The sequence below is a fragment of the Stenotrophomonas maltophilia R551-3 genome (assembly GCF_000020665.1).
Taxonomy (GTDB): Bacteria; Pseudomonadota; Gammaproteobacteria; order Xanthomonadales; family Xanthomonadaceae; genus Stenotrophomonas; species Stenotrophomonas maltophilia_L.
Genome location: NC_011071.1, coordinates 2,340,914 through 2,453,748 on the forward strand (window position 1 = coordinate 2,340,914; position 112,835 = coordinate 2,453,748).

Consider the following 112,835-nt stretch of genomic DNA (forward strand, 5'->3'; position numbering starts at 1 on the left):
CTGGCGTTGGGTGACCATAAGTGTGACTTAGCCTGAGCCCCGATATCTGCGTGGTCAATCCCCCGCGCACCCGCAACGATGGAGGCCCTTCGGTAGGGGATCACGCACATGGATCGACGGCAGTTCCTGGCCACCCTGACCGCTACGGCGGCGTCCAGCGTCCTGCCCTCCGGGTGGGCCCTGGCCAGCCACAGCGAAGACTGGAAATGGCTGCAGGGCAACTGGCATGTCCGGCACCAACGCCTCAAGGAGCGCCTGGCCGGCGATACCCGTTGGGAGTCCTTCACTGGCTCCAGCGCGGTCTGGCTGACCCTGGGCGGACTCGGCACCATCGATGACAACGTCATGGCGCTGCCTTCGGGCCCCTACAGGGGCCTGGGCGTGCGTGCGTTTGATCCGGTGTCTTCCATGTGGTCGATCTGGTGGATCGATGGCCGCAACCCTGCCCACATCGAAGCCCCCGTGCGCGGCGCTTTCGAGGGCGATGCCGGCAGCTTTCGCGGCACCGACCGGATCGACGGGCGCCCGATCGACGTGTGGTTCCGCTGGCATGACATCCACGGCGAGGAGCCGTGGTGGGAACAGGCATTCTCCGACGATGCCGGTGCGCACTGGGAAGTGAACTGGCGCAACTGGTTTCGCCGCACTGCGGCGGCCCCCTCTCCACTTCCGAGGCTGCCGAATGCACCGGGCGATTTTGATTTCCTGGTGGGCCATTGGAACGTGCGCCATCGTCGCCTGCGCGCTCGGCTGGCAGGCAGCGATGCTTGGGACGTGTTCAACGGCACCCTGCACAACTGGCCGGTACTGGGAGGCTTCGGCAACGTGGGTGACAATCTGATGCACGTACCTGGAGCGCCGCTGCGCGGCATGGGCATCCGCGCCTGGAACGCGGCTGAGCGGCACTGGCTGAGCTGGTGGCTGGATGGCCGCGAGCCGACCCGGATCGGCGTACCACTGCGCGGTGGTTTCGAGGCCGAAGTCGGCCGCTTCTTCGGCGAAGACCAGCACGACGGGCGAGCGATCCAGACGCGGGTGATCTGGTCACGCATCACACCGCGTTCGGCGCGCTGGGAACAGGCGGCCTCGACCGATGGTGGGCGCAGTTGGGAAACCAACTGGGTCAGCGATTTCGAGCGACAGGCATGAAGGCGCTGCTGGCCGTGATGCTGCTGGTTTCTGCGTCGCCTCCCGCGTCTCCATCAAGGGTGCTGCAGATCGTCGGCCCCGGCCAACGCTTTGCCCCGGGCGTTGCCTCCACGCAGTACGACGAGATTCGACTGACCTTGACCCCGGACGGAAAAACCGCACTGTGGTTCAGCCGCAACCGGCCCGGAGGTCCGGGTGGGTATGACATCTGGGTCTCGCGCCACGACGGGCAGCGCTGGCGACCGGCGACGCCGGTCTCGTTCAACACGCCGGGACGTGAGTTCGATCCCGCGTTCTCCGCCAATGGCCGTGTGGTGTACTTCTGTTCGGATCGTGCAGGCGGCCAGGGCGGCGACGATCTGTATCGGGTCAGCATGGGTAGCGAGGGTCGATTCGGGGAGCCGGTCAATCTTGGCCCCGCAGTGAACAGCGCGGCCGATGAGTTCGCGCCAATGCTCTCGCCGGACGCAGGCACACTGCTGTTCTCCAGCAATCGTGCAGGCGGTGCGGGCGGCCATGACCTCTACGTCGCAGCGATGGTCCGTGGCGTGGCGCAGCCCGCGCGGCCGCTGCCCGGAGACCTCAACACCGCGGCACAGGAGTTCGATGCCACCTTCCTGGGCGACGGCCGAACGGTAGTGTTTGCCCGCGCTCTGGACTTCGGCAATGCACCGGTGCGCCAGTTCATTGCCTACGCTCGTGGGGGCCGTTATGACGCGGGCCATGCGTTGCCGGCCCCCTTGAACGAGGCCTCCGGCGACAGTTACGGCGCAATGCTCGATGGCTCGCAACCCGGCACGTTGACCTATTCGGCGCGGCGCGCGGACGGCACAGGGCTGGATCTGTACCGCATCCGCTACCAGATGAAGCGCCCTTGACGGTGGATGTTGTCGATTTCCGCAGCCCCGGTTCGTCGAGAGAATGAATACCCCAGGAGAAAATGTAGATGCCCTCCCATCAGTCCCTCGCCTGCGCCTGCGGCCAGGTCCGCCTGACCGCCACGGGCCAGCCCATTGCCACCGTCGAATGCTGCTGCGACAGCTGCCGCAAGGCCGGCGCCATGCTGCAGTCGATGCCTCGAGCACCGGACGTACTGGGCCCGCATGGCCAGACGCATTTCGTAATGCATCGCAAGGATCGCGTCAGCATCGATGCAGGACATCCCTTGCTGCGCGCGTTGCGGTTGTCCAGCAGGGGCGGCAGCCGCCGCGTCCTGGCGAGCTGCTGCAATACGCCGCTTTTCCTGGAGTTCAGCGGCGGCCATTGGCTGAGTCTGTATGGCCTGTTGTGGCCGGCATCGACAAGACCCGCCGTGGAGATGCGGACGATGGTCAGTGATCTTGCTGATGCGTCTGCCCTTCCCGACGATGTGCCGAACCTGAAGACCCGATCACTGCGGTTCTATGCCCGGTTGATGAAGGCGTGGATCGCCATGGGCTTCCGCAGCCCACGCATCGAGGTCGCCGGAGACAGCCATGTCTGAGCCCGAGCGGATCGAGATCGAAAGCATCACCACGCCCGGTCACATCCAGCGCGTGGATCGCGCCAAGTATCTCGCCATGCGCCACGCCTTGCTCTTGAGCTTGCCTGCGCAACCGCCGGGCCTGACGGTTGCGCAGGCGAAACAGGCGCTGTTGCCGCACCTGCCCGCCTCCCTGTTCCCGGCAGGGGCCACCGCCGGTTGGTGGTTGAAGGCGGTGCAGCTTGACCTGGAAGCCAAGGGCGTGATCGAGCGCGTCGCGGGCAAGCCGTTGCGCCTGTTCAAGCACCTGCCGGCCGGCTGATCAGCGCTGCGCAGGCAGTTCCAGCCGGTGCTTGCGGCACAGCCGATACACCGTGACCCGCGAGATCTGCATCTGCCGCGCGCACTCGGAGACGTTGTAGCCGGTCTGGCGCAGGGTCTGCAGCAGCACATCGCGCTCGGCCTGGCCGCGTGCGTCGTGCAGCATCGCACCCGGCAAGCTCGGGGCCGGTGCGCCCAGTTCCAGATCGCGCTCGCTGATCAGCTCGCCCTCGGCCATGATCGCCGCCCGCTGCACGCGATTGAGCAGTTCGCGTACGTTGCCGGGCCAGTCGAAGCGCCGCAGGGCCTGCAACGCTGCCGGGGCGAAGCCACGTGCGCGCACCGCATGGCGCAGGCGGAAGCAGCGCAGGAAGTGCTCGGCCAACAGCTGCACGTCGCCTCCGCGCTCGCGCAGCGGCGGCATCGGCAGCCGCAACACGTTGAGCCGGTAGTAAAGATCACTGCGGAACCGCCCCTGCGCCACTGCCTGCTCCAGCTCTACATGGGTCGCGGCAAGCACCCGCACATCGGCGCGCAGGGGCTGGCTGCTGCCGACACGCTCGAAGGTGCCCTCCTGCAGCACCCGCAGCAGGCTGGTCTGTGCTTCGGCGGGCAGGTCGCCCACCTCATCGAGGAAGACGGTGCCACCATGGGCCGACTCGAACACGCCAATCTGGCGCTTGTCGGCACCGGTGAAGGAACCGCGCTCGTGCCCGAACAGTTCCGATTGCACCAGGTTGGCCGGGATCGCACCGCAGTTGACCGCAATGAACGGCCTGCCGGCGCGGCCTGACAGCGCGTGCAGTGCATGCGCTGCCAGCTCCTTGCCGGTGCCGGTCTCGCCGGTGACCAGCACCGGCAATTCGACCGGTGCAAACTTGTGCAGGACGGTACGCACCGCGTGCAGTGCCGGGCTCTCGCCGATCAGTGCACGTGGCGTGCTGCCATTGCACGCTTCATCCGGCGGCGGGTCGTCAGCATCGAACTGCTGGCGCATTGCGCTGACCATGTCCTGCAGCCCGAACGGCAACGTAAAACGTGCCAGGCAGCGCTGCAGCAACGGCAACCACGCGGGCGGAGCGGCACCTGGACTCGGCGGCATTACCGCCAGACATGGCAGGTGCTGATGTTGTTCGATCCACGGCAGCAGCAGTTGCAGCGCGGCTGCATCCAGGTGCCGTAGATCAAGCACGGCGAGCAATCGATCGCGTCCGCGCAGGCCGATCGCCATGGCCGGATCAGGATGGATGCTGCGCACATACCAGCCCGCCGCAGCCAGCGCACTGCGCTCGCTGGCCGACGGCTCACCAAACCACAGCACGCAACGTGATGTAGAAGCTTCCGGGACCGCTGCCATGCTTCCCCCAGCATCCGGACACCGTCGGCGGACTGTCAGCCAATCACCGGCGTGCCACCCTCCGCCGGGACCTCTACGGCCACCGCGGCGGCCTTTGTTGGGCGGATCCTAGCGCTTCGCTAAACGGCAGCGCAATGAGCGCCGCGTCAAGGAATGCACGGCTGAAGCCGCACCGTTGCAGTCCGCGCCGACACCTGTAACAACAATGCGACAGTCCGCCGGGCGCCTTGCCCTGCGGCGCTTGGCGCGGCGCAATCGCAACATTTCTTCGACGTGCCTGTAACACCCTGGCAGCAGCGATGCCTCGCACCGTGTCCGCCCCGTGTTGCCTGGTGGGCCTTCTGCAGTTGGCACGGTTGATGCGTGGTTCCGCCGCACCCATCGTGGGAGATCGGCATGGACGGTGTCACCCCAGTTCTTCGCAGACTCGGCCCCTCAGTGGCCGTCCTGCTGTTGCTGCTGCCGGGGGTTGCGGCAGCATCGGGCGCCCGCCAAGGGGTGAAGCCGCAACCGGGCGAAATCGTCCTGTTGCGCGATGTCTCGGCACGTCCGGCCTATCGCATGGCGCCACCGGGGATGGCATTGATTGCCGACCCGAAGCCGCAGCGCGAGATCGCCGCGGCCCTCGGCAGCGGTGGCGCCTCGACCGGCATGGACGAGCTCAGCGACGACGACTATGCCGGGATGGGTGCAGGCCACACTGCCATGGTCGCGGCGCCTGGCGGCACAACGGTAGAGCGCGTGACCCAACAGGCCCTGGGCAGCACCCTGGGGCGTGGCGGCGATGGCATGGTCGGCAGCAGCCTGGGCGGCGCCATGAGCGGCCCGCTGGGCGCGGTCGGCAACAGCACCCGCGGCATCGGCGATACGGTGCGCGGCGCGTTGGCCCAGTTCCCGCTGCAGGGCACGGCCCCGGCAGGTGGAAAATGAAGGCCCTGCACGGGTTACTTCTGCTGCTCGCTGCAGCGCCCTGGGCGACCCGGGCCGATGACTACAGCGGCATGCTCGCCTATCTCGACGTCGCCCGCATCGACGGCCACGCACTGGCTGGCGCCAGCGGTGCCATCGCCGTGAACCAGGCCGCCGGCGACCTCAACCTGCAGGCCAATCTGCGCGGCATCGCCCACGGCGAACGCGCCGAAGTAGCGATCAGCGCCCAGCAGCTGCAGCGCGGCAACCGGGCGTTGTCGGCGCCGATGGAGGCGTCCGCGCTCATCGGCGGTAACGCACTGGCCGGTGCCAGCGGCATCGCTTCGATCAACCAGGCCAGCGGCATCGCCAACACGACGCTCAACGTCGTCAGCGCGACGCTGGCCAGACAGGGCATACGCGAATCCGACGACACGGCACTGGCCGCCGAAGGTTCCGCGTTGGCAGGGGGGCGGGACGACGCCGGTCGCGGCGTTGCGACGGGGACCCGCAGCGCCGGTGTAGCCAGCACCGCACTGCGGGGATTCGACGGGGTCCTGCAACTCAATCAGATCGCGGGCAGCGGCAACGACACAGCCAACGTGCTTGGCCTGGTCGTGCAGGACCGCCCGTGACAACCACCCAACCGATGCACCACCTGATGAGAGAGAGGGCACCATGAAAGCGACCGTCAAACAGACCATGCTCGCCATGGCGATTGCCACTGCCTCGACCGCCGCTGCGGCCAATGGCTGGGACAACCAGAACGCCAATGCGAACATCAACCACAACCACACCGTCAGCGAAACCCGCAACGACACCCACAACCATACCGACAACGACGTACGCAACCGCACCGTCAACGTCAATGTGCAGAAGCACAGCAACATCCAGGCCGACGAACGCAAGGAAAAGAACAACCACGGCGTCGACGTGAACCTGGAGAAGGACCTGCGCCTGAGTACCGACATCAACTTCTCCGGTGACCCGAACATCACCGGCGACATTGATCTCGACTCGGCCGCCATCGCGGTGATCGACAACCGGCAGTCGATCAGCAACAACGCCACCAGCAACAGCCTTGTCACCAACAGTGCCTCCATCGGCGACAGTGTCGGTGCCGGCGCTTCGGGCAACCTCGGCTTCAACGTGGTGTCCGGCGACAACAACGCCCAGGACAACGCCGCGTCGCTGTCTGCGGCCGATGCATCCTTCAGCTTCGGCATGGCCGATGCCGAAGTGTTCGTGAACCAGGCCGGATTCGGCAACGCCACCATGAACTCCGGCGTCACCAACGCCGCAGGCCTCGGCGGCAACGCCTTCGGTGGTGCTTCGGGCAACATCGGCGTGAACATCGCCTCGGGCAACAACAACGAGCAGAAGAACGCGCTCGCGGCCTCGGTGGCGACCACCGCAGTGGCGCAGTCGAGCATCAGCTCCAACCAGGTCTCCACCGGCAACACGGTCAGCAACGCCGGCTTCGTGCAGTCCTACACCGACACCGTGCAGGTCGGCATGCGTGGCGGCGTCAGCGGCCTGACCCTGGCCTACGGTGCCGGCACCTACCGCGGCACCGGCAACGCCTACCAGATGGCCAATTACTACCTGGACACCTGGAATGGCGAGCTACCGCACCCGGGCGGCAACAGCACCGGCCACATCGACCTGGACAACGAAATCCAGAACGCCACGATGAACCCCAACCGGCCGGGGGTGGGCGGCCTGGGCTTCGATACGCGTGAGAGCGGTACCAGCCAGTTCGTCGAACTGGGCGTGGCCGATCTGTACGCCAGCCTCAGTGGCACGGTCAGCACCACGCGCTGGGTGAACGTCAACGCGACCAACACCTCGGCGTTGTCCGGCAGTGCCTTCTCTGGCGCCTCCGGCAACATCGGCGTGAACGTGGCAGCGGGCACCGGCAACCTGCAGGCCAACAGCCTGGCCCTGGCTGTCGCCCAGCCCAGCACCGGTGGCGGTGGTGGCAGCGGCGAGTAAGCGCAACACCCCGGCCGTCCGCCAATGGCCGGGTTCCCGGGAGCCCCTGTTCCTCCTCCCCCTTGGGACAGGGGCTCCCCCCTGCTGCCGGAGAACGTGATGATCCGTTGCCGCCTCTCGATGCACCTGCTCGCGATGCTGTTGCTGCTGGGTACCACTTCCGCGTCGGCGGGCGAGGTGCGCTTCAGCAGCGTACTGCCCAATGGCGCGTTGCTGCAGCAGAAGGTGGAGAGCATGCAGGAGCGGCGCTACCGCAACGTGGTGCGCCAGCACACCGATTACAGCTGTGGGGCGGCTGCGCTGGCCACCATCCTGCGCCACGCCTACCACCTCGATACCGACGAGGCGACGGTGATCGAGGGGATGATGGGGGTCTCCGATCCCGCACTGGTGGCCGAGCGCGGCTTTTCGCTGCTCGACATCAAGCGCTACGTGGAATCGCTGGGCATGCGCGGCCGCGGCTACCGTATCGACGAATCCCGTCTGCGCACCCTGCGCGTCCCCGGCCTGGTGCTGATGGACGTGCGCGGCTTCCGCCATTTCGTGGTGCTCAAGCAGGTGCGCAACGGCATCGTGGAAGTGGCCGACCCGATCCTGGGCAACCGCAGCCTGGCGCTGCCTGAATTCCTTGCGGCCTGGCCATCACGCGCGGTGTTCGTGGTGATCGGCAGCGATTTCGATCGCAACACCGCCCTGCTGCAACCCAGCGAACGGCCCAGTGCGCGCGCGCTCTATGCGCGGCAGGGGCCGATCACCGATGCCGAACTGGTCGACTTCGGTTTCAGCCACGCCGACCTGTTCTGAAGGAGGTTCGACCATGTTCCGCCAACCGCTGATGATGGCCCTGCTGCTGGCCTTCCCTACCCTGCCCCTGCAGGCAGCAGAGGGCACGCCCGGTCGCGGCCTGAAGGAAATTCCGGACCCGGAACTGAGCCTGATGCGAGGCCGCTACACCGTGGGCGGCAACAACGTGGCCTGGTTCGGGGTGACCATGGTTTCGCAGTGGCAGGCCGGCAACGGCGCCACCCTGCAGGGCGCATTGACCCTGGCCATGGACTTCCGCGGCGGCGGTGCGCCGAAGCTGAGCTTCCAGCCCAGCGTGCATGTCACCGCTGCTGATGCGCCACTGCCGGACACCCGCGGCCGCAGCATCGACAGCAGCGGCCTGGCCAACGCCAGCGGCCTGGTGCAGAGCGTACAGGTAGCCGGCGATGGCAACGTCGCCCGCAATGTCACCACGCTGAGCGTGCGTGATGGCGAGGTGCCTTCTGCAGTGAGCGATGGCGCGCGTTCGGTCAGCGCGCAGCAGTCCGGTGCAACCGCGACCGCGGTGCTCGATGGCAACCAGGCCCGCCTGCTCCTGCAGGTGGATGGCCAGGGCCTGGTGCAGCAATGGATACGCAACGGCAGTGTCGGCCAGGGCATTGCCCTGGCCGGTGACGGCCAGATCGCCAGCAACCAGCTGCGGCTGGAGCTGGTGCGCGACACCGTGGGCGGCAACCTGCCGTTGAGCCAGAACGTGGCCCAGGCGATTGCGCTGAACCGCGGCATGGGGCCGGGCCAGTAGCGCGGCGCGGCATTGGGGGAAGCGCTTCACAACGCAGGACACGAACATGCACACCCTTCTGAGGATCACCCCGTTGGCGCTGGCGGCACTGGCGGGCACCGCGCTCGCCGCACCGCCCACAGGCGACGACGGCGCTGACGTGCAGGCCCTGGCCAACCAGCTGGAGCAGCTGAAATCCAACTATGCACAGGAAGTGCGGCGGCTGCGCGAACTGGACATGCAGGTACAGGCGATGCAGGCGCGATTGAGTGGCCGGGTGGGCCCAGCCACAGCCACGCCCGCCGCGCCGCTGGCCGCGGCGGCCGCCGCGGCCGTTCCACCCAGCAGCGAAGGCTACGCCAGCACCGCCGCCGAGGCGCAGCAGGCCAAGCAGGAGTCGAGGCGCAGCGTGGATGACGTCAAGCAGCAGCAATCCGCGTTGTTCTCGCGGCGCTTCACCATCGAGAACAGCCTCACCTACGCCCGCTACGACCGTAAGCAGCTCACCCTCAACGGCTTCCTTGCCCTGGACGCGATCTTCCTCGGCAACATCGCCATCGAGAACGTCGAATCCGATTCGTTGACCTACAACGTTGCGGCTCGCTGGGGCGTCAGCCCGAACCTCACGCTGAATCTGGATGTGCCTTACCTGGCGCGACGCACGGTCTACCAGAAGGGCGGTGCCGGTGGCGCAGCAGCGGCCATCGCGCAGGAGGAAACCAACGGCAACGGCCTGGGTGATATCGGTCTGAGTGCGAACTACCGCCTGTTCGGCGAGCGCGGCTGGCGCCCGGAAACCGTGCTCACTGCCGGCGTGACCGCGCCAACCGGGCGAGCGCCCTACGGCCTGGACTGGAAAGTGATCGAGCGCGACGACGATGACTACATCCGTTTCGCCGTGCCACGTGAGCAGCCCACCGGCAATGGCGTGTGGCAGGCCAATGTCGGCCTGTCGATGGTCAAGACCGCCGATCCGGCGATTCTGTTCGCCAACATCGGCTACGTGCACTCGATTCCGCGCGGGTTCAACGACATCGACAGCAATCCGGACACGGTCAATCCCGGCGACGTGAAGCTGGGCGGCTCGGTGTACTTCGGCGCAGGCGTGGCGTTCGCGTTCAACGAGCGCACCAGCCTCAGCCTGTCCTTCAGTGACCGCATCAGCGCCCGTGCCTCCACCCGATTCGAGGGCGGCAAGTGGATGAAGGTGATCGGCAGCGACGCCAACGCAGCGTCACTGAATCTGGGCGTGACCTATGCGCTGAACCAGCACACCACCTTGGTGACCCTGCTCGGCATCGGCCTGACCCCGGATGCGCCGGACTTCACCCTGGCGTTCAAGATTCCGTACATGCTCTAGCGCCTGCGGCCCGGCCCGGCGATGGCGCGGCTGCGGCCCGCCGTCGTCGTCGATTCCGCCGCATCGGCACACATCCGCGCGATGACCCCGCATTGCGCGTCGATTCCGCCGATTCCCGCAGTCTCCCCGTTTCTAGCATGCCCCTGAGCCGGCCATTCCCGGTCGCGCACTCATGCAGGGGCTTTCGCATGGCAATCATCACAGAAGACAAGCGGCTTGGCTGGATCGTCAGCACGCGCCCGCAGGTCCAGGGCATCACGATTGGCAAGGGTGGCGAGGCGCTGACCGATAACACGTATGGCATCGAGATCGAATTCTGCACGCATGACAGCGTGATCTTCGCATTCACCCATGTGGTCGCAGGTTGCTTCGACATCGTCGGAACCGAACCGTGGAAGCTCGAATCCGATTCCGGCAACGTCTTCGAACTTGTCACGCCGCCGTTGCCTTTCGAGGCCATCGAGGACGCCTATGCCTTCAAGGAGCAGCTGGTGGCGATGCTGCAGACGTCGATTCAGCGTGCCGAGACGCAGGGCGTCAATGCCATCACGCTGGGGGACTGGGCGAAGCCGTTCGCGCTCAATCTCGTCGAGCTGCTCAGCACCCACATCAACACCCGGCGACTGAAGCTGGAGTCCGTGGCATTCAAGGCCGTCGACTACTCCGGCTGGAAGGAGGTCGGCGAAGGATTGAACGTGGGCAATGTGGATGACGGCATCAACATTCCCGCAGCACTCCTGCGCCACAAGCTGCGCGAGCCCGACTGGGAGAGCTACACGCCGGGCATCATCCTGGCCCGCTGCAGCAAATTCTGGTCGGAGGGCTACGCCTCGCAGATGAATCTGCCGATGACGCTGAGCGGCTATTTCCTCTACATGATGCACAAGACCCATGACAAGAAGTACTCGCAGTCCGTCCGCATCCAGGAGGCACTCACGGGTGAGAAGGCAGGGCAGAAAATCACGGCGTGGTACTGGCGGCACGTGCTCCTTCAGGCGTGGTGCCGGTATCAACGTGCGCTCAAGCAGGAACCTCTTGCGAAGAAGCTGTTCTGCCCCGACAACATCGCCCGTTCCGCGCTGCTCTACCTGGTCGTCGGGAAGCTTCTGACCGGAGCCCTGGCCGAACTGGGAGAGACGCCGCAACTGGCGCTGCAGCAGAAGGCTTGGGATGCCGGCTCCACCCGCGCGATCGATGCCGACGAGCCGGAGGTGACCCATAGCGAGTGGGCACCCTATCACAGCGCACTGAAGGACCTGACCGGCATCTGGCTGAAGGCGTCGCTTCTGGATGTGCTGCGCACCCAGAACCTGCAGACCTACATATGGGCCGTTACCGAGCTGCCGGACGTGCTGGCAACGCCCCAAGTATGGAAAGACGCGCTGCTGAACTGGAAAGGGATGGATCGCATCAAGGCGATGGGCTCGACCATCGAATGGACCGACCTGGAGGACTTCGCCGAGCCCGAGCGCAGGCAGATCCTCTGCGAGAAAGTCATTGAAGTTGCCACGCAGCTGGCCATCAGGCTCAAGGAGCTCGACCCCGACACGCCCGGCAAGCCGGATCTCCCGGACGAGCAGCAACGCCCGTTCCTCGACCGCCGCAACACCCCTCCTTGGGAGGCCCGCTACGACACCTTGCTTGCTCCCATTCCGCCGCGCGAGAACACGCGGCTTGAGTTCACCTATCTGGTCGAGCATCGCAATCACTGAGCTGCCGCCCGGATCGCCGCCCGCACCGAGGCATTCCCCACGACGGATCCCTGGCTACAGATTCCTCGCTGTCCACTACTGGAGAAACGAAATGACGCAGGTCTATGCAACCCTTCGCTCAGGCAATCAGTACCTGATCGCACGCAAACAGATCACCAATGCATGGTGGAGCGGATATGCGGCGCCGGTCCTGGTCGCCGAAGCGGCCGCTGCGCTGGTGACGGTGGCCAATGTGGCCGCCGACGCACCGGTCGACGCCGACGCCCTCGCTGTGGCCGTCACCGCAATCAACGCCACGCTTGGCAATGCCGCTCTCGCAGCGAAATCGGCCTGGCCCGGGTTGAACCCGGCCACCGGCGCCGCTACCCGTGCGGCCATCGATCTGGCGGTCGCGGCGGTCAGCAATGCCGGCCAGGCCCTCGACCAGCTACAGGCCGCAGTGCCAGCCGTGTTCACCGCGGTGAACCGCGCAGCGCGCATGGGCGCCGATCAGTGGCCACCGGCAGCACCGGGAGCACCGACGCCGCCGTGGGCCATGCTGACCGTGCCTGATATGGCTGTGTGGCCGATTGCGGGTCTGCAGGCTCGGGTCAACGCTGCGCTGGAGCGCATTCGCAACTGGGCCGGTACCCGGCCAGCGACGCTGGTCAACCAAGCCGGGCAATGGGCGTTGCCAGGAGGGCGCATGGGCGATGCGGAAGCCGCCGAAGACGCAGCCAGGCGAGAATTTCTGGAAGAGACGGGCATCGTGCTGGGAGCGCCCTTCGCAATGGCATTCCATACACTGTTCCAGACCGCACCGCAGGGCCCCCAGTTCTACCTGGTGTGCTTCGACATTCCGGCCGATCAGGATATCGCGGAGCTGGCAACGAACATCAACGTCAATCTGATGGCCCGTCCCACGTGGCTCAATCGGCCGACCGCCGGGGCGGTAGTCGACTGGGAGCTGGACATCGTCAGCACCGTGGCCCAGAACGAGCTGAGCGCGTACCTGGGGGCGTACCAGGCCACCCGGATTCCGGAAAACTGCGTGCCGGTTCCCGTGCCCGTGCCTGTCGGGGCTGCGGCGATTGCCGCCTGGGAGTACAGGCAGCGGCGCTTCGCCGATTCCCAGTCCATCGACTGGTATCTGCGCATGGCCCGCTACATCGAACAGCAGTAGGCAACCGACGGACGATGCGGAGAAATCGATGGTCCGACAACGGCATCACCCGCATCGCCCCTGCCTTCTTCACACCATTTCCCCCGCATTCTCCGTCGATTCCACCAATCCGCCAACAACGCTTCTTTCTACTCTGCATCCACGGTGAAGCACAGGCAGTTACGCACAACGCACCGTGACGCTGGATACCACGCACTTCCACCTTTTCGCAGGAGCAGGACATGGCATTTCCAACCGCGGTAAACGACCAGATCACCGATTCGGTCACCCAGGCCAACACCAAGGTGCTGGGCGATGCGCCCGCCATGGCGGTGGGCAATCTGTACCAGGCCACCGCCCAGGCACTGGCCAACGCCGCCCACAACGCCACCAACGCGCAGCAGCAGTCCTATGTGACCGCGCAGTCGGCCACCACCATGGGCGTGGCCACGCTGTACTCGATCGATACCGCCACCACCGCCGTAGCGAGCAAGGAAATCCTCAGCACCCGCGTCCGCGGCCTGGGTTCCTGATCCGTCGTTCCGTAGCTGACCCGCCAACCTCAAGGAGCTCGACATGGCTTTTCCGACCGCAGTAAACGACCAGATCACCGATTCAGTCACCCAGGCCAACACCAAGGTGCTGGGCGATGCCCCCGCCGTGGCCATGGGCAATCTGTACCAGGCCACCGCGCAGGCACTGGCCAACGCCGCCCACAACGCCACCAGTGCCCAGCAGCAGTCCTATGTGACTGCGCAGGCGGCCACCACCATGGGCGTAGCCACCCTGTACGCGATCGATACCGCCACCACCGGCGTGGCCACCAAGCAGATTCTCGGCGCGTGATGCGCCGCCAGGCAAGGAGCTGAGCCATGGCATTTCCCACGGCCGTCAACGACCAGATCACCGACTCGGTCAGCCAGGCCAACCTGCAGGTGCTGGGCGTGGCGCCGGCCACGGCGATGGGCACGCTCTACCAGGCCACCGCGCAGGCGCTGGCCAATGCCGCCCACAACGCGACGCTCGCACAGCAGCAGATGTACGTCACGGCCCAGGCCGCGACCACGATGGGCGTCGCGCTGCTCTACGCCATCGATACCGGCGCCACCGGCGCCGCCACCCGGAAGATTCTCGGCTGAATCCAGTAAGTGCCGGCAGTCTCCGTTCCTGTAGTGCTGTCCATCCAAGGAGTTTCCACCATGGCATTTCCCACCGCCGTCAACAGCCAGATCACCGATTCGGTCTCGCAGGTCAACACCAAGGTGCTTGGTGATGCGCCAGCCATCGCAATGGGCAATCTGTTCGTGGCCACCAGCCAGGCGCTGTCCAACGCCGCGCACAACGCCACCAACAACCAGCAGCAGTCCTACGTGACCATGCAGGCCTCGACCACCCAGGGCGTGTCCACGCTGTATGCGATCGACACCGCGTCCAACGGCGTGGCCACCCGCGAAATCCTGGGTCTGCGCTGACGTGTCGGCCCGGCGTGACGCCAGCCACCGCGCCCCCGCCAAGGACGGCGTCACGCCGGGCCCCTGATCCATGCCCACATCGCCTGCCATCGGCTACCTCCTGGATGCAACCAGCAGCGGATCCGGACTGGCGATCGCTCTCGCACCATCGTTCGCGATGTCTGCCAGTTACCTGGCGATGGCCGACACCATCGGCCTTGCAATGCAGAACGCCGTCGCCAACCAGCAGCGCGGCCAGGTCACCGCCAGCGCAAGCCTGGCGCAGGTCCTCGCCTTGATCATCCAGAAGGGAGCCGTTCCGTCATGAGCACTGAGAACACCGTCAACAGCCAGATCGTCGACAGCGTCAGCGCGGCCTCCACCCTGCTGGTGGGGCAAGGACCCGCGCAGTCCTTCAGCATGCTGGACATGGTGCTGCTGGAAACGCTGGGTACCGGCATGCACAACGCCGTCGCCCGCCAGCAGGGGGCCAGCATGGTCAGCAACGCGGCGGTCACCGCCGCCTGCGCGAAGATGATCAACGCGCCCTGGCCGGTGCCACCGCCTGCTCCAGAACCGCCTCCGCCGCCACCGCCGCAGGTGATCCCCCTGCCGGGACCGGTGCCAGCCCCCCCTTCGCCTGCGGCCGTCATCGCCGCGGCCACCGCAGAAGGAAAGACCGCCATCAGCGTCCTGCAGGCACAGACCCACGGTGCCACTGCCGATGCTGCGGCCGCCAACGCCAGTCTGCACACGCTCGAGCAGCTTGCAGGCAACGGCACGGCGCCCGCGCCCGATCCTGCGCCCGACTCCACGCCTGGTCCGGATCCAGCAGCGGGTCCCGTCCAGGATTCCGCGCCAGACTCCACTCCGCACCCGTCCGCCGACGGCGCTGACGCCCCGGCCTGACACCGCGCCGGCCCTGCCCGGCCGCACCCGCCCATCAAGGAGCCCGTATGGACCCGCGCAACGTCAACGCCCAGGTCATCGATGTGATCAACCAGGTGCAGACGGCCACCATGTCCGAGACCGTGGTGACCACCAGCGGTGCCGGCAAGGCCTACCAGGCCGTGGCCCAGTCCGCCGCCATCGCCGTGCAGGATGCCGCCGATGCCCTGCGCAATGTCTCGACCATCGCCACTACCGCCGCCGGCGTGGCCATGGCCCAATACCTGGCCACCGGCGATGAAAAGTATGCGCGGGTACTGACCCAGACGCAGACCATGATGCAGGGGGCTACCGAAGACTTCACCCGCGTTGGCAGCGCTGCTGCGAACGTCCTCAAGGGATTTCCGGCCAAGTGAGGCCGTCAGGAGCCACGCATGAGCGTTTTCATCAACGGTCGAACCACTCCGCAGACCAGCCAGCTGGGCCCGCGCAGCCGGCACGTACTTGGCCTCATCGACGGTGGCCACCAATGGCTGCAATGGGCCATCGACTCCCCTGAGCACCGCTACAGCTTCGCTGACGAAGGCGCCCTGCTGGACGGCATCCAACAGGGCCTGCATGGTTCCAGGCTGGCCTGGCTGCCCCAGGTAGGGTTGCAGGTCAGCCCGATCAAGCTGCTGAGCCTGGACAACGATGACCTTGATGTACTGCGGCGTCAGGAGCATGGCGAACACAACCGGCTTCTGGCCAACGAAGTGCAGGAGGTACTGGACAAGTACGACCTGCTGACCAATACGGCGTTGATGACGTTCCGGCCGTTCCTGGCGGCTATCGGCGCAGGCACCGCGCCGTTGTTGCAGCAACTGGACTTCCGCGAAGCCCTGCAGTTGCACGAACTGGCTTCGGAGCAGCGTGGCGCAGCCGATGCCGGGGAGACGCAGGCCGAGGCGGCGCGCTTCGCCCTGTTGCATGCACGCCGTCCCATCGAGTTTGTCGACTACTTCCACTTCTACCGCCTGGTGGCCTCCGGCGGCGGCAGCGCGGAACGACGCATCGAGGATGCCACGGAACTGCTGCGTGCCCTTTTGCCGATGCTGCTCGGCTCGCTCGACGGCCCGCAGCTTCCACAGTTGCCTTCACCGGAGCAGGTGCGCAGCGCCATTGCCGCCACGCTCGACGCCCAGCGGCAGATCGGCTATCCGCGCATTTCCCTTGCCGCCCAGCAGGCGGCGCTGTGCCTTGATCGCGGGGCAGGCGACCTGCTGGGACAGGCCCATGCACACCTGCGCAGCAGAGTGCATCGCCAGCTCGACGCTGCACAGGCGTTCCTGAAGGAGCATCCGGTGGCCGGTGGCAAGCTCGGCCAGGATGGTGCCAGCGTGCAGTTCCGCATCGAAGGACGGCATCAGGAAGCGCGCGTACAGGTCGAGGACAATGTCATCACCCTGCTGGGATACCGTCGTTTTCTTGCTGATGCCGGCTCACCGGCGATGGTGGGCTACCTGGCAGGCGAGCTGTGAGCACCGCCGCATCTCCCGGACCAACCGGGCCCAGCCCCCAGCAGGTCGCCACGCAGCTGGCCATAGCCGCCAGCGCTGCGGTGGCGACCGGCCGCCAAGCTGCCCGGTTGCAGGCGCAGCAGATCCTGGCCGATGCCGAGGCAGCATTGAGCCATATCCTTGGGGGAAGCAACCAAAGCGCCCCCACTCCAAACCCACCAGGAGCACAGACCATGACCTTCCCGACCCCGCTTTCCGGCACGCAGACACCGGCGTATCCGGCCGGCAAGACCCCGATGGAGATCGCCCAGGAACTGGCGGACGCCGCCGTTACGGCCAGTGACGAAGGTGTCCGTGCCGGCATGGCGGTTTCCGAAGCGGCGCTAGAAGTGGCTGCCGAAGCCAGTCGGCGCGCAGAACAGGCCGCAGAGCTGGCGGTGCAACGTGCCGCCGAGGCGAACGCCCGATAGCGTCCGCAACGGCAGCCACGCGCCCCGGGCAGGCCTGCGCCTGCGCCGGGGTGTTGTCATTGCTCCGGAGTACGACGATAGCTGCGCGGGCTCACGCCCACCGCGCGGCGGAAGCTCTTCTCGAAATGACTCAGGTCGCCGAAACCGACCTGCAGCGCAACATCGGTGATGCGCAGTCGTTGCCCGCCGCGCAGCAGTTGCTTGGCGTGCTCGATGCGCAGCTGCTGCAGCAGCAGCTTGAAGGTGGTCCCCAGTTCGCTGCGGAACAGGAAGCCGAGGTGTGACTGGCTGACATGCGCCTGGCGGGCCAGGTCACCCAGGGTGACCGGTTCGGCGGCATGATCCTTCAGATACGCCAAGGCGCGCTTCAGCCCGTCATGCAGGCCTTCGTGCGACAGGCGGGGTGGATCCAGCACGTCGGGGTCCAGTGCGATGTCGTGCTCCGGCAATGGTGCCTGTGATGCACCACGTTCATGGACATGGTCCGTGCTGGCAGCGGCCAGCCCCGGCGCATGGCGCAGCAGGTCCTCACGACGGATGCAGCGGCCGCCGGTCATCACCGCCAGGCGTACCACCACCCGTTCCATCTCCAGCAGGTTGCCCGGCCAGTCATGCGCGCACAGCGCCAGCAGGACGTCTTCACTGAGCACATGCGGATCGAAACCGTGCAGCTCCAGCGCACGTGCGGCCAGTGCACCGATGTCCTCGACCCGCTCCCGCAGCGGCGGAATGTCCACGATGAGGAACTCCAGCCCGGCCAGCAGCGCCCGTGAAAACTGCTTCTCGCGCACCCGTTGTTCCAGGTCCGCACTGGTCGAAGCGATGACCCGTATCGGCCGGATCGCCTCCGCTTCGGAGCGTGTGGCATGCAGGCCGCGGATTCGATGCGACAGCTGCCCCTGCAGGATCGCCGGCAGCTCGTCCACTTCGTGGAAGTACAGCGTGCCGCCCTGGGCATGCGCGAACCAATCGTCGGGTTCGCCCGCAGGATGCGCACAGTTCACTTCAACGAACGGCCCCTGCCTGGCGTGGCCGCCGCTATGCAGCGCCGCAGCCAGTTCCATCTTCTCGGTACCGAACTCCCCGCGCAGCAGCACCGGCAGTCGACTGGCCGCGGCGCGTTCAATGAACTCCTCGATCTGCTTCAGTGCTTCACCCGCCCCCACCAGCAGCAGCGGCCTGCGCAGTGCCTGCTCGGCCCATGCCTTGGCTTCGTAGCGCTTGATCAGGTGCGCGCAGCGCTGTGCAAACTGCTCCCCCAGCACCAGTGCACTGCCGTCCAGCGGGCCGCACTCCCCTTCAAGATGCAGCTCGCCCAGTACCTCGCCGGCATAACGGATGGGCACCCGGTGTGATCGACCGCGCTCGGCGTCCTTGGCCGGCAGCGGCATTCCCGCTGCCATGCCTGCCATGTCGCCATGCAGCTGCACCTCGCCACCACGCATCGCCTTGTGCTGGGCCAGCTCCTTCACGAATGCGCCCAGCAGTTCGGGCAGCGACGGATAGGGCCGATAAGCGCGCTGCAGCATCTCACTGACTTGCCTGTGCATTGAAACTCCCCTTCGGAATGGCAACCCACTGCAGATGCAGCGGGCGATCACGCGATGCAGGCCGCTCCGGCGTCATCGCGGGATGCTGCGACGTCCACGCCGCATGCCGTGCCCGCAGGTCGCACCGCTGTTGCCGCGCACGCTGTCCGCTCCCGTTGCACCGGGAACTGCCTTCACCGCTGGAGGTCGGCACGGCTGACGTCGTCCAGGCCTGGGTCGTGCGCGCTGGGGCGGCACTGCCGATGACGCGCCGCCCAGTTACGTCCCGGCAATCGCATCCCTGGATTATGGAGAGCGAGTTTCCAGAAAATCGGCATGATAATGACGTGAATATCCGCGCCGGATACTCGTCGCAGCCAATCCGCCGGTTGCCGATGGATCAATCGCCTGCGGCGCGGTCTGCCACCTGGCCGGATGAATGGGAGTCAGCCGGGACGCTGGCGGCGTGGCGGCCGGCTCCACTATAGTCAGCACAGCTAGGCAGGCATGGTGCCTGCCCTCGAATCACAGGGAGTTGGACATGGGTCTGGTACAGGCGGTCAAGGGTGCGGTAGGCGGTGTGCTGGCCGACCAGTGGAAGGACTTCTACACCGTGCCGACGGGCCTGCCGTCCACGGCGGCCCTGTTCGCGGCGGTGCCGCAGGGCACCAATGCCGGCCGCGGCTCCAACACCAGCGGCTCGTCCAACATCATCAGCAACGGCTCGAAGATCGTGGTGCCGGAAGGCTACGGCCTGCTGCTGTTCCAGGATGGCGCGATCACCGCCTTCGTCGCCGAACCCGGTGGCTACGAATGGCGTTCGGATGATCTGAACTCGCAGTCGATCTTCGCCGGCGACGGCTTGGTCAGCACCTTCATCAAGCAGAGCTGGGAACGCTTCAAGTTCGGCGGCCAGCCCGGCTCGCAGCAGGCTGCGTATTTCGTCTCGCTGAAGGAACTGCCGGACAACCGCTTCGGCACCCAGTCGGAAATCTACTGGGACGACGGCTTCCTTAACACCCAGGTCGGCGCGGTCACCCGTGGCTCGTACACGCTGAAGATCGTCGACCCGATCCTGTTCGTGAAGAACTTCGTGCCGGCCAGCTACCTGCAGCCGGGCCAGGTGTTCGACTTCACCGATCTGGACAACGCCGCCGCCAGCCAGCTGTTCAATGAAGTGGTCGGTTCGCTGGCTCCCGCCTTCAGCCTGTACACGAACGATCCGAGCAAGGGCAACCGCATCACCAAGCTGCAGCAGGATTCGCTGGGCTTCGCGCAGAGCCTGTCGGCGGCAGTTGAACAGGGTTACCAGTGGAAGTCCGATCGCGGCCTGGCCATCGTCAAGACCGCCATCGTCTCCATCGAGTACGACGCCAACACCCGCGAGCTGCTGAAGACCGTGCAGCGCGCCGATGCGCTGTCCGGTTCGCGCGGCAATTCCAACCTGCAGGCCAGCGTTGCCCAGGGCATCCAGTCCGCCGGCGAGAACGGCGGCGCGGCAGGCCTGGTCGGCGTCGGCATGGCCTCGGGCATGTTTGGTGTCGGTGGCATGCAGCAGCCGACCACGCCGGCCGCCGATGATCCAGTGGCCAAGTTGAAGAAGGCCAAGGAAATGCTCGACCTGGGCCTGATCACCCAGAGCGACTACGACGCGCTCAAGGCCAAGGCGCTGGGCCTGTAACTGCAGGACGCACAACCACCATGTCTGATCCCCGAAACGGCCCACCGCCGCTGCCCGGATCCGCGCCCTCGACGCCGCCGCCCTTGCCGGCGGCGTCGCTGGATGGGCCGGGTTCGCCGCAGGACGTCCCTCCCCTGCCCGGCAGCTTCCCGCTGGACACCTCGAAGCTACCGCAGGCCATCCGCGATGAAGTGGAAGCGCCCGATCCGGTCGCCATCGACACTTCCGCCAGCGAGCTGAAGGACGGCCTCAACCGCTGCCCGAAGTGCGGCGCCACCGACATCCGGCCCAAGGCCGGTACCGATATTCTGGTCTGCCTGTACTGCCGTCACGAATGGCATGGCGCGCGGGTCGAGGAGGAATTCGGGCTGGGCGAGGCCATCGACCAGCTGCGCGGCACCGTCGTCGCCTCAGGCGCTCGTGACATCGATGCCGACACCTCGGCGTTGATGACGTTCAAGTGCACCGGCTGCGGCGCTGAGGTCACGGTCAATACCGAAAGCACGATGACGGCGCGCTGCCACTGGTGCCGCCATGTGTTCGGCGTCAACGAGCAGATCGCCAACGGCGCCGTCCCCGATGCCGTCCTGCCCTTCCATATCAAGAAGGACGACGCGGTCGCACGCATCCGCCAGTTCGTCGACAAGCGCCGGATGTTCGCGCTGAAGGCGTTCAAGGACCAGTTCACGCCGGAGAACGTGGTGGGCGTGTTCCTGCCCTATATGATCGTGGACAGCAATGTCAGCGCGGCCGTGGCCGGCAAGGGCGAGATCAAGACCCGCGAATACACGGTCGGCAGCGAGAAGAACAAGCGCACCCTGTACGACGCCGATGTCTACCAGGTCGAGCGCCAGGTGGATTTCACCGTCGATGACCTGCCGCTGGAATCCTCGGCTGAACGCGGCAATCTGGATACCCGCGCCAACACCAACAACATCATCAACACCATCCTGCCGTTCGATACCAAGAACGCGGTGAAGTGGAACGCCTCGTACCTGGCTGGCTTCACTTCGGAGAAGCGCAACCTGGATGTGGAAAAGCTGCGGCCGCGACTGGAAGACCAGCTGCTGTCGATTGCCCGCGCACAGGTGGAAGGCTCGGTGAAGCGCTACAACCGTGGCGTGCGCTGGGAACAGGAACAGCTGGAGGTGCATGGCACCCGCTGGGTGTCGATGTACCTGCCGGTGTGGCTGTATTCGTACCACCAGCCCGGCAAGAACGGCGGCATGCTGCACTACATCGCAGTGAACGGCCGCACCGGCGAAACCATGGGCAGCGTGCCCGTGCAACAGTGGAAGATGCTGCTGGCGGCCCTGGCCACCGGCACTGTCATTGAAGCCCTCGCAATCGCCTTCCTGGTGGCATCGACATGAGTGATGACAGTGGTCTCTGGCTGTTGGCGGCAGGCCCGGCCGGCGCAACCGCGCTGTACTGGGCGCTGTACCGCTATTACCGCAACACCGACAAATCGCATTCGTTCGAACACGAAACCGAGATCGAAGCCCAGCCGGTGACCGGCTCGGACCAGCAGGTGGGCCGGGTCACCGGCACCGAGGAGAAGCGCATCCGCGGTGACAACGTGTACGAGTACCGGAAACGGGTTGTGCGGGTGAAACCCGAGCCGTAGAACCAGGCCATGCCTGGCTGACGTGGGTAGTGCCGGCCGCTGGCCGGCATTCCTTTTGCTTCCAGACCTGAAAGGAATGCCGGCCAGCGGCCGACACTACCCTCAGCCAGCCTGCCCCAGCCGTACCTTCAACTGCTGGATCTCCTGTTCGCTGACCCCGATCGACTTCAGGTAACCCTCTGCACCACCGTACTGGCTGTGCAGTGCCGCCAGGAACTGCTCCATGTTGTCCGGTGCGGTACCGGACATGCCGGCCATCTTGCGGCCGATCTCCGGATTCTGCTTGATCAACGCCATGATCTGCGCGTTCATCGCGCTGTCCTTCGGCTGCCCTTCCAGGTAGTGCGCGGAGATTGCGTAGTTGTGCACGATCTCTGCCTTCGGCACACCCGCCAGGTCCAGCAGCAGGCCGGCGATGATGCCGGTGCGGTCCTTGCCTGCAGTGCAATGGAACAGCACCGCGCCATCCTGCTGTGCAGCGATGCGCTGGAACACCTGCTTGAACTGCGGCTGGCTGTGGTCCAACCATTGCACATAGGCCTCGCCCAGCGTATCCGGGAAGCTGGTCATCATCTTCTGCAGGTCCATCTTCTCCGTGCCCATCAGCGAAATGCGCTGATAGTCGAAGCGATCGTCGCGGGCCAGCAGATCCGGTGACTGTGCTTCCTCATCGGCGGTGCGCAGATCGATGTCGAGCTTCACACCGGCGGCGACGAGGGCATCACGGTCGGCATCGGTCAGGCGGCCAAGGTCGGCGGTGCGCACGAAGGCATCGGCGGGAATCGGCCCTTTGCTGCCCTGCAGGCCAGCGAAGGTACGCACATTCCAGGCACCCTGCAGCGGGATCACCCGCTGTGCATCGGCGGCGGCGGGCTTGGTGTTGGCGGCAGCCACCTGCCTGGCAGCGACGGCCTGTGGCGCATCAGCGGCAACCGCTGCGGCAGCCATCGGAAGGGCCAGTATCAGGGCCAGGGCGAGTTCGGTACGAGCGATCTTCATTGGAGTCTCCAGTCGAATCAGAAGTTGACGGCCACATCCAGGCCGAAGGTGCGCGGGTCGTTGAAGATGCCGCTCTGGCCCAGCGCTGCGCTGTTGATCTTGTAGAACAGGTGCTGCTCATCCAGCAGGTTGCGCGCCCACAGCGAGAACGACATCGTGGTGCCGGTGCTGTTGACCGGCACATCCACCAGCGCCACCCGTGCGTTCACCACGAACGAGCTGTCGGTCAGCATCTGGTCGTACTCGCTGGTGTAGTAGCCATCGGACCAGTTGCCGTCCACATGGAACTTCAGTGCCGAGAAGTTCGCGAACGGCACCAGGTAGTCGACCGACAGGCTGCCGGCGTTCTTCGGCGCCAGCAGCGGCTGGACCGTTACCTGCACCCCTGCACCGAACGGGTCCGTCGCGGTCTGCGCGTCGATCTTCGTATAGGCGTAGTTGAGGCCGAGGGTGAGGTTGTCCACCGGCATCACGTTGAACTCCAGCTCCGCGCCGCGCGACTTGCCATCGCTCAATGCATTGGTGGTGACCATTGTGGTGCGGGTCTCGCCACTGTTCGGGTCGAACGGCAGCGAGAAGTCCATCTGCTTGTGCGCGATGGTCGAATCGAACACGGCGAGGTTCAGGCGAGCACGGTTGTCCCAGAACTGCGACTTGAAGCCGAGCTCGTAGGCCGTCACTTCTTCCGGCCCGAACGCGGTGTAGTTGGTCGAGCGCGAGTTGGCACCGCCGGCCTTGAAGCCGGTGCTGTACTTGGCATAGACCATCGCGTGCTCGCCAAGGTCGTAGGCGATGTTGACCATCGGGTCGAAGCGGCTCCAGCGGTCCTTGAACGCAAGGTTGGTCGCCGCACCATTGACGATGTACAGGCTGCCCTTCTTGTCATCGCGGGTATAGCGGCCACCGGCGGTCAGGTGCAGGCGCTGCAGCGCCTCCGGGGTCCACGTGGCCTGGCCGAACACACCCAGGCTGTCGGTCCAGGCCTTGCTGGCGCGGTCGATGCGCACCCGCGAAAGATCCAGTGGATTGGTCGCCGGATTCACCGTATAGCTGTTGCCACCTGGGCCCCACACCAGCATGTTCGGGGTCTGCGCATTGTCACCGGCGGTCTCGTGGTAGTAGAACGCGCCACCGAGGAACTGCACCTGCGAGGTGTTGCCGATCAACTGGAATTCCTGGCTGTACTGGTGCTGGTAGACCTGGGCCAGGCTGTAACGTCCGAAGGGCGTACCGGCGCCACCATAGGCCGAGATCGCGTCAACCAGGCCCATGTCGAACTGGCCCTGGGTGAGTTCACGGTATGAACTGATCGACTTCAATTCCAGGTTGTCGTTCAGCGTCCACGACAGGTTCAACAGATGGCCACTGGTGCGGCCGGTATTGTCTTCCTGCGCGCCGCCGAGGATGGCGCTGTCGCGGCGATCCTGGCTGGCGCCGGCCTTTTGCAGCGGGCTCAGGTAGGCACCCGGTACCAGCACCTGGGTGTGGTACGGCGTGGTGGCGTCGTAGGAACGATCGAACGCGTACAGCAGCGAGAAGTCATCACGGGGCTGCCACAGCGCGGTCAGGCGTGCGCCACGCTTGTCGTAACTGTTGAAATCGCGCTCGCCACGCATCGGATTGTCGGTGGTGCCGCCACGCCTGGCCTGCACTGCATCGATCTTGAAGCTGACATCGCCCACCTTGGGCAGGTCGAGGTGCAGCGCGCTGTTGTAGCCGCTGAAGTTGGACACACCGGCACTGACGCTGCCGCCGAATTCACCGGTCGGCTGCTTGGTCACGATGCTCACTGCGCCGCCTTCGGTGTTGCGGCCGAACAGCGTGCCCTGCGGCCCCTTCAGCACTTCGATGCGCTCCACGTCGTAGAGCATGCTGCCCAGGCCCTGCGCACGGCCCATGAACACACCATCGACATAGATGCCGACGCCGGCATCGCGGGCCGGTTGGTTGGCGTCACCGGAGGCACCGATGCCACGGATGCCGATGTTCAGCGCAGAACTGCGGGTAGCGAACGGCGTGACCCGCAGTGATGGGATGGAGCCATCGGACAAGCTGCCCAGCGAAATCGCGCTGCGGTCCTTCAGCGCTTCGGCATCGACCACCGACACCGAGATCGGCGTCTCCTGCAGGTTGGTGGCGCGTTTCTGGGCGGTCACCATCACCTGGTCGAGGGCAACCACGGCACGGGCCGCGTCGGCGGACGCCGTGGCCTCGGCGCTGGGACTGTCTTCGGCATGGGCCAGCACCGGCAGCGCGGCGGCGATGGCGAGGGTAAGCAACGGGCGGTGCAGCGGGAGGTGGCGCATCGGACTCATTCGCGGAAGGAGGAGGCCGGCGCAGTCTGGAAGGCGGCAATTACAAATGAATGACCGTTCATTCACATCTTTTATGACGTACTATCCCGCCCTTGGACGCTCCTACCTCTCGCAATGACGCCGAAAACCGCCGTAGCCGTATCCGCTGACGACCCTGCCGCCGCACACGCCGAGGCCCAGCGCCGGCGCATCCTCGATGCCGCCCAGAAGTGCTTCATCACCCGCGGTTTCCATGCCGGTTCCATTGCCGACATCGCCGCCGAAGCCGAGATCAGCCAAGGGCTGATGTACCGCTACTTCGCCAACAAGCGCGCCTTGATCCTGGCCCTGATCGAGCGCCAGCTGCGCCACGACCAGGCCTCGATCAGCGAGATGCCGGCAGCATCGGACCTGGTGGACGGCCTGCTGGAGTGCTACCAGCAATGGGCACGCGGCGAAGTGCTGCCGATCCACGGCAACGCCATCGCCAGCGTGGCCCTGTATGCGGAGATCAATGCCGAGGCGCATCGCGACCCGGTGCTGGCCGAGGTGCTGCGCACCCACGACAAGCAGACCAGCGCTGCCATCCACGCCTGGTTGCGGCAGCGCGACGTCAGCCTGGGCCGCGTCGTGGACGAAGAGCGGATTGCCAGCCGAACCCTGCTGCTGCGGCTGCTGGTGGAAGGTCTGGCGATGCGCGCCGTGCGCGATCCGGGCCTGCCGCCGGAGCGGGTGCGGGCGCTGCTGGCCGACGCGATTGGGCGGGTGATCGCCGATTGAGCCACCCTCACACCGTCTCCCGCCTCGCCGGTTCGATACTCGCGCGGTCCACCCTTCCGAGGATCCTGCGATGGCTGCCCTGCTTGCCCGTAGCTGCCTGTCCGCGCTGTGCTGCCTGACCCTGCCCGCCCTGGCCCAGGACGCCTCGTTCGGCTTCGGCGAACAAACCACCCGCACCGAACAGACCACACAATCCAGCAGCACCCAGACCCGGACCAGTGGCGCGATGACCACCCAGACCACCACCAGCGGCAGCTCGCAGTCCGAGACACGCAGCGAAAGCAAAGGGATGGACGTGGACTTCGGCTTCCACGACAACAGCGATGACTGGGGCCATGACCGCCGGCGCGATGACCGCGATGTGCGCGACAGCGACCTGTTCGGCAGCTGGACACTGGGCCAGGAGAACGGCAGCAACTGCACCATCGAGCTGAAGAACATCGAATGGTTCGGTGGCTACAGTGCCTATGTGCCTGCCGGCTGCCCGGATGGCTTCTTCTCGGCCAATCGCTGGGTGCTGTCGGGCAACCAGTTGCTGTTGACCGACACCAGCAACACCGTATTCGGGCGCTTCCGCGCGTCGGGCGGAGGGCGTTGGTCGGGGTATCGTGAAACGGATGGGGCGCGCTTGTATCTCAATCTCAAGGGGCGCTGACCTCGAAAGCGAGGTAGCGGGCGCCGGCTGACAGCACGCCGCCGGGAACTGAATAGCGCACTCGCTAAAGAACACGCGCGCTGGGCCGATAGCAGGCCCGACCCAACGCTTTAAGGACGACGCGCCGTGTCTACGCCCGGATCCTACCCTTCAGGAATGAATTCATCCACACGCGAGGAACCCGCTCTGTGGTCGCGTGCGGCGTCAGTACTGGGAGTCATCATTGCGCATCGCTGGGCCTTCGCTGCTGCCGGCACTTTGGCGATGGTGGTGTTCTTCTGGCGCATCCGTTTCCTACCCAGCATCACCCTGACCGATATCGGTCTGGTTGCGATCGCGATCGTGGTGTTTTCCATCCTCTTGATGCTTGTTTTCCTAGCGACGCTGCTGATTCCAGCCGCGCTGCTAGTCGAATGGCATCAGAGGGGAATGATCTTCAGCGCGAGTGGTCCGCGTAGGCCAGGGTCCCGAGAGCGACACCTCGCATTAAACAGCATTCTCTCACTCCTTGTGGGGGCTGCAGTTGCACTGCTCCTTCTGTACGCGTCACTGGCCACAGCATTTGGCAAGAGCCATGACCATGCGTTTCTCATTCTCGTAGGTCTGGGCGCCATTGCCGCACTGGGCCCGGTGCTTCGCAAAACCACACCTTCAGCAACTGCTGAGCGTATAGCGAACACACGCCCTTGGAGGGGGCTGTGGCCACTGTCCCTAGCGTTTGCTTCTACGGCACTGTACCTACTGTACATGCCCATCTTCGTTCTCGTGGTGATTGGAACACATGAGGCGGCTACGGCCCTGACGGACTGGCAGTTCGGCCTCATGCTGTTGCTTCTTCCACCGCTCCACTATCTGTTCTTCCTCGTCCTGAGTTCACCCGCACGCCACAAATCCATTGCTGCCCTCGCTATAATTTTTTACGTAGTCATGTTTGCAGGCACACTCACTGAAGCGCTTGACCGCGCTGCGAACATCTTCCAGCTGGGCCTGTTGAAGCATCACAGCGTGGTGGTCTCCAGCGAGGGTTGCCGCATCGCTAAGTCCTCGCGCGTGGTGAGAGCGTGCCACAAATTGGAAGGATCCGGTGAAGCCCTTTACGAGATCCGGGACGTCCAAATCCTGACTCGCCTTGGCAGTCACGCCGTCATTGCCCGCAACCAATGGACCCCCGCGCAGCGAACCGGATCGGTGCCCATACCCAGTGCACATGTCCGGTCATGGTTCCCTACCGCTCCTGTGAAGGGCTTGCCACGGGCACCTCATTCAAGGGCACCCGCCGCCATGGTCGACATTCCAACGCAAAGACCCGTCCCCACGCCCCGAGCATCCCGAAAGGCGCCCGCTCAGCGCAAGACGGTCAGCTGCGTGGCGCGGTAGTCCGCCAACGCTGGCCAATAGCAATATGTGCGCGCGATCACAAGGTGGTCGTGGCACCCATTGGACTCACGTCGGCATCACCCGTCGGTGGCGATACATAACAAGGTTCGCACTACCGTAGCACCTGACTGCCGCCGCGCCCGCCCTCGCCACCCCGCCCTGAAAAGTGCCATGGACGAAGCCGAACGACTGCTTGAACTCGACCGCCTGCACCTGCTCGACACGCCACCAGAGCCTGTTTTCGATGCGATCGTCGCCGCCGCGCGTGCCGCTACCGGCATGACCATGGCTCTGATTTCAGTTGTTGCCGACGAGCGCCAGTGGTTCAAGGCCAACATCGGGCTGGAAGGTGTCAGCGAAACCGCGCGCGAGATTTCATTCTGCACCCATGCCATACAGCAGGACACGCTGTTCGAGATTCCGGACGCGCGCCAGGACCCTCGCTTCTCCACCAATCCCCTGGTGACCGGCGGCCCGCGCATCCGTCACTACGCGGGAATCTCGCTGGGCTCGGCGCACGGCGCGCGCATAGGAACACTGTGCCTGCTCGACCCGATGCCCGGTGTGCTGTCGCCTTCGCAACGCGAACTGATGGTGCATCTGGCCCGGGTCACCACCCAGGTGCTTGAACAGCGCAGCACCTTGATGGCACAGGTCGGCCAGGCCAAGGCCCTGCATCGTGAGCTGAAGCGCAGCGAGGACTTCCTGGAGCGCACCAACCGCGCGGCCCGGGTGGGTGGCTGGGAAATGGACCTGGTCAGCAACGAGGTCCGCTGGACCCGCGAAACCAAGCAGATCCACGGCGTGCGCAGCAACTTTGAACCGACGCTCGAAACTGCGCTCTCGTTCTATCGCGAGGACAGCCGAAACATCATCCGCACGGCGGTGCAGCGTTGCATCGATGAAGGCACGTCGTGGGAGGTGCAGCTGCCGATGACCACCGCCGACGGACGAGCCATCTGGACCCGCGTGGTTGGAGGCCGGCAGCAGGTCGATGGCCGGCCGCGGCTGGTCGGGGCCATACAGGACATCACCGAGGAGCGCGCCGCGCTGGATGCACTGGAAGCCAGCGAAACCCGCTACCGGCGGCTGTTCCACTACAGCCTTGGCCTGATCTGCACCCACACGCTGGAGGGCGTGCTGACCTCGGTGAACCCAGCGGCCGTGCAGTCACTGGGCTTCGATGAGAGCTACATGATCGGGCGCAGCTTGTGCGACCTGATGCCGCCGGAGAAGCGGGCCGCGTTCAAGGCGTATCTGGAACGCATCGCAGTCAACCACACCGATGCCGGCGTCATCGAGCTGATCGCCGCCGATGGTACCCGGCATTTCTGGGCGTATCACAACGTGCTCGACAACGAGGCCACCCAACCCTACGTGCTCGGCCATGCGCAGGACGTCACCGCACTGCGGATGCAGGAACAGCAGTTGCGCGAGATGTCCTTCAAGGATCCCCTCACCCAGAGCTACAACCGCCGCTTCCTGCCCCGCCTGGACGAACTGATCGACCAGCCTTGGGCTTGCCTGATGTTCGATCTGGATCATTTCAAGCAGATCAACGACACCCAGGGCCATGCACGGGGTGACACGGTGCTGGTCGAGTTCGCCGCCTTCCTGCGCGCTCCACTGGGGTCAATGGAAAGCGTAGTGCGTATGGGTGGCGACGAGTTCATGGTGGTGCTGACTGCACCGGAACCGGGACGGCTGGCCACGCTGGAGCAGTGGTATGCGCAGCATGCCGGGCAGTCACCCACACCCTTCTCGCTGGGCGCGACCCACCACGCACCCGGCGAGACGGTGGCCGACACCCTGCAGCGCGCCGACAGCCGTCTGTATCGCGAGCGTGCACGCGTGCGCACGCATCCGCGCCCCTCATCCTGAGGCTGCTCCTGTGGAGCCGAAGGCAACGGCTCCTGCCGTTGCCTTCGGCTCCACAAATGCCTGCACCGGGCCTGCGCCTACTCCGCTGCCAACGCCTGGATCGGGTCGAGCTGTGCGGCACTGCGCGCCGGGAAGTAGCCGAATCCAAGCCCGATCGCAGACGAACATGCCAGCGCGGCGAGCACCGGCCCCGCCGTGAACAGGAACGGCACACCCAGCGACAGCAGGCTGGACAGCGCACCGACCCCGAACGCGAACAGCACGCCCAGCACGCCACCGAACAGGCAGATCAGCACCGCCTCGATCAGGAACTGGCGCAGGATGTCACCCTGCCGCGCACCCACCGCCAAGCGCACGCCGATCTCGCGCACGCGCTCCTTCACCGACACCAGCATGATGTTCATCACCCCAACTCCACCCACCACCAGCGCCACCGCGGCAATGGCGGAGACCAGAGCCGCCATGGTCTGGCTGGACTTCATCACGGCCTTGCGGATCTGATCGGCGTTGTAGATGAAGAAGTCACGCCGCCCATGCAGCCGTTGCAGTTCGGCTGCCAGCGAGGCTTCGGCGGCGGTGGTCGGCACGTTGTCGCGCACCCGTACCGTGATGCTCTCCAGGCGCTGGCTGCCCAGCAGCCGTGAGGCGGCCGAGGTGTACGGCACGTAGACCGTCGGCGTCGCACCGCCGGCAAAGGCGCTTGCACCCACCACCCCGATCACCTCCACCGGCATGCCGCCCAACAGCACCGTACTGCCGATCGGGTTGCCGGTGAACAACGCCTTGGCCGCCTTCTGGTCGACCACGCCTACCGCACGATGCGCATCCACTTCGGCATCGGTGAAGAAGCGCCCAGCCTTCAGCCGCAGCCCGCGCACACGCGGCAGGTCCGCGCCCACGCCCTGCACCTGGGTGTTGGCACGGCGGCTGCCCTGCAGTGCTGCCACCGAGCCCGTCAGATTGGGGCTGACGCTGTCCACGTAGCTCAACGCGGCCAGATGGTCGGCATCGCCCACCACCAGTGTCTCGATCTCCGCCGAGCGCGGGTCGCCGAAATCGGCGCCGGGGAATATCTCCAGCGTGCTGGCGCCCAGTTCGTTGATCTGTGATTCCACCTGCGCCTGCGCGCCCTTGCCCAGCGCGACCACGGTCACCACGGCGGCCACGCCGATGATGATGCCGAGCATCGTCAACAAGGTCCGCAGTCGATGGGCCAGCATCGAACGCACCGCCATCCGCGCGGCCTCGCGCACCGCGTCCAGGCGTGCACGGCGCTCGGCGATCAGGGACGACCCGCGTTCGGCGATGGATGCAGCGGGCGCCACCACCGGCGCCCTCTCACCGCGATCGGAGACCACTCTTCCGTCGGCAATCTCGATCACCCGGCCGGCATGTGCGGCAATTGCAGCGTCATGGGTCACCAGGATCACCGTGTGGCCTTGCCCATGCAGGCGCTTCAGTTCGGCCATCACCTGCTGGCCGCTGGCGTGATCGAGCGCGCCGGTCGGCTCGTCGGCCAATACGATGGCGCCGCCGTTCATCAACGAACGGGCGATCGACACGCGCTGCTGCTGGCCGCCGGACAGCTGGCTCGGTCGGTTCGCGGTGCGTTCGCCCAGGCCCAGCGTTTCCAGCAGCCCGCGGGCACGCGCGGTGCGCGTCTCTGCATCCACGCCCGCATAGACCGCCGGCAATGCCACGTTCTCGGTGGCGCTCAGGTTCTCCATCAGGTTGTAGCGCTGGAAGATGAAGCCGAAGTGCTCGCGGCGCAGCCGGGCCAACGCATCCGGCGCCATCTGCTCGGTGGTCTCGCTGTTGACGCGATAGCTGCCTTCGGTCGGCCGGTCCAGGCAGCCGAGGATGTTCATCAGCGTTGATTTTCCCGAACCGGACGGGCCGATGATGGCGATGAACTCACCGGCGTCGATACGCAGCGAGACATCCTTCAGCACCACCACTTCACCGGCGGCCGAGCGATAGGCGCGCGATACGCCATGCAGTTCCAGCAGAGCGTCGGCCATGCTCACATCCCCAGCAGACTGGCAGCTTCCGGCTCAGCGCCGCTGGGCGCCTGGCCGACCACCACGTTCTCACCCGCCTTCAGCCCGGACAGGATCTGCACCGCCGTAGCAGTGCGCAAGCCCGTGCTGACCTCACGCTCGGTGACGCGGCCCTTGGCATCGACCACCTGCACCGTGCCGCGGTTGCTGTCCTTGTCTTCGGATTCGGTCAATGCGGTCAACGGCACCTGCAGTGCGTTGGCAGCACGTGCCAGTTGCAGGGTGACCTTCACCGTCATCGACGGTTTCAGCTTCAGGCCCGGATTGGCCACATCGAACAGGCCGGCGTAGTACACCGCCTTGGGCGTCTGCGCCGAGCCACCCGCACTGCTGCCGGCCACATCGGCAATCGTCGACGGCGCTGGCTCCAGCTGCTGCAGATGGGATTCGTAGCGGCGGCCACTCGGCCCCAGTGTCGAAAACCACAGCGGCTGACCGGGCGCGACCAGCTCGACATCAGCCTCGGCGATCTCGGCGCGCACGGTCATCGTATCCATCTGCGCCAGCATCACGATGGTCGGCGTGGTCTGCATCGAATTCAACGTCTGCCCGGCCTTGGTGACGATCGCCACGATGTAGCCGTCGCTGGGCGAAACGATGCGGGTATAGCCGAGGTTGATCCGCGCGGTTTCGACCTGGGTCCCGGCCTGGTCGATCTGCGCCTGCAGCGCGGCCATCTCTGAGCGCGCCGTATCACGTGCCACTCGCGCGGCCTCGAAACCTTCCTGTGACACAAGGCGCGACGCCACCAGTTGCGACTGCCGCTCGTAGACGCGGCCGGCCTGCACGTAACGGGCCTGGCTGGCGGCATGCTGGGCACGTAGCGTATTGGCAGCCGCCTCGGCGCTACGCAAGGCGATGCGCTGCGGCTGCGAGTCGACCTCGGCAATCAGGTCGCCGGCCTGCACGCGCTGGCCCAGCACCACATGCAGGCGCTTGACCTGGCCGGACACCTGCGCACCCACCGCCACCAGCTCCTTGGGATGGACCCGGCCCACCGCCTGCACGGTCTTCTCCAGATCCGCCACCCTTGCCGGCGCGGTGATCAGCGCGGCATCATCGCTGTCTGCAAAGGCCCACCAGCCGGCGGCGCCCGCAATGAGAGCCACGGCTGCGGCGATGGTCCAGATCCTGCGGTTGTTCATCGAAACGCCCGGCTGCGGGCGGCCACCCAGTGCGACCGCTGAGGCCGCAGTCTGCAAGCCAGGGGTGGACGTTTCTTGGAGCCACTGTGGAGATTGCATGGAGATCCGGCAGCCGTTCAGGCACGCCGCCGGCGGCTGAACCAGTCGATCCGTGTCCACGCAATCTCGACACAATCTCGACCGAGTCTCCATCAATGGCGGCTAGCCTCGGCAACCTTGCCGACTGCCTGCCCATCGTGCTCCGTCCCCATCCAGACCTGCCGTCGATCGATGTGTGTCGTGCCTACCTGGCCTGGTGCGCGCCTGCGCCGTGGCTGCTCGCCCTGGTGCTGGCATCGACCACGGCCTGGACGCTGGCCAGTCCGCATGTGCTAGCGCCCCTGCTGGCAGGCTTCGGTGCTGCCGCCCTGCTGTGGTTCCGCAGCGATGGGCCAGGCCACGCGAGCCGCCTCGGATCGCCCGCTTCGCTGGCGCTGATCGGCCTGGCGGTCTCGTCGGAGACGAAGCCAACCGCCGCCGGTGCCACGCTGCATCTGCCGCTCGCCCTCGCCACCCTGCTGGTCGCCACCCAGATGACGCTCCGCCTCCGCGCCATCATGCGCATGGCCACCCGCCTGCAGGCACGGGTGGATGCGGCGGACATGGCATCGCGCTGGGCCCGTTTGTCGGCAGCGCTATCCGCCCTCGCTGCGCGGAATCTGCGCGAAGGGCGGCCGCTGGCGCCGTCGCTGCATCGCACGCTGGTGCTGGCCACGCTGGCCTGGGCCGCCAACGAGGAAGCACAGGCCATGGAACGCCGACGATGACCTCGCCACTGACATCGCCCTCGCCCTCACCTGCTCACTTTCCAAAGCCGCATCACGCAATGAAACCCGATACCCGCATGCGCCAGGCGCCCCTGGTCCTGATTGCCGAAGACGAAGGCGAGATCGCCGACATCCTCGGTGCATACCTGGCGCGTTCCGGCCTGCGCAGCGTCCGCGCGGTCGATGGCGAGGCGGCCCTGGCCAGCCATCGCCAGCTACGCCCGGATCTGGTGCTGCTGGATGTGCAGATGCCGAGGATGGATGGATGGCAGGTGCTGAGCGAACTGCGCAGGCGTGGCAATACGCCGGTGATCATGCTCACCGCACTCGACCAGGACGTGGACAAGCTGACCGGCCTGCGCGTCGGCGCTGACGATTATGTAGCCAAGCCATTCAATCCGGCCGAGATCGTCGCCCGTATCCAGGCGGTGCTGCGGCGGAGTGCCAGAGAACCCAGCGATGCGCCCGGCGGGGTGATCCGCCAGGGACCGTTCGAGATCGACCTGCGCAGCCATGAAGTGACCGTGCGCACAGATGAGCAACTGCACGCGCTGACCTTCACGCTCACCGAGTTCCGCCTGCTGGTACACATGGCGCGCGCACCACGCCAGGTGCACAGCCGGTTGGATCTTCTGCACAACTGCCTGCCCGAGGGCGATGCGCAGGAACGGACGGTGGACAGCCACGTCAGCAAGCTGCGCCGCAAGCTGGAGGACGTGGGCGTCATCGGCATTCCGGCCACCATCCGTGGCGTTGGCTACCGTTTCCTGGACTGAATGATGAACCCCAAAGGCAAGAGCATCGGCCGCCAGATCACGCTGTCCATCACGGTCGCCTCGCTGTGCTCGACGGTGCTGTCGATCAGCGGCTTCTACCTGTTCTACTACCTGATGGAAGTGTTCTACCCGCGTTGGTACGACGAGCCGGAAACGATCATGCCATCGGGGCTGGAGTGGCTGTGGATCGGCTTGACCGCCTCCGTTGTCGTCATCTTCGCCACGCTGGTCGCCTCGCGCCTGACCCGCCGCATCATTACCCCGTTGAACTCGGTGGCCGAAAGCCTGCGCCGGGTCGCCAGCGGTGATCTGGAGGCACGTGCACGCGGTGGCGATACCTCGATGACCGAAGCCGCCACGCTGGTCAGCGACTTCAACTCCATGGCAGAGCGGCTGAACCGGATGTCCGAGAACCGGGTGTTCTGGAACGCCGCGATCGCGCACGAACTGCGCACGCCGATGACCATCCTGCGCGGCCGCCTGCAGGGCATTGCCGAAGGGGTATTCGAGCCCGGGCCGGAGCAGTTCAACAGCATGCTCACCCAGCTGGAAGGCCTGACCCGGATCATCGAGGACCTGCGCGTGGTCAGCCTGGCCGAGAGTGGTCATCTGGATCTTCGCCTGCAGCGCAGCGATGTCAGCGTGCAGGTGGCCGCGGTGGTGGAAGCCATGTCCGAAGCGCTGACCGAAAGCGGCTTCTCGGTGACCGTGGATGCGCGCCCGTCACTGGCCGACTGCGATCCCGCACGCATCCGCCAGGCCGTGCTGGCACTGCTGGAGAACGCGCGGCGGCATGCCATTCCGTGCCCGCTGCGGGTGGCCGTCACCCTGGCCGAAGGCCATTGCACCGTAGCGGTGGAGGACGGCGGCCCCGGCGTGCCGGACGAGTTGCGCGACAGCATCTTCGAGGCCTTCCAGCGCACCGATGTCTCGCGTTCCCGGCAGAGCGGTGGCTCCGGGCTTGGCCTCGCGGTAGTACGTGCGATTGCCGTTGCCCATCACGGAACAGCGCAGTGCCGGGCCACCGAACGTGGTGGCAGTTCGTTCGAGATCCGCTGGCCAGTGCATGCGCGCCGTTGAGGGCGCAAGGTTGCGGCAGACGCTGCTCTGGTAGCGGCCCACCTTGGTGGGCATTCGCATCGCTGAACGGCGCCGATTTCTCCACGCAATCTCCATCGTCCCTCCATGCCCGCTCCAAAGGGCTGCAGATACTGGGCGTGACCAGGGAGGCGGCAGGTATCCAGCCCCCTGCCCTGTCTCCACTTTGCCCAGGCATCCCCATGAAACACCCCCACGATCCGGCGGCCGCCGCCGGTAGCATCGGCCAGCAGAACGCGGCCGCCACCCTCAAGGCCATCCTGCGCACCTACCCGTGGCAGCTCACCGGCACGTTCTCGCTGGTGGCGATGGAAAATGCACTGTTGCTGGCGTATCCGCTGTTTGCCGGCTTCGCGGTGGACGCGATCATCCGCGGCGACATCGGCCACGCAATCTCCTACGCCGGCGTGGTGCTGTTGTTCTGGCTGGTCGGTGCCGCCCGCCGTGCGGTCGATACCCGTACCTTCACCCGCATCTATGCCGACCTGGCGGTGAACGTGGTGCAAGCACAGCGCAGGCTGGGCCAGGCCACCTCCACCTCAGCCGCGCGCGTTGTGCTGGCCCGTGAGTTCGTCGACTTCTTCGAGAAGCACGTGCCGATCATCGCCACCGCGCTGGTATCGATGTTCGGTGCGGCAGCGATGCTGCTGGCGATCGAGCCGCTGGTGGGCGCTGCAAGCCTGGTCGCACTGCTGGGTGCATTGTTGCTGCTGCCATCGTTCGCACGCCGCAACGAACAGCTGCATGGACGCCTGAACAACCGGCTGGAGCATGAGATCCGCCTGGTTGACCGGGTCAGTCCCTCGGTGCTGCGTCGCCACTACACCACGCTGTCGCGGCTGCGCATCCTGCTCTCCGATCGCGAAGCCGGTGCCTTCGTGGTCGTTGGCGCAGCGGCAGCGGTGCTGTTCGCGCTCACCATCGGCCGTCTCGCCACCACCGACGGGGTTACCCCGGGCCATGTGTATGCGGTGATGACCTATCTGTGGACGTTCGTCGGCAGCCTGGATGATGCACCGTCGATGGTGGATCAGCTGGCGCGGTTGAAGGACATCGGCCGGCGCGTCAGCCCCGGCATGGATGATACGGAGCACAAGGACGCCGCTTGACCGGTAGATGCCCACCTTGGTGGGCAACGATGTATCGCGGCGCCAACCAAGGTTGGCGACTACCGGGGCAACGGTGCCAACCAGGATTGGCGGTTACCTCGCGGAAGGACATCGGCCGCCGCGTCAGCCCCGGCATGGAGGATGCTGAGCGCAAGGACGCCGCTTGACCGGTAGACGCCCACCTTGGTGGGCACCGACACATCGCGGGGCCAACCAAGGTTAGCCACTACCACGGCAACGGCGCCAACCTGGAATGGGGCTTACCCGGAGGCTGCCGTGCGCCCGCACATCGCCAATGCACCGATGATCAACGCTTCCATGCTGCGGTCGAACTCGGCCTCCTGCGCCTTCCGATCCAGCGGGCGTCGCGTGGTATCCACCACCGCATGGCGTGAGTACACGGTGTCGGCCAACGCCACGGCGTGATAGGCCACGGTCGACAGCAGCCACGCCGCCTGCTCGAGCGGCAGATCATGCACGCGGCTGAATTCGGCATGGTGGCGCTGGATGCGCGCCAGCATCTCCGGTGTCTTCGCGCCGTGGCTGACCAGGAACGGCGCCAGGCCCGGATTCCCGTCCACCAGCGTCCGCAGTGAACGTTGGAACGCACGCAGATCCTCCTCGATGCTGCGCCGGCCAGCGGCATCCAGTGCCGGTGCCTGCCAACGCTCGAAGATCGCCTCGGCCACCAGCTCGCGCAGTGCCGCCAGATTCGCCACATGCTTGTACAGCGCGATGTGGCTGACCCCCAGCGCCGCCGCCACGCCCACGAAGCTCAGCCCCGGCAGCGTCATGGCAATGCCGGCGTCGGCGATGCGCTCGCGGGTGATGGTGGGCGGTCGCCCACGGGCAGCGGTCTTTTTCGGTGCAGCCATGCGGTAACGGTTCCTGCGCGGTGCGCGGGCAAGGGCTGTCATGGTGGACCGCAGCGACGCCGCGGTCAACGCGTCGCTGCGGTCCGTGGACAGGCCCCGGTTGCGGCACGATCAATTTAGTTTAATATGATGTAAATAATTCGCATTTGCAGTGTCCAGGATCGTTGTCGATGTCCGCGTCCCCCACTTCAATCACCCCGGCCGGGCCGCTGCGCGGCGCCGACCATGATCGCGGCCTGCAGGCGCTGCAGGTCCAGGTGGTCGCGGTTGCACAGCCGTGCGCCAGCCTGCTGCGCCTCGTGGTCCAGCTGCCGGAACATGCAGAACTCGCGCCCTGGCAGCGTGCCAACACCGCCGTGCGCATCCAGCTCGGCGCCACGTTCGGCGATGTGTCACGGATCTACACCGTGCGCAGCCTCGATCCCAACACCCGCCAGTTCACCCTGGACGTAGTGCTGCACGAGGCGCCGGGGCCGATGCTGGCCTGGGTACGTGCGCTGCGCCCCGGTGATGCCTTCGATCTGACCGGACCGCGCCCCCATCTGCAGGTACCGCAGCGCGAGGGCACCTGCGCCCTCCTGTTCGCCGACCCAAGCGCCATCCCTGCCCTGTTTGCATTGCTGCAGCAGTGGCCGGCCGACCTGCGCGCAGAGGCCTGGATCGCCTCGGATGATGCATTCCCGGTAGACGAACTGCCCGCCATTGAAGGTGTCCGCGTGCTCCGCCTCGCCACCGGTGACGTGCCGTTGCTGCAGCAGGCGCGCCAACTGCGGCCGGAGCCCGGCAGCACGGTCTGGGCGGCCGGCGAGCGCGAGGAAATGCGTGCCCTGCGCCGCCACTTCATCGAAACGGTCGGCCTGCCACGCAGCGACGTTGCCGTGGCCGGCTACTGGAAACGTGGCGAGACCACCACCGAGACCGACCAGCGTCGCCGCCGCAACTACGAGCGCGTGCTGGCACGCGGCGGTGGCCTGCAGGACCTCGACGACCTCGCCGACGATATCTGATCCACCCCGCAGTATCCGCGCCCCGCGCTTCGTTCCACCCAGCCACAGATCGCCCACGCACCTCGCGTGCAGCACTGCCACAGCGGCAGTGCCGTGCCCTCTGCCAGCCATTCCACAGCCCGCGTCGTCCTGCCCCTGCAGGTCACAGACGGCGCCGTGCTGGCCGATCGCACGACCCACCACACGAGAACCGCCATGTCCCTCCCCCTGCGAACCCTGCCCCTCCCACGCCGCTCGGCGCTGTCCCTGGCCGCCCGTGCAGCGTTGCTGCCCACCCTGTTGATCGCCATCGCCGCGCACGCCAACGATGCACCCGATGGCGCCCGCCAGTTGCCCACAGTGAACGTGCGCGCCGACAAGACCACGCCTACCGATGCCTACGCCGGTGGCCAAGTGGCCCGCGGCAGCCGCGTCGGCCTGCTCGGCGAGCTCGACTTCATGGACACGCCGTTCAACACCACCCGCTACACCGCCGACTTCATCGACAACATCCAGGCGCCGGACCTGGTGCGGGTCATCGCACTGACCGACCCCAGCGTCTACAACAGTGGCTCCAGCGGTGGCATCACCGACTACTTCAACATCCGCGGTTTCGGTGTCGCCTCGTCGGATATCGGCTTTGGTGGCCTGTACGGGCTGATCCCCTACTACCGCGTCACTCCCGAACTGGCCGAGAGCATCGAGGTGCTGAAGGGCCCGTCCGCGCTGCTCAACGGCATGCCGCCCGGTGGCTCGGTGGGCGGTGCGGTGAACGTGGTGCCCAAGCGTGCCGGCGACACGCCGCTGACCCGCTTCACCGCCAGCTACGGCAGCGACGCGCAGTGGGGCGGTCACCTGGATGTCGGCCGCCGCTTCGGCGCGGACAAGCAGTTCGGCGTGCGCCTCAATGCCGTGCACCGCGACGGCGACACCGCCACCGACCACCAGCAGCACAAGACGCAGCTCGCATCGCTCGGCCTGGACTGGCGTGGTGAGCGCTCGCAGGTGTCGCTGGACCTGTTCAGCAGCCGCGACCATGTGGATGGCCTCAACCGTGGCGTCTCGCTGGCGCCCGGCCTGGCCGTGCCCCGCCCGCCGAAAGCCAGCACCCTGTTTGCACCGGACTGGACCTTCAGCACCGTCAAGGACCAGGCCGCCGCACTGCGCTGGTCGTTCGACATCAATGACTACCTGCAGGCGCATGCCAGCTACGGCCACGGCCATACCGATTTCGACTCCATCGCCAGTGCCACCACGCTGATCACCAACACCGCCGGCGACTTCCGCAACAACTTCGCCCACCAACGCTTCATCTACAGCAAGGACACCGTCGAAGCCGGATTGTCGGCGCGTTTCCGCACCGGCGCGGTCGATCACGCGCTGGCCATCAGTGCAGCCTGGTACCAGCACGACCAGAAGTTCGGCTTCAAGCGCAACCTGCTGGCCCGCGATTGGGTAACCAATATCTACAACCCGCAGTGGGGCCCTGCCATCGACCGCAGCTTCAGTGATGCGTCGCTGCCGAAGACCGCGGAAGTGCGCACCACCAGCTTCGGCATCGCCGATACGCTGTCCTTCATCGATGATCGTGTGCAGCTGACCCTGGGCATCCGTCACCAGACCGTGCTCAGCGATACCTTCGATGGCGGCACAGGCAAGCGCACCGCACGCTACGACGCCAGCGCCAACACCCCGGCCGGTGCACTGCTGTTCAAGGCCAGCGACCGCCTGTCACTGTATGCCAATTACATCGAAGGCCTGAGCCAGGGCAGCACCGCCCCGGCAACCGCCGCCAACGCGGGCGACGTGTTCCCGCCGTTCAAGACCCGCCAGCGCGAGGCCGGTGCCAAGTTCGACTTCGGCCGCTTGGCCAGCGCATTGAGCGTGTACGAGATCGAAAAGCCCAGCTCCTATACCGACCCGACCACCAATGTGTTCTCGTTCGGCGGCCAGCAACGTAACCGGGGCGTGGAATGGACCGTGTTCGGCCAGGCCACCGAACAGCTGCGCCTGCTCGGTGGCATCGGCTGGCTGCAGCCGAAGCTGACCCGTACCCAGGGCGGCATCAACGAAGGCCGGTTGGCGACGGCCACACCGCAATGGCAGGGCAAGCTGGGCGTGGAATGGGATGTGCCGACCGTGGCCGGCCTCACCCTCACCGGCAATGCGGTCAGCCTGTCCAAGGGCTACATCACTGCTGACAACAGCCAGTGGGTGGCGGGCCGCACCGTGTTCGATCTCGGTGCCCGCTATGCGACGCAAGCGGCCGGCCATCCGCTGGTGCTGCGCGCCACCGTGCAGAACGTGACCAACAAAGCGTACTGGGCGGGCAGCCTCGGCTCCGGGCTGGGCACGCCGCGCACCGCCCTGCTGTCGGCCACCGTCGATTTCTGATGCCTGATGCACGGGCGCTACGCCATCGCGCGTGGCGCCCCGGAGAACTGATGTGAGCGTTTCCCGTACCACCGCCGTGCTGGCCTGGCTGCCGCTGGTCTCACGCATCCTCGCCGCGCTGTTCGGCGGCTATGTGCTGGCCGCGCTGTGCAGCATCGCCGCACTGGCGCTGCCCATCGATGGCCGCCAGGCCGTGTTCACCGGCATGCTGGCCAGCTTCCTGCTGTACGCCGGCGCCGTGGTCTGGGTGTTCGCGGTGCGTTCGGCCTGGCGCGCATGGCTGGGCCTGCTCATCGCCGCGTTGCCCCTGTGGTTGATCGCACAGACGGTCGGCAACGGAGGTGGTGCATGAGCAAGGTCGATCGCACTCCGAAGCCACGCGGCATCCGCCAGACCATGTCCGACCTGCATATCTGGGTGGGGCTGCTGGCCGGATGGATCCTGTACGCGATGTTCCTCACCGGCACCGCCAGCTACTTCCGCGACGAGCTCTCGCGCTACACCCGCCCGGAAATCGCCACACCGTCCGTGTTGCCGGACGCCGCTGTGGTTGCGCAGCGTACCGTCACGGCGATCATGGCCGACACGCCTGCGGCCAGCCAGATCAACCTCAGCCTGCCGAGCACGCGCATGCCGTGGGTGTCGGCGATGTGGGCCAGCCCGGGCGGGCGTGGCCGGCATGGCTTCGACTCGGGCCTGTTCGACGCCAGCACCGGTGCACCGCTGCAGGCACGTGACACCGGCGGCGGCGACTTCTTCTATGCCTTCCACTTCAACCTGCACTACATGCCGGCGATGTGGGGCCGCTGGATCGTCGGCCTGTGCGCGATGTTCATGCTGGTCGCCATCGTCAGCGGCGTAATCACCCACAAGAAGATCTTCGCCGACTTCTTCACTTTCCGCTGGGGCAAGGGCCAGCGCTCTTGGCTGGATGGACACGCGGCGCTGTCGGTACTCGGCCTGCCGTTCCACTTCATGATCACCTGGAGCGGCCTGGTGATGCTGGCGGTGCTGTACATGCCGTGGGGCCTGGCAAAACTGCCGGACAAGCGCCAGCAGGCCGAAGTGGTCAGCGAGATGCGCCTGTTCCTGCCACCGCAGAAGGCCGCGGGCCAGCCTGCCCCGCTCACCGATGTCGGCGCACTGGTGCAACAGGCCGAGCAGCGCTGGGGAACCGGATCGGTGGGCAGCGTGCAGGTGCAGAACCCCGGCGACCAGAACGCACGCGTGGCCGTGGTGCGTGCGCAGTCCAGCCGTGTTTCGACAACACCGAACTATCTGCTGTTCGACGGCAGCGGCGGGCAGTTGCTGCAGGTCAAGGAGCACTCGGGCGTCGCCGCCGATACCCAGGGCGTGCTGTATGGCCTGCACCTGGGCCGCTTCGCCGATGCCGCCCTGCGCTGGCTGTACTTCATCGTCAGCCTGGCCGGCACTGCCATGGTCGGCACTGGGTTGGTGCTGTGGACGGTGAAGCGCCGTGCGCAGCTGCCCGATCCGCAGCGACCCTACTTCGGCTTCCGTCTGGTCGAGCGGCTCAACATCGCCACCGTCGCCGGCCTGTCGGTGGCGATGACCGCCTACCTGTGGGCTAACCGCCTGCTACCGACTGCCATGGACGGGCGCGCAGCGTGGGAGGTGCATGTGTTCTTCCTGGTCTGGGCGGGCATGTTCGTGCATGCCACGCTGCGTACACCCAAGCGAGCGTGGATCGAACAGTTCCTGCTGGCGGCGTTGCTGCTGGCACTGCTGCCGGTGCTGACCGCTATGACCACACCGCATCCGCTGTGGCGCACGCTGGCCGCAGGCGATTGGGCGTTTGCCGGGACCGACCTGACCCTGCTGACATTGGCCGCCCTGCACACGCTGCTGGCCTGGCGCACCTGGCGGCATGCACCGAAGGTGAAGCGCACACGGCCGTCTGCAGCCTCACGCAATGCGGTTTCCGAGGCCAGCGCATGATCCACGTCATTCTGTTTGCGTTGTCGCTGGCCGCGTTCGCCTGCCTGGCACTGGCGATGGAGCGCCATCAGCGGGACGTATTGCGGCGTGTGTTGAGCGCGCAGGCGACCGAGAAGCTGCGCGCGGTCGGCTGGGCGCTGCTGGTGTTCAGTGCGGTGTTCGCCATGCGCGGGCTGGGGGTGGGTTCTGGTCTGGCCGCGTTGTCCGGGCACACCAGCGTGGCCGCAGGTGTGGTGGTGGTGGCGATGGTGGCGCAAGGGCGGCGGGATCGGTAGCTGCCCACCTTTGTGGGCACCGGTGAAAGCGGCGCCAACCAAGGTTGGCGACTACCGGGCCTGCGCGGCGCTGCTTTGGTAGCTGCCCACCTTGGTGGGCACCGATGGAAGCCAGCGCCAACCAAGGTTGGCGACTACCTGGACCTACAGGCACCCATGCGCCGCTCGGCTCTACAGAAAAGAGGCCATGCGCTGCAGTTCGTCTTCAAGCGCGCCACGAAACACCTTGTCGCGGGCCAGTGACTTGCCGGCGTAGCCCACGCTGGACGCCAGTTCACCGTCGCGCACACTGAGATTGGCCCAGCCCACCACCTGGTCGTGCCACAGCATCGGCAACGCGTAGTAGCCGTATTGGCGCTTCGGCGCCGGCGTATACGCCTCGAACTTGTAGACCCAGTCCCACAGCAGCTCGAAGCGACGGCGGTCCCACACCACCGGGTCGAACGGGGCCAGCAGGCGTACCTGGTCGTCCGGCGCATGCCGGCGCGAGCGCGGATTCTCGTCGGCAGGCCAGTACCAGGTGGTGCCGTCCAGCGTGCAGCTGGCCAGCTGTTGCTTGGCCAGCTTCAACGCCTGCCGGGTCTGCTCGGCCAGATGTGGTGCGCCGTAGCCCAGCAGGCGTACCAGGTAGGTCAGGCTGGCCGATGGCAGCGGCGCGTACTTGCGCACCACCAGGTCGATCAAGGCGGCCGCGCGTTCAATCTGCGCCTGCGCGCTGGCATCGGCTTCTACGTGGTCGGCCACGGCGTAGATGCGGGTGCCGCTGTCGCGCCGCTCCACGCGCAGCAGGCCACGGTAATGCATGCCATCCAGCAGGTGCGTGCTGGCATTGCTGGTGCCGCCCCAGTAGTTGGTCACTCGCCCATGCGCGAACGCTTGGTCAACCTCGCGTGGATGCACGCTGCCGCGCTCGCGAACAAAGGCCAGCACATCCGCCGCACGGCGCTGGGTCTCGGCATCCCACGCACGCTTGGAAACGCGCGGGTGCATCAACGCCAGATGTTCGCGTGGCAGGAAGCCGTAGTTCACCAGGCAATCCTCTTCCACCGGCAGGCGCGCATAACGCCGCTCCAGATCACCGGCGCGGTAGTCCTTCACCCGGTGGCGCAGGGTCAGGTCCTGCGCGCGTGCCGGCGCGCGGATCGGGTCGGCCTGCACGAAGCCCAGCCGACGGATCGCGGTCAGCAGCGAGGTGGGTTTGAACAGCGTGCGCGCCACCGCGTGGCGGCGCAGATCATCGAGGGTGGGCGTGGCAGGCATGGCCGCATTGTAGATCCACGCCATGCATGGATGGGGCCGTGGCGAACCGTGCAACGACATCCACGCATGGCGTGGATCTACCGAAGCTCCAACACCTCCAGCGAACCGATCACCAGCGCACGCATGCCCTGCTTGAACTCGGTGATCACTTCCTCGTCCTGCACGCGGCGGCCGGTCAACACTTCGGTCTCGTCATCCACCAGCCCGTAGACCGTATCCGCACCGGCAATGCAGTAGAACGCGACCGTGGCCAGCAGCCAGCGTGCCTTGTCCAGCGGCAGGTCGAACACCTCGGCCACATGCGCCTGGTGCGACGCGATCTTCTCCAGCATCGGCGTGGTCGCCACCGAACGGCGCAGCAGGTACGGCGGCAATCCCGGGTGCGCTTTCACCACCTCGCACAGTGATTCCACGAACCCCAGCAGATAAGCCTGCAGCCCACCCGGCGCATCGGCCGAGGCGCGCGGAATCTGCCAGCGCTGGAACACCGTATCGGCCACCAGCCGTTTCAAGGCCTCCAGATTGGCCACGCGCTTGTAGAGCGCGGCCTGGGTCACCGCCAGCTCGGCGGCCACATTGGCCATGGTCAGGTTCGGCAGGCCCAGCTTGATGCCGATGTCGGCCAGCCGATCGGGGGTGATGGTGGGCGGGCGGCCACGGGCCGGCGCCGGGATCTCAGGGTGCATGCTCATACCGTAGCGAGGGTGCCAGCAAAGGGACCCTCTTGTCCGCTTCATATAATTTAGTTTAACTTACTCAACTAATTTGGAATGCGTGTGGTTCGCAACCCCGCCGCCGTCCGCAATCGAGCCCGTGGCTCACTTCCCGCCAGGTCCCCACCCAGCCGACAACCCTGCGCTGCGCCCTCCCCCGTGCTTGCCGATGGCAGCGCGCCAGGCGCGTTCGCACCTGCGATTCACAGGAATCTGGCATGACCGTGTACCACCTTCCCTCCCCGCTGCAGCGCGCAGCTGCTGATCCGACTCGCCCGGTGATGCTCCCGCCGGGCATGGCCCGGCGCTACCAGAGCACCCCCAATGCGCGTAGCGGCCAGACGCAGGCGCTGGGCATCCGGGTGTCGGCCCTGGCACTGGGCCTGCTGGCCTCATTCGCCGCGCTGGCCGAGTCGACGCCGTCCACCCTGCCCTCGGTGCAGGTGCAGGAACAGCGCCGGGTGACCGGCGACTATGTCGGCGGACAGGTGGCCTCCGGTGGGCGGGTCGGCCTGCTCGGCGACAAGGATTTCATGGACACGCCGTTCAGTACCGTCAGCTACACCGAAGCCTTCATCCGCGACCGCCAAGCCAAGGACCTCACCGACGTCATCGCCGCCACCGACCCCACGGTGTTCAGCAACGGCGTCACCGGTTCATGGAGCGAAAACTACGCGATCCGTGGCTTTGCCTCCAACACCAGCGACACCACCTTCAACGGCCTCAGCGGCATGGCGCCGTACTACCGCACCTCGCCGGAAATGTTCGAGCGCATCGAGGTATTGAAGGGCCCGTCCGCCCTGCTCAACGGCATGCCGCCGGGCGGCTCGGTTGGTGGCAGCGTCAACCTGGTACCCAAGCGTGCCGGTGAGCAGCCGTTGCTGCGGATCAGCGCCAACTTCGCTTCCGACGCGCAGTTCGGCACCCACGTCGATGTGGGCCGCCGGCTGGGTGCCGACAAGCAGTTCGGCATCCGCTTCAACGGTGCCTACCGTGATGGCGACGGTGCAGTGGGCAAGCAGAGCAAGAAGGTGCAGTTGGGTTCGCTGGCGCTGGACTGGCGCAGCGAACGTGCGCGACTGTCGGCCGATCTGTACAGCGCCGACGACCGCGTCGATGGCCCGGCCCGTGGTGTCGGCCTGGCACCGGGCGTGGCAATTCCGCGGCCGCCGCGTGGCGACACGCTGATCAACCCGGATTGGGCCTACGTGGACAGCCAGGACAAGGGCGCGATGCTGCGTGGCGAGCTGGACATCAACGAACACCTGATGGCCTACCTGGCCTACGGCACCAGCAAGACCGACTACCGCTACAACGGTTCGATCAGCGCGCAGATCCTCAATCCGGCCGGCGACTTCACTACCGTGATCGGCCAGCTGGCGTTCGACATCAAGAAGCAGTCTGGTGACGCTGGCCTGCGCGGCAGCTTCCGCACCGGCAGCGTCGGCCACCAATGGGCCGCAAACGTGACCCACTACCAGCACACCCAGAACGACTACGGCCGCCGCAGCGTGCCGGGCTGGGACTGGACCACCAACCTATACGACCCGGTGTGGGGCCCGGCCGCGCCGTTCGTGGCACCGCATATCTCGCACACAGAGCTACAGCTGGACAGCATCGGCTTCGCCGACACCTTGTCCTCCGCCAATGACCGCGTGCAACTGACGCTGGGCGTGCGTCGCCAGCAGGTGGTCAGCGAGACCTTCAACGTGGCCAGCGGTGCGCGCACCTCGCGCTATGACGAAAGCGCCACCACCCCTGCCGCCGCGTTGCTGGTGAAAGCCACCGATAAGCTTTCGATCTACACCAACTACATCGAAGGCCTCAGCCAGGGCGCCACCGCGCCGATGACCGCCGCCAACGCCGGCGATGTGTTCGCACCGTTCCGCACCAAGCAGAAGGAGCTGGGCCTGAAGCTGGACCTGGGCAGCTTCGCACACACCTTCAGCGTGTACGAGATCAAGCGCCCGAGCAGCTACACCGACCCGGTCACGAATATCTTCTCGTTCGGTGGCGAACAGCGGAACCGTGGCGTGGAATGGGGCTTCTTCGGCTCACCGCTGGACGGCATGCGCCTGCTGGGTGGCGTGGCCTACGTGCAGCCGAAGCTGACCCGCACGGCCGGTGGCGTGAATGAAGGCCGCATCGCTACCGCCGTTGCACAGCGCCAGGCGAAGCTGGGCGTTGAATGGGATGTGCCCGCGCTGGAGGGTTTGACCCTGACCGGCAATGCCACCGCGATGTCGAAGCAGTACATCAGCGCAGACAACCGGCTGTCGGTGCCGGGGCGCACGTTGTTTGATGTGGGTGCGCGCTACAGCACCACCGTAGCGGGTCGACCGCTTGCGCTGAGAGCCAGCGTGAACAACGTGACCAACAAGGCGTACTGGGGTATGCCGTTGCTTTCCAGCCTGGCGCTGGGTGCACCGAGGACGGTGCTGTTGTCGGCCACGATGGATTTCTGACGGTTCACGATGACTCCATGACAGTCTGGCCCGGCGAACGCCGGGCCAGCTGCTGGAACCCGGCGCTTCAACAGGCGCGAACGCCCAGCAACTCGTCCAGCATGAGAAAGCGACTGCGACGGCTGAGCAGACGGTCCAGGAAGATGCCGATCCCCGAGCCGCCCATGCCGTAGTCATTGCAGATCCGGTAGTGCGCCGGTCCAGCGAATGCGACGCCGCCCTCACAGTCGAGTGCGTGCGGCAGGATCGCCTCGGCTTGGTAGTACGCCGCATTGCTGAAGCGCTCGTCCTGCAGCAAGCAGGCCAGATCCAGCAGGTACTCGCCGAACCCGGCATTGCCGCTGTCCTGCCAGATCTTGTTGGTGATCCGCGGGCGCACGGAATGTGCGCAGTCCAGCGCAACATCACGGAACCGCTCGGTGCCTGTGGCGACGTAATGGCGCAGGCATGCCATTCCGACGCCTGCCGAGCCAAAGCGGGTGTGCGGGCTCGCCGGCGCGCCGGCGGCGCCTTCAACATGCGTCGGCCAGACCAGTCTGCCTGCAATGCGAAGACCATGGGCGATATCGAAATCCAACGCCTCGGCCGCGGCCGCCAGGTAACGTCTGTCCCCGGTCACCTTGCCGAGATAGGTCAGGAACAGCGCGATGCCGCTTTGGCCGTCTCCCAGCCCCAGGCCCGTGCGGTCGCCGGCTTTCCAGTAGCGGCCCTGTGGGGCGCGTTGCCCAGCCGCCAGCAGCGTGTCACCGATCCGCGCGGCCACGGCAAGATGGGTCGGATCGCCCAGGCCCTGCCAGGCGTGCAGGTTCAACAGTCCCACTCCGGCTGCACCAAAGTACAGCCCGGGCAGCAGGAGCGCAGATGCATCCTCATTGACCTCATCCAGCAGGCGATGCGCCGCCTCGTGCCGGCCCGCGCAGATCAGCAGCAATGCGACACCACCACGACCGGAATACAGCCCCGAGGGGCAGCGCTGCGGTGTGGCTGCATTCTCGATCCAGTCAAGCACCCCTGGGGCCAGCGTGCCGGTGCGGCGCAGCAGGAAGAACGCAACACCGGTCGCTCCGAACTGGAGCGATACCGGATTGGTCATGAACATCTGCAGCCCTGCAGGCCACAGCCGGTCGGCGCGCGAAAGGTCACAGGTGGATGAAAGGTAGCGCTCGTAGCCTTCAAGCACAGCCGCAATCCGCCTTTCGGTCTGCGCGGCGGCCGGCGGTGCCGCGAGCAGCGCTGACCGTGTCGGGAACATCAACACGCCTGACTGCGGAGAGGGTGCCGTACGCAGGTGCCGCAGTGCACGGCCAATGTCCCAGCGCTGGCCGGGATCCTGATGCGTCAGTCCTACCACGATATCGTGCAGATCCATCGGCAGACCCAGATCGCCCAGCACCTGCTTGAATTTGTGCTCCAGCAGCGCGTCACGGGACAGATCCAGTCCGGACGCACAGAAGGTGATCATGTCGAAGATCAGCGCACCCAATGCATGGTGATCTTCCTGCACGGTCGGCCGCTGCGCCTGCAGCTGCTCCTGCGACGCGTAGCCGGGTGTCCAGCCCTTGGCCCAGTGAGAGTCGTGGCCGATCTCGTGTGCGAACTCCAGATCGATGAACTTCACCTCGCCGGCAGCGGTGAACATGACGTTGCTGCGGGTCAGGTCACGCAGCACCACGCCATGCTCGTGCACCACCTGCAACGCCTCGGCGATCTGGCTGATTCTGCGGCGGATACGCTCGAATCCGTCGCAGGCACGTTGTTCGTCCTCCGCGAAGTAGAACGCCATCGCACTGTCCCACAGCGAGATCGCATCCAGTTGTTCCTGCACCAGGAACCAGTTGTTCCATTCCTTGAACAGTTCCACGAACACCGGCACCAGGCCGGTTGCCGACAGCTTCTGCAGAATTCTGGCCTCGCGCTTGATGCCATTGACCATGCCATTGACCAGCTCGGCGCCATCCGCATCCGAGAAGCCGCGCACCTCCCGGATGACCACCTTCTGCCCGGTCGTGGTATCGCGCCCACGATAGATGCCACCGGTGCCGTTGAATTTCAGTACACCATGGACCTGGTAGCGGCCATTGAGAACGATGGGGCCTGCCGGCGTCGGCGCTGCGGCAGCGGCAACGCATGGATCGTCGACCCCGGGCGGCAGCCGGAAACCGGCACCACGTACATCCTCGTGCCAGGTACCGTCGGCCAGCAGGTAGCCCTGCTGCAGGCTGCCGTAGGGATCGGGCCGCGAAACACCCGCGTGGGCCCCGTACCGGTAGTAGACGACAGTGCTGTCACGGTATGCGCGATCGGTAAGGACATGAGGCCCGGAAAGACCTTGCGTCACCTGGTACAGGCGCTCGAGAAGTTCCTGGAACTGTTGCCGGTCCCGCGGATAGATCGTGATGAACTTTCCAGCCTGGAAACGCGACCATCCCTTTCCGAGCGAGAGTCCAAGCATGAAGGGATCCGAACAGAACTTGAAGGAAACACCGGCTTCAACGACGACCGGTGTCATCACGGCCAACGTCTGTTCGGCATTCTCCGGAATGCAGGAAAGATGGATCTTCCACCCATGCGGAAGGGCAACATCCTGCGGGGGTCGGCAGAAGGTCCAGAACCCCCGCGGTTGCACTCCCCATCCAGACGGCAGGCAGCTGCGGACAACCGCCCCGTACTCGTCGCTGGGTGCGTAACGATCCGGGGACTCGAAATGCACACTGTCAACCAGCGTGTACAGGCGCGCGGTCACGTCACTCACTGCCAACCTCCTTGTCCAACGGTTACATACACTCCGTACGCGTGGTCCGCAGTCAAACTGCACCGCCCACCCGGGTGGACGGTGCAGAAACTCCTGCGCCGCGAAACCCTGCCTCCAACGCGACAGCCCGTGCCCCGTGGCAGTCAGGATCGGCCGGCTCCCAGTGGCTTACGCCTTGTCGGAGCCTTCATCGATGCCCAGTCCCGAGCTGTACCAGGACAGGCAGACCACACACTCAGCTTCAGCTTCCAGCGACTCGATTTCCAGCGACTGCAGGGCAAGTACGTTGTTCATTCTTCACTTCCTTATTTTGTTGGGAGATGAACACTGCTGAACACGGCGTCATAATCGATCCTCATTAACGCCGCTTGAAACTTATAAGCGCCCCTCCAATTGCTGTCAAACGCGAACGCAGCAATCACATGCGCTCATTCCTGCTAACGATGGCCCGTCCAGCTGCTTCAACTGAACATCCACGCGAACACCGCCAGCACCGCCAGATGCCCCACGTAGTACCCGTAGAACGCCCACCGCCAGCGCGGCAGTTGCCAGGTCACCCGCGCCGCCAGCAGCACTACCGGAATGGCCAGCAGTGCCCAGCCGTTGTAGTTGGCCCAGCACACCGCTGCAAGCCCAACCAGCAACAGCCACCACGCCCGGTGCCGGAACGCGATCCAGGCCAGCAGCACGCTGCCAACCCCGGCCCACTGGTAATCCACGAACATCGGCAACACGCCGGCGGCCAGCAACAGCTGCACCGGCCGATTGTTCGCCAGCGCATGCACGGCCACTGCCGCAAAAGCAAAGGTGAGCAGGATGTTGAGCGGCAACCAGGAACCGAACGCCAGTGCATGCAATGGCTGCGCAATCAGCCCCCATAGTGTTAACCGGCGTATCGACTTGCGCAGGTCGGCCCCCGGCTGGGCCAGGTTGCAGGCCATCACAATTGCGAACAGCGGAAAGGCGATGCGCCCCAGTTCACTGACCACCAGCACATAGCCGCCGAACAGCACCTTGGCCCCATGGTCGCCGGTCATGGCCAGCAGCGCGATCCACTTCAGCAGCTCGCGCGCGCCGCTGCTGAGGACAGGGTCGAAGGTGAACATCCGTGTCGGGGTCGCTTGCATCATCGAAGCTTATGCGCATCGGCAAGCGCATTTCCATCACCGGGCAGGCAACCAACGCTGCCGGGTGCCACGGGCGGGGGTATGCTGGCCGCCCCTGCTTGTGAGACACGCCCCATGCGCACCCTGTATCCCGCCATCGAGCCCTACCGCGAGTTCACCCTGCCAGTGAGCGATCTGCACACCCTGCACATCGAGGAATGCGGCACGCCCGACGGGATTCCGGTGGTATACCTGCATGGCGGACCGGGTGCGGGCATTTCGCCCACCCATCGCCGCTTCTTCGACCCGGCACGCTACCGCATCGTGCTGATCGACCAGCGCGGCAGCGGACGCTCCACACCGTTCGGCGAGCTGCGCGACAACACCACGCAGGATCTGGTGGCCGACATCGAGAAGGTGCGCGAGCACCTCGGCATCGAGCGTTGGCTGGTCTATGGCGGTTCCTGGGGCTCGACCCTGTCGCTGGCCTACGCGCAGGCACATCCCGAGCGTGCCACCGGCCTGATCGTGCGTGGCGTGTTCCTTGGCCGCGAGATGGAGAACCGCTGGTTCGCGGAAACCAACGGCGGTGCACGCTGGATCTTCCCGGAGCGTTGGGATCGCTATGAGGCCTATATTCCTGAAGCCGAGCGTGGCGACATGATTGCGGCCTACTGGACGCGCATGGACAGCGCCGATGAGGCCACCCGCATCGCAGCCGCGCAGGCCTGGCTGGGCTGGGAAGACAACGCCGCCACCCTGCAGCACGACGTGGATGCTGTTTCCACGGATGACCCGCTGGACACTCTGGCCAAGGCCCGCATCGAAGCGCACTACTTCCGCAACGGCATCTTCCTGGAACCGAACCAGCTGTTGCGCGATATAGATCGCATCCGGCATCTGCCCGGCGTGATCGTGCAGGGCCGCTACGACATCATCTGCCCGCCGCGCAGTGCCTGGGACCTGGCCAAGGCCTGGCCGGAAGCCAGGCTGGAGATGGTGACCTCGGGACATAGCGCGAACGAGCCGGCGACGGTCGATGCACTGGTGCGCGCGACGGATGCGTTTGCTGACAGGTTCTAAGACACGGGGTAGTGCCGGCCGCTGGCCGGCATCCCACTGTTCGAGGGCAGAGTCGACTGTCGGTCGACTACTCTAGGCGGGAAACCGAAAACCCCGCGCTACGCGCGATAGTCGACCAGCAGTCGACTCTACCGAGCCACCACCGAACAACCGGCTCTGCGCCTTCGATCACGGCAGCCCGGTGAATGGCAGCCCACTGCGGCTTCCTGGCCGGGTACTTTCTTCGCAGCTCCCTTACAGCCCCCCGCCGAAGATCCGGCCGTGGCCACCACATCGGTGGGCCGCCCCCTCCTCAGGAGCATGCCATGACAGGTTTCCGCTACCTTCCCACTCTCCTCATCCTCTCGGCAGGCCTGCTGCTGGGCGCTTGTTCCAAAACCCAGGAAGCCAGCAAGGCCACCGCCGCCGAGGACGTGACCGAAGTGAAGCTCATCCCTGCCTATGAATCGCTGGACAAGGACAAGGATGGCATCGTCACCTTGGCCGAAGTGGATGCGGTGGCACCAGACTGGGCTGAACGACTGCACGCCTGCGATACCGATCGCAACAAGACGTTGAGCCGCGGCGAGTACGACGTGTGCAAGCAGACCAGCACCTCGCATTGATTCCTTGATGCGCCGCCGATTGGCGCGATGCTTGCCCGGCTATACCAAGGTATAGCCGGGCTAACCCACGAGCCTCTAGGACTACCCCATTCAGGGGCGGACAATAGCGCCACTGGCCAGGGCAACCCTGGCTGGCTCCCTCCCCTCATGGAGACGCAGATGGACCCCGACCCTGCCGGGCGCACCGCGCCCCGTATGCCCGCCTGTTGCCTGTTCCTGGCGCCTGCCCGCTGGTCCCTGCCTGCCTGAGTGACGGGGGATCGCCAGGCGCCGCCTGCCTGGAGATCACCCCCATGTCCTACAAGATCCTCTACATCACCCTGCGCCGCCTGATCGGCGAGCGCGATGTTGCCGCCCTGCGCAGCCACCTGCTGCAGCACGGCCCCGTGGTTTTCGCCCGTTCGCTGTCGCTCGGTTCGCCGCGCGTGGTCGCCGACGCACTGTCGCTGCTGCCGATCAGCGAACGCATCAACGTGCTGCGCCATCTGCCCTACCCCCTTCGCGATGCGATGAAGCCGCTGTGCATCGGCGGCAGCCAGCGCCTGCACATGCAGCCGTGGTCGCCGGCGGTGCTGGCGATGCGCCACGCCTGAACCGTTGCATCCGTTCCGTTCGTGTTCCGGCCGCGGCCGGCTCTGACATTCAAGGAGTTCCCATGAGCCTGCTCAACGCCTGGTTCAATGCCTTCCTGCGCAGCCGTCGCGCAGGCAACCTGTTCGGCCGTCGCGCCATGCCCGAAGCCGGCTTCGGCCCGGGCAGTGCCGAGGCCGCACCGTTCGCGCTTACCACCGGCCTGGTCACCCTGTCGCAGCTGGACGAGCCGCGCCTGCTGGCTGCGCTCGACTCGCACGTCGATGGCCTCAGCCCGCACGAGGCCGAGGAGCGGCTGGTCACGCTCGGCCCCAACGAGGTCGATCACGAAAAGCCGCTGCCGTGGTGGCGCCATCTGTGGCAGTGCTACCGCAACCCGTTCAACCTGCTGCTGACCGTGCTGGCGGCGGTGTCCTGGCTGACCGAGGACATCAAGGCCACTGTGGTGATTGGTGCGATGGTGCTGCTGTCCACGCTGATCCGCTTCGTGCAGGAAGGCCGTTCCAACCGTGCCGCCGAGCGGCTGAAGGCACTGGTCGGCAATACCGCACGCGTGCTGCGTCGCAATCCGGGCACCGAGGCGGCCGATGTGGCCGACCAGTACTTCGGTGCGCACCTGCACAGCCGTCGCCCGGCGCGGTTGCTGGACCTGCCGATCCGTGAGCTGGTGCCCGGTGATCACATCGTGCTGTCCGCCGGCGACATGATTCCAGCCGACTGCCGCGTGCTGACCGCCAAGGATCTGTTCGTGGCGCAGGCAGCGATGACCGGCGAGTCGCTGCCGGTGGAGAAGTTCGCGCACCCGGGCGATGGCCTGGCCGGTCTGCTGGAGCAGCACAACCTGCTGTTCATGGGCACCAATGTGGTGTCCGGCACCGCCACCGCCGTGGTGCTGGCCACCGGCAACCGTACCTACTTCGGCACCCTGGCCCAGCGCAGCACCGCCACCGACCGCGCGCCGACCGCGTTCCAGGCCGGCGTCAACAGCGTCAGCTGGCTGCTGATCCGCTTCGCGCTGGTGATGGTGCCGTTCGTGCTGCTGATCAACGGCTGGACCAAGGGCGACTGGACCGAGGCGTTCCTGTTCGCGCTGTCGGTGGCGGTGGGCCTGACCCCGGAAATGCTGCCGATGATCGTCACCTCCACCCTGGCCAAGGGTGCGGTGCTGCTGTCGCGGCGCAAGGTGATCGTCAAGCGCTTGGATGCGATCCAGAACTTCGGCGCGATGGAAGTGCTGTGCACCGACAAGACCGGCACCCTCACCCAGGACAAGATCGCGCTGGAACGGCAAACCGACGTGTTCGGCCACGATTCGGAGGATGTGCTGAAGTTTGCCTATCTCAACAGCCATTTCCAGACCGGGCTGATCAACCTGCTCGACCGTGCGGTGCTGGAGCACGTGGAGCTGCAGAGCTCGCTGCGGCTGTCGCAGGACTACCACAAGGTGGATGAGATTCCGTTCGACTTCGAGCGCCGCCGCATGTCGGTGGTGGTGTCCGAACGCGAGGACCACCATGAGCTGATCTGCAAGGGTGCGGTGGAGGAAATGCTGGCGGTGTGCAGCACGGTGCGTGAGAACGGCGAGGACAAGCCGTTGGATGAGCAGCGGCTGGCGCGCGTGCGGCAGACCACCGAGGAACTGAACGAACAGGGCCTGCGCGTGGTAGCGGTGGCGATGAAGGAGACCGCCGCCAGCCAGACCGTGTATTCGCAGGCCGACGAATGCGGGCTGACCCTGGTCGGCTACGTGGCCTTCCTCGATCCGCCCAAGGAATCAGCCGCACAGGCATTGCAGGCGCTGGCCGCGCATGGCGTGGAAGTGAAGGTGTTCACCGGTGACAACGAACTGGTGACCGCCCGCGTCTGCGCGCAGGTCGGGCTGGAGGCAGACACCATTCTGACCGGTCCGCAGATCGAGCGCATGGATGACGGCGCGCTGTCGCGGGCATTGCACCACCACCGCGTGTTTGCTCGCCTGACCCCGCTGCACAAGGAGCGCCTTGTGCGCGAGCTGCGTGCGCAGGGCAAGGTGGTCGGTTTCCTCGGCGACGGCATCAACGATGCGCCGGCACTGCGTGCTGCGGACATCGGCATCAGCGTGGACAGTGCGGTGGACATCGCCAAGGAGGCGGCCGACATCATCCTGCTGGAAAAGAACCTGATGGTGCTGGAGGAAGGTGTCATCCAGGGCCGGCGCACGTTCAACAACATGCTGAAGTACATCCGCATGACTGCCAGCTCCAACTTCGGCAACGTGTTCTCGGTGCTGGTGGCCTCGGCCTTCCTGCCGTTCCTGCCGATGCTGCCACTGCAGCTGCTGGTACAGAACCTGCTGTACGACATCTCGCAGATCGCCATTCCGTTCGACAACGTGGACGAGGAGCTGGTGCGCAAGCCGCTGAAGTGGAACCCGGCAGACATTGGCCGCTTCATGGTGTTCTTCGGGCCGATCAGCTCGATCTTCGACCTGAGCTGCTTCGCGCTGATGTGGTACGTGTTCGATGCGCGCACACCGGCCGACCAGGGCCTGTTCCAGTCCGGCTGGTTCGTGGTCGGCCTGCTGACCCAGACGCTCATCGTGCACATGATCCGTACGCCGAAGGTGCCGTTCCTGCAGAGCATCGCCGCACCGCCGCTGCTGGTGATGACCGGCCTGATCATGGCCATAGGCGTGGCCCTGCCGATGAGCCCGCTGGCTGGCTACTTCAAGCTGCAGGCCCTGCCGACCGGCTACTGGCCGTTCCTGGTGGCGATCCTGTTCGGCTACGCGGTGCTGACCACTGTGCTGAAGAAGATCTACATCCGTCGTTACGGCTGGCAGTAAGCGCTCGCCGCCTGGTCCAGGGAGAAGCAGAATGGACATCAATCCGAACCTGCCGGCGTTCAACGCCGGCGCGACCCTGAGCTCGCTGATCAGCCTCTCGGTGGCCTTCGTGCTTGGCACCGTCATCGGCCTGGAGCGGCAGCTGCGCCAACGCACCGCCGGCCTGCGCACCAATACCCTGGTGGCGGTGGGTGCTGCCGTCTTCGTCGACCTCGCCGTGCGTTTCCACGACCTGTACGGCGGCCCGCCGTCGCCACTGCACGTGGTGGCCTATGTGATCTCCGGTGTGGGCTTCCTCGGCGCCGGCGCGATCATGAAGGACGGCGCGCAGGTGTCTGGCCTCAATACCGCCGCCACCCTGTGGGGCTCGGCGGCAGTGGGTGCCTGCGCGGGTATCAAGCTGCTGCCGGAGGCGGTACTGGCGGCCGTGTTCGTGCTGGCCGCCAACACCCTGCTGCGGCCGGTGGTGAACCGCATCCAGCGGCAGCCGTTGCCGGAGGCGTTCAGCGAGGCGACCTATGCGATCAACGTGGTCTGCCAGCGTGAGCAGCAGGCCGAGGTGCTGGACCAGCTGTTGCTGCTGCTGGAGCAGGCGCACTACCCGGTGCGCGCGGTGGACCAGCGCCCTTTCGGCGAGCGCGACGTGGAGATCGAGGCGGTGCTGTATGCCACCACGGTGGACGCCGGTGAACTGGATGCGGTACTGGCCACGCTGGCGACCACCCCCGGCGTGCTGCAGGGATTCTGGAACGCCAGCCTGGAAGAATAGGTAGCGCGGGGCCATGCCCCGCGAGCGCGCAGCGCGGAGCCGGACGCATTCCGCCGGGCATGGCCCGGCGCTACCGGAACCCAGGGCCACCTTTGCTATTCTTCCACCCCACGCTTGGGAGCTTCCTCGATGCCATCGCTGTCGCCCCGCCGCCCTCTGGTGCTGCTGGCCCTGATCGTCGTGATGGCGGCGATCTTCCTGGTCGATACCGTCACCGACTACGCCGTGGCGGCCGCCTGCTTCTACGCAGCGGTCATCCTCGCCGCATCGCGCGTACTGGCCGCGCGCGGGCTGATTAGCCTGGCCATCGCCTGCATCGCACTCACCGCCCTGAGCTTCTTCCTCACCCGCTTCGGCACCTACCGCATCGGCCTGGTCAATTCGGTGATCGGCATGCTGGTGATCGGCATCACCACCTACCTTGCGTTGAAGATGGAAGCGGCCAAGGCTGCGGTGCAGGAAGCACAGGGCCGGTTGCTGCGGGTGGCGCGCGCATCAACCGTGGGCGAGCTGACCACATCAATCGCCCATGAAGTGAACCAGCCGCTGGCGGCGATCGCCAGCAGCGCCGAAGCCTGCCAGCGCTGGCTGGCACAGGACCCACCGAACGTGGACAAGGCACGGCAGACCGTGGCCCGCATCCTGGCCGATGCGCATCGCGCTGGTGACGTGATCGCCCGCATCCGCGGCCTGACCCAGGGTGCGGCACCGGAACGACGCGCCTTCGACCTGAACCAGGCGGTGGAGGAAATGCTGGCGCTGTCGCGCAGCGAGCTGGACCAGCACGGCGTGACCGTGGCCCTGCTGCTCGATGCCGACCTGCCGCTGGTGCAGGCCGATCGCGTGCAGGTGCAGCAGGTGATCGGCAACCTGATCCTCAATGCGGTGGACGCGATGGAAGCAGTGCCGGCTGCCGACCGCCGCCTGTCCCTGTTGACCCAACGCGACGGACAGCGGATCAGCCTCAGCGTGCGCGACCGCGGTGTCGGCCTGCCAATCGACCATCCTGAGCGCGTGTTCGATGCGTTCTGGACCACCAAGTCACACGGGTTGGGGCTGGGATTGAGCCTGAGCCGTTCCATGATCGAAGCCAATGAGGGCAGGATCCGAGCCGAGCGCCCCAGCGGCGGAGGTGCCTGCTTTGTGTTTGACCTGCCCGTTGCCACGGAACTCCCCCATGCGTAAGCCCGCTGCACCCGCCGCCGATCCAGCGCCCATCGTCTACGTGATCGACGACGATCCGTCGGTGCGCGCCGCGCTGGAAGACCTGCTGGCCTCGATGGGCCTGCAGGTACGGGCCTTCGCCTCCACCCAGGCATTCCTCGAGCACGAACTGGAAGATGCACCGGCCTGCCTGGTGCTGGATGTGCGCATGCCCGGCCAGAGTGGGCTGGAGTTCCATCGCACGATGGGCAGCCACGGCCTGCAGCTGCCGGTGGTGTTCATCACCGGCCACGGCGACATCGCGATGGGCGTCAACGCGATCAAGGACGGTGCCATCGAGTTCCTGACCAAGCCGTTTCGTGACCAGGAACTGCTGGATGCGATCCACAAGGGGATCGACATCGACCGCCAGCGCCGTCGTGACGGCGAGGCGCTGGACGCCCTGCAGCAGCGCTGGAACACCCTCAATGCCGGCGAGCGCGAGGTGGTCGATGGTGTGGTGCGCGGCCGCCTCAACAAGCAGATCGCCGGCGATCTCGATGTCAGCGAGATCACGGTGAAGGTGCGCCGCGCGCAGGTGATGCGCAAGATGGGCGCGCGTACGCTGGTTGACCTGGTGCGCATGTACGACCGCTTGCAGGCGGGCACCCCATGAGCGTGCACGTCGCGCTGCTGCGTGCGGTGAATGTGGGAGGTACCGGCAAGCTGCCAATGGTCGAACTGGTGGCGATGTGCGAGGACGCAGGCTTCACCGACGTCCGCACCTATATCGCCAGCGGCAACGTGGTGTTCCGCAGCGGACTTGACGAAGCCGGCGTGCGGAAAGCCCTTGGCCAACGGCTACAGGCCTATGCAGGAAAACCGGTGGGTGTGCTGGTGCGCTCGGCAGCCGAGATCGCGGCGGTTGCCGCCGGCAATCCGTTCCCGCACGCCGCCGGCAATCGCGTGGTCGCGCTGTTCGTGGATGAGGCACTGCCCACTGATCCCTTGACCGGGGTGACCGGCCTGCGCGATGAGCAGCTGGTGCTGGGTACCCGCGAGATCTTCGTCCACTATGGCGACGGCATGGCCGACTCACGCCTGCGGATTCCCTATGCCCAGCAAGGCACCGCCCGCAACCTCAACACGGTGGGCAAGCTTGCAGCAATGGCCGCCGCGCTTGGCCAGGCCACCTCAGACAGTAGAGGGCGGCGGTAGAGTCGACTGTCAGTCGACTATCGCGCGCAGCGCGGGATTCTCCGCAACCTTGTGGAAGAGCAGTCGACTAACAGTCGACTCTACCCGGCACGTGCTGGATACCGGACAAGATCACGCTCGTTGCAGGCGGTGCTTCAACCGCGTATCCATCAGCCCCACCGCCAGCAGCACCGCACTGGTCAGCCAGCCAGCGGCCAGCAGATGGGTCTGCGGCAATACGAAACCCATCACGCCCAGTGCCACCGCACCGATCAGATGCGAGTACGGTGCGCGACCGTACACCACGCGCTTGTACAGCGCGCTGCCCAGCAGGTAGATCAACGGGCCGGCCACCAGCACGGCCGCATACACCGACGTCACCGCGGCATGCGGGTGGTCCATGACCAGGTCATTGCCCACCGCCGTAGCGATGATCCCGGCGATCAGCAGCGCGTGCACATAATGGAAGTTGGCCCCCATCCGCCCGGGGTCTTCAGCATGGCTGATGGCCTCGGTGGCGTCGCGGCTGGAGATGCCGAAGTACAGCCACCACATGGCGATCGTGCCGGCGAAGGTGGCAAGCACCGCCGACACCACCGCCCCGCTCCACTGCTCGACTTCGCTGAGCACACCGCCGGTCGCCAGCAGCGTCTCGCCCAGTGCGACGATGACGAACAGCTGGCAGCGCTCGGCCAGATGCCCGCCCTCGATGGTCCACTCGCGGGTGTGCGAACGGCCCAGCCCCGGGAACGCGAAGCCGAACATCGGCGAGACGTACTCGCAGGCCACCGCCACCGCCCACAGCGCCAGCCGCGTATTGCCCTCGGCTGCCGCGCCTGCCAGCCAGAAGCAGGCCGATACGCTCACCCAGGCCAGCATGCGGCGGAAGTTCGGCGCCAGCGGATGCGTGCGACCGACCTCCAGCAACACGAAGGCGGTGCGCCCGACCTGCATGGTGGCGTAGGCCCCGGCAAACACCCAGGCGCGATCGGCGAAGGCCTCGGGAATGGACGACGACATCAGCAAAGCCAACAGCATGGTGGCAAACAGCAGGCCACGGATGCGCGGTGCCTCCGGATCGAACCAGTTGCTGACCCAGCAGGCGTACTGCCAGCCCAGCCACACCGCAAACCACAGCACCAGGGTCTGCAGCACGCCGGCCAAGTCCAGATGGTGCAACAGGTGGTGGCTGAGCTGGGTGACCGCGAACACGTAGACCAGGTCGAAGAACAGTTCTTCGTAGGTCACGCGGGCGTGGTGGCCGTCGCGCTGGCGCAGGGCCGGCAATCGCAGTCGTGTACTCATGGCCTTCCTTCAGCGCGCCAGGCGCCAGTAGAGCAGACCGGCCAGCAGGGCCGGCACCGCGAACACCAGCAGCAGGATCGGCAGTTCTTCACGAACCCCGTAGCCGGCCTTGCTGACGCCCACCCACAGGTTGGCCACCGTCACCAACAGCCAGGTGGCAATGAACGCGATCAGGGCCGTGGGCAGCTGTGAGGTGCCTACGCTCCACAGCCGTCCGAACAACAGGAACACTCCCAACAGCACAATGCCGCCCACCATCACCAGAAGCACATGCATGGTCCACCTCCTTGAGCCTGCAGGCAGGCTAGCCGTGGGCGATTCTGCGCTCCAGCCGATGATCGTGGATTCACTTTCCAGACGCGGCGAACAATCGCCCTGACGATCGCGGCATGGCAAACGAGAACAGTTCCCATTAGTATTGCGTCATTGCGCAGGGATGACCTCCCGGCACCCGCCTCTCACCCTTGCTGCCCGTCCGGATGTCCCAGCCGACACTTCCCCGCCCACCTGCGCTGCCGCTGGTGACCTCGCTGGTGCGCCACTACGAGGAACTGGTGGACTACCTGCATCGCCGGTTCCGCTCGCCCGGGCTGGCCCGCGAAGTGGTGCACGATGTCTGTGTGCGCCTGCTGGAACGCCCGGCCGCGCATGACGCCCGCCAACCGATCGCGCTGCTGCGCAGGATCGCCCACGATGCGGCGGTCGACCGCTGCCGCGCCGAGGATCTGCGCCGGCACTGGGTGGAGCCCCGCGCCGAGCTTCCCGAAGGCGCCTGCGAGCGCCCCGGACCTGAGCGCCAGGCGCAGGGCCAGCAGGCGCTGCAGCGGCTGACCACCAGCATCGAGCGCATGCCCTGCCGGCGGCAGCAGGTGTTCATCCTGCACAAGATCCACGAGCTGCCCCAGGCCGAGGTGGCGCAGCGGATGGGCATCGGCCTGAAGGCAGTGGAACGTCATCTGCGCCTGGCCATGGCCGACTGCCGGCTGCACGGTGCGCTGTGGTGAGCCCTGCATCACCCGATCCGGCAACGCCGTCGGCGCCCGCCGAACCGTCCGCCGAGGACACGCTCGATCAGCACCGGGAGGCACTGAAGGAACGCTTCCCGTTGCCAGGCCCGGAGCAGTTGCAGCGGCGGCGCGGCGGATCTGGCGCGAAACGGGTACTGCCGGTGCTGTTGCTGGCGGCCGCCGCGCTGCTGCTGGCCGACCCGGCCTGGCAGGTGCGTGACTACCAGACCGCCGTCGGCGAGCGCCGCGACATCGAGCTGCCGGACGGCAGCCGCGTGCTGCTCGACGCGGGAACCCACCTGCAGGTCCGTCGCCATCTGCGTTCGCGGCAGGTGCTGCTGGCGCAGGGCCATGCGCGCTTCGAGGTGCAGCATTCGGCGTGGCGCCGCTTCCAGGTCGATGCCGGGCCGGTACAGGTACGCAACTACGGCACGGTGTTCGATGTTGACCGCCAGGGCGATCTCAGCGAAGTCACGCTGTGGCGCGGCGAGGTCGGTGTCAGCGTGGATGGCGGCGACACCGAGCAGCGGCTGAAGCCGGGGCAGCGCCTGCTGGCCCAGCCAGGCTCGCTGTCTCCGCCGGAAGCCGTGGATCCGGACCGGGCCGACTGGACCACCGGCCGGCTGCAGTTCGACCGCATGCCACTGAGCGAGGTGCTGCGCATCCTGCAGCGCTATCACGACCGTCCGATCGTGCTGGACGACCCGGCACTGGGTCCGCTGCAGGTGTCGGGCGTGTTCGATGCCGATCGTGCCGAGACGGCGGTCGCCTTGTTGCCGGAGATCCTGCCGGTCCAGGTGCATACCGCCGCCGACGGCAGCCTGCATCTGCGCGCCCGCGATTGATTGCCACGCCGAGGGTGGGTTGCGCGCCGTCCCATCCGGCAAGTGCTTGAACCCTTCCGAAGGACCCCCGCATGACCCGCCCTGTTCCGCCCGCCGCGCTGCGCCGGCTGGCCCCCACCCTGCTCGCAGCCTGCCTGTGTGCGGCGCTGCCCGCCACCGCGCAGACCGCTGCGTCCGCACCCGTCGAACTGCACCTGCCGGCCGGCCCGCTGCAGGCTTCGCTCACGACACTGGCGCGGCAGAGTGGCATCCAGCTGCTGTTCGCGGCCGACAGCGTGAGCGGCCGCAACGCGCCCGCACTCGACGGCCGCTACACCCCGCACGACGCCCTGCAGCGCCTGCTGGCCGGGCAAGGCCTGGCGATGCAGGAGCGCTCGCCGGGGGTGTTCGTGGTGAATGCCGCGCCGGCATCGCCCAAGCCCCGCGCTCCGGCCCGGGCCGCGTCATCGGCAGCGTCCCCGGCCACGACCACTTCGCTGGCCCGCGTCACGGTATCGGCCTCGACCGCGCGCATGCCGCAGGGTGAGACTGCGATGCCCAACACCATCACCGTGCTGACCCGCGAGGACATCGCGCAGCAGCTGGCGCTGGGCTCGGACGTCTCGCGCGTGCTGTCGGCGCAGATCCCGGCGTTTGCCCCGGCGCGCGAGAAGATGTCCAACTACGGCGAAACCATGCGTGGCCGCGGCATCCTGTACATGGTCGACGGCGTGCCGCAGTCGACGCCGCTGCGCGATGGCTCACGTGATTCGCACACCATCGATCCGGCGATGATCGAACGCATCGAGGTCATCCACGGCGCCAACGCACTGCAGGGCATCGGCGGTACCGGTGGCATCGTCAACATCATCACCCGCAGCGCGCCCAGCGAGCCGGGCGCCTTCCTGCTCGATACCAACATCAGCTACAGCTCGGCGCTGCCCAGCCGCCGTGATGACAACGGCCAGCGCGGCTCGGCACTGGTCGGCGTGCGCGGCGAGCAGTTCGATCTGGTGGCCGGCCTGGCCTATGAGAAGCAGGGCCTGTACCACGACGGCGAGGGCCGTTCGATCGGTACCAACGCCCAGGGCGAACTGATGGATTCGACCTCGTCGAACGTGTTCGCCAAGCTGGGCTGGAACATTGCCGAGGGCCACCGCCTGCAGCTGATGGCCAACCGCTACGAGCTGCGCGGGCTGGACAACTACCTGGCGGTGAACGGTGATTACCGCACCGGTCGCCCAACCATTTCGGTGCCCGGCGATACCCCGCTGGAGCCGCCGATGAACCGCTCGCGTTCGTTGACGCTGGACTACAGCGCCGCCGACCTGCTCGGTGGCCGCTTCCAGGCGCAGGCCTTCGCGGTGGACTTCGAAGGCCGTTATGGCGCCAGCCAGTGGGATCCGTGGGGCAACACCGGCGCCAACGCCGCCTGGGACCAGACCCAGAACGAATCGGACAAGCGCGGCTTCAAGCTGACCCAGAGCTGGGCCCGCATCGCCGACACCACGCTGGACGTGACCCTGGGCCTGGACGGCCTGCGCGATCGCACCCACCAGGTGCTGCTGGCCAGCGGCATGAACTGGGTACCGCAGACCACCTATCAAAGCCTGTCGCCGCTGCTGCAGCTGCACTGGTGGCCGACCGACCATCTGATGCTGTCCGGCGGCCTGCGCTACGAAAAGGGCGAGCTGGAAGTAGGCGACTACACCACCCTACCCCGCTACGGCGCACGCAAGGTGGCTGGCGGCAAGCCGACCATGAGCGAGACCCTGCCCAACTTCGGCGCGGTCTGGTACATCAACGATCGCCTCAACGCCTACGCCTCGTATTCGGAAGGCTACACCGTGGCCGACGTCGGCCGCGTGCTGCGTGCGATCAACCGCGACGGCCAGCGCGTGGACAATCTGATTGATCTGTCACCGGTGGTGTCGGACAACCGCGAGATCGGCCTGGAGTACGACGATGGCCGGTTCAGTGGTGACATCGCCTATTACACCTCTGAATCCAAGCTGGGCTCGGTGCTGATCTACGACCCGGGCATCGACGCCTATGCGGTGCAGCGCCAGGCCACCCGCGTGGAAGGCTTCGAAAGCAACCTGCGCCTGCACCTGGGCGACAGCCGGCTGGGCCTGGGTTATGCGCGCGCCAACGGCCGCTACGACGCCAACGTCGACGGCCGCCTCGACAGCGACCTGGCTGGTGTGAACATCGCGCCGAACCGGCTGACCGCGTTCTGGGAGCAGAGCTGGACGCCGCAGCTGAGCACCCGCCTGCAGGCCAGCCACGCCTTCGACCGCGACTTCGACCTGCGTGGCGCGCGGGTGGCAGAGTTCAAGGGCTACACCACGCTGGACCTGGTGGCTCGCTACGTACTGGACAAGCACAGCTTCACCCTGGGCGTGCAGAACCTGGCGAACAAGCAGTACATCAGCTACTACTCGCAGACCACGCCGTCGAACCCGAGCTATTTCTCGGGCCGTGGCCGGGTGCTGACGCTGGGGTGGCAGTACCGGTACTGAACCATAGCGCCCTTATGGGAGCCATGAAATCTATGCGCGACGCGATGAAGGAGGCCCATGCTAGTTTCTGGGCCTCCTTCAAACGGACGTGAACCATGCGTTTTTCCCTGCTCGCCGTCACACTGGCCGCTGTTCTTCCGGTCGCGCACGCCAGCGCCGCCGAGGCACCACTGCCGCAGTTGCGGGCCTACACCGTGGATGCTTCCTGGCTGCAGCCGATGGCACCGCTGCAGATTGCTGACCACACCTGGCAGATCGGCACCGAGAACCTGACCGCACTGCTGGTGCAGACCGCCAAGGGGGGAGTGCTGCTGGACGGCGGCATGCCACAGATGGCCAGCCACCTGCTGGACAACATGAAGGCGCGCGGCGTGGCCCCGCAGGACCTGCGGCTGATCCTGCTCAGCCACGCACACGCCGACCATGCCGGGCCGGTGGCGGAGCTGAAGCGCCGTACGGGCGCCAAAGTAGCGGCCAACGCCGAATCGGCGGTGCTGCTGGCGCGCGGTGGCAGCGACGATCTGCACTTCGGTGATGACATCACTTATCCGCCAGCCAGTGTCGATCGCATCATCATGGATGGCGAAGTGGTCACCGTGGGCGGCATCGCGTTCACCGCGCACTTCATGCCGGGGCACACCCCGGGCAGCACCGCGTGGACCTGGACCGATACCCGCGAGGGCAAGCCGGTGCGCATCGCCTACGCCGACAGCCTGAGTGCACCGGGATACCAGCTGCAGAGCAACCCCCGTTATCCGCACCTGATCGAGGATTACAGGCGCAGCTTCGCGACGGTGCGGGCGTTGCCCTGCGACGTGTTGCTGACCCCGCATCCGGGTGCCAGCAACTGGGACTACGCCTCCGGCAGCAAGGCCAGCGCCAAGGCGCTGACCTGCAAGGCCTACGCGGATGCGGCCGAACAGAAGTTCGACGCACAGCTGGCCAAGGAAACAGCCCGCGCCCGCTGATTCTGTAGAGTCGAGCTTGCTCGACTGAAGCAGAGCAGTCGAGCATCGCTCGACTCTACAAAAAAGCAAGTCGAGTGTGGGCTCGACTCTACAAAGAGCAAGCCGAGCGTGGGCTAGGCTCTACACAGGACGCGTGGAAGGGTGCCGGTCAATACCACCGGCACCCGTGACTGTCAGCCGCCCTGGCCGTGCTGCGCGAACGGCTCGGTGGTGCCATCGGTGCGCACCAGCTCGACGGTATACGGCTGCACGTAGCCGTCCGGCATTTCCATGCCCGGCGAACCGGCCGGCATGCCGGGTAGCACCAGCCCACGCGCCGCCGGACGTTCGGCCAGCAGTCGCTTGATGTCCTCGGCCGGGATGTGGCCTTCAACCACGTAACCACCGATCTCGGCGGTGTGGCAGGACGCCTTGCCGACCGGCACACCCAGCCGGACCTTGATCGGGTTCATGTCATCGGTATCGCGCACATCCACCTGGAAGCCTTCGGCCTTCAGGTGGTCGACCCATATGCCGCAGCAGCCGCAGCTGGCGGTCTTGTGCACGATGGCGATGGGTAGTGCCGGATCCACCTGCGACGGGCTGGCCTTGATCGGTGCCGCCGGGGCTTGGCTGTCAACCGGCGCAGCAGGCGATTCTTCGGCAGCACGCGCGCAGGCGGTGGTGGCCAGCACGGTGCCCAGCAGCAGGCCGAGGGAGAGAGAGCGGTTCATGGTGTTGATTCCTTTGCAGATGCGGGCAACGCGGCCCGCTGCCTGCGCATCGAAGGCACAGGCAGAGTCGAGAATGAGTCGAGCAGCTACGGCAGGCGCTTGAGGCCTGCAGGGAATCACACGATGGGCGGCCGTAGCGGATCCGGCATCGGCGGCGGTGCGCGTTGCTGGGCGCTGGCTGGCAAAGGCGCCTCACGCCAGGGTGACGCTGGCGTTCCGCTCAGGGTGGCCAGCATGCCGAGGCTGGCCGGCGGGCATTCGCACTCATTGCTCTGGCAGACCGTTGATGCTGCCTCGTCGCAGCATCCGGCCATGGCCGCCGAATGCGGTGCGGCGCAATGGTCCGCGCTGGACTGCGCCGCGTACGAGGATGAGGCAACCGCAAGCGCCGGTGCGTTCAGCACCAGGGCAAGGAGGAGCATCCATCGCAGCAGCAGGCCAGGCAGGTTCACCCGACGATGATAGCCGATGCGCGGGTCACGCAATCGCCGCCACCATTGCGCTCATCCGCACCGGGATCGACTTGGCCGCTGGGGTACCGCTGACCCGGTCGTAGTAGTCCAGCGGCAACAACGGGTTCAGTTCCGGGTAGTAACCGGCCAGGGCGCCGCGCGGCATCGGGTAGTCCAGCACGGTCAGGCCTTCGATGCGCCGCTGCACGCCATCGCCGCTGATCGTCTCCAGGCAGACCAACGCCTCCTTCTCCAGCCCGCGCGCCAGCCGGTCCTCGATGTTCATGAACAGCACCATGCGGTCGTTGTACACGCCGCGGTAGCGGTCGTTGTAGCTGTAGATGGTGGTGTTGTACTGGTCGTGCGAGCGCACCGTGGCCAACCGCAGCATCCCGGGATCGTCCACCGGCGCGTCCACGTCCAGGCCTGGCATCACCAGGATGTTGGCCTTACCGTTGGGCGTGGGCCACACCCGACGGCGCGGTGGAATGTCCAGGTGGAAGCCATGCGGCTGCTGGATCCGCTCGTTGAAGCCGGCGTAGATCTCCGGGTACACCGCCGCGATCAGCTCCCGGATGGGAGCGTAGTCATGCATGCACCCCGCCCAGTCGACCTTGCTGTGCGGCAATGTTGCCATCGCCATGCGGCAGACGATCTCGACCTCCGGGAGCACGTCCGTGCTGACCGGCTCGAGCACGCCGCGCGAAGCGGTCACGTTCGACATCGCGTCTTCGATGGTGACGAACTGCTCGCCGGCAGGCGTAACGATGCGCTCCGAACGCGCGACTACCGGCAGAATCAAGGCATCGCGGCCATGCACCAGGTGACCCCGATTGAGCTTGGTGGCGATGCCGACCGTCAGCTCCAGGCCGCGCATGGCCTCGTACGCGCGCGGCGTATCGGGCACGGCGTGGATGAAGTTGCCGCCCATACCGATGAACACCTTGGCGCTGCCGTCCAGCATCGCCTCGATCGATTCGACCACGTGATGACCGTGCTCGCGCGGCGGATCGAAGCCGAACACCCGCTGCACGCGATCCAGATAGGCCGGCTTGGGTTTCTCGTCGATGCCGACGGTACGGTCGCCCTGCACGTTGGAATGGCCACGGATCGGTCCGATGCCTGCGCCGGGCTTGCCGAAGTTGCCACGCAGCAACAGCAGGTTGGCCACCTGCTGCAGCAGGGTCGATCCATACTGATGCTGGGTCAGTCCCATGCCGTAGCAGATCACCGTGGCCTTGGAGCGGATGTAGATCTCGGCGCAGCGGCGGATCTGCGCCTGCGTGATGCCGGAGACCTGCACGATCTCGTTCCAGTCCTGTGCCATCACGTCCGCGCGCAGTGCGTCCAGGCCTACCGTGTGCTCAGCCAGGAAATCGTGGTCAAGCACGCGCTCGCCCTGCGCTTCGCGCTCGAACATCACCTTCATCATGCCCTTGATCAGGGCCAGGTCGCCGCCGATGCGGATGTGCACGAACTCGCTGGTGATCTCGGTCGAACCGAACGTGGCCATCTGCACCATGTCCTGCGGTTCGGCGAAACGGATCAGCGCGCGCTCGGGCATCGGATTGACCGCCACGATCGGGATGCCGCGTTTGCGCGCCTCGACAAGGTTGCTCATCATCCGCGGCGAATTGGTGCCGGTGTTCTGGCCGATCACGAAGATCGCCTCGGCGTGCTCGAAATCCTGCAGCACGATGGTGCCCTTGCCCACGCCGATGGCCGGCGGCAGGCCGCGGCTGGTCGGCTCGTGGCACATGTTCGAGCAGTCCGGGAAATTGTTGGTGCCGAACTCGCGCACGAAGATCGAATACAGGAATGCAGCTTCGTTGGGCGTGCGGCCGGAGGTGTAGAACTCCGCCTGGTGCGGGCTGTCCAGCGCCTGCAGATGACGGCCGATCAAGGCAAACGCCTCGTCCCAGCTGCACGGCACGTAATGATCGGTGGACGCGTCATAGCGCATCGGCTCAGTCAGCCGGCCCTGCATCTCCAGCCAGTAGTCGGTCTGCGCCATCAGCTCGGTGACCGTGTGCTGGGCAAACAGCTCGCGGCCGGCACGGAACTGGGTGGCTTCCCAGGCCAGCGCCTTGGCACCGTTCTCGCAGAATTCCAGCTTCTTGCGTTCGTCGGCATCGGGGAACGCACAGCTGGGGCACTTGAAGCCACCGGGCTGGTTCATTGCCAGCAGCGCCTTCGAGCCCTTGCCGATCACACTCTGCTGCAACAGCACCTTGGCCGTGGCACCGGCGGCACCCCAGCCACCGGCCGGCTGGTTGTAGGGCTTGTAACGCGGCGGCTTCTGCTCGGACATGTTCGGGAACCTGGCGGGAGGAACACAACAATCAACGGCGCGAGACGGGCCGGATGCGGCTTCTGCAGCGCGACCAGCCCCGCAGTCAAGCACGGACAAGGCCGCTTCGCCAGAGGCAGACGCTGTTTTCAGCGCAGCCTGCCATGACAACGGTTACACCCGCGTCAGCGCCCGGCCACTGCGCTATTCTCGAAGCCGTGGGTGGTCCACCACCTGCGTATTTCCCTTGCCCGGACGCGCTGCATGCCTGACTCGACCCCGCCGCACACCCCGCCTGCCGGCACGGCCCAGCGCCCGTTGCAGCGCTGGCGCAGCGAGGGGCACCAGCAGCAGGTCGACGTGGTGGCCGAGGAAGTGCCGGTTGCACTGCGCTACAACGGCGCCGCCTTCGCGGTGATGATGGCCACGCCCTGCGACCTGGAAGACTTCGCGCTGGGTTTTTCGCTCAGCGAGGGGCTGATCACTACGCCCTCGCAACTGCTGTCGATCGAGGTCCGCCCGCAGCTGGAGGGCATCGAACTGCAGATGACCGTTTCCGACGACGCACCCGGCGCCGATCTGGATCCGGCCAATGGCCGCCTGCTGCCCGGTCGCGGTGGCTGCGGCCTGTGCGGCACGCGCCAGCTGGAGGATGTGCTGCGCCCGCTGCCGCAGATCCGCGAGCGCCGCACCTATCCTCATGCCGCGTTGCAGCGGGCGCTGGCCACGCTGGCGCAGCATCAGCCGATGAATGCGGTGAGTGGATCGACGCACGCCGCGGCCTGGGCCGATGCCAGCGGGCGGATTGGCTGGGTGCGCGAGGATGTGGGCCGTCACAATGCGTTGGACAAGCTGATCGGCGCCCTGCATCACAACGAGCACGCCATCGACGGTGGATTGCTGGTGATTTCCAGCCGCGCCAGCTATGAGATGGTCAGCAAGGCGATACGTGCGGGTGCCAGCGTGCTGGCAGCGGTGTCGGCGCCGACCGCGCTGGCGATCGACCTGGCCCGCAGTGCGGGACTGTGCCTGGTCGGGTTCGCGCGGGAGAGCGGGTTCAATGTGTATACCCATCCCGAACGGCTGCAGGCGGACGACAGCCACGATAACTGAGAACGGCCGGGAGCAAGACGCCCCCGGCCTGATGGACCTCAGCGCAGCGCCACCTTGGGGAAGTCCACCGGCACGTCGAACGCCACGTTGACGTAGTTGGTGAACAGGTTGAGCGCCACATGGGCGAGGATCTCGACGATCTGCTCGTCATCGAAGCCGGCTGCGCGCAGCGCCTGCACATCACCGTCGGTGATCTGTGCACGCTGTTCAACCACCTTCAGCGCGAAGTCGAGTGCCGCCGAGGTGGCCGGATCGCTGGACTGGCCGATCTGCGCGGCGGCCATCTGCTCGCTGCTGGCGCCGGCCTTGCGACCCAGCGCCGTGTGCGCGGCCAGGCAGTACCCGCAGGCATTGTGGTTGGCGATGGCGACGGCGATCTGCTCGCCCAGCAACGGCGACAGGCGACCGCCGCCCAGTGCGCCGAACGAGCCCCACATGCTCTGCAGGGCGGCCGGCGAATTGGCCACGGCGCGGAACATGGCCGGGGTGGCGCCGAAGGCGGCGTGGACCTGGCCCAGCAGCGCCTCGCGGTCGGCGGTGGTGGCGGAAGCATCGATCAGGGGGACACGGGACATGGTGGATCTCCTTGGGAAAGCGCCCGGGATTGGACGACCCGCTCATCCTAGGTAGACTCGACGGACGTATTGGTCGCAATCAGCCACACATGTTGTCCATTCGTCCATGAGCATGCCCGCCGACACCTCCGCACCCGACCGCCTCTCCTCTCTGCTGGAACGCTTCCGGGTGCAGGCCGCGCTGTTCCACAGCGGTCCTCTGTGCGGGCGCCATGTCTTCGAGCCGCAGCCCGGTCGGGCGTTCCTGCACATCCTGCGCCAGGGTGAAATGGAGGTCCGTCATCCCGATGGCGATATCGCGCTGCCGCGTTTGAAGATCGACGCGCCCAGCCTGCTGCTGTATCCGCAACCGCTGCACCATGTGTTCTTCAATGCGCCGCTGGATGGCCCCGACTTCACCTGCGCCACGCTCGATTTCGATGGCGGCGCGCGCAATCCCATCGTGCAATCGCTGCCGCCGGTGATGGTGGTGCCGCTGGCCGCGATCGACGAGCTGGACGACACCCTGCATCTGCTGTTCACCGAGGCCGACCGCCAACGCTGCGGTTCGCGGCTGCTGACCAACCGCCTGTTCGAGGTGGCGTTGATCCAGATCCTGCGCTGGGTGGTGGATCATCCCGATGCGGCCGGGGTCAGCCACGGGCTGATGCGTGGGCTGTCCGATGCGCGGCTGGCACGTACGCTGGTGGCAATGCACCAGGCGCCACAGGACGAGTGGACGCTGCCACGCATGGCCGCGACAGCCGGCATGTCGCGCAGTGCGTTCGCAGCGGTGTTCAAGGAGGTGATGCAGGCCACGCCGGCCAGCTATCTGCTGGACTGGCGACTGAGCCTTGCCTGCGCGCAGTTGCGTGCGGGCGTGGCGGTCAAGCAGGTGGCGATCGAAGTCGGGTTTGCCGATACCGCATCGCTGTCGAAGGCGTTCCGCAAGCGGTTGGGGGCGTCGCCCAGGGCGTGGTTGGCGGCGACCGCAGCACAGGTCGGGTAAATGGGTGAGGGGTAGAGTCGACCGCTGGTCGACTATCGCGCGCAGCGCGGGGTTTTCGTGAGCAGCCGACCAGCGGTCGGCTCTACCAAGAGCGACGTCCCCGCGTCGGTCGACGGCTCAGCTGGACGTTCCATCAGACTTCGCCAGCAGCCCGGCGATGCGCTCCGCTACCTGGGCGCGCACGCTTTCATCCAGCTGCCCTTCGTACATCGCTTCATAGATCCACAGGCCATCGGCCGCCAGCCGCGCTACGAAATTGTCGAGCGCGGCCGGATCCTGTTCCGCGGCCGACGGTGGCAACGGCGCCCAGCGCCGTACCGCCGGGCCCCACGGGCGCTCGTCGGCGTCCGGGTCAGCCGATTCGAGCATGAACATCAGCTCGGCACGGGTGGCGCTCTGCGCCGACACACGCACGAAGGTCTGGTAGCGCTCCAGCGCCGTGGCCTCGCCTGCGGTCTTGCCCAGCAGCGCCTCCATCGACGCTTCCCAGGCCTGCACCAGATGCTCGTCGATGCCGCGCAGCAGCGCTTCGCGCGACGGGAAGTGGTACAGCAGGCCGCCACGGGTCAGCTTGGCCTCGGCGGCCACCGACTCGAAGGTCACCGCGCGCACGCCGTCACGATTGATCACGTTGACGGCGGCGTCGAGGATGCGGTCGCGCTTGCTGGTTCTCATCGCGTCATTTTACGCGATCGGCCGCACCCTCGCGGCCACCGACGCGCCCCCGCAACAGGCGCGCGATGATCGCCGCGCCCACTGCCAGCACCACCGTGATCACCAGCAGCACGATCTGGTAGCCACGGTCATATGCGGCCGCGGCCAGCGCGAACCACTCGCCCTGCCCGCTTTCGCGTGCGGCATGCAGCGCCTGGGTGAAGCCCTCGCGGGCAAGCTCGGGCATGTCCGCCGGGACCGGCAGGAAGGCGCCGTACATTGCCGCACTCAGGCTGCCCAGCATCGCCACCGCGAGCAGGCCACCAAACTCGTAGGACACCTCTTCCACCGACGAGGCCATGCCCGCGCGGTGCGCCGGTACGTTGTTGAGGATGGCAGTGGACGCCACCGAGATGGCCGAGCCCATGCCGAAACCGGTGATCGCCATTCCCGCCACCACCCAGCCGAGGCCGTGCGGGAAGCCGAACGCCACAACACCGACACCCACGGCGCCAGCCGCCAGGCCACCGCAGATCAGCGGGCGCAGGCCCACGCGGTGCAGGATGCTGCCACCCAGCAGCGCACTGGGCAGGCTGCCCAGCGCCGCCACCGATACCAGCAGGCCTGCCTGCAGCGGTGTGAAGCCCGCCACCAGCTGGAAACGCTGGGTGGTAACCAGCTGCAGGCCAGCCATCGCGAACAGGGTGAATACCGCCGACAGCGTGCCGGCCAGGAACGCCGGATTGCGGAAGATCGCGAAGTCCAGCAACGGGTACGGCAACTGCCGCTGGCGACGTGCGAACGCCGCGCCGCTGATGACGGCCAGCAACAGCGCACCGGCACCCAGCGCATACGACGGCGGCGTGGCGATCAGCGACTTGATGGCCAGCACCAGGCCGGACAGCGCCGCCAATGCCAGCAACGAAGACACCAGGTCCCACGGCCGCGAGGTATCGCGCTGGCCTTCCGGTGCCAGCAGCAGGGTTGCAACGAAGGCCACCACCACCACCGGCACGTTGATCAGGAACACCGAGCCCCACCAGAAGTGCTGCAGCAGCCAGCCGCCGATGATCGGGCCGAGACCCGCACCGACGATGGCCACCGAGCCCCAGATCGCGATGGCAATGTTGCGCTCGCGCTCTTCGTGGAAGCTCAGGCCGATCAGCGCCAGCGTGGCCGGCATCATCGCCGCCGCACCGACCGCCAGGAACGCACGGGCGGCAATCAGCTGTGCGGCGCTGTCGGCGAAAGCCGCCGCCAGCGAGGCGGTGCCGAAAACCACCAGGCCGATCAGGAACATGCGGCGGTGACCGATGCGGTCACCAAGCGTACCGGCGCCCAGAAGCAGGCCGGCCATCACCAGCGGATAGGCGTTGATGATCCACAGCGCCTGGCCGGCACTGGCCGAGAGTTCCTCGGTGAGGGTGGGCAGCGCGGTGTACAGCACGGAGTTGTCGAGCGTGACCAGCAGCAGGCCAGCGGCGACAGTGAACAACAGTGCCCAGCGACGGGCACGCGACAGGGCCGGAGCGCCGGCCAAGGGCTGGGACAAAGCCATGGGGAAACCTGATGGGGTGGAGTACAGCCATAACTATACAGGATGTCCTGTATAGTTATGAGAAGGGCGCCAGACGTTCAGATTTCGTCCCGGGCAGTGTTCATGTTCCGGAGAACGGTAGCGCCGGGCCATGCCCGGCCAACGGGGTACCCGCAACAAGGCCGCCAGGCATGGCCCGGCGCTACCGGCAGTCTTCCGGCAGCGCGACGATCACCGACACCACCGCACCCTGCATGCCCTGCCCCACGGCCATGTCCAGCTCCCCGCCCGTTGCCCCATGCTGGCGCCGCAGTTCGTCCTCGCACAGGCCCCGCACCCGCGCACGCGCATTGGCACGCAGGCTGCTGCACCGCCAATCGGTGCCCCCCAGCGGCAACACCGAATACACCACGCTGTTGCAGGCGTTGCCTGCCCGCTGCTGCAGCGACAGGCCACCGAAATCACGCGGTTCGCTGCTGCTCTGTGGATCGAAATAGCTGTCCGGGAAGGTGCGCGCGTACTGTTCGATGTCCACCTGCATGCTGCGCCCACCGGCCAACGGCATCTGCAGCGGCTGGCCACAACGCGTGGCGTCTGCACGATGCTGGATGTACTGGTAGATCGGCCGGTCCAGCGTTGGATCCTGCTGGGTCACCGCACTGACCGCCGCCAGCACCGGCAACGATGCACGATTGGCCATACGCGCCAGCAGCCCCGTCTGTGCCGGCTGGCAGCGGTCGCGCAACGTGGCCGCCAGCAGGAACAGCACATCATTGCGAAAGGCGTGGTCTTCGCCCAGGCGTTGCTCGATGCGCTGGCTGGCATCGGCTGCCGGTGCCGGAAACGCGACCGCCGGAGGCTCCGGGACTACGGCGCGCCGCTGCCAGCACACCGCCAACGCTACGCCTGCTGCCGCCAACACCACCGCAGCGATGATCCAGCGCGCGCGCATCAGTTGTGGATCGCCGTCAGCGTCGCCGCTGCGGCGTCGTAGGACGCGCTGGCTATATCCGCATCGAAGCGCTTGACCTGCAGGCGACCGGCCAACCGGTACGGATCCCACAGGTCGCCCAGCGCGATCGGCGTGGCCAGGGTCACATGGATGATCTGGTTCGGCGGCGGTGGCGGCACATGGATGCAGGCCCCGTAGAACGGCACGAACAACAGTTCGTCGACCAGTCCTGCGTCGTTGGTGCCCAGCGGCACCACGTAGCCATCCAGGTCAACGGCGCGGCCATCGGCAGTTTCGACCACCTGCGATGAACCGAACTGCTTGGCGCGATCGGGACTGGAATGGTCGATCTCCTGCCCCGGTGGCGTGCCCGAGCCGGTGTCGTCGATCAGCCCGCCCACCCCGTCCATGCCATTGCGTGACAGGCCGATCAGCGGCGGCGGGCGCTGGTAGGTCACTTCGTCAGGCCGCAGTGCATCCCAGCGGTCGATGGGCGCCTCGGTCGTGGCCGGCTGCGCCGCTGCCGGTGCCGCGGTGACGGTCGCGGTGCCCCCACCCGCCTGCGTACACCCCAGCAAGCCCAGGCAGCACGCCAATCCGATCAGGACGCTACGGTTCATACGGCCTCAGCTGCGCATCGCGCATGGTGTAGGCGGAGCCGGCCAGATCATCGTCCAGCCGTTCGGCGCGCAGGGTGCCGGCCAGGAAGAACGGCGAATACATGTCCGGCATCTCGATCGGGCGCGGCAGCACTACGTGCACGATCTGGTTCGGCGGTGGCGGCGGCACATGGATGCAGGCGCCGTAGTACGGCACGAACAGGAATTCGGTCAGCCGCCCGTCCTGCGCGTTGGCCAGCGGCACCACGTAACCCGGCAAGCGCACCGGCCGCTGCAGTACGGTGTCCACGGTGCGGAACGTACCGAACTGCGGCATGCGCCGGTTGCCGTTGTGCTCGACCTCCGGGCCCTCGCCGCGCTCCAGCGCCGCCAGTTCTTCCTTCGGCATCATCTGCAACCAGTCCAGTTCCTGTTCCTCGGCAGCTGCCGGGGCATCGCGATCGACCACCGGTGACGGTGGCAGCGCCTGCACGCCGGTATCGACCGGGCGTTCGCAGGCGGTCAGCACCAGCAACATTGGCAACAGCGGCAACCAGCGCATGCTCAGCCCCCGGGTGACAGGCCATCGGCCAGCGTGCGCCGATAGGCCAGCAGCGCCGGTACCAGGCCGGCCACCGCGCTGATCGCCAGCACACCTGCGACCCACGCCAGTTCGCGGCCATGCGGCCAGATGTGGGTGATCGACAGGCCAAAGTTGGCCAGCGCCCAGCCACGCCCAGCCAGGCTGGCCACCACCAGTGCGGCCAGTGCGAGCACGCAGGCAAGCGCGCTGGTCGCCACTGCCTCCACCACCAGCAGGCTGGCGATATAGCCCGGGCGTGCACCGATGGCACGCAGCACCGCCATCTCGCGCCGGCGCTCCTGCAGGGTCGAGACCAGCAGCGCCACCAGCGAGACCATGCCCAGCAGCACCACCATCGCACTGATCAGCTGCAGTGCCCGCTCGGCGGTGCCCAGTGATTGCCACAGCTGCTGCAGGGTCACGCCGGGCAGGATCGCCAGCATCGCCTCATCCGGATACTCGTTGATCCTGCGCTGTACCGAGAACGTGGCGATGCGCGAGTTCAGGCCGAGCATGAAGGCGGTGATGCTGGTCGGGGTCAGGTCCAGATGGCGCGCCTGCTCGGCGCTGACACTCTGGCTGCGCAGCTGCACGCCGGAGCGCCAGTCGACATGGATCGCCTCGATGGCCGGCAGCGAGACCAGCACCGACGAATCGACCGGCGTGCCGGTGCGCTGCAGGATGCCAGCCACACGGAACGGCTTGTCGGCATGCGTTGCCAGCGTGACCGCGCCGGTGCCGTGGGCCAGCACGATCTCGTCGCCGAGGCCGACCTTCTGCGCGTGCGCCACCTCTGCGCCGATCACGGCGTCGTACAGATCGTCGAACGGCCGCCCCTGTGCAAACGCCAGCGCATGTCCCGCTCCGTAGCGGTAGTGCTCGAAGTAGCCGCCACTGGTGCCGACCACCCGGTAGCCGCGCCACGAATCGCCCAGCGACAGTGGCACCGCCCACTTCACCTGCGGCAGCGAGGACAGCTCCTGGTAGGACTGCCAGGACACGTTGTTGGTCGGGTCGCCGATGTGGAACACCGAATACAGCAGCAGGTTCACCGGCCCGGAGCGGGCACCGACGATCAGGTCCGTGCCTGAAACGGTGCTGGCGAAACCTTCATGCGCCTGCGTGCGCACGCGCTCAACACCGAGCAGCAGCACCACGCTGAGGGTGATCACCAGCACGGTGAGACTGACGCTCAATGCGCGGCTGCGCAGGCTGGCCCAGGCAAGTTCAAGCATGGGTGCCACCTGCGTGATTGATCTGCGACAACGCGATGGTGCGGTCGAACAAGGGCTGCAGGCTTTCATCGTGGCTGACCACCAGAACCGTGGTACCGGCGGCCCGGCACTGTGCGGACATCAGCTGCAGGAAGGCGGTCGCGGCTTGGCGATCCAGCGCCGAGGTCGGCTCGTCAGCCAGCAGTACTGCGGGGCGGCCGATCAGGGCGCGTGCGGCGGCCACGCGTTGTTGCTGGCCGACACTCAGGGTACCGGCCGCACGCTTGGACAGCGCCGGGTCCAGCTGCAGCGCTTCCAGCAGGCGCAGGATCTCGTCGTCCAGCGGCCCGCTGATGCGCTCACTGCGCACCGGAGAAAAGCGCAGGCCAAGCGCGATGTTGTCGCGCACGCTGAGGAACGGCAGCAGGTTGAACTGCTGGAAGATCACGCCCAGGTGATCGGCACGGAAGCGATCGCGCGCGGCACCCCGCATCATCTGCAGCGCGTGACCCGCCACTTCGACGCGCCCCCTGCCGGGTAGCAGGACGCCGGCCAGCAGGCCGAGCAAGGTGCTCTTGCCGCCACCGCTCACTCCACGCAACAGCACGCTGCTGCCCTGCTCTATCAGCAGCTGCGGGATATCCAGCACCAGGCGTGTTGCGTAGCCGAACTGCACATCCTCCAGGGCGATCACCGCTGGCGTGCTCACGGCGCCAGCACCACGCGCAGGTTGTCGGCACTCAGCACGCTGCGGTCCTGGCCGTTGGCCGTCGCACTGTTGACGATGACTTCGTGCAACCCGGGGAACAGCACCGGCAGGCGCACGACCAGGGCGCGCAATGCACTCGGATTCGTGCAGCGATACTGCAGGTTGGCACTGAAACCGGCGTGGCGATGCTGCCCGGCCGCTGGCGCAGCGGCGGTCGCAGCGAAGCCTTCGGCACTGGCGTCACTGCTGGCCAGGCGGCAGTTGGCGGCGGTGGGCAGGGTGACCCAGCTGCCGCCCTTCAGCAATGCCGTGGCGCGCGACAGTGCCGCCTGCTCGGTCGCGTTGGCGGGCGGTCGCTCGAAATCAAGAATGCCGATGCCCGGCGCCTGCAGGGCGAACTCCAGCGTTCCCTGGTCGAGAGCGAGATCAACAGTGGCCTGGCCGTGCACGTGTGGCGCGTGCTGGCGGACATCGTGTGCCTGGGCCGCGTTGGCAGCCAGCAGCAGGAAAAGAGCAGCAGGAAGCTTCATGGGGGAGACTCCAATTGTTACTATGTAACATAATGGACCACATCCCCCCGACCCCCGCAAGGGCTCTGGCCCAGCCGCCAACTTCGGCACGCTGGCATCCCCGTTTCGATCTGGCCGGCGCCTGGCTGTCGCTGGCCTGCGCCGCCCATTGCATCGCCCTCCCGCTGCTGCTGGCCTTCGTGCCGGCGGCAATGATGGCGCTTCGCTCGTTCCAGCACCCCGGCCACGGCGTGATGACGCTGCTGTTGATGATGTCGCGCTGGGAATGGTTGTTCGCATTGATGGCCTCGACGCTGGCGCTGGCCAGTACCACGGCCGGGCTGTACCGGCATGGGCGCTGGCTGCCGGTGCGGCTGGCCGTGGTTGGCGCGATCCTGCTGGTGTCGGCGTCGCTGTACCTGCCGTTGAAGGAATCGCTGCTCTGGCATGGCGTGGCCACCGCCTGCGGTGGCGTGCTGCTTGCATGCGCGCACATCGGCAACCGGCGGGCATTGCACCAGCACCGGTAGCGTTCCGAAGATGCCGGCCAGCGGCCGGCACTACCGTTTCGTTGGAAGCGCGGGCCGTCTGCGCCGCACCACCGCCGGTAGCGCCGGCCGCTGGCCGGCGCACGGCCCGCCTCCTCAGAAGCGGTAACCCACTTCCGCGCCGAAGATGCGCGGGCTGTCGACCGGTCCGTAGTAGTTGCCGTCGCGGCCGAAGGCCAGGTTGTCGAAGATCAGGCCGTTGATGCGGCGCTTGTTGGTCAGGTTCTGCACAAACACCCGCGCGCTCCACGGCCCGGTCTCGTAGCCCAGCTGAGCGCCGAGCACGGCCACTGCGGGCTGGAACGCGCGGTTGCGTTCATCCAGTGCACTGGAGCCGGTGAACTGCGATTCCAGCCGTGCATAGATGCCCGAGTCGAACTGATAGCGCGCCGCCAGATAGCCAGTGTAATGAGGGGTCAGCTTGACCCGCTTGCCATCCAGGTTCTGGTCCACGCTGACCCACAGCTTGGTGTACTTCGCATCGACGTAGCCCACATTCGCCATCAGGGTGAAGCCCGGCAGCACTTCAAACACGCCCTCCAGCTCGGCACCGCGGGAACGGATCGAGGCATCCGAACCTACGTAGTCCGACGAGATCGGGCGGCCGTTGGCATCGGTGGCCACCTGGATCTCCTGCCAGTTGTCCGAGGTGATGTGGAACAGCGCGCCGCCGATGTGGCCACGACCGCCGGCCAGGTTCATCTTGAAGCCCAGCTCATGGCTCCACATGCGTTCAGACTCGTAGCGCAGCACCTTGTCGTTGACCACATCGCTCTGCGCCGCAGCCAGATTGAAGCCACCCGGAATGTAGCCCTTGGCCGAGGCCGCGTAGAAGGACAGGTCGTCAGTGGCGTCGTAGCGCAGCGACACCCGCGGCAGCGTGGCCGAGAAGGTATGTGCCAGCGCGGCATCGCGGTACAGCACACGGCCACCGGCGCCCAGATCCAGCGCACCGGCACGCTGTTCGGTGGCGCGCCGTGCCTGCTCATGGCGCAGGCCGGCGCTGGCCGTCAGCTTCGGCACCGCCGGGAAGGTATAGCTGGCGGTGGCGAAGACGCTGTAGTCCTCGCCCTTGGAGGTCTGCCGCGGTGCCAGGTTGTAGCTGTCCAGCCCGTGCAGCGCCGGGCCGACGAAGGTGCCGAGGATCGAATCCTTGCTGTTGCGGTAGGTCGACACACCGGCCATCCAGGTCAACGCCTGGTCGCTGAGCGAGCTGAAGCGCGCCTCGGCCGTCCATTCCTTCTTCCTGTCGTAGATGCGACCGGCCAATGCCGGGCTGTTGGTCATGTCGAAGTCGTAGCCGGCCGAGGTCACCTCCTCGTCCCGCCAGGAAGCGGCCACGTCCAGCGTGCCGGCCTGCAGCTGCCATTGCGCACTGAGGCCGGCCACCGTTTCGTCCTTTTCGGTGCGCTTGGGCGCGTCGTTGATGTAGGTGAAGTCACCGGCACGGCGGCCGCCATTGAGCGATGTGCCGTAGGTGCGGTTGTAGAGGCCGGTATCCAGCGGCAGGTATTCATACTCGAACATGCCCGGCGCGCGGGTGCGCAGGTGATAGGCCAGCGCGTTCACCGAAACGTAGTCGCTCGGCCGCCAGCGCAGCTTGCCCTGGAGGTAGCCTTCGCCGACCTTGCCGCGCGCACCGGAAGGCGTGAGGTTCTTCAGGTAGGCGTCCTCATCGGAACCCATGAACGCCACCGAGCCGGACAGGCTGCCGTCCCGGCTCAGTGGCCCGGCGAGGAAGCCATCGATGGCGGTGCCGTTGCCGTTGCCGAACCAGGTGCTGCGCAGGTTGACCTCGCCTTCGCGCTTGTCCGCAGGACCACGCGTACGCACCAGCACCAGGCCGGATTCGCTGTTGGCGCCATACAACGTGCCCTGCGGACCGCGCAGCACCTCCACCGACTCGACCTGGTTGAGCACGGCATTGCTCAGTTCGCGGAACGGAATGCCGTCGATGTAGACCGAGGCACGATTGACCAGGAATGGATTGGACTCGATGCCGCGGATCGAGATGAACATGTTGCTGAGCTGGCCCATCGCATTGAACTTGACGTTCGGCGCGAGCTTGTCGAGGTCACGGAACTCGGTGACGCCCGCTTCTTTCAGGGCCTGCCTGTCGAGCACCGTCACCGACAGATCGCTCTTCAGGTAAGGGGTATCGCGCTTGGAACCGGTGACGCGGACACCGTCGAGCGTGGCCGGGTCGGCCTGCTGGGCAAGGGCGGGCAAGGCAGGAACGAGCAGGGATGCTGCGATGAGCGCGGCAGCAGGCGTAGACGACTTCAAAGCGGGAACCTCGACGGATGGAGTGGCGGACGCGCGGGCGGCGGCAGCGCGGGACAAGAGTGTTATCCTGTAACATTAGCGTCCTGCCGCCACTCCATTTCCGGCAGCGCCGCTCCATTCCCGGATCCGTGATGCCCGCCCTCGCCGACCAGTTGCTGCAGGAAACCCGGTCGCAGGCCCCTGCTGCCTACGCCAGCGATGACGGTGCGGTGGTGCTGCTGCGCCATCGTTTCGACGCCAGCGAAGGCGAGATGGGCCATCCGCACCAGCTTCGCCTGGGCCTGGCCGTGGACGGCGGCGGACGGCTGCAGCAACGCACCCTCAACGGCCTGCTGCAGGCGCCGTGGCGGCCCGGCCAGTTCAACCTGGTGCTGCCGGGAGACACCGGCACCTATGCCAGCCCCGCGGTCGATCTGCTCGGCATCGCCATCGATACCCGCCTGCATCCGCAGGATCCGCAGCGGTTGCAACACCTGCAGCCGCTGGCGGCGCGGCTGCACCACGACCCGGTGATCACTTCGGTACTGCAGGCGTTGTGGTGCAGCGCGCAGGCCGATGTTTGCCTGCCCGGCTTCCTCGAGCATGGCGCCCAGGTCCTGCTGCATCGCCTGGGTCAGCTTGCCGGACTTCCCTGCAGGGAACGCGGCAGGGACACGGCACTGTCCACGCGGCGACTGCAGCAGCTGGAGGCTTACATCGATGCACAGCATGGCCAGCCTCTTGAAGTCGCACAGTTGGCCGCTGCGGTGCAGATGGACCCGTCCACGTTCGGTCGTGCGCTGCGCGCCGCCACCGGCCTGCCACCCTATGCGTTCCTGACCCGACGCCGCATGCAATGGGCGCGCGGGGCACTGGCCCAGGGATGCAGCGTCACCGAGGTTGCGCTGGCCAGTGGCTACGCCAATCCCAGCAAGTTCAGCGCGGCCTTCCGGCGTGTGGTCGGTTGTTCGCCGTCAGCCTGGATCGCGCAGTCGCGGGCCCGGTAGCGCCGGCTGCGGGCCGGCAGCCAACATTACAGACCGGTAATGTTCGCGTCAGGGCAGCGAAAGGCGCGCTGCATCACCCTGAGGGCAACTTCCCGACAGGCGTTCCCGCACATGATCCGCTCCCTGCTCCGCCCCACCTCGCTCGCCCTGCTGCTGTCCGGCCTTGCGGTCGCACCGCTGGCGCTGGCCCATCCCAGCCTGGTGCGCGCAACGCCGGCCGCCGACGCCACCGTGGCCCCGGCCAGCCAGATCGAGCTGCAGTTCAGTGAAAAGGTGATGCCGCGTGCCACCCGCATCGAACTGAGCATGGACCATGGCCGCATGAAGATGGCGATGCCGACCACTGCGCAGGAGATCTCAGAGGACGGCCACACCCTGCGCGCGCGCTTCGCCAAGCCGCTGCCTGCCGGCACTTACGCGCTGCAGTGGCGCGCGGTCGGCCAGGACAGCCACCCGATCACCGGCAACTACCGCTTCACCGTGAAGTAAGGCCACCGCTGTGGCCGAGCTTTCGCCGTATGCGCTGCGGCTGGTGCTGTATGCCGTGTTGATGCTGCTGTTCGGGCGGATGCTGTTCGTCCGGCCCGGGCTGCCGCGCGGCGTCTCGCTGACGCTCACCGTGATCGCGTTGGTACTGGTCATCACCGACGCGGTGACCCGGTTGTCCGGCGTGCTTGGCGTATCGCCGGCCGACATCGACGGCGAGACCGCGCGCTGGTTTCTTGCCGGTACGCCGGTGGGTGAAGCGGGCCTGCTGCGCATCCTGGCCGTACTGGCAATGTTGCCACTGCTGGCCATCAACCGCCCCGTACAGGGCCTGCGCCGCCTCGCACTGCTGGCACTGTCTGCCAGCGCATTGGCCAGCCTTTCCTGGAATGGCCATGCCGCCGCCGGCGACGGGCTCGGCGGCACGCTTCGGCTCGGCGCCGGCATGCTGCATCTGCTGGCCGCCGGCGCCTGGGTCGGGGCGATCGCCGCCATCCTGCAGCTGGCGCTGCGACCGCAGGGCCTGCGTCTGCGCGAACGCACCCGCGAGCTGTGGCAGGCCGCGCACAGCTTCGCTGTGCCCGGCACAATCATCGTCGCCCTGCTGGCGATGACCGGCACCTATACCTATGTCGATCTCGGCGGCTCGCTGCACACCCTGGCCGAAACCGCACATGGGCGCTGGCTGCTGCTCAAACTGGCCCTGGTCGGCGGCATGCTTGGGCTGGCCGCGCTGCATCGCTGGCGGCTGGTGCCGGCGCTGGCGGTTTCCATCCGCGGAGGCTGGCAACCCAGGCCACTGCGTTCGCTGCGCCACAGCCTGGCCTGCGAAGCGGTGCTGGCGCTGCTGGTGCTGGCCTGTGTAGCGGTACTCGGCACCCTGGACCCGGTGGCATGAACCACCGCTGCCGACCCACCCGCAAGCTGCGATGATGGCCGCATCATGAAACTGCTGATCGTCGAAGACGAACCCAAGACCGGCAACTACCTGCGCCAGGGCCTGATCGAGGCCGGCTATGTGGTCGACCTCGCCAGCAACGGCATCGACGGCCTGCATCTGGCCGAGAGTGGCGAGTACCAGCTGGTCATCCTCGATGTGATGCTGCCCGGCCTGGATGGCTGGACCGTGCTGTCGCGGCTGCGTGGAGCCGGCTGGCCGCTGCCGGTGCTGTTCCTGACCGCGCGCAGCAGCATCGCCGACCGCGTGCAGGGCCTGGAGCTGGGCGCCGATGACTACCTGGCCAAGCCCTTCGCTTTCGCCGAGCTGCTGGCGCGCGTGCGCACGCTGCTGCGCCGCGGCCAGGCGGTGCCGCAGGTTGAACGCATCGTCATTGCCGACCTGGTGGTGGATACCCAGCGCCGCCGGGTGGAGCGTGGCGGCCAGCGCATCGCGCTCAGCCAGAAGGAGTACACCCTGCTGGAGCTGCTGGCACGCCGCCGTGGCGAAGTGCTGCCGCGCTCGCTGATCGCCTCGCAGGTGTGGGACATGAACTTCGACAGCGACACCAATGTCATCGATGTGGCGATCCGCCGCCTGCGCGCCAAGATCGACGATGATTTCGCCGACAAGCTGATCATTACCGTGCGCGGCATGGGCTATGTACTGGAGGCGCCGGACGACGGCGCCGCGCGCAACGGATGAGCCTGCGCCGCTCCATCGCGGTGCGGCTGACGCTGCTGTTCGCCACCGTGGCCACGCTGGTGCTGGCGGCACTGGGCGTGGCGATCTATGTCAGTGCCCGTCACGATCTGGTCGCACAGGATTTCACCGAGCTGGAGAACAAGGTCGCGTTGATCAGCGACCTGGCCGGCAATGGGCCTGCGTCCGTTCGCTGGCAGCGACTGGCAGAGGCGCTGAGCCACCATCCGGATATCGCCTTCCATATCGTTGATGGAGACGGCACCGTGCTGTTTTCCACCGCGCCAGCGCTGCTGCGCGAACACGCACGCAGCCAGCCTGTCGACAGTGCCTTCCGTCGGCACGACTGGATCCTTGCCGACGGAACGTGCATGCATGCACTGCACCTGCGCCAGACCCTGGCCGACGGCAGCCAGCTGCTGATCCTGCTGGCCATTGATGACGCCCGCCATGCAGACTTCCTGCAGCGCTTCCGCCACCTGCTGGCGATCGCCATCATCGGTGCCGCCGTGGCCAGCAGCCTGCTGGGTGGCTATGTGGTGCGGCGAACGCTGCGGCCGCTGCGGACGCTGGCCGATGAAGCCCGTCAGATCACCGCAGGGCGCCTGCAACGGCGGTTGAACGCGCGCAGCGCGCCGGCCGAGCTGGAACAGCTGGCGCAGACCCTCAACGGCATGCTGGCGCGATTACAGCAGGACTTCGCGCGCCTGACCGAATTCTCCGGTGATCTGGCCCACGAGCTGCGCACGCCGATCACCAACATGCTGACCCAGGTACAGGTGGTGCTGGCCCACCCGCGCAGCAACGAGGCCTACCGTGAGACGCTGGCCTCGTGCGCCGAAGAACTGCAGCAGTTGGCGCAGACCGTGGGTGACCTGCTGTATCTGGCGCAGGCCGAGGCGCCGGGCGCACTGCCTTCGCGCGAGCCGGTGGCGCTGGATGCGGTGGTGGATTCGCTGCTGGAGTTCTATGGGCTGCTGGCCGAGGACCGGCAATTGGCCCTGCGCCGCGACGGCGACGTGCGCGTGGAAGGCAACCGGCTGATGCTGCATCGGGCAATCGCCAACCTGTTGTCCAATGCGTTGAAGCATGCGGTGCCAGGAAGCGAAGTGGTCGTGCGGCTTTCCGGGATTGATGGCGTGTGCCGGATCAGCGTGCACAACAGAGGCACGCCGATTGCCGCCGAAGCCCTGCCGCGCCTGTTTGACCGTTTCTACCGGGGCGAGCGAGGCCGCCATGAAGGCGTCGGGCTGGGTCTGGCGATTACCCGTGCCATCGTGCAGGCGCATGGCGGCAGCGTGAGCGTTGCGTCGGACGAAACCGGCACTGTGTTCGAACTGGTGTTGCCAAGCGCTGCCACCTGGTAGTGCCGGCCGCTGGCCGGCAGCCCATGCACACCCGGCGTATTGCAGTTGCCGGCCAGCGGCCGGCACTACCCCATTTGGTCGAACACCGCGGCCACCCAATCGATGAACACCCGCAGCCGCGGCGACGGCGTGCGGTTGCGCGGGTAGACCAGGCTCAACGGGCTCGGCGTCGGCGGTGCGTCCGGCAACAGCTCGACCAGCTGCCCGCGCGCAATGTAAGGGTTCATCCGGTAGCGCGGCGCCTGGATGATGCCCAGCCCTGCCAGCGCGGCACCGAGGAAGGCATCGGCGCCGGAAACCCTCACCCGCGCGGGCAGCGGGACATAGCGGATCTGGCCAGTCTGCTGGAACTCCAGTGGTATCAGCTGGCCGGTGGCACTTGAGCGGTAACCGACCATCTGGTGGCCGTCCTGCAGGGCATCGATGCTGCCCGGCACGCCTCTGGCCTGCACGTAGCTTGGCGAGGCCACCGTGACCTCGCGCAGCATCGTCAACCGGCGCGCCGCCAGATCGCTGTCGGCCAGCGTCCCCACCCGCATCGCCGCATCCACGCCTTCGCGCAGAAGATCGACATAGCGATCGCCCTCGTTGACCTCCAGTTCGATCTCAGGGTAGCGCTGCAGAAAGTCCGGAAGGTGCGGAAACAGCAGGTGCCGGCCCAGCGTGCCATGCACTTCAATCCGCAGCGGGCCGCGTGGTGGCACGTCACGGAACGCGGCTTCAGCGTCGTCCATGTCGGCGATCAGGCGCAGGCAACGGCCATAGAAGGCCTCGCCTTCCAGGGTCGGCACCACCAGCCGCGTGGTCCGGTGCAGCAGGCGCACGCCCAGCCGATTCTCCAGCGCCTTGATCGCATCGGTCACCGTGGCCCGCGGCAGGCCGAGGTCCTCGGAGGCACGGGTGAAGCTGCGGCGCTCGACGATACGGACGAAGGCGCGCATGGCCGTGAAACGGTCCATTGTTCGGCTACCCGGATGATGTTGGCGGATTATGCATGATTATCCGGACTGATGAGATGGCGAAGATGGCACTGCGCCAGTCCGGCGCGCCCTGCTGGAACCGACCATGCCCACCTCCTCCACCCGCCGTGTCGCCCTGGTCACCGGTGGTTCCCGTGGCATCGGCGCTGCCATTTCGCGCCGCCTCGCCGCCAACGGCCATGCCGTGGCGATCAACTACGCCGGCCGCCGCGATGATGCCGAGGCACTGGCCGCCGAACTCACGGCCACTGGTGCGCAGGCCATCGCGCTGCAGGCCGATGTGGCCGACCCGCAGGCGGTGCGCCAACTGTTCGACGCCATCGAAGCCCGCTTCGGCGGCATCGACGTAGTGGTGAACAGTGCTGGCGTACTGCAGCTGGCGACGCTGGCCGACAGTGACGACGCACTGTTCGAACGGGTCATCGGCATCAACCTGAAGGGCGCCTTCAACGTGCTGCGCGAGAGCGCGCGCCGGGTGCGTGACGGCGGCCGCCTGATCAGCCTGTCCACCAGCGTGGTCGGCATCAAGCTGGAGAACTACAGCGTGTATGCCGCCAGCAAGGCGGCGGTGGAGACGCTGGGCGCGATCCTCAGCAAGGAGCTGCGCGGGCGCAACATCACCGTGAACGCCGTGGCGCCCGGCCCGACTGCCACCGACCTGTTCCTGGATGGCAAGGCACCGGAGCTGATCGAGCGGCTGGCAAAGATGAATCCCCTGGAGCGACTGGGCACGCCGGAGGACATCGCCGGAGCGGTGGCCTTCCTGGCCGGTGCCGATGGCGGGTGGATCAACGGCCAGGTGCTGCGCGCCAATGGCGGGATGGTGTAACTGCGCGGACGGCATCCACGCATGGCGTGGATCTACTGATCGCATCTACGCGTGGCGCGGAGACTCGGTAGAGCCGAGCCCATGCTCGGCTGCTCTTCACGCAAAGGCCAGAAGCAGCCGAGCATGGCTCGGCTCTACACGTCGTCAGCCGGCGCGGGCCTCGCGACGCCGGTGCACCCAGTAGTACAGCGTGGGCAGTACCAGCAGGGTCAGCAGCATCGCTGACAGCAGGCCGCCGATCACCACCACCGCCAGCGGCTTCTGGGTCTCGGCACCGATCGCATGCGAGGTCGCCATCGGCAGCAGGCCGAACATCGCCAGCAGCGCGGTCATCAGCACCGTGCGCAGGCGCTGCAGCGAGCCCTGCACCACCGACTGCAGCAGGTCCATGCCCTGCTCGCGCAGCTGGGCGAAGCGACTGAGCATCACTACCCCGTTCAGCACCGCTTGTCCGAACAACGCAATGAATCCGATCGCCGCCGACACCGACAGTGGAATGCCGGTCAACCACAGGGCCAGGATGCCGCCGATCATCGCCAGTGGCACGTTGGCCAGGATCAGTGCGGCGCTGCTGATGTCCTTGAAGGCATCGAACAGCAGCACGAAGATGAGCAGCACCGACAGCGGGATGACCCAGCCCAGCCGTTTCATCGCGCGCTGCTGGTTCTCGAACTCGCCGGACCATTCCAGCCGGTAGCCTTCCGGCAGCTGCACGCTGGCATCCACGCGCTTGCGCATGTCTGCCACCACGCTGCCCATGTCACGGCCGGCGATGAAGATGCTGACCGCCTTCACCCGCTGCGCGTTCTCGCGCGAGATGTTGATCGCGCCGCTGGCCATGCGGAAGTCGGCCACGTCGGACAGCGTCACCGTGTGGCCATCGCCGATACCCACTGGCACCGTACGCAGCCGTTGCAGGTCGCGGTCGGCATCGTCCAGGCGCAGCGTGATCGGGAACTTGCGATCGCCCTCCCACAGCTCGCCGACCTGGCGCCCGCCCAGCGCGGTCTCGATCACCTCGTCGATGTCGCGCACATTCAGGCCATAGTGGGCTGCACGGTCGCGGTCGATCTCGATCTGCAGCTGCGGCAACGAACCATCGCGGTCGATGAAGGCGCTCTCCACGCCCTCCACCCCGCGCACCTGGCCCAGGATGGCCTGTGCGTGCTGGTTGAGCACATCCAGATCAGAGCCGCTGACCTTGATCACCACCTGGCCCTTGATCTGCGAGATGCTCTCCAGGATGTTGTCGCGCACCGGTTGCGAGATCGAGAACTCCGGCCCCGGAATGCGTTGCTCCAGGGTGCGCTGCAGGTCGCTGACCAGCTGCCGCTTGTCCACACCCTTCGGCCATTCCTTCTCCGGCTTCAACGCCACCAGTGCCTCGATCTGGTTGGCGCCCTTGGCATCGGAGCCGTCTTCCGGGCGCCCCAGCTTGGCCACCACCGTCGACACCTGCGGGAAGGTGCCGACCAGCTCGCGGATGCGCCGCGACTGCTGCTGCGCTTCGGCCAGGCTGGTGCTGGGATCGAGTGTGGCGGTCAGCCAGATCGACCCTTCGTCCAGCTCGGGCAGGAACTCCGAGCCCAGGCGGGTACCCAGTGCCAACGTACCCACCAGCAACGCAACTGCGGTCAGCACCACCGCACGTGGCCGGGCCAGTGCGCGCTCCAGGATCGGCCGGTACCAGTCGGTCAGGCGGTCCATCAGCGGGTTGCCGTCGCGCATGCGGTCGCGCCGCAGCCACCAGTAGCAGAACAGCGGCACCACGGTCAGCGCCAGGATCAACGCACCGATCAGCGCAGAGGTCACCGAGTACGCCATCGGCGCGAACATGCGGCCTTCCTGGCGCTGCAGGGTGAAGATCGGGATGTGCGCGGCGATGATGATCAGCATCGAGAAGAACGTCGGTCGGCCCACTTCCGATGCGGCCGAAAGAATGGTCGAGAACCGCGTCTTCCGATCGGCCGTAGGTGGCAGCTTCGACAATCGCGAGACGATGTGCTCGGTGACGATCACCGCGCCATCGATGATGATGCCGAAGTCCATCGCACCCAAGGACAGCAGGTTGGCCGGCACGCCCCACAGGTGCAGGCCGAGGAAGGTCGACAGCAGCGCCAGCGGCATCATCGCCGCCACGATCAGCGCGGCGCGGGCGTTGTACAGGAACAGCCACAGCACCAGGAACACCAGCACCGCACCTTCCAGCAGGTTGCGGAAGACCGTCTTCAGCGTGGTCGTGACCAGCCACGAGCGGTCATAGAACGGCTCGATGCTGACCCCGGCCGGCAGCTGGTTCGCCTCGATCTCGGCGATGCGCGCATGCAGAGCGTCGAGCACGTCGGACGGATTCTCGCCCTTGCGCATCAGCACCATGCCGAACACCGCATCGTCATTGTCGTCCTGGCCGACCAGGCCCTGCCGTGGCAGGCCGGTATCGGCGATGCCGGCGAGGTCGCGCACCAGGATCGGCGTGCCCCCACGCTGCGCCACCACCACGTTGCCGATGTCGGCCGGCGAACGCATCAGGCCCACGCCGCGGATCAGGAACTGCTGCTGCCCGCGCTCCACGTAGCCGCCGCCGGCGTTGGAGCTGCCCTTTTCCAGTGCCTCGGCGAACTCGCCGAGGCTGATGCCGCGGTCACGCAGCTTGTCCAGGTCCGGCTTGACCTGGAAGGTGCGCGCGAAGCCACCGAAGCTGATCACATCGGCCACGCCCGGCACGGTGCGCAAGCTGCGCTCCATCGTCCATTCCTGGACGGTGCGCAGCTGGGTCGGCGTCATGTGCGGGCCCTTGAGCACGTAGCGGTAGATCTCGCCCACCGCAGAGCTCATCGCCTCCAGCTCCGGGGTCACCCCTTCTGGCAGCTCCACACCCTGCAAGCGCTCCAGCACCTGCTGGCGCGCGAAATAGTCGTCGGCCTTGTCGTCGAAGGTCAGGATGATCATCGACAGGCCGAACTGGGTATGCGAGAACACCCGCACCGAATGCGGGATGCCGGACAGCGCCACTTCCAGCGGCATTGTCACTTCGCGCTCCACCTCTTCGGCGGCGCGGCCCGGGTGCAGCGACACCACCGTTACCTGGGTGTCCGACACATCCGGGAAGGCTTCCACCGGCAGTACGCGGAACGCGGCAATGCCAGCGCCGATGAACAGCAGCAGTGCCAGCATCACCATCAATGGCTGGCGCAGGCAGTAGGCAATCAGGCGATCGATCATGGCGCAGCGTGCCCGCTACCGGTGCTGACGGCTGCCGGAGCGCTGTCGACCAGCTGCTGCAGCAGCAGGCCGCCTTCGACCACCACCCGGCTGCCGGCGGCGAGGCCCTCACGTACCCACAGCCGGCCGTCACCCAGCTCCTCCGCGTGCACGGCGCGACGCACGAAGCAGCCCTTGCCCTCTTCCACGAACACCACCTGCGTGCCGTCGATCAGCAGCACCGCGGCATCGGGCAATGAGACACCGCCCTCGGCCGGCAACGCCACCTGGGCACGCACGTACTGCCCGGCCTTGAAGGCGCGCGCGCGATTGTCCAGCTCGGCGCGTGCCTGCACCACACGGCGTTCGCTGTCGACGAAGTCATCCACGTGCTGCAGGGTCGCCTGCAGTGGCTGTCCATCGGCGCCGGGCACGCTCACCTGCATGCCCGCCTTCAAGCGTCCGGCGAGGCTCTCAGGAACATCCAGCAACAGCCACAGGCGGTCCGGATCGCCGATCACTGCCAACGGCTGTTCACTGTCCGGGCTGACCGACATGCCCGGGCTCATCCGCCGCTCCACCAGCACGCCATCGATGGGCGCGCGCAGCGGCAGGCGCTGATCGACGCGCTGGCCGTTGCCATAGGCCTTGGCGAAGGCAGTCGTGCGCGCATGATCGGCCTGGCTGCCAGCGAAGTTGGCCTCGGCCTCGTCCAGTTCACGACCCGACGCCACTCCCGCCGCATGCAGTTCGCGGGTACGGTCCAGTTCCTTGCGTGCCTGCTGCAGCTCGGCGCGGCCACGCGCACCTTCAGCCTGGGCCTGGCCGAACTCGGGCGAGGTGATCCAGGCGATCACCTGGCCAGCCTTCACCTTCTGCCCCGGCTGTGCCTCGATGCGCGCCACCTGCCCCGGCAGCGGCGTGTGGAGTGCGCTGGAGCGCGTCTCATCCCAGACCACCCGGCCCGGCAACTGCAGGCTGGCGCTGGCGCCGGCACTCACCGCCTCGCTGCGCAGCACGTCCAGCTGGCGGCTGTCGGCGGGAAACTGGATCTGGCCGGCGCTGACCTGAGGCGCATCCTCAAGATAGGATGCTGGCTCGCGACCGCAGCCGCCCAGCAGGGCCAGCGCCAGCAAGGCCGGCAGCACGGCGTGTCGCGCCTGCGGGCGATAAGTGACGGTGGACTTCATCGGGACTCTCCTTCAGCAACGGATGTGGCCGCTTCCCAGCGCGCCAGGGCAATGGCATGGTCGGCACGCGCTTCAATCAGCGCGGCCTCGAACTCGCGCCAGCTGCGGCGCGCGTCCAGCAGGTCGGTCAGGCTGGCAGCACCACGCCGGTAGGCCAGCTCGATGCCCTGCACCGCCTTGCGTGCGGCGTCGGACTGCAGTCCTTCGTAGTCACTGCGGCGCTGTGCGGCGGACTGTGCGCTGGCCTGCAGCTGGTCCAGTTCGGCGCGTGCTTCGCGCTGCAGCACCTGCAATTCCAGGGCGGCGCTGTCGCGGTCGGCCTCGGCACGCTGGATCGCGCCGCGCGCCCGCGACGGCCCACCCAGCGGAATGGTCAACGACACGCCCCAGGTGACACCGCTGATGTCGGTCGGCTCTCGTTCGGCCTCCATGCCCAACTGGATATCGCGGTGGCGCTCGCTGCGTGCCAGTGCGACGCCTGCATCAGCAGCCGCCAGGCGCGAGCGCGCGGCACGCAGATCGGCGCGCTGCTGCGGGTCGAATGCACGCGAGTCGGCCCTGCCAGCAGGGTCTGGCCAGGGATCATCTGCGCTGAGGTCACGGCTGTCGTCGCGGCCCAGCAGCAGGCCCAGCGCATGCCGCGCGTCACGCAGATCCAATGCTGCCTCGCGCGCCGCGTCTGCCACAGCCAGGTCGTCCACCGCCAGCCGCGCGCGATCCACCGGCGCCATCGCCCCTGTCGCAACCTGTTTGTCCGCCGCCGCCATCTGCTCGGCCGAACTCCGGCGGTTGGCGTCGGCAATCAGCGTCCGCTCCTGCGCGCCCTTCAGGCCGAAATAGGCTTCGTGCAACGCCACCTGTTGTCGGCGCCGGGTATCGAGCATCTCAAGCCCCGCCACTTCCAGCAGCGCGTCCGCCTGGCGGATGCGCAATGCACGCTTGCCGCCACGTTCCAAGGTCCAGCCCAGGCCCACGGTGCTGTCCACCCGCTTGTCCTGCCAGCGCCCCGGGCCGATGCCATGCTTGGGGCTGATCTTGCTGGTACCGAGCGACAGCTCGGTGGCCGGGCGCAATGCCGCCGTCTGCGCATCGCCCTGCACACCGCGCAGCTCCAGTGCCGCCGCGCGCAGGTCCGGGTTGTGTGCTTCCATTGCACGCTGCGCTTCTGCAAGGGACAGCGCCGAAGCCGCAGGCGCGCACAATAGAGCGGCCAGCACCGCCGCAAGACGAGGGGAGAAATTCATGCACGTCACGGTAAGGTGACGGACTTGCGCCAAACTTGCCCCAACCTTGCACGAAGCTTGCAATGCGAATCCTGCTGATCGAAGACGATGCCGCCCTGGCCGATGGACTGATCCGCGCCCTGCAGGGTGCCGGCCATCTGTGCGACCACCTCTCGCGCGGACTGCACGCGCCTGCGGCGCTGGCCAGTGCTCCGTATGACGTGATGGTGCTCGACCTTTCATTGCCGGACGTGGATGGCCTCGACCTGCTGTCGCGCCTGCGCAACGATGGCGCCACCTTGCCGGTACTGATCCTGACCGCACGCGATGGCGTGGAGGACCGCATCCTCGGCCTCGACCGCGGCGGCGATGACTATCTGGCAAAACCATTCGCGCTGGGCGAGCTGGAAGCGCGCCTGCGTGCGTTGTCGCGCCGCCGCAGTGACGCACCGGCGCAGAAGCGATTGGGCCGGCTGTGCTTCGACAGCATCCGCAACGAAGTGCAGGTGGACGGCCAGCGTATCGAGCTGACCGCGCGCGAGCTGTCGCTGGTCGAAGCGTTGATGCAGCACCCCGGCCGCACCGTGACCAAGCAGCGCCTGTTCGATGCGCTTTACAGCTGGGACCACGAGGCCAACCTGTCGGTGATCGAGGTGCACGTCAGCCGCCTGCGCCGCAAGCTGGAGCAGGCCCACGCCGGCGTCGGCATCCGCATGCTGCGTGGCCTCGGCTACCGGCTGGAGGTCGTGGGTGACTGAGCGCGTGCACAGCCTGCGTGGCCTGCTGCTGCGGCGCCTGTGGCTGCCGCTGCTGGTGCTGCTGCTGTGCAGTGCGGTGGGTTCATTCGCGTTGGCGCGCTTCTATGCCGGCCAGGTCTACGACCGCTGGCTGCTGGATTCGGCGATGTCGTTGTCCGAACTGGTGACGGTGCAGGACGGCCGCGCATCCATCGAAATCACCCCGTCGGTATCGCGCATGTTCACCTGGGACACCGCCGACGAAGTGCATGGCGAGGTGGTCGATGCGGATGGCGGGCGCCTGTATGGCGACCTGCCCGAGGCACTACCTCGCCCCATGGCCGCCGCTGGGAATGACGACGCGGTGTACTACGACGCGCGGCTACGCGGGCAGGCCGTGCGCATGGTTGAAGTTGTGGTCAGCGCCGGGCCGGGCCATGACATCCGGCTGCGCGTGGCCGAGACGCTGCGCAAGCGCCACCGGTTGGAACGCAAGCTGCTGCTGACCAGCGTGCCGTTCCAGGCCGCGATCCTGGCACTGGCGGCGTGGCTGGCCTGGTCCGGCACCGGCGCCGCCGCACGCCACGCCAACCTGGTCGCGAGGAAGCTGGCCAGCCCGCGGCCGGATCCGTTGGCACCGCTGGATCCAGCGCAGGAAGCCCCGCGTGAACTGTGGCCGGCGGTGGAGGCGTACAACGCGCTGCTGCAGCGCCTGGACGCGATGCAGGATGCGCAGCGGCGCTTCGTCAGCAACGCTGCACATCAGCTGCGCACACCGTTGGCGGCCATGCAGGTGGAGCTGGAGAGTTCATTGCGCCAGCATGATCCGCAGGCCCAGCAGCTGGCGTTGTCCGGCACGCTGGCCGGGTTGGCCCGCTTGCAGCATCTGGTCAACCAGCTGCTGATGCTCAGCCGATCCGAAGATCCGCATGGCAGTGCACTGCCGCTGCAGCCAGTGGACCTGGCCGCGTTGGCGCGCGCCGTAGTGGAGCGCTACGCCGACCGAGCGCTCGCGGCAGGCGTGGACCTGGGTTATGACGGGCCCGACGACGGCATGCAGGTACAGGGCGATCCGCAGCTGCTGCGCGAGGCACTGGGCAACCTTCTGGACAACGCGCTGCGCTACGGTGCCTCGCGTGGCGTTATCACCCTCGGCGTTGGGCAGGAGGCCGAAGGCGTGCTGGTGTGGGTGGACGATAACGGCGCCGGCATCGCCGAAGCCGAGCGCGCACGCGTCACGGAACGCTTCTACCGGGCCAGCACGGAAGGCGACGGCTGCGGGCTGGGGCTGGCGATCGTGGCCGAGATCGCGCAGCGGCATGATGCGGCGCTGGTGATCGATACCGCCCCGATCGGTGGCGCTCGGGTGGGATTGTGGTTTCGCTGACCTTTGTCGAATTGCCCTTGTAGAGCCGAGCCCATGCTCGGCTGCTCCTGGCACGATGCCTGAGCCGAGCATGGGCTCGGCTCTACAGTTCCACGCATCGGAATCACGCCGGGCATGGCCCGGCGCTACCGTTACAGCGTGCTCATCGAGTACGGCGCCTGCGCGCCCTGCCCCGGCCAGTCCCTGTTCGGCTCGGCCTGCATGCTGAAGCGCAGTTCGCCACCTGCCAGGATCTCGTCGTGGCGCAGGAAGGTGCGCTGCAATGGCTTGCCGTTGAGGCTCACATTGCCCACATAGGTGTGCTTGTCATCCAGCCCATCGGCCACGATGGTGAACGTCTTGCCGTTCGGCAGGCGCATTGCGGTCTTCGGCAGGAACGGGCGACCCAGGATGTACTCGCCCGAGCCCGGGGCCACCGGATAGAAGCCCAAGGCGGTGAACACGTACCAGGCCGACATCTGGCCGACGTCATCATTGCCGGCCAGGCCATCGGGGCGGTCGGCGTACTGGGTGTCCATGATCTGCTTCAGGCGCGCCTGGGTGCGCCACGGCTGGCCGGCGTACGAGTACAGGTAGGCCACATGGTGGCTGGGTTCGTTGCCATGTGCATACCAGCCGATCAGCCCGGTGATGTCTTCCATGTGCTCGAAGATGGACGGATCGACCTTGGCGTTGAACACCTCGTCCAGGCGCGCGAGCAGCTTGTCACTGCCACCGTGCGCTGCCGCCAGACCGGCCACATCCTGCGGCACGTACCAGGAGTACTGCCAGGCATTGCCCTCGGTGTAGTCGGTGCCGTATCCACTGGCGCTGGGGTCGAATGGCGTGCGGAAGCTGCCATCGCGCTTGCGTGCGCGCATGAAGCCGGTGTCTTTGTCGAAGGCGTTGCGCCAGTTGCCGGCGCGCTTGTCGAAGGTGGCCGCAACATCGGTCTTGCCCATCGCCTGTGCCATGCGAGCAATGGTCCAGTCATCGAAGGCATATTCCAGCGTCTTGCTGGCCGCCTCACCTTCCTCGTCGATCGGCACGTAGCCCAGCTCGCGATACTGCGCGATGCCATCGTACGGGCCGTAGTTGGCGGTCTCGACCATTGCCTTCAGCGCCTTGTCGGCGTCGAAGCCGCGGATACCTTTCACGTAGGCGTCGGCGATCACCGGCACGGCGTGGTAGCCGATCATGCACCAGTCTTCCAGGCCATGGAATGACCACACCGGCAGCATGCCGTAGGGGCTGTGCTCATGGTGGGCCAGCATGGAATTGACGAAGTCGCTGTTGCGCTTCTCCGGCTGCACCAGGGTCAGCAACGGATGCAGCGCGCGATAGGTATCCCACAGCGAGAACGTGGAGTAGTTGGTATAACCCTTGGCCTGGTGCACGGCGTTGTCCGAGCCGCGGTACTGGCCATCGGCATCCATGAACAGCGTCGGCCCCAGCAGGGTGTGGTACAGCGCGGTATAGGCACTGCGCCGGGCGTGCTCGGGGGCGTCGATATCCAGCACCGACAGCGCCTGCGTCCATTCCTGCTTGGCCTGCGCGCGAACGCGGTCGAAATCGAAGCCGGCCACTTCCGCGTCGAGGTTGGCAATGGCACCGGCTTCGCTGACCGGCGAGATCGCGACCTTGACCACCAGCGGTGCGTCCAGCTTGCCGAAGGCGAAGGTGCCGACCAACTGGCGCCCTTCGATCTGCGCACGCTGCGCCGGATCCTTCTCGCCCGGCGGCGGGAAGCCCTTGTAGACAATGTCCTGCTCGGTGTTGTGCAGCTCATGCCCGGAAAGCGGCCGCGAGAAACGCATCGCGAAATACAGCTGGCGGCCCGGCGCCCAGCCACGGGTTTCGCGGAAGCCGGTCACCGTGCCGTCGGCGCGCACCCGTACCCGCGACCACAGCACCTTGCCCGGGTAGTCGTACATGCTGGTGCGCATGTCCAGCAGCACCTTGGCGTCGGTGCCCTTGGGGAACGTATAGCGGTGCACGCCCACGCGCGCACTGGTGGTCAGTTCGGCGCGCACCTTGTAGTCATCCAGGGTGACCGCGTAGTAGCCCGGCTCGGCCTTCTCGTCAGCGTGCCGGAAGCGCGATGCATAGCCGCTGCGCGGCTTTTCCGGATCACCGCGCTCCAGGCCGGGAGTGCCGGTGAACGGCATCAGCAGGATGTCGCCGAGGTCCGAATGACCGGTGCCGGAAAAATGCGTATGCGAGAAGCCGACGATGCTGCTGTCGTCGTAACGGTAGCCGGCCGCCCAGCCATAGGCCTTCTCGCGCGGCTGGATGCGTGTGTCCGGGCTGAGCTGGACCATGCCGAACGGCACCGTGGCACCGGGGTAGGTGTGGCCTTCACCTCCAGTACCAATGAACGGGTCGACCGAGGCGTAGGCCTTGTCGGCGGCGGTTTTGGCGGGAGCGGCCGACGCCAGGCCGGAGGCGAGCATCGCCGTGGCGGCGACGGCGATCAGGAGACGACGGTCCAGCGTGGGCATCGGCATTTGGATCGATTCAGGTGGTTGCCGGATGCTAGCACCGGGCCTGCCACACCGCATGCTGCAGTGCGACTGCCCGGTGCCCCGCGCCCGGTTCAATCGTCAACCGGGAAGTGCGCTCTGCAACGACATGAGATCCGCGCTGTTCAGCGGCCTTACCACCCGCGCGATCTCTTCGCCATTGCGCAGCAGCACCACCGTCGGCCACAGCTTCACCTTGAACGCGCGGCCCAATGGCTTGCCCTTGCCATCTTCGATCTTCCGGTGCGGAAGATCGTTCGCCTCGACGAAAGCTCGCAACGCCGGCTGTGCGGCCTGGCAATGACCGCACCAGGCCGTCCCGAATTCCAGCAGCTGCCAGCCCGCCTGCGCCTCCACCTCCGCAGAGGTGGGCTCGGTCAGCAGGTGATCACGCATGAACGACATGAGCGCTATGCCGCCAGTGCCTTCTGGATGTCTTCCAGCGGCGCATTGGTCAGATCCTTGGCGATATCGCCCAGCAATCGCGCCTGGACCTCCTTGTGCAGCAGCGGGCGGATGCGGCCCAGCGTGGTCGGGTCGGCGATCAACACCAGGTGCGCATAGCGGTTCTTCAACGCATCTTCGTTGAGCTGTTCGGCCACCTGCTTGGCAAACGTCGCTTCATTGAGCTGCGAGATCGACATGTCCTTGGGCACAGCACGGGCCGGGCCCTGCCCTGACACGCCCTGCTCGCTGATGTCCTGCAGGCGCAGCTCGCCTTCCTGCTTCAACGCAACCTGGTGCGCGCTACCCACGTTGGTGAACACCCGTGCCGAACCACCATCGGCCACCACGATCAATGTTCCTTCGGGAATCGTACGCGCCATTGCACCCTCCATCAGTCAGAAAAAATTGCTGTGTGCTCCACCCTATGCACATCGATGTCACCGGCGCGCGTACAGGACGTGATCCGGTCATCGCAATCTGCAATCCTCCCTAAATTTGTCCAGCGGCCTGCCGCTTGACCTCCATCATCGCGAGGAACCACTGTGCACGCTGGCTCACTGTTCCACGTCAACTTCGCCACCAGCCTGGCCATCCTGGCTGCGCAGGGTGCATCCATCAGTTCCTGCAGGGCCAACCGCTGTTCTCACTCGCCATCATGTTCTCCGTGTTGACCGTGGTCGGTGCCGCACTGGTTACGCGACGGCTGGCGTTGCCGGGTGCGGTGGCGGTGGTCTGCACCGTGCTTGGATTGATGGCAAAGTCGGCCTGAGTCATCTGAACAGGCGACGTGGAACACAGCGTGCAGATCAGCCCGCTTCGCTGCACGCTCACGTCGATGCCGTTATCATGAACGGATGATCGACACGACCCACTACGTGACGGGCGCACCTGTTACGTGGAAAGCACTGCCGACCGGCGCTTCGCTTGCCACGATTGCTCCCGCCCTGCATTTCCATCGCCTCGCGCTGGATCCCGGCGGCTGACGCCCGCAGGCCCCCTGCCTGCATCCCCCACGCTGCTGTGACACCCGGCCGCTGACTGCGCTGCCGATGTGATCCCGTTGCTGCGTTTCCGCCCCTGCGGCGGTGCTTTGCCGTGCGCGTGGCGTTGTGCCTGCACACATTCCCCGGCCCCCACGCCGCGCTCCGATGCCCCTGCGCCACTTGCGCCTGCATCGCCGTTTCCGATTTCCGGGACACATCACATCGCCCATCCCCTATTCCATACCTACAAGGGAGCCCCCATGCAGGACACGCCTGATTCCCATGCCCATTTTGGCTGGTTCAAACGCCGCCGCCACCTCAAGGTCGATGAGATCACCGTCGTCGACAAGCCCATGCTCAAGCGTGCCGTCGGTGCCGCCGCACTCGGCAACGCGATGGAATGGTTCGACTTCGGTGTCTACGGCTATCTGGCCGTCACCATCGGCCAGGTGTTCTTCCCGTCCAGCAACCCCACCGCACAGGTAATCGCCGCGTTCGCCACCTTCACCGTGGCGTTCCTGGTGCGCCCGCTGGGCGGCCTGGTGTTCGGCCCGCTCGGCGACCGCTACGGGCGCCAGAAAGTGCTGGCGTTCACCATGATCCTGATGGCGCTGGGCACGTTCTCGATCGGCCTGATTCCCTCCTATGAGCGCATCGGCATCTGGGCGCCGGTGCTGTTGCTGCTGGCGCGCGTGGTGCAGGGCTTTTCCACCGGTGGCGAATATGGCGGCGCGGCCACCTTCATCGCCGAGTATTCCACCGACCGCAACCGCGGGTTGATGGGCAGCTGGCTGGAGTTCGGCACGCTGGGCGGCTACATCGCCGGCGCCGGTACGGTCACCGCACTGCACATGCTGTTGAGCAACGCACAGATGCTGGACTGGGGCTGGCGCATTCCGTTCCTGGTGGCTGGCCCGCTGGGCCTGCTCGGCCTGTACATGCGCATGAAACTGGAAGAGACCCCGGCGTTCCGCGCCTTTGCCGAGGAAGCCGAGAAGCGCGAGCACGAGCGTCCGGGGCTGGGTGCACTGTTCCAGGTGCACGGCCGCCAGCTGCTGGTGTGCATGGGCCTGGTACTGGTGTTCAACGTCACCGACTACATGCTGCTGACCTACATGCCCAGCTACCTCAGCGTGACCATGGGCTACGCAGAGAGCAAGGGCCTGCTGCTGATCATCATCGTGATGCTGGTGATGATGCCGCTGAACATCGTCGGTGGATTGTTCAGTGACAAACTCGGCCGCCGGCCGATGATCATCGGCGCCTGCATCGCGCTGCTGGTGCTGGCCATTCCGTGCCTGCTGCTGGTCGGCAGCGGCAACGACTGGATGATCTTCCTCGGCCTGATGCTGCTGGGCCTGGCCTTGGTGTGCTTCACCAGCTCGATGCCGTCCACCCTGCCAGCGCTGTTCTACACACCGGTGCGCTACAGCGCGCTGTCGATCGCCTTCAACGTCTCGGTGTCGCTGTTCGGTGGCACCACGCCGCTGGTGACCGCGTGGCTGGTGGAACGAACCGGCGACCCGCTGGTGCCGGCCTACTACCTGATGGGCGCAGCGGTGATCGGCCTGATCACGATGCTGTTCGTGAAGGAAACCGCCGGCCTGCCGCTGCGCGGTTCACCGCCGGCGGTAGGCAGTGACAAGGAAGCCGCTGCGCTGCTGAAGAGCGATCTGCCAGTGACAGTGGACCCGAGCCTGCCGCCGTTGCCGGAAGCAAGTGAAGGTGAGGCGCCCAAGCCGGCCTGATACCACGCCGGCACCGATGTCACACCCCGTCCGGGGGCGCCTCGGCGTCCCCGCCCTCGCGGGCCAGCTGTCCGGGCGTCCAGCGCAGGGTCCACTCATAGGGCCCCTCTGGCGGGCAGACGTGGCGAAAATCGCGGGGAATTTCGCAGACCGTTGCGCCCGCGGTAACAGTGAAGGCAACGATGATCCGGTTGCCCTCGATTCGGATCGCCTGCACCGCACCAGGAATCTGGATGCCGGCATCATCGCCATAGCCTGACTCCCGGATGGCCGCGAAATCCTCGGCCTCCATCCGCGACAGACTCTTCGGATTTGCCTGGCCGCGCGGATCGTTCGCCGTCAGCTCCGTCATCACCGCCACCACATTGCTTTGCGCGAAGCTGCCACCGGTGTAGGTAGATGTGTAGAAGTACACAACCTCCGAACGGCCATCACCATCGAGATCGGCAACAGCCGTCCACGCCGGGCGGAAGTCCGATTCGATATCGCCGCCTGGAATAAGTCGCAGACTGGCTTCGGCGGCGTGCAAGGCCTGCACCAGGCTGGGCGGCGATGGTCGCTTGGCGGCGGGCGACGCGGCCATCGCCGGCGTGCAGGACAGCGCCAGCGCTGCAAGCGTCAGGCGGATCGGGGTCGAGCGGAGCGTTGCAGGTCCGTGCATGTCATCCTCCTTGAGTGTGCGGTCAGTCTAACCGCAGCTCCGGTGGCGCCCAGTCATGCACGGCGTGGTTTCGCGCGATTTGTGGAGGGCATCCACGCCTGGCGTGGATCTACTGCGGGGTGTCCAACTCCATCGCACGCATCACGATCGGCTTGGCCCAGTCAGGCGTATGCAGCAGTTCGGCCACCGAGACCGGGTATTGCAGCTGGCCGCGCTCCATCGCCAGCACTGGCAGCGGCTCGACACAGCCCTCGGCATCGGCCGGTGCGCTGTTGTCGTAGACATGCAGCTCGGCCAGGTGTGGCAGCAGCTCCAGCAGGTTCTCGCGTGCCGAATCAAAGCGGGCGTGGATCTTCTCCACTGGAATGTCGTGGCCACCAGCCGCCACCCGCGCCGCAACGCGGGCGATATGCAGCTCGACCGTGGCCAGGCCGCAGAACCATACCGCCACATGATGCTGCTCGCAGGCCTCGCGCAGCAGGCGTGGAATGGTGTTGCCACCCAACGTGGTCTCGAAGGCGAAATCCGTGCCATCGGCCATGGCCTGGCGGAGGCGGCGGGTGCCTTCCTGCCAGGCCTCGGCATTGGCTTCGGGCAGCGGCCAGCCGGCCTCGACCAGGCGGCGGGTGAACGAATCGGGATTGAACCAGCCCAGCCCTTCGGCTTCCAGCCAGGTACCCAGCAGCGAACTTTTGCCGGCGCCATTGACGCCGGCCAGCACCAGGATCCGCCCCATCGGTCAGAGCGGACGGCCGAGGGTGACCTTGCGGCCGCGACGGATCGGCTGACCCAGCACCTTGCCCAGCCCTTCCCCGCGCTGCAGGCCGGCCAGGGTCTGGTCGAACTCGCTGCGCAGGCGCAGCAGCTCCTCGCTGCGCTCACCCGCATCACCGCCGGCGGCCTTGGCCAGCAGCTCCTGATACGTGCGGATATCCACGATCACCGCTTCCGGATGATTATGGTTGGTGATGACCAGCGCCTGCTTCTCGCGCACGGTGCGCATCAGGCTCGGCCAGCCCCGGGTCTTCACCGACGAGGCCGGGGCCTTCTCAAGGCCTGGCAGATCCAGCGGGAGGGTCATGGCACGGCTCCAGACAGAAGTGGACTATGGCCATTATACCCAATTTGGCGAAATTGGGGATTAATGGCATTCACCTGCCGGTTCCAGCCTGAGGGGCGTCGGTCTGCAACAGGCTGTCGCGCTCGCGCAGCGGGAAGCGGATCCAGGCATCCAGGCCCTGCGCGCCAAAGCGCAGCTCGCCACTGCCGGCCAGTTCATAGGGAACGCGCTGCTCGATCAGGGACCGGCCAAGGCCCCGCTGCCGGGGCAGCTCCCAGTCCTCCACCTCGGCATGGCGCTCGCACCAGTGCAGACCCAGCCACGGCTGCCCTTCCTGCACCTGCAGGTGCCAGGACACGTCGATATGCCCATCCTCATGGGTCAGCGCACCATGCCGCAGCGCATTGGTGGCCAACTCATGGATGGCCAGCGACAACACTTCGGCGGCCTTCGGTGGCAGCAGCACGTCCTCGCCTTGCAGGCGGTAGACCGCAGCAGGCGGGGATTGCGCCGCGATCTCCTCATCCAGCATGCCGCGCAGGCACACCCCCGCGTTGGCGCCACGGGTCAGCAGGCTCTGCGTGCGCGCCAGTGACATCAGCCGCCCGCACAGGCGTTCGGCATACTCATCCACGCTGCCGACCGACTCGCGGGTACGCCAGGCGATGGCATGGATGGTCGACATGATGTTGCGCACCCGGTGCTGCAGTTCGGCCAACAGCACCGATTGGCGCTCGGTCGCACGCTTGAGATCATCGATGTCCACGGCGATGGCGAACACGCCGCTGACCTCACCGTCGGCATCGCGCAGGGGCGCGGCAGCGACCCGGGTCCAGCGCGCGCGGCCATCATCATGCAGGTACTGGAACTCCAGCCCCGGCACCACAGTCTCGCCGCGCATCGCACGGGCGATGGCGAAGTCGTCCGGTGCGATGGTGGTGCCATCGGGATGGCAGCCGTGCCAGCGATGCTGGTTGTCCGCGTCCCTGGAAGGCACCTTGCCGGTGGGCAGATAGGCGCGCATCTGATCATTGGAGAGCAGCATGCGACCCTGCAGATCGACGATGCACAGGCCCACCGGCAGCATCCTGAAGGCCAGTTCCAGGCGCCGGTCACTCTCGCGCCGCCGCAGCTCCTCGCGCTCACGCGCGGCCAGCGCCATGTGTGCCGCGGTGGTCTCGAACATGGTCACCAACACCCCGTTGATCCGCCCCTCTTCGCCACGGATGGGGCTGTAGGTGATGGTGAACCAGACGTCTTCCAGGCGCCCATGGCGGGCCAGCGGGTAAAGCTTGTCTTCGAAGGTGAGCGTCTCGCCCTGCCATACACGGGTGTAGAGCGGACCGTTGATGTGCCAGACCTCGGGCCAGCATTCACGGGTCGGCTGTCCAAGCCCGCCAGGATGCTTGTCGGCCAGGATCTCGGCGTAACCATCGTTGTAGAGCTGCACCAGCTGCTCGCCCCACAACACGATCATCGGGAAGCCGTGGGCCAGCATCAGATCGACGGTGGCGCGCAGGTGCGGCGGCCATTGCTCGATCGCGCCCAACGGGCTGCGTGACCAGTCATGGCGGGCGATACGCGCGGCCATGCCATCGTGGCGCGCGTGCGGGCGCGGCGTGGGTGGCATTCCGCCACGCAGCTCGGCGGCGTGAATGCCTTCAGGACGGCGCGACATGCCGCTCAATCAGGCGATGCCCGCAGGGACCTGCGGCGTCGCCACCAGCCCGGCCAGCTGCTGGACCAGGGCTTCGATGTGATAGGGCTTGGTACAGCGCGGCGCGCTGGCGAAGCGGCTGGGCAGGTTGTCGTCGTAGCCGGAGGTCAGCAGGAACGGGGTACCGGCCTCGGCCAGGCGGTCGGCCAGCGGATAGACCTGCTCGCCGCCCAGGTTGATGTCCAGCAACGCTACATCGATGGTATGGGTATCGACTAGCTGCCCCAACGCCTGCAGGTTTCCCGCCGGCCCCACCACCTGTGCGCCTTTCAGCTCCAGATAGTCGACCAGGAACATCGCGATGGCGAATTCATCTTCCGCCACCAGTACCCGCAGCCCCTTCAGGCCCTCCGGTTTGCTGCCCGCTTCCAGCACGTTCCTCGCTCCTCGATGCACGCGACCCGCCTGCGGTCGCAACGAGGGCAGGATGCGCGATCCGGCCTACAAGAGCGCGTGACGATCGATGAAGGCCGCGGGCACGGCGCGTTCAGAAGGCCCGCTCCCACTTCAGGCTGAGCAGATTGCGATCATGGCTGTACAGCCAGCCAACGTTGCTGTCGATGCGGGCATAACGCAGGCTCAGGCTGGGCACCAGCCCGGCCACGGCCAGGCGCTCGCTGCGGACGATGGCGATCAGGTTCTGTTCGCTGTCCTCACGCCGTGCTTCCAGCAACGGGCTCCATGCGTCGTAGTCACGCTCGCGCAGCGATACGAACACGGTGGCCGTGGTGCCGCTCCATTGCCGCGCCGCGCCCAGCCGCAGGCCGCGCTGGCGGAAGCCGTTGGCCGAGTCTGCTGCGCTGCTGTCGGTGACATCCAGCCCGGCGAAGACCGTCCAGCGCGGATTGAGCGCGCGGAACCAGGTGGCATACAACGATGCCAGCTCGCCGTCGTAGTTGCTGGCCAGGCCCTGCTGGCGATACCGCTGGCGCTTCCAGTCAGCCTCCAGCTTGAGCAGGCTGCGTGCATCCAGGGCGTACTGCCATTCCCCGTGCACGCCACTGCCGCCTTGCAGCGCATGGTTGCCCAGGCCCTGATAGTCATAGCTGGGGGCAAGCAGCACGGTCTGCCGTGCACTACGCCAGCTATAACCCGCCTGCACGTTGGCATTGAGCTCGTTGTACTCACTGTGCCCGCGCCATGTCTGACCGAAGGCCAGACCGCGCACGTACAGCCCATGATGCCCGCCGAGCACCCAGCGCCGCTCCAGGCTGGCGTCGAAGTCGAGGCCCGCCGCGCGCTGGGCGTCGGGCAGTTTCCGTTCGATGATGCACGCGTCGCCCACGCCGAACAGGCAGGTGCGGCTGGCGGAACTGCGGTTGATGTTGTCGCTCCATGCCGGGCCGGCGGACAGCGCGCCTTTCCAGCGCTGACGGGCCTGCAGGGCACTCAGGTAGCCGTCCACGCGCGCGCGGACGCCGGCCGTGGCCGGATCATCGGCATTGATGCCTGCAGCGATGGCCGTGAACAGCGCAACCGCATCGCGATCGCGCTGGTCTTCCGCATAGACACGCGCCAACTCAAGGCGGGCTGGCAAGAAATCCGGCTGCGCCGCCAACAGCGCTTCGTACTCCTTCACCGCGCGACGATGGTCGCCGGCCACCCGCGCCAGCGCCCCCTGCGCATAGTGGCGCAGCAGGGGATCATGCCCCGGCAGTTCGATGTACTCCTCGAGGAACGCAGCGGCGGCCTGCCATTGCTGATGCTGCAGCGACAGGTACAGCGCCTGGCCGAGATCATCGACGGTGCGCTCCACGCGCAGCGTCTGGCCGTCGATGGTGATGGTCGGCCGCTCCGACTCGGCCTGCTGCAGCCGCTGCTGGTCCTGCTGCTGGTGGCGCAGTTCGCTGCCCTGCTCGAGCACGCGGCGCAGATCGTCCTGCTGGGCGCGTACATCGGCGGCGATCAACAGCAGGAACACAAGAAGAATGGGGTGGCGCATGGGCGATCCGTGGTGATGCAATGCAGCGGGCCGAAGCAGGGACTGGCGGATCGCGGCTTGTCCCTGCCCTGCCCCGTCAGGGGCGTGGCAATCAGTTCTTGCTGCCGCCGAAGGCGGTGTCGTACTGGCTGTTGCCGCTGAAGGTGGCGATACCGGCCAGGGTGGCCGCGTTGGCGCCGAAGAACTGGCCCTGGGTGGTGCCGGCAACGGTGCCATTGGCGGTGGCCGAACCGGCGAACGACGCGTTGGCGCTGTTGATCGAGGCGCTGACGTTGACCGACAGGCCGCCGCCGGCCAGGCCGCCCTGCAGCGTGCCGCTGCCGAAGTTGGCGCGGAAGGTGCCCGACAACAGGTTGCTGCCATTGAACTTGTTCAGGCCCGCCACGCTGTAGGTGGCCACACCGGCCGGGAGGGTGGTGCCGGTACGATCACCGACGAAATACACCTGGCGGTTGTTGAAGCCACCGGCGGCGCCATCCTTGGACCATTCGCCGAACCACACGTCACCGCTGCCGACCTTGACGAAGTTGAAGTGGCCCATGCCGGCGTGGCTGCCCGGGGCGCCGGTGATCGGCATGGCCAGCGTGCGCACGTTGGTGCCATTGACGGTGGTGGTGCCCGAGTACAGGCTCAGGCCCTGGAAATCCACCGGCTTGGCATTGGAGACGGTACCGACACCGATGCCGGCCTTGCCCGCCGAGTGCGGACCACCATTGACCTGCGATTCGCCGACGGCGACGTACAGCTCGGCATCGGTTGCCGGGCTGGCCGCACCGACGATGTCGGCTGCATGGGCGGCACCGGCCAGGGCGAAGGTGGCGGCGACGGCGAGAACCGAACGGGAGATCATCTTCATGGTATTACTCCTTGGGTTATGGGAACTACAGGTACAACGCTTGAAAGCGGGAGGTCAGAAGCGTGCGGTGATGCCGAGCTTGAAGGTGCGGCCCGGTGCCGGCAGCGTTGAGCGCGTCGCCGGATCGACGTAGTAGCGGTTGCCCAGGTTGCTGCCCACCAGCTCGACGCTGGCGTGGTCGTTGACGCGCCAGCGCGCGTAGGCATCGACAGTGGTGATGTTTCCCCAGGTGAACGGCACGTTCTGCCAGAGCAGGCTGCTGCCACCGGCCAGCAGGCGGTCGCGGTAGGCCTGCAGATCGGGGTTGTCATGGCGCTGGTAGTGGACGATGCGGCTGCCCAGTTCCAGCCGCTCGTCGAACAGGCGCGTGCCCAGCGACCAGTTCACCGACAGCTTCGGGATCGCCTGGGTCAGCAGGTAGCCACTGACGAAGCCATCCTGCACGCAGTTGGGAACCAGGCCGCGATTGGCATCGAGCAGAACGGCGCTGCTTTCGTCGCAGACTTCGTTCTCCAGCGTGCGCGAGATGCCCAGGTCGGTGAAGAAGCGCCGGTTGTCGAAACGCGCCTGCAGCTCGATGCCACGGATGGTCTGCTTGTCGATGTTGTCGAACAGGAAGTAGGCATCGCGCTCGATCACGTTGCGGGTCTTGTGCACGTAGTAGGCCAGCTTGACGTCGGCATCGGCGGTGTTGCCGAATAGCCCCGACAGGTTGTGCACGTAGCCAAATTCGTAGTTGTAGGCATGCTCGGGCTTGAGCGTGTACAGCGGATTGAGGCTGCTGGAGAACGCAATGGTGCTTTCGAACATGCTCGGGAAGCGCACCGCTTCGCTGTAGCGCAGGTAGACGCGCGCGGCCTTGGACAGGTTCACCGTGGCCGAGAAGGTGGGCAGCCACGCGTGATCGCGCTGACGATCGTTGCGCCCGTCGACCGGCCTGGACTGCATGGTGTTGCCGATGTTGCAGACCCGGTCGCTGCCGGCATAGAGCGGCAGCACCCCGGGAATGGCCGCCACCTCGCCGTTGAGGCAGGGGTTGGTCGCGCGGGCATAGTTGCCGTTGGCATCGGGCAACCAGGGCACCCTGTGCTCCACCGCCTGCGGCGTTTCGTAATAGGCCAGCAGGCCGCGCAGTGCGTCATCGACGACCGAGCCCATGCCGATGCTCTCCCAGAATTCGCGGTCGGCCTCCAGCGCATCGATCTGCGCCTGCAGGCTGGCCGGACGCTCAGGCAGTTCATTGACCCGGTAGGTGGCCTCCTTGCTTCCCACGCCCTTGGTCAGCAGTTCCGGATGCGCCTGCAGGAAGTCGTCGAAGGCCCAGTAGCGGCTGTAACGCACGCCGGCATTGAGGGTAAGGAACTCGACCGGGCGCCATTCAAGGTTGAGATAGCCTTCGCCCTCCTGGCGGCGGCCGGTACGCGGGAACATGCGCCACCCATCGGTGGTACCAAAATACGGATCGCGCGAACCCAGCTTCTCGTACTGCCAGTTGCCGCCCACGGTCAGATCCAGGGTGGAATGCAGCGCGAAGCGGTTGCTCAGGGTCAGGCCGGTACGGTCGTTGCGTGCATTGGCCAGTGCGGTGTTGCGCAGGATCGGGCTGACCCCGGGGTTCCATGCCGGATTGCCCGGTGCAAAGTTGGGGAAGCCACCGGCGGTGTAGGTGTCACTTTCCGTTTCGGTGCGCCACAGATTGGCGTACACGTCCAGCCATCGGCTACCGGCCGGCTGGAAGCGGTACTCCAGGTTCCAGGCATCGGACGCAACCCGACTGAGCGGCCACTGGATGCGACCGTAGTCCGGCGCGGACAGGATGCGCGACGGCATGATCTCGCCGTAGTGCGACAGCGTGCGCCGCCAGGTGGCCTTCAGCTGCTGGTCGTCATTGATCTGCCAGGTTCCCTTGACCAGCCACGACTCCTGTTCGCTGGAGGTGTTGGGCACTTCATCGCCCGGCTTGAAGTAGCGCGCCAGCGTGGTGATGTAGTCGATGCCCTGGTACTCGTACTGCTCGCGCCGGTCCTGGTCGTAGTACGCGCTTCCCTTGCTGCCGGAGAAATAATTGCCACGCTTGCGCCAGGCGTAGGCGGCCATCAGGTCGACGTTGTCACCGCGCACACCCAGTGCCAATCGCCAGGCCTGGTCCTCACCATCGAAGGGATTGTTGCCACTACGCGACTTCACCGGCACCACCAGGGTGCGGTCGTCATAGGGTGAGTTCGGCGAGCCCTGCGGGAAGCCTGGCACGGTGCGGTAATCCTCGCCGGTGTGCAGCCTCGGCAGGCGCGGTGCCACTGCATTGCTGCTGCCTTCCATCTTCAGCTCCCCGCCGAAGCGCTCGCCGGCAGCAACAATGTCGACAACGTCGATGGTCTTGATCACCAGCGCACCACCGATCCCGCTGTGCACATCGCGCACCAGCCCTGGCCCCTTGATGACCTGGATGCCACCAATCAGGTTGGGATCGATGTAGTTGCGGTTGCTGACGCCGTTGTAGCCGCGCCAGACCGTGAGCGCCTGTTCGCCACCGTCGATGCTGACCGGCACCCGCCCGGGCCCCTGGATGCCACGGATGTTGACGTCCAGCGCGCCGCTGTTGCGCGCATCGCCGCTGAACACTCCGACCAGATCCTTGACCACGTCGGCCGGATTGGAACCGCGATAGCGCTCCACCCGGTCGCGCCCCGAATACGCCGTGGTCAGATCCAGCGCGAACACATCATCGTAGCCGCGCCGATCGCGCGCCTCACCCCCTTCCGAGTGAAGGCGACCGGCCACGTCCAGTGTTTCGGTCACCCGCACCCCTTCCCCTTCACCCGCCTCCGCTGCGGCCCGCAGGCTCCAGGTGCCGTCCATGCCGCGCTGTGCGCGCACGCCGCTGCCGCGCAACAGCTGCTGCAGCGCCTGCATCTGGCTGTACTCGCCTTTGACTGCACTGGAGCGCCGGCCTTCCACCAGATCGCTGCGGAACACCACCTGCACATCGGCCTGGCGGCCAAAGGCGCGCACGGCGTCGGCCAAGGGTTGTTCCGGAATGGTGTACGGGCGCAGCGGCGCGACGACCGCCGGTTGCGCCTGCACGACCGGCACCCAGGCCAGCGGCAGCAATGCAGTAGAGATGGCCAGGGCCAGGACGGTGGCGCGGCGATGACAGGCAGATGCCGTGGACGGCATGGACAGGAACTCCTCAAGCGTGGCTGGACCACGGGCACATCCGGTGCCGGTGGTGTGTCTGGCTTGAGAAGAAACGGTGTTTCGCTCTGGCTATACCTCTATAGACAGCCGCGTGTGGCGACTGCCCACGGTTTTTTCATGTTTTTTTCATGCCGCGTATTCCGCCATGAACCGGCGGCACCTCACCACAGCACCAACGCGCCACCGGGCAAGCGCTGCACGCGCAGTCCTGCCTGTGCGGCCACCGCATCAATGGCGGTCTCCGGCTGCTGCAGGTGGAACAGGCCACTGACCCGCACGTTCGCGCCCTGCCCGCCCAGTACCCAGACCGGTGCACGCCGATAGCGCGCCAGATCGGCGATGGCCTGCGCGGCCGGCAGATTGTCGATCGCGACCTCACCACGCCGCCACGGCGCCATGGCCTCGGGATCTTCCAGCTGCACCGGCTGCAGCCAGCGACCGTCACGGAACGCCCGTGACTGCCCGGCATGCAGGCGCTGCACGCTGCCGTCGCCCGGACGCACGTCGACCACACCCTCGCTGACCTGGGTGGTGACCGTGGTGTCCTGTATCGACACGCTGAAGGCGGTGCCGATATCACGGACCCGGCCGCCCGCGGCCTCGACCTGGAACGGACGAGCCTCGTGCGCCACCTGGAACCAGGCCTGCCCGCGCAGCAGGTGCAGGCGACGCTGCTGGCCGTCGAACTCGAGCGCCAGCGCGGTGCCCGCATCGAGCACGGCGGTGCTGCCGTCTTCCAGCTGCACCACGCGTGGTGCATCGCTGCTGCGCAGGTCACTGCGTGCCAGCAGCAGCGCGTGCGGTGCCGCCGTCACCATCAGTACGACGGCGGCGGCACTGGCCAGCAGCCATGGCAGGCGGCGGCGCGGCGCGATCGGGCGCAGCCCCTCGCGATCGGTCGTGAGCTCGGGCAGCGCCGCCAGCACCTCGGGCCCGGCGGCATCCAGCCCCTGCCAGAAGGCCTGCTGCTGGCGCCAGGCCAGCGCATGACGTGGATCGGCCTGCAGCCAGCGCTGCAGGGTTCGTTGCTGGCGTTCCGGCAGCGGGCCTGCACTGCACCGGATCACCCAGCGCAACGCCTGCCTGGCCTGACGCGGCGAGGGTTCGGACGTGGTCATGGTTGTGGCCTGCCGCACCGCGAACGGGTGCGCTTTCCTGTTGTGACAATGGCGGGTGCGATCTGCCCACGGCAATCGCCGGTCATCGGCGCGCTCCCTGTTGATGCTGCTGGATCAGCAGCGCCGCGCGCAGCACATGCTTGCCGACCAGGCTCTT

At 66.6% G+C, this 112,835-nt stretch carries 108 protein-coding genes and 1 pseudogene (2 of these 109 running past the window's edge); 64 read left to right on the forward strand and 45 right to left on the reverse strand.

Going from position 1 to position 112,835, the window contains the following annotated elements:
- Positions 1-18, reverse strand: the 5' end (the start) of a protein-coding gene (locus tag SMAL_RS10615) for a LysR substrate-binding domain-containing protein (RefSeq protein ID WP_012511143.1). Its footprint begins 909 nt before the window's first position; the window shows 18 of its 927 coding nt (coding positions 1-18); its start codon is at positions 16-18; its stop codon lies beyond the left edge, outside the window.
- Between the two features lie 90 nt (positions 19-108).
- Between SMAL_RS10615 and SMAL_RS10620 the strand changes: the two genes are divergently transcribed.
- The 5 genes and pseudogenes from SMAL_RS10620 to SMAL_RS10635 all read left to right on the forward strand — a co-directional run bounded on the left by SMAL_RS10620 (position 109) and on the right by SMAL_RS10635 (position 2,933).
- Positions 109-1,149, forward strand: a complete 1,041-nt coding sequence (locus SMAL_RS10620; RefSeq protein WP_012511144.1) for a hypothetical protein — start codon at positions 109-111, stop codon at positions 1,147-1,149.
- A complete protein-coding gene (locus SMAL_RS10625; protein ID WP_012511145.1) occupies positions 1,146-2,027 on the forward strand; it encodes a TolB family protein in 882 nt (293 codons plus the stop codon). The genes SMAL_RS10620 and SMAL_RS10625 overlap by 4 nt, the downstream gene beginning before the upstream one ends.
- 68 nt (positions 2,028-2,095) lie before the next feature.
- A pseudogene (locus tag SMAL_RS21350) lies at positions 2,096-2,197 on the forward strand (GFA family protein); the annotation flags it as partial.
- 12 nt (positions 2,198-2,209) lie between these two features.
- Positions 2,210-2,632 (forward strand): GFA family protein, encoded by a 423-nt coding sequence (locus SMAL_RS10630; RefSeq protein ID WP_232273969.1) that lies wholly within the window; start codon positions 2,210-2,212, stop codon positions 2,630-2,632.
- Positions 2,625-2,933 carry a DUF6958 family protein gene (locus tag SMAL_RS10635; protein ID WP_006368465.1) on the forward strand — a complete coding sequence of 103 codons (309 nt, stop codon included), beginning with the start codon at positions 2,625-2,627 and terminating at the stop codon, positions 2,931-2,933. The genes SMAL_RS10630 and SMAL_RS10635 overlap by 8 nt, the downstream gene beginning before the upstream one ends.
- On the opposite strand, the gene SMAL_RS10640 is transcribed toward SMAL_RS10635, so the two are convergent.
- Positions 2,934-4,289, reverse strand: a complete 1,356-nt coding sequence (locus SMAL_RS10640; RefSeq protein WP_006368468.1) for a sigma-54 interaction domain-containing protein — start codon at positions 4,287-4,289, stop codon at positions 2,934-2,936. It abuts the gene before it with no gap.
- A 396-nt stretch (positions 4,290-4,685) separates the two neighbouring features.
- Between SMAL_RS10640 and SMAL_RS10645 the strand changes: the two genes are divergently transcribed.
- The 17 genes from SMAL_RS10645 (at position 4,686) to SMAL_RS10725 (ending at position 17,260) form a co-directional block, all read left to right on the forward strand.
- Positions 4,686-5,219, forward strand: a complete 534-nt coding sequence (locus tag SMAL_RS10645) for a FapA family amyloid fibril periplasmic chaperone (protein WP_006368470.1) — start codon at positions 4,686-4,688, stop codon at positions 5,217-5,219.
- On the forward strand, positions 5,216-5,833 hold the full coding sequence (locus SMAL_RS10650) for a FapB/FapC family functional amyloid domain-containing protein (protein ID WP_012511146.1): 618 nt from the start codon (positions 5,216-5,218) through the stop codon (positions 5,831-5,833). Before SMAL_RS10645 ends, SMAL_RS10650 begins: the two co-directional genes overlap by 4 nt.
- A gap of 43 nt (positions 5,834-5,876) precedes the next feature.
- Entirely contained in the window at positions 5,877-7,193 is a 1,317-nt protein-coding gene (locus tag SMAL_RS10655; protein ID WP_012511147.1) for a FapB/FapC family functional amyloid domain-containing protein, read from the forward strand.
- Positions 7,194-7,292: 99 nt separating this feature from the next.
- Positions 7,293-7,997 carry a C39 family peptidase gene (locus SMAL_RS10660; RefSeq protein WP_012511148.1) on the forward strand — a complete coding sequence of 235 codons (705 nt, stop codon included), beginning with the start codon at positions 7,293-7,295 and terminating at the stop codon, positions 7,995-7,997.
- Positions 7,998-8,010: 13 nt separating this feature from the next.
- The gene (locus SMAL_RS10665; RefSeq protein WP_012511149.1) at positions 8,011-8,760 is read left to right on the forward strand and encodes a hypothetical protein; all 750 of its coding nucleotides are present in this window, start codon (positions 8,011-8,013) and stop codon (positions 8,758-8,760) included.
- A gap of 46 nt (positions 8,761-8,806) precedes the next feature.
- A complete protein-coding gene (locus SMAL_RS10670; RefSeq protein WP_012511150.1) occupies positions 8,807-10,099 on the forward strand; it encodes a transporter in 1,293 nt (430 codons plus the stop codon).
- Between the two features lie 188 nt (positions 10,100-10,287).
- Positions 10,288-11,811, forward strand: coding sequence for a hypothetical protein (locus tag SMAL_RS10675; protein ID WP_012511151.1), 1,524 nt, complete (start codon positions 10,288-10,290; stop codon positions 11,809-11,811).
- Positions 11,774-12,973 (forward strand): NUDIX domain-containing protein, encoded by a 1,200-nt coding sequence (locus SMAL_RS10680; protein WP_232273971.1) that lies wholly within the window; start codon positions 11,774-11,776, stop codon positions 12,971-12,973. Before SMAL_RS10675 ends, SMAL_RS10680 begins: the two co-directional genes overlap by 38 nt.
- Before the next feature lie 221 nt (positions 12,974-13,194).
- A complete protein-coding gene (locus SMAL_RS10685) occupies positions 13,195-13,485 on the forward strand; it encodes a RebB family R body protein (RefSeq protein WP_006368766.1) in 291 nt (96 codons plus the stop codon).
- 43 nt (positions 13,486-13,528) lie between these two features.
- Positions 13,529-13,798 carry a RebB family R body protein gene (locus tag SMAL_RS10690; protein ID WP_006368769.1) on the forward strand — a complete coding sequence of 90 codons (270 nt, stop codon included), beginning with the start codon at positions 13,529-13,531 and terminating at the stop codon, positions 13,796-13,798.
- A 26-nt stretch (positions 13,799-13,824) separates the two neighbouring features.
- On the forward strand, positions 13,825-14,091 hold the full coding sequence (locus tag SMAL_RS10695) for a RebB family R body protein (protein ID WP_006368771.1): 267 nt from the start codon (positions 13,825-13,827) through the stop codon (positions 14,089-14,091).
- Positions 14,092-14,151: 60 nt separating this feature from the next.
- Positions 14,152-14,424 (forward strand): RebB family R body protein, encoded by a 273-nt coding sequence (locus SMAL_RS10700; protein WP_005416651.1) that lies wholly within the window; start codon positions 14,152-14,154, stop codon positions 14,422-14,424.
- A 70-nt stretch (positions 14,425-14,494) separates the two neighbouring features.
- Entirely contained in the window at positions 14,495-14,731 is a 237-nt protein-coding gene (locus SMAL_RS21265; RefSeq protein ID WP_006368775.1) for a RebB family R body protein, read from the forward strand.
- Positions 14,728-15,312, forward strand: a complete 585-nt coding sequence (locus SMAL_RS10710) for a RebB family R body protein (RefSeq protein ID WP_006368776.1) — start codon at positions 14,728-14,730, stop codon at positions 15,310-15,312. The genes SMAL_RS21265 and SMAL_RS10710 overlap by 4 nt, the downstream gene beginning before the upstream one ends.
- Positions 15,313-15,359: 47 nt before the next feature.
- A complete protein-coding gene (locus SMAL_RS10715; protein ID WP_006368778.1) occupies positions 15,360-15,707 on the forward strand; it encodes a hypothetical protein in 348 nt (115 codons plus the stop codon).
- Between the two features lie 18 nt (positions 15,708-15,725).
- Positions 15,726-16,811 (forward strand): hypothetical protein, encoded by a 1,086-nt coding sequence (locus SMAL_RS10720; RefSeq protein WP_012511153.1) that lies wholly within the window; start codon positions 15,726-15,728, stop codon positions 16,809-16,811.
- 212 nt (positions 16,812-17,023) lie between these two features.
- On the forward strand, positions 17,024-17,260 hold the full coding sequence (locus tag SMAL_RS10725; RefSeq protein ID WP_012511154.1) for a hypothetical protein: 237 nt from the start codon (positions 17,024-17,026) through the stop codon (positions 17,258-17,260).
- A 56-nt stretch (positions 17,261-17,316) separates the two neighbouring features.
- Here SMAL_RS10725 and SMAL_RS10730 read toward each other — a convergent pair whose 3' ends face one another.
- A complete protein-coding gene (locus SMAL_RS10730; RefSeq protein WP_012511155.1) occupies positions 17,317-18,810 on the reverse strand; it encodes a helix-turn-helix domain-containing protein in 1,494 nt (497 codons plus the stop codon).
- Between the two features lie 520 nt (positions 18,811-19,330).
- Here SMAL_RS10730 and SMAL_RS10735 point away from each other — a divergent pair.
- Genes SMAL_RS10735 through SMAL_RS10745 form a run of 3 tightly spaced genes read left to right on the forward strand, consistent with a single transcriptional unit; the run spans position 19,331 to position 22,097 of the window.
- Positions 19,331-20,470, forward strand: a complete 1,140-nt coding sequence (locus SMAL_RS10735; RefSeq protein ID WP_012511156.1) for an SPFH domain-containing protein — start codon at positions 19,331-19,333, stop codon at positions 20,468-20,470.
- Positions 20,471-20,490: 20 nt separating this feature from the next.
- Complete coding sequence (locus tag SMAL_RS10740; protein ID WP_012511157.1) at positions 20,491-21,843, forward strand: membrane protein; 1,353 nt, start codon at positions 20,491-20,493, stop codon at positions 21,841-21,843.
- Entirely contained in the window at positions 21,840-22,097 is a 258-nt protein-coding gene (locus SMAL_RS10745; protein WP_006368914.1) for a hypothetical protein, read from the forward strand. Before SMAL_RS10740 ends, SMAL_RS10745 begins: the two co-directional genes overlap by 4 nt.
- Before the next feature lie 102 nt (positions 22,098-22,199).
- On the opposite strand, the gene SMAL_RS10750 is transcribed toward SMAL_RS10745, so the two are convergent.
- Positions 22,200-23,096: a tyrosine-protein phosphatase gene (locus SMAL_RS10750; RefSeq protein WP_012511158.1), complete on the reverse strand. Its 897-nt coding sequence runs from the start codon at positions 23,094-23,096 to the stop codon at positions 22,200-22,202.
- Positions 23,097-23,113: 17 nt separating this feature from the next.
- Positions 23,114-25,402, reverse strand: coding sequence for a TonB-dependent receptor (locus SMAL_RS10755; RefSeq protein ID WP_198283141.1), 2,289 nt, complete (start codon positions 25,400-25,402; stop codon positions 23,114-23,116).
- A gap of 123 nt (positions 25,403-25,525) precedes the next feature.
- On the opposite strand from SMAL_RS10755, the gene SMAL_RS10760 reads away from it, so the two are divergent.
- The 4 genes from SMAL_RS10760 (at position 25,526) to SMAL_RS10775 (ending at position 30,083) form a co-directional block, all read left to right on the forward strand.
- Positions 25,526-26,170, forward strand: a complete 645-nt coding sequence (locus tag SMAL_RS10760) for a TetR/AcrR family transcriptional regulator (protein WP_012511160.1) — start codon at positions 25,526-25,528, stop codon at positions 26,168-26,170.
- A 70-nt stretch (positions 26,171-26,240) separates the two neighbouring features.
- A complete protein-coding gene (locus tag SMAL_RS10765; RefSeq protein WP_012511161.1) occupies positions 26,241-26,825 on the forward strand; it encodes an AprI/Inh family metalloprotease inhibitor in 585 nt (194 codons plus the stop codon).
- 156 nt (positions 26,826-26,981) lie between these two features.
- Positions 26,982-28,202, forward strand: a complete 1,221-nt coding sequence (locus tag SMAL_RS10770; RefSeq protein ID WP_157628464.1) for a hypothetical protein — start codon at positions 26,982-26,984, stop codon at positions 28,200-28,202.
- A gap of 171 nt (positions 28,203-28,373) precedes the next feature.
- Complete coding sequence (locus SMAL_RS10775; protein ID WP_012511163.1) at positions 28,374-30,083, forward strand: sensor domain-containing diguanylate cyclase; 1,710 nt, start codon at positions 28,374-28,376, stop codon at positions 30,081-30,083.
- A gap of 77 nt (positions 30,084-30,160) precedes the next feature.
- On the opposite strand, the gene SMAL_RS10780 is transcribed toward SMAL_RS10775, so the two are convergent.
- Positions 30,161-32,104, reverse strand: coding sequence for a MacB family efflux pump subunit (locus tag SMAL_RS10780; protein WP_012511164.1), 1,944 nt, complete (start codon positions 32,102-32,104; stop codon positions 30,161-30,163).
- Positions 32,105-32,106: 2 nt separating this feature from the next.
- The gene (locus tag SMAL_RS10785; protein WP_012511165.1) at positions 32,107-33,288 is read right to left on the reverse strand and encodes an efflux RND transporter periplasmic adaptor subunit; all 1,182 of its coding nucleotides are present in this window, start codon (positions 33,286-33,288) and stop codon (positions 32,107-32,109) included.
- A gap of 194 nt (positions 33,289-33,482) precedes the next feature.
- On the opposite strand from SMAL_RS10785, the gene SMAL_RS10790 reads away from it, so the two are divergent.
- The 4 genes from SMAL_RS10790 to SMAL_RS10805 all read left to right on the forward strand — a co-directional run bounded on the left by SMAL_RS10790 (position 33,483) and on the right by SMAL_RS10805 (position 37,077).
- Positions 33,483-34,094 (forward strand): hypothetical protein, encoded by a 612-nt coding sequence (locus tag SMAL_RS10790; protein ID WP_012511166.1) that lies wholly within the window; start codon positions 33,483-33,485, stop codon positions 34,092-34,094.
- Between the two features lie 59 nt (positions 34,095-34,153).
- On the forward strand, positions 34,154-34,870 hold the full coding sequence (locus tag SMAL_RS10795) for a response regulator (RefSeq protein WP_012511167.1): 717 nt from the start codon (positions 34,154-34,156) through the stop codon (positions 34,868-34,870).
- A 3-nt stretch (positions 34,871-34,873) separates the two neighbouring features.
- Positions 34,874-35,950, forward strand: coding sequence for an ATP-binding protein (locus SMAL_RS10800; RefSeq protein WP_012511168.1), 1,077 nt, complete (start codon positions 34,874-34,876; stop codon positions 35,948-35,950).
- 200 nt (positions 35,951-36,150) lie between these two features.
- Positions 36,151-37,077, forward strand: a complete 927-nt coding sequence (locus SMAL_RS10805; RefSeq protein ID WP_012511169.1) for an ABC transporter six-transmembrane domain-containing protein — start codon at positions 36,151-36,153, stop codon at positions 37,075-37,077.
- A 260-nt stretch (positions 37,078-37,337) separates the two neighbouring features.
- Here SMAL_RS10805 and SMAL_RS10810 read toward each other — a convergent pair whose 3' ends face one another.
- Positions 37,338-37,952 (reverse strand): TetR/AcrR family transcriptional regulator, encoded by a 615-nt coding sequence (locus SMAL_RS10810; RefSeq protein ID WP_012511170.1) that lies wholly within the window; start codon positions 37,950-37,952, stop codon positions 37,338-37,340.
- Positions 37,953-38,122: 170 nt separating this feature from the next.
- Between SMAL_RS10810 and SMAL_RS10815 the strand changes: the two genes are divergently transcribed.
- From SMAL_RS10815 to SMAL_RS10835, 5 genes are all read left to right on the forward strand, one after another.
- Positions 38,123-38,959 carry a siderophore-interacting protein gene (locus SMAL_RS10815; protein WP_012511171.1) on the forward strand — a complete coding sequence of 279 codons (837 nt, stop codon included), beginning with the start codon at positions 38,123-38,125 and terminating at the stop codon, positions 38,957-38,959.
- 195 nt (positions 38,960-39,154) lie between these two features.
- Entirely contained in the window at positions 39,155-41,332 is a 2,178-nt protein-coding gene (locus SMAL_RS10820) for a TonB-dependent receptor (protein WP_012511172.1), read from the forward strand.
- A 52-nt stretch (positions 41,333-41,384) separates the two neighbouring features.
- A complete protein-coding gene (locus SMAL_RS10825; protein WP_012511173.1) occupies positions 41,385-41,684 on the forward strand; it encodes a DUF3649 domain-containing protein in 300 nt (99 codons plus the stop codon).
- Complete coding sequence (locus SMAL_RS10830) at positions 41,681-43,291, forward strand: PepSY-associated TM helix domain-containing protein (RefSeq protein ID WP_012511174.1); 1,611 nt, start codon at positions 41,681-41,683, stop codon at positions 43,289-43,291. The genes SMAL_RS10825 and SMAL_RS10830 overlap by 4 nt, the downstream gene beginning before the upstream one ends.
- A complete protein-coding gene (locus SMAL_RS10835) occupies positions 43,288-43,566 on the forward strand; it encodes a DUF3325 family protein (protein WP_012511175.1) in 279 nt (92 codons plus the stop codon). The genes SMAL_RS10830 and SMAL_RS10835 overlap by 4 nt, the downstream gene beginning before the upstream one ends.
- A 171-nt stretch (positions 43,567-43,737) precedes the next feature.
- Here the strand turns inward: SMAL_RS10835 and SMAL_RS10840 are convergent, their stop codons facing one another.
- Entirely contained in the window at positions 43,738-44,826 is a 1,089-nt protein-coding gene (locus SMAL_RS10840; protein ID WP_041864656.1) for a DNA glycosylase AlkZ-like family protein, read from the reverse strand.
- 77 nt (positions 44,827-44,903) lie between these two features.
- Entirely contained in the window at positions 44,904-45,518 is a 615-nt protein-coding gene (locus tag SMAL_RS10845) for a TetR/AcrR family transcriptional regulator (RefSeq protein WP_012511177.1), read from the reverse strand.
- A 239-nt stretch (positions 45,519-45,757) separates the two neighbouring features.
- Between SMAL_RS10845 and SMAL_RS10850 the strand changes: the two genes are divergently transcribed.
- Positions 45,758-48,004 carry a TonB-dependent receptor gene (locus SMAL_RS10850; RefSeq protein WP_041864525.1) on the forward strand — a complete coding sequence of 749 codons (2,247 nt, stop codon included), beginning with the start codon at positions 45,758-45,760 and terminating at the stop codon, positions 48,002-48,004.
- Positions 48,005-48,071: 67 nt separating this feature from the next.
- Here the strand turns inward: SMAL_RS10850 and SMAL_RS10855 are convergent, their stop codons facing one another.
- The 3 genes from SMAL_RS10855 to SMAL_RS10860 all read right to left on the reverse strand — a co-directional run bounded on the left by SMAL_RS10855 (position 48,072) and on the right by SMAL_RS10860 (position 51,883).
- Positions 48,072-50,756 (reverse strand): class III lanthionine synthetase LanKC N-terminal domain-containing protein, encoded by a 2,685-nt coding sequence (locus tag SMAL_RS10855; protein ID WP_012511179.1) that lies wholly within the window; start codon positions 50,754-50,756, stop codon positions 48,072-48,074.
- Between the two features lie 168 nt (positions 50,757-50,924).
- Positions 50,925-51,050, reverse strand: coding sequence for a hypothetical protein (locus tag SMAL_RS21270; protein ID WP_012511180.1), 126 nt, complete (start codon positions 51,048-51,050; stop codon positions 50,925-50,927).
- Positions 51,051-51,217: 167 nt separating this feature from the next.
- On the reverse strand, positions 51,218-51,883 hold the full coding sequence (locus SMAL_RS10860; RefSeq protein ID WP_041864657.1) for a TraX family protein: 666 nt from the start codon (positions 51,881-51,883) through the stop codon (positions 51,218-51,220).
- Between the two features lie 114 nt (positions 51,884-51,997).
- Here SMAL_RS10860 and pip point away from each other — a divergent pair, with 114 nt between their 5' ends.
- From pip to SMAL_RS10900, 8 genes are all read left to right on the forward strand, one after another.
- Positions 51,998-52,945 (forward strand): prolyl aminopeptidase, encoded by a 948-nt coding sequence (gene pip, locus SMAL_RS10865; protein WP_012511182.1) that lies wholly within the window; start codon positions 51,998-52,000, stop codon positions 52,943-52,945.
- Between the two features lie 305 nt (positions 52,946-53,250).
- Complete coding sequence (locus SMAL_RS10870; RefSeq protein WP_012511183.1) at positions 53,251-53,550, forward strand: EF-hand domain-containing protein; 300 nt, start codon at positions 53,251-53,253, stop codon at positions 53,548-53,550.
- 293 nt (positions 53,551-53,843) lie between these two features.
- A complete protein-coding gene (locus SMAL_RS10875; protein WP_006369764.1) occupies positions 53,844-54,143 on the forward strand; it encodes a hypothetical protein in 300 nt (99 codons plus the stop codon).
- Between the two features lie 62 nt (positions 54,144-54,205).
- The gene (gene mgtA, locus SMAL_RS10880; protein WP_012511184.1) at positions 54,206-56,965 is read left to right on the forward strand and encodes a magnesium-translocating P-type ATPase; all 2,760 of its coding nucleotides are present in this window, start codon (positions 54,206-54,208) and stop codon (positions 56,963-56,965) included.
- Between the two features lie 31 nt (positions 56,966-56,996).
- Positions 56,997-57,734 carry an MgtC/SapB family protein gene (locus SMAL_RS10885; RefSeq protein WP_012511185.1) on the forward strand — a complete coding sequence of 246 codons (738 nt, stop codon included), beginning with the start codon at positions 56,997-56,999 and terminating at the stop codon, positions 57,732-57,734.
- Positions 57,735-57,863: 129 nt separating this feature from the next.
- Positions 57,864-58,919: a sensor histidine kinase gene (locus tag SMAL_RS10890; RefSeq protein WP_012511186.1), complete on the forward strand. Its 1,056-nt coding sequence runs from the start codon at positions 57,864-57,866 to the stop codon at positions 58,917-58,919.
- The gene (locus tag SMAL_RS10895) at positions 58,912-59,553 is read left to right on the forward strand and encodes a response regulator transcription factor (RefSeq protein ID WP_012511187.1); all 642 of its coding nucleotides are present in this window, start codon (positions 58,912-58,914) and stop codon (positions 59,551-59,553) included. The genes SMAL_RS10890 and SMAL_RS10895 overlap by 8 nt, the downstream gene beginning before the upstream one ends.
- A complete protein-coding gene (locus SMAL_RS10900) occupies positions 59,550-60,095 on the forward strand; it encodes a DUF1697 domain-containing protein (RefSeq protein WP_012511188.1) in 546 nt (181 codons plus the stop codon). The genes SMAL_RS10895 and SMAL_RS10900 overlap by 4 nt, the downstream gene beginning before the upstream one ends.
- 111 nt (positions 60,096-60,206) lie before the next feature.
- Here SMAL_RS10900 and SMAL_RS10905 read toward each other — a convergent pair whose 3' ends face one another.
- Positions 60,207-61,379 (reverse strand): low temperature requirement protein A, encoded by a 1,173-nt coding sequence (locus SMAL_RS10905; RefSeq protein ID WP_012511189.1) that lies wholly within the window; start codon positions 61,377-61,379, stop codon positions 60,207-60,209.
- A 9-nt stretch (positions 61,380-61,388) separates the two neighbouring features.
- Positions 61,389-61,655, reverse strand: coding sequence for a hypothetical protein (locus SMAL_RS10910; RefSeq protein ID WP_012511190.1), 267 nt, complete (start codon positions 61,653-61,655; stop codon positions 61,389-61,391).
- Positions 61,656-61,858: 203 nt separating this feature from the next.
- On the opposite strand from SMAL_RS10910, the gene SMAL_RS10915 reads away from it, so the two are divergent.
- From SMAL_RS10915 to blaL1, 4 genes are all read left to right on the forward strand, one after another.
- Positions 61,859-62,383 carry an RNA polymerase sigma factor gene (locus SMAL_RS10915; protein WP_012511191.1) on the forward strand — a complete coding sequence of 175 codons (525 nt, stop codon included), beginning with the start codon at positions 61,859-61,861 and terminating at the stop codon, positions 62,381-62,383.
- Positions 62,380-63,231 (forward strand): FecR family protein, encoded by an 852-nt coding sequence (locus tag SMAL_RS10920; RefSeq protein ID WP_012511192.1) that lies wholly within the window; start codon positions 62,380-62,382, stop codon positions 63,229-63,231. Before SMAL_RS10915 ends, SMAL_RS10920 begins: the two co-directional genes overlap by 4 nt.
- 71 nt (positions 63,232-63,302) lie before the next feature.
- A complete protein-coding gene (locus SMAL_RS10925; RefSeq protein ID WP_012511193.1) occupies positions 63,303-65,732 on the forward strand; it encodes a TonB-dependent receptor in 2,430 nt (809 codons plus the stop codon).
- 95 nt (positions 65,733-65,827) lie between these two features.
- Positions 65,828-66,700, forward strand: a complete 873-nt coding sequence (gene blaL1, locus SMAL_RS10930; protein WP_012511194.1) for a L1 family subclass B3 metallo-beta-lactamase — start codon at positions 65,828-65,830, stop codon at positions 66,698-66,700.
- Positions 66,701-66,873: 173 nt separating this feature from the next.
- Here blaL1 and SMAL_RS10935 read toward each other — a convergent pair whose 3' ends face one another.
- From SMAL_RS10935 to SMAL_RS10940, 3 genes are all read right to left on the reverse strand, one after another.
- On the reverse strand, positions 66,874-67,413 hold the full coding sequence (locus tag SMAL_RS10935) for a DUF411 domain-containing protein (protein ID WP_012511195.1): 540 nt from the start codon (positions 67,411-67,413) through the stop codon (positions 66,874-66,876).
- Between the two features lie 116 nt (positions 67,414-67,529).
- Positions 67,530-67,865, reverse strand: coding sequence for a hypothetical protein (locus SMAL_RS20790; RefSeq protein WP_079993562.1), 336 nt, complete (start codon positions 67,863-67,865; stop codon positions 67,530-67,532).
- Positions 67,866-67,890: 25 nt separating this feature from the next.
- On the reverse strand, positions 67,891-70,176 hold the full coding sequence (locus SMAL_RS10940) for an FdhF/YdeP family oxidoreductase (RefSeq protein ID WP_012511196.1): 2,286 nt from the start codon (positions 70,174-70,176) through the stop codon (positions 67,891-67,893).
- 243 nt (positions 70,177-70,419) lie between these two features.
- On the opposite strand from SMAL_RS10940, the gene fdhD reads away from it, so the two are divergent.
- On the forward strand, positions 70,420-71,268 hold the full coding sequence (fdhD, locus tag SMAL_RS10945; protein WP_012511197.1) for a formate dehydrogenase accessory sulfurtransferase FdhD: 849 nt from the start codon (positions 70,420-70,422) through the stop codon (positions 71,266-71,268).
- A 38-nt stretch (positions 71,269-71,306) separates the two neighbouring features.
- On the opposite strand, the gene SMAL_RS10950 is transcribed toward fdhD, so the two are convergent.
- Positions 71,307-71,843 (reverse strand): carboxymuconolactone decarboxylase family protein, encoded by a 537-nt coding sequence (locus SMAL_RS10950; RefSeq protein WP_012511198.1) that lies wholly within the window; start codon positions 71,841-71,843, stop codon positions 71,307-71,309.
- Between the two features lie 106 nt (positions 71,844-71,949).
- Between SMAL_RS10950 and SMAL_RS10955 the strand changes: the two genes are divergently transcribed.
- The gene (locus tag SMAL_RS10955) at positions 71,950-72,831 is read left to right on the forward strand and encodes an AraC family transcriptional regulator (protein ID WP_012511199.1); all 882 of its coding nucleotides are present in this window, start codon (positions 71,950-71,952) and stop codon (positions 72,829-72,831) included.
- A gap of 117 nt (positions 72,832-72,948) precedes the next feature.
- Here SMAL_RS10955 and SMAL_RS10960 read toward each other — a convergent pair whose 3' ends face one another.
- From SMAL_RS10960 to SMAL_RS10995, 8 genes are all read right to left on the reverse strand, one after another.
- Positions 72,949-73,506 carry a TetR/AcrR family transcriptional regulator gene (locus SMAL_RS10960; protein ID WP_012511200.1) on the reverse strand — a complete coding sequence of 186 codons (558 nt, stop codon included), beginning with the start codon at positions 73,504-73,506 and terminating at the stop codon, positions 72,949-72,951.
- A gap of 4 nt (positions 73,507-73,510) precedes the next feature.
- Positions 73,511-75,043, reverse strand: a complete 1,533-nt coding sequence (locus SMAL_RS10965; RefSeq protein ID WP_012511201.1) for an MFS transporter — start codon at positions 75,041-75,043, stop codon at positions 73,511-73,513.
- A 181-nt stretch (positions 75,044-75,224) separates the two neighbouring features.
- Positions 75,225-75,974 (reverse strand): hypothetical protein, encoded by a 750-nt coding sequence (locus SMAL_RS10970; RefSeq protein ID WP_012511202.1) that lies wholly within the window; start codon positions 75,972-75,974, stop codon positions 75,225-75,227.
- On the reverse strand, positions 75,974-76,594 hold the full coding sequence (locus tag SMAL_RS10975; RefSeq protein WP_012511203.1) for a DUF3299 domain-containing protein: 621 nt from the start codon (positions 76,592-76,594) through the stop codon (positions 75,974-75,976). Before SMAL_RS10975 ends, SMAL_RS10970 begins: the two co-directional genes overlap by 1 nt.
- Positions 76,584-77,135: a DUF3299 domain-containing protein gene (locus tag SMAL_RS10980; protein WP_012511204.1), complete on the reverse strand. Its 552-nt coding sequence runs from the start codon at positions 77,133-77,135 to the stop codon at positions 76,584-76,586. The genes SMAL_RS10975 and SMAL_RS10980 overlap by 11 nt, the downstream gene beginning before the upstream one ends.
- 2 nt (positions 77,136-77,137) lie before the next feature.
- Complete coding sequence (locus SMAL_RS10985; protein WP_012511205.1) at positions 77,138-78,391, reverse strand: ABC transporter permease; 1,254 nt, start codon at positions 78,389-78,391, stop codon at positions 77,138-77,140.
- Entirely contained in the window at positions 78,384-79,079 is a 696-nt protein-coding gene (locus SMAL_RS10990; protein WP_032129457.1) for an ATP-binding cassette domain-containing protein, read from the reverse strand. The genes SMAL_RS10985 and SMAL_RS10990 overlap by 8 nt, the downstream gene beginning before the upstream one ends.
- A complete protein-coding gene (locus SMAL_RS10995; protein ID WP_012511207.1) occupies positions 79,076-79,609 on the reverse strand; it encodes a ZrgA family zinc uptake protein in 534 nt (177 codons plus the stop codon). Before SMAL_RS10995 ends, SMAL_RS10990 begins: the two co-directional genes overlap by 4 nt.
- Before the next feature lie 32 nt (positions 79,610-79,641).
- Here SMAL_RS10995 and SMAL_RS11000 point away from each other — a divergent pair, with 32 nt between their 5' ends.
- Complete coding sequence (locus SMAL_RS11000) at positions 79,642-80,118, forward strand: MerC domain-containing protein (protein ID WP_012511208.1); 477 nt, start codon at positions 79,642-79,644, stop codon at positions 80,116-80,118.
- A 114-nt stretch (positions 80,119-80,232) separates the two neighbouring features.
- Here SMAL_RS11000 and SMAL_RS11005 read toward each other — a convergent pair whose 3' ends face one another.
- A complete protein-coding gene (locus SMAL_RS11005) occupies positions 80,233-82,365 on the reverse strand; it encodes a TonB-dependent receptor (protein WP_041864527.1) in 2,133 nt (710 codons plus the stop codon).
- A 188-nt stretch (positions 82,366-82,553) separates the two neighbouring features.
- Here SMAL_RS11005 and SMAL_RS11010 point away from each other — a divergent pair, with 188 nt between their 5' ends.
- The 5 genes from SMAL_RS11010 to SMAL_RS11030 all read left to right on the forward strand — a co-directional run bounded on the left by SMAL_RS11010 (position 82,554) and on the right by SMAL_RS11030 (position 86,900).
- Complete coding sequence (locus tag SMAL_RS11010) at positions 82,554-83,408, forward strand: helix-turn-helix domain-containing protein (protein WP_012511210.1); 855 nt, start codon at positions 82,554-82,556, stop codon at positions 83,406-83,408.
- 111 nt (positions 83,409-83,519) lie between these two features.
- The gene (gene copC, locus SMAL_RS11015; protein WP_012511211.1) at positions 83,520-83,897 is read left to right on the forward strand and encodes a copper homeostasis periplasmic binding protein CopC; all 378 of its coding nucleotides are present in this window, start codon (positions 83,520-83,522) and stop codon (positions 83,895-83,897) included.
- A 10-nt stretch (positions 83,898-83,907) separates the two neighbouring features.
- Complete coding sequence (gene copD / locus SMAL_RS11020; RefSeq protein ID WP_012511212.1) at positions 83,908-84,792, forward strand: copper homeostasis membrane protein CopD; 885 nt, start codon at positions 83,908-83,910, stop codon at positions 84,790-84,792.
- Positions 84,793-84,837: 45 nt separating this feature from the next.
- Complete coding sequence (locus SMAL_RS11025) at positions 84,838-85,536, forward strand: heavy metal response regulator transcription factor (RefSeq protein ID WP_006370165.1); 699 nt, start codon at positions 84,838-84,840, stop codon at positions 85,534-85,536.
- A complete protein-coding gene (locus tag SMAL_RS11030; RefSeq protein WP_012511213.1) occupies positions 85,533-86,900 on the forward strand; it encodes a heavy metal sensor histidine kinase in 1,368 nt (455 codons plus the stop codon). The genes SMAL_RS11025 and SMAL_RS11030 overlap by 4 nt, the downstream gene beginning before the upstream one ends.
- Before the next feature lie 65 nt (positions 86,901-86,965).
- Here the strand turns inward: SMAL_RS11030 and SMAL_RS11035 are convergent, their stop codons facing one another.
- A complete protein-coding gene (locus SMAL_RS11035) occupies positions 86,966-87,859 on the reverse strand; it encodes a LysR family transcriptional regulator (protein WP_012511214.1) in 894 nt (297 codons plus the stop codon).
- Positions 87,860-87,965: 106 nt separating this feature from the next.
- Between SMAL_RS11035 and SMAL_RS11040 the strand changes: the two genes are divergently transcribed.
- Positions 87,966-88,709 carry an SDR family oxidoreductase gene (locus SMAL_RS11040; protein ID WP_012511215.1) on the forward strand — a complete coding sequence of 248 codons (744 nt, stop codon included), beginning with the start codon at positions 87,966-87,968 and terminating at the stop codon, positions 88,707-88,709.
- 144 nt (positions 88,710-88,853) lie between these two features.
- On the opposite strand, the gene SMAL_RS11045 is transcribed toward SMAL_RS11040, so the two are convergent.
- The 3 genes from SMAL_RS11045 to SMAL_RS11055 are packed head-to-tail and all read right to left on the reverse strand — an operon-like array spanning position 88,854 to position 94,344.
- The gene (locus SMAL_RS11045; protein WP_012511216.1) at positions 88,854-91,931 is read right to left on the reverse strand and encodes an efflux RND transporter permease subunit; all 3,078 of its coding nucleotides are present in this window, start codon (positions 91,929-91,931) and stop codon (positions 88,854-88,856) included.
- Positions 91,928-93,100 (reverse strand): efflux RND transporter periplasmic adaptor subunit, encoded by a 1,173-nt coding sequence (locus SMAL_RS11050; protein ID WP_012511217.1) that lies wholly within the window; start codon positions 93,098-93,100, stop codon positions 91,928-91,930. Before SMAL_RS11050 ends, SMAL_RS11045 begins: the two co-directional genes overlap by 4 nt.
- A complete protein-coding gene (locus SMAL_RS11055) occupies positions 93,097-94,344 on the reverse strand; it encodes a TolC family protein (RefSeq protein WP_012511218.1) in 1,248 nt (415 codons plus the stop codon). Before SMAL_RS11055 ends, SMAL_RS11050 begins: the two co-directional genes overlap by 4 nt.
- Before the next feature lie 62 nt (positions 94,345-94,406).
- On the opposite strand from SMAL_RS11055, the gene SMAL_RS11060 reads away from it, so the two are divergent.
- Together SMAL_RS11060 and SMAL_RS11065 are read left to right on the forward strand one after the other, a co-directional pair.
- Entirely contained in the window at positions 94,407-95,081 is a 675-nt protein-coding gene (locus SMAL_RS11060) for a response regulator (protein ID WP_012511219.1), read from the forward strand.
- Complete coding sequence (locus SMAL_RS11065; RefSeq protein WP_012511220.1) at positions 95,074-96,447, forward strand: sensor histidine kinase; 1,374 nt, start codon at positions 95,074-95,076, stop codon at positions 96,445-96,447. The genes SMAL_RS11060 and SMAL_RS11065 overlap by 8 nt, the downstream gene beginning before the upstream one ends.
- A 131-nt stretch (positions 96,448-96,578) precedes the next feature.
- Here SMAL_RS11065 and SMAL_RS11070 read toward each other — a convergent pair whose 3' ends face one another.
- The 3 genes from SMAL_RS11070 to SMAL_RS11080 all read right to left on the reverse strand — a co-directional run bounded on the left by SMAL_RS11070 (position 96,579) and on the right by SMAL_RS11080 (position 99,775).
- Complete coding sequence (locus SMAL_RS11070) at positions 96,579-98,933, reverse strand: GH92 family glycosyl hydrolase (RefSeq protein ID WP_012511221.1); 2,355 nt, start codon at positions 98,931-98,933, stop codon at positions 96,579-96,581.
- A gap of 96 nt (positions 98,934-99,029) precedes the next feature.
- A complete protein-coding gene (locus SMAL_RS11075; RefSeq protein WP_006370285.1) occupies positions 99,030-99,353 on the reverse strand; it encodes a thioredoxin family protein in 324 nt (107 codons plus the stop codon).
- Between the two features lie 5 nt (positions 99,354-99,358).
- Positions 99,359-99,775: a host attachment family protein gene (locus SMAL_RS11080; protein ID WP_012511222.1), complete on the reverse strand. Its 417-nt coding sequence runs from the start codon at positions 99,773-99,775 to the stop codon at positions 99,359-99,361.
- A 474-nt stretch (positions 99,776-100,249) separates the two neighbouring features.
- Between SMAL_RS11080 and SMAL_RS21275 the strand changes: the two genes are divergently transcribed.
- Both SMAL_RS21275 and proP read left to right on the forward strand, forming a co-directional pair.
- On the forward strand, positions 100,250-100,378 hold the full coding sequence (locus tag SMAL_RS21275) for a hypothetical protein (RefSeq protein WP_255303506.1): 129 nt from the start codon (positions 100,250-100,252) through the stop codon (positions 100,376-100,378).
- A gap of 260 nt (positions 100,379-100,638) precedes the next feature.
- Complete coding sequence (gene proP, locus SMAL_RS11090) at positions 100,639-102,126, forward strand: glycine betaine/L-proline transporter ProP (RefSeq protein ID WP_012511224.1); 1,488 nt, start codon at positions 100,639-100,641, stop codon at positions 102,124-102,126.
- A 19-nt stretch (positions 102,127-102,145) separates the two neighbouring features.
- Here proP and SMAL_RS11095 read toward each other — a convergent pair whose 3' ends face one another.
- The 10 genes from SMAL_RS11095 to SMAL_RS11140 all read right to left on the reverse strand — a co-directional run.
- A complete protein-coding gene (locus tag SMAL_RS11095; RefSeq protein ID WP_012511225.1) occupies positions 102,146-102,787 on the reverse strand; it encodes a hypothetical protein in 642 nt (213 codons plus the stop codon).
- Between the two features lie 109 nt (positions 102,788-102,896).
- On the reverse strand, positions 102,897-103,523 hold the full coding sequence (locus tag SMAL_RS11100; protein WP_012511226.1) for an ATPase: 627 nt from the start codon (positions 103,521-103,523) through the stop codon (positions 102,897-102,899).
- 3 nt (positions 103,524-103,526) lie between these two features.
- Complete coding sequence (locus tag SMAL_RS11105; protein WP_012511227.1) at positions 103,527-103,868, reverse strand: type II toxin-antitoxin system prevent-host-death family antitoxin; 342 nt, start codon at positions 103,866-103,868, stop codon at positions 103,527-103,529.
- A 70-nt stretch (positions 103,869-103,938) separates the two neighbouring features.
- Positions 103,939-105,525 (reverse strand): sensor histidine kinase, encoded by a 1,587-nt coding sequence (locus SMAL_RS11110; RefSeq protein WP_012511228.1) that lies wholly within the window; start codon positions 105,523-105,525, stop codon positions 103,939-103,941.
- 9 nt (positions 105,526-105,534) lie between these two features.
- A complete protein-coding gene (locus SMAL_RS11115) occupies positions 105,535-105,939 on the reverse strand; it encodes a response regulator (protein ID WP_012511229.1) in 405 nt (134 codons plus the stop codon).
- Between the two features lie 112 nt (positions 105,940-106,051).
- Positions 106,052-107,506: a surface lipoprotein assembly modifier gene (locus tag SMAL_RS11120; RefSeq protein ID WP_012511230.1), complete on the reverse strand. Its 1,455-nt coding sequence runs from the start codon at positions 107,504-107,506 to the stop codon at positions 106,052-106,054.
- Between the two features lie 91 nt (positions 107,507-107,597).
- Positions 107,598-108,362, reverse strand: a complete 765-nt coding sequence (locus tag SMAL_RS11125; RefSeq protein ID WP_012511231.1) for a Slam-dependent surface lipoprotein — start codon at positions 108,360-108,362, stop codon at positions 107,598-107,600.
- Between the two features lie 54 nt (positions 108,363-108,416).
- The gene (locus tag SMAL_RS11130) at positions 108,417-111,539 is read right to left on the reverse strand and encodes a TonB-dependent receptor (protein ID WP_012511232.1); all 3,123 of its coding nucleotides are present in this window, start codon (positions 111,537-111,539) and stop codon (positions 108,417-108,419) included.
- A gap of 182 nt (positions 111,540-111,721) precedes the next feature.
- Positions 111,722-112,678 (reverse strand): FecR family protein, encoded by a 957-nt coding sequence (locus SMAL_RS11135; protein ID WP_006370406.1) that lies wholly within the window; start codon positions 112,676-112,678, stop codon positions 111,722-111,724.
- Between the two features lie 82 nt (positions 112,679-112,760).
- On the reverse strand, positions 112,761-112,835 hold the final stretch of the coding sequence (locus tag SMAL_RS11140; RefSeq protein ID WP_012511233.1) for an RNA polymerase sigma factor. The gene runs 429 nt beyond the window's last position; the window shows 75 of its 504 coding nt (coding positions 430-504); its start codon lies beyond the right edge, outside the window; it ends in the stop codon at positions 112,761-112,763.

What these genes read in the sequence shown, in the direction of transcription:
- SMAL_RS10910 (WP_012511190.1), bottom strand. Translation starts at nt 61,655, where the DNA reads ATGCATGTGCTTCTGGTGATGGTGGGCGGCATTGTGCTGTTGGGAGTG.
- SMAL_RS11055 (WP_012511218.1), bottom strand. Translation starts at nt 94,344, where the DNA reads ATGAATTTCTCCCCTCGTCTTGCGGCGGTGCTGGCCGCTCTATTGTGC.
- SMAL_RS10720 (WP_012511153.1), top strand. Translation starts at nt 15,726, where the DNA reads ATGAGCGTTTTCATCAACGGTCGAACCACTCCGCAGACCAGCCAGCTG.
- SMAL_RS10820 (WP_012511172.1), top strand. Translation starts at nt 39,155, where the DNA reads ATGTCCCTCCCCCTGCGAACCCTGCCCCTCCCACGCCGCTCGGCGCTG.
- SMAL_RS11110 (WP_012511228.1), bottom strand. Translation starts at nt 105,525, where the DNA reads ATGTCGCGCCGTCCTGAAGGCATTCACGCCGCCGAGCTGCGTGGCGGA.
- SMAL_RS10890 (WP_012511186.1), top strand. Translation starts at nt 57,864, where the DNA reads ATGCCATCGCTGTCGCCCCGCCGCCCTCTGGTGCTGCTGGCCCTGATC.
- SMAL_RS10845 (WP_012511177.1), bottom strand. Translation starts at nt 45,518, where the DNA reads ATGAGCATGCACCCTGAGATCCCGGCGCCGGCCCGTGGCCGCCCGCCC.
- SMAL_RS10960 (WP_012511200.1), bottom strand. Translation starts at nt 73,506, where the DNA reads ATGAGAACCAGCAAGCGCGACCGCATCCTCGACGCCGCCGTCAACGTG.
- SMAL_RS10815 (WP_012511171.1), top strand. Translation starts at nt 38,123, where the DNA reads ATGTCCGCGTCCCCCACTTCAATCACCCCGGCCGGGCCGCTGCGCGGC.
- SMAL_RS10805 (WP_012511169.1), top strand. Translation starts at nt 36,151, where the DNA reads ATGAAACACCCCCACGATCCGGCGGCCGCCGCCGGTAGCATCGGCCAG.
- SMAL_RS11050 (WP_012511217.1), bottom strand. Translation starts at nt 93,100, where the DNA reads ATGAAGTCCACCGTCACTTATCGCCCGCAGGCGCGACACGCCGTGCTG.
- SMAL_RS10965 (WP_012511201.1), bottom strand. Translation starts at nt 75,043, where the DNA reads ATGGCTTTGTCCCAGCCCTTGGCCGGCGCTCCGGCCCTGTCGCGTGCC.
- SMAL_RS10745 (WP_006368914.1), top strand. Translation starts at nt 21,840, where the DNA reads ATGAGTGATGACAGTGGTCTCTGGCTGTTGGCGGCAGGCCCGGCCGGC.
- SMAL_RS10635 (WP_006368465.1), top strand. Translation starts at nt 2,625, where the DNA reads ATGTCTGAGCCCGAGCGGATCGAGATCGAAAGCATCACCACGCCCGGT.
- SMAL_RS10735 (WP_012511156.1), top strand. Translation starts at nt 19,331, where the DNA reads ATGGGTCTGGTACAGGCGGTCAAGGGTGCGGTAGGCGGTGTGCTGGCC.
- SMAL_RS21275 (WP_255303506.1), top strand. Translation starts at nt 100,250, where the DNA reads ATGATCGACACGACCCACTACGTGACGGGCGCACCTGTTACGTGGAAA.
- SMAL_RS10935 (WP_012511195.1), bottom strand. Translation starts at nt 67,413, where the DNA reads ATGAACCGCTCTCTCTCCCTCGGCCTGCTGCTGGGCACCGTGCTGGCC.
- SMAL_RS10860 (WP_041864657.1), bottom strand. Translation starts at nt 51,883, where the DNA reads ATGCAAGCGACCCCGACACGGATGTTCACCTTCGACCCTGTCCTCAGC.
- SMAL_RS10975 (WP_012511203.1), bottom strand. Translation starts at nt 76,594, where the DNA reads ATGAACCGTAGCGTCCTGATCGGATTGGCGTGCTGCCTGGGCTTGCTG.
- proP (WP_012511224.1), top strand. Translation starts at nt 100,639, where the DNA reads ATGCAGGACACGCCTGATTCCCATGCCCATTTTGGCTGGTTCAAACGC.
- SMAL_RS10980 (WP_012511204.1), bottom strand. Translation starts at nt 77,135, where the DNA reads ATGCGCTGGTTGCCGCTGTTGCCAATGTTGCTGGTGCTGACCGCCTGC.
- SMAL_RS11095 (WP_012511225.1), bottom strand. Translation starts at nt 102,787, where the DNA reads ATGCACGGACCTGCAACGCTCCGCTCGACCCCGATCCGCCTGACGCTT.
- SMAL_RS10810 (WP_012511170.1), bottom strand. Translation starts at nt 37,952, where the DNA reads ATGGCTGCACCGAAAAAGACCGCTGCCCGTGGGCGACCGCCCACCATC.
- SMAL_RS10665 (WP_012511149.1), top strand. Translation starts at nt 8,011, where the DNA reads ATGTTCCGCCAACCGCTGATGATGGCCCTGCTGCTGGCCTTCCCTACC.
- SMAL_RS10970 (WP_012511202.1), bottom strand. Translation starts at nt 75,974, where the DNA reads ATGCGCGCGCGCTGGATCATCGCTGCGGTGGTGTTGGCGGCAGCAGGC.
- SMAL_RS10755 (WP_198283141.1), bottom strand. Translation starts at nt 25,402, where the DNA reads ATGCGCCACCTCCCGCTGCACCGCCCGTTGCTTACCCTCGCCATCGCC.
- SMAL_RS10790 (WP_012511166.1), top strand. Translation starts at nt 33,483, where the DNA reads ATGGCGGCTAGCCTCGGCAACCTTGCCGACTGCCTGCCCATCGTGCTC.
- SMAL_RS11000 (WP_012511208.1), top strand. Translation starts at nt 79,642, where the DNA reads ATGGACCACATCCCCCCGACCCCCGCAAGGGCTCTGGCCCAGCCGCCA.
- SMAL_RS10670 (WP_012511150.1), top strand. Translation starts at nt 8,807, where the DNA reads ATGCACACCCTTCTGAGGATCACCCCGTTGGCGCTGGCGGCACTGGCG.
- SMAL_RS10765 (WP_012511161.1), top strand. Translation starts at nt 26,241, where the DNA reads ATGGCTGCCCTGCTTGCCCGTAGCTGCCTGTCCGCGCTGTGCTGCCTG.
- SMAL_RS10955 (WP_012511199.1), top strand. Translation starts at nt 71,950, where the DNA reads ATGAGCATGCCCGCCGACACCTCCGCACCCGACCGCCTCTCCTCTCTG.
- SMAL_RS11040 (WP_012511215.1), top strand. Translation starts at nt 87,966, where the DNA reads ATGCCCACCTCCTCCACCCGCCGTGTCGCCCTGGTCACCGGTGGTTCC.
- SMAL_RS10905 (WP_012511189.1), bottom strand. Translation starts at nt 61,379, where the DNA reads ATGAGTACACGACTGCGATTGCCGGCCCTGCGCCAGCGCGACGGCCAC.
- SMAL_RS10780 (WP_012511164.1), bottom strand. Translation starts at nt 32,104, where the DNA reads ATGGCCGACGCTCTGCTGGAACTGCATGGCGTATCGCGCGCCTATCGC.
- SMAL_RS21265 (WP_006368775.1), top strand. Translation starts at nt 14,495, where the DNA reads ATGCCCACATCGCCTGCCATCGGCTACCTCCTGGATGCAACCAGCAGC.
- SMAL_RS11045 (WP_012511216.1), bottom strand. Translation starts at nt 91,931, where the DNA reads ATGATCGATCGCCTGATTGCCTACTGCCTGCGCCAGCCATTGATGGTG.
- SMAL_RS10625 (WP_012511145.1), top strand. Translation starts at nt 1,146, where the DNA reads ATGAAGGCGCTGCTGGCCGTGATGCTGCTGGTTTCTGCGTCGCCTCCC.
- SMAL_RS11130 (WP_012511232.1), bottom strand. Translation starts at nt 111,539, where the DNA reads ATGCCGTCCACGGCATCTGCCTGTCATCGCCGCGCCACCGTCCTGGCC.
- SMAL_RS10800 (WP_012511168.1), top strand. Translation starts at nt 34,874, where the DNA reads ATGAACCCCAAAGGCAAGAGCATCGGCCGCCAGATCACGCTGTCCATC.
- copC (WP_012511211.1), top strand. Translation starts at nt 83,520, where the DNA reads ATGATCCGCTCCCTGCTCCGCCCCACCTCGCTCGCCCTGCTGCTGTCC.
- pip (WP_012511182.1), top strand. Translation starts at nt 51,998, where the DNA reads ATGCGCACCCTGTATCCCGCCATCGAGCCCTACCGCGAGTTCACCCTG.
- SMAL_RS10900 (WP_012511188.1), top strand. Translation starts at nt 59,550, where the DNA reads ATGAGCGTGCACGTCGCGCTGCTGCGTGCGGTGAATGTGGGAGGTACC.
- SMAL_RS10995 (WP_012511207.1), bottom strand. Translation starts at nt 79,609, where the DNA reads ATGAAGCTTCCTGCTGCTCTTTTCCTGCTGCTGGCTGCCAACGCGGCC.
- SMAL_RS11025 (WP_006370165.1), top strand. Translation starts at nt 84,838, where the DNA reads ATGAAACTGCTGATCGTCGAAGACGAACCCAAGACCGGCAACTACCTG.
- SMAL_RS10775 (WP_012511163.1), top strand. Translation starts at nt 28,374, where the DNA reads ATGGACGAAGCCGAACGACTGCTTGAACTCGACCGCCTGCACCTGCTC.
- SMAL_RS10630 (WP_232273969.1), top strand. Translation starts at nt 2,210, where the DNA reads ATGCTGCAGTCGATGCCTCGAGCACCGGACGTACTGGGCCCGCATGGC.
- SMAL_RS11105 (WP_012511227.1), bottom strand. Translation starts at nt 103,868, where the DNA reads ATGACCCTCCCGCTGGATCTGCCAGGCCTTGAGAAGGCCCCGGCCTCG.
- SMAL_RS10690 (WP_006368769.1), top strand. Translation starts at nt 13,529, where the DNA reads ATGGCTTTTCCGACCGCAGTAAACGACCAGATCACCGATTCAGTCACC.
- blaL1 (WP_012511194.1), top strand. Translation starts at nt 65,828, where the DNA reads ATGCGTTTTTCCCTGCTCGCCGTCACACTGGCCGCTGTTCTTCCGGTC.
- SMAL_RS10620 (WP_012511144.1), top strand. Translation starts at nt 109, where the DNA reads ATGGATCGACGGCAGTTCCTGGCCACCCTGACCGCTACGGCGGCGTCC.
- SMAL_RS10915 (WP_012511191.1), top strand. Translation starts at nt 61,859, where the DNA reads ATGTCCCAGCCGACACTTCCCCGCCCACCTGCGCTGCCGCTGGTGACC.
- SMAL_RS10660 (WP_012511148.1), top strand. Translation starts at nt 7,293, where the DNA reads ATGATCCGTTGCCGCCTCTCGATGCACCTGCTCGCGATGCTGTTGCTG.
- SMAL_RS10850 (WP_041864525.1), top strand. Translation starts at nt 45,758, where the DNA reads ATGACCGTGTACCACCTTCCCTCCCCGCTGCAGCGCGCAGCTGCTGAT.
- SMAL_RS10985 (WP_012511205.1), bottom strand. Translation starts at nt 78,391, where the DNA reads ATGCTTGAACTTGCCTGGGCCAGCCTGCGCAGCCGCGCATTGAGCGTC.
- SMAL_RS10835 (WP_012511175.1), top strand. Translation starts at nt 43,288, where the DNA reads ATGATCCACGTCATTCTGTTTGCGTTGTCGCTGGCCGCGTTCGCCTGC.
- SMAL_RS10950 (WP_012511198.1), bottom strand. Translation starts at nt 71,843, where the DNA reads ATGTCCCGTGTCCCCCTGATCGATGCTTCCGCCACCACCGCCGACCGC.
- SMAL_RS10685 (WP_006368766.1), top strand. Translation starts at nt 13,195, where the DNA reads ATGGCATTTCCAACCGCGGTAAACGACCAGATCACCGATTCGGTCACC.
- SMAL_RS10925 (WP_012511193.1), top strand. Translation starts at nt 63,303, where the DNA reads ATGACCCGCCCTGTTCCGCCCGCCGCGCTGCGCCGGCTGGCCCCCACC.
- SMAL_RS10655 (WP_012511147.1), top strand. Translation starts at nt 5,877, where the DNA reads ATGAAAGCGACCGTCAAACAGACCATGCTCGCCATGGCGATTGCCACT.
- SMAL_RS10875 (WP_006369764.1), top strand. Translation starts at nt 53,844, where the DNA reads ATGTCCTACAAGATCCTCTACATCACCCTGCGCCGCCTGATCGGCGAG.
- SMAL_RS10895 (WP_012511187.1), top strand. Translation starts at nt 58,912, where the DNA reads ATGCGTAAGCCCGCTGCACCCGCCGCCGATCCAGCGCCCATCGTCTAC.
- SMAL_RS10830 (WP_012511174.1), top strand. Translation starts at nt 41,681, where the DNA reads ATGAGCAAGGTCGATCGCACTCCGAAGCCACGCGGCATCCGCCAGACC.
- SMAL_RS11075 (WP_006370285.1), bottom strand. Translation starts at nt 99,353, where the DNA reads ATGTCGTTCATGCGTGATCACCTGCTGACCGAGCCCACCTCTGCGGAG.
- SMAL_RS11060 (WP_012511219.1), top strand. Translation starts at nt 94,407, where the DNA reads ATGCGAATCCTGCTGATCGAAGACGATGCCGCCCTGGCCGATGGACTG.
- SMAL_RS10700 (WP_005416651.1), top strand. Translation starts at nt 14,152, where the DNA reads ATGGCATTTCCCACCGCCGTCAACAGCCAGATCACCGATTCGGTCTCG.
- SMAL_RS11035 (WP_012511214.1), bottom strand. Translation starts at nt 87,859, where the DNA reads ATGGACCGTTTCACGGCCATGCGCGCCTTCGTCCGTATCGTCGAGCGC.
- SMAL_RS11070 (WP_012511221.1), bottom strand. Translation starts at nt 98,933, where the DNA reads ATGCCGATGCCCACGCTGGACCGTCGTCTCCTGATCGCCGTCGCCGCC.
- SMAL_RS10645 (WP_006368470.1), top strand. Translation starts at nt 4,686, where the DNA reads ATGGACGGTGTCACCCCAGTTCTTCGCAGACTCGGCCCCTCAGTGGCC.
- SMAL_RS10675 (WP_012511151.1), top strand. Translation starts at nt 10,288, where the DNA reads ATGGCAATCATCACAGAAGACAAGCGGCTTGGCTGGATCGTCAGCACG.
- SMAL_RS10795 (WP_012511167.1), top strand. Translation starts at nt 34,154, where the DNA reads ATGAAACCCGATACCCGCATGCGCCAGGCGCCCCTGGTCCTGATTGCC.
- SMAL_RS11135 (WP_006370406.1), bottom strand. Translation starts at nt 112,678, where the DNA reads ATGACCACGTCCGAACCCTCGCCGCGTCAGGCCAGGCAGGCGTTGCGC.
- SMAL_RS10770 (WP_157628464.1), top strand. Translation starts at nt 26,982, where the DNA reads ATGAATTCATCCACACGCGAGGAACCCGCTCTGTGGTCGCGTGCGGCG.
- SMAL_RS10725 (WP_012511154.1), top strand. Translation starts at nt 17,024, where the DNA reads ATGACCTTCCCGACCCCGCTTTCCGGCACGCAGACACCGGCGTATCCG.
- SMAL_RS10750 (WP_012511158.1), bottom strand. Translation starts at nt 23,096, where the DNA reads ATGAAGATCGCTCGTACCGAACTCGCCCTGGCCCTGATACTGGCCCTT.
- SMAL_RS10940 (WP_012511196.1), bottom strand. Translation starts at nt 70,176, where the DNA reads ATGTCCGAGCAGAAGCCGCCGCGTTACAAGCCCTACAACCAGCCGGCC.
- SMAL_RS11125 (WP_012511231.1), bottom strand. Translation starts at nt 108,362, where the DNA reads ATGAAGATGATCTCCCGTTCGGTTCTCGCCGTCGCCGCCACCTTCGCC.
- SMAL_RS10785 (WP_012511165.1), bottom strand. Translation starts at nt 33,288, where the DNA reads ATGAACAACCGCAGGATCTGGACCATCGCCGCAGCCGTGGCTCTCATT.
- SMAL_RS10710 (WP_006368776.1), top strand. Translation starts at nt 14,728, where the DNA reads ATGAGCACTGAGAACACCGTCAACAGCCAGATCGTCGACAGCGTCAGC.
- SMAL_RS11030 (WP_012511213.1), top strand. Translation starts at nt 85,533, where the DNA reads ATGAGCCTGCGCCGCTCCATCGCGGTGCGGCTGACGCTGCTGTTCGCC.
- SMAL_RS10715 (WP_006368778.1), top strand. Translation starts at nt 15,360, where the DNA reads ATGGACCCGCGCAACGTCAACGCCCAGGTCATCGATGTGATCAACCAG.
- SMAL_RS10870 (WP_012511183.1), top strand. Translation starts at nt 53,251, where the DNA reads ATGACAGGTTTCCGCTACCTTCCCACTCTCCTCATCCTCTCGGCAGGC.
- SMAL_RS10695 (WP_006368771.1), top strand. Translation starts at nt 13,825, where the DNA reads ATGGCATTTCCCACGGCCGTCAACGACCAGATCACCGACTCGGTCAGC.
- SMAL_RS10650 (WP_012511146.1), top strand. Translation starts at nt 5,216, where the DNA reads ATGAAGGCCCTGCACGGGTTACTTCTGCTGCTCGCTGCAGCGCCCTGG.
- SMAL_RS10730 (WP_012511155.1), bottom strand. Translation starts at nt 18,810, where the DNA reads ATGCACAGGCAAGTCAGTGAGATGCTGCAGCGCGCTTATCGGCCCTAT.
- SMAL_RS11120 (WP_012511230.1), bottom strand. Translation starts at nt 107,506, where the DNA reads ATGCGCCACCCCATTCTTCTTGTGTTCCTGCTGTTGATCGCCGCCGAT.
- SMAL_RS10840 (WP_041864656.1), bottom strand. Translation starts at nt 44,826, where the DNA reads ATGCCTGCCACGCCCACCCTCGATGATCTGCGCCGCCACGCGGTGGCG.
- SMAL_RS11080 (WP_012511222.1), bottom strand. Translation starts at nt 99,775, where the DNA reads ATGGCGCGTACGATTCCCGAAGGAACATTGATCGTGGTGGCCGATGGT.
- SMAL_RS11010 (WP_012511210.1), top strand. Translation starts at nt 82,554, where the DNA reads ATGCCCGCCCTCGCCGACCAGTTGCTGCAGGAAACCCGGTCGCAGGCC.
- SMAL_RS10640 (WP_006368468.1), bottom strand. Translation starts at nt 4,289, where the DNA reads ATGGCAGCGGTCCCGGAAGCTTCTACATCACGTTGCGTGCTGTGGTTT.
- SMAL_RS21270 (WP_012511180.1), bottom strand. Translation starts at nt 51,050, where the DNA reads ATGAACAACGTACTTGCCCTGCAGTCGCTGGAAATCGAGTCGCTGGAA.
- mgtA (WP_012511184.1), top strand. Translation starts at nt 54,206, where the DNA reads ATGAGCCTGCTCAACGCCTGGTTCAATGCCTTCCTGCGCAGCCGTCGC.
- SMAL_RS10740 (WP_012511157.1), top strand. Translation starts at nt 20,491, where the DNA reads ATGTCTGATCCCCGAAACGGCCCACCGCCGCTGCCCGGATCCGCGCCC.
- SMAL_RS10885 (WP_012511185.1), top strand. Translation starts at nt 56,997, where the DNA reads ATGGACATCAATCCGAACCTGCCGGCGTTCAACGCCGGCGCGACCCTG.
- SMAL_RS10760 (WP_012511160.1), top strand. Translation starts at nt 25,526, where the DNA reads ATGACGCCGAAAACCGCCGTAGCCGTATCCGCTGACGACCCTGCCGCC.
- fdhD (WP_012511197.1), top strand. Translation starts at nt 70,420, where the DNA reads ATGCCTGACTCGACCCCGCCGCACACCCCGCCTGCCGGCACGGCCCAG.
- SMAL_RS11100 (WP_012511226.1), bottom strand. Translation starts at nt 103,523, where the DNA reads ATGGGGCGGATCCTGGTGCTGGCCGGCGTCAATGGCGCCGGCAAAAGT.